This is a genomic window from Alkalimonas mucilaginosa, from assembly GCF_036327005.1.
GTDB classification, from domain to species: domain Bacteria; phylum Pseudomonadota; class Gammaproteobacteria; order Enterobacterales; family Alteromonadaceae; genus Alkalimonas; species Alkalimonas mucilaginosa.
Map to the genome: position 1 here is coordinate 225,942 of NZ_JAUGZK010000004.1, position 115,343 is coordinate 341,284.

At 52.3% G+C, this 115,343-nt stretch carries 103 protein-coding genes (1 of these 103 only partly in view); 49 read left to right on the forward strand and 54 right to left on the reverse strand.

Features of this window, described 5'->3' with window-relative positions; translation table 11 throughout:
• Nucleotides 1–146: 146 nt before the first annotated feature.
• The 6 genes from QWF21_RS07415 to QWF21_RS07440 all read left to right on the forward strand — a co-directional run bounded on the left by QWF21_RS07415 (nt 147) and on the right by QWF21_RS07440 (nt 6,608).
• Nucleotides 147–1,169 carry an MvdC/MvdD family ATP grasp protein gene (locus QWF21_RS07415; protein ID WP_330087408.1) on the forward strand — a complete coding sequence of 341 codons (1,023 nt, stop codon included), beginning with the start codon at nt 147–149 and terminating at the stop codon, nt 1,167–1,169.
• Between the two features lie 38 nt (nt 1,170–1,207).
• Nucleotides 1,208–1,369, forward strand: coding sequence for a bacteriocin (locus tag QWF21_RS07420; protein ID WP_330087409.1), 162 nt, complete (start codon nt 1,208–1,210; stop codon nt 1,367–1,369).
• Nucleotides 1,370–1,541: 172 nt separating this feature from the next.
• A complete protein-coding gene (locus QWF21_RS07425) occupies nt 1,542–2,783 on the forward strand; it encodes an HlyD family efflux transporter periplasmic adaptor subunit (RefSeq protein WP_330087410.1) in 1,242 nt (413 codons plus the stop codon).
• Nucleotides 2,783–4,870: a peptidase domain-containing ABC transporter gene (locus QWF21_RS07430; protein WP_330087411.1), complete on the forward strand. Its 2,088-nt coding sequence runs from the start codon at nt 2,783–2,785 to the stop codon at nt 4,868–4,870. Before QWF21_RS07425 ends, QWF21_RS07430 begins: the two co-directional genes overlap by 1 nt.
• 38 nt (nt 4,871–4,908) lie before the next feature.
• Complete coding sequence (locus tag QWF21_RS07435; RefSeq protein WP_330087412.1) at nt 4,909–5,916, forward strand: sialidase family protein; 1,008 nt, start codon at nt 4,909–4,911, stop codon at nt 5,914–5,916.
• On the forward strand, nt 5,913–6,608 hold the full coding sequence (locus tag QWF21_RS07440; RefSeq protein ID WP_330087413.1) for a hypothetical protein: 696 nt from the start codon (nt 5,913–5,915) through the stop codon (nt 6,606–6,608). Before QWF21_RS07435 ends, QWF21_RS07440 begins: the two co-directional genes overlap by 4 nt.
• Before the next feature lie 12 nt (nt 6,609–6,620).
• Here the strand turns inward: QWF21_RS07440 and hutH are convergent, their stop codons facing one another.
• Genes hutH through hutC form a run of 3 tightly spaced genes read right to left on the reverse strand, consistent with a single transcriptional unit; the run spans nt 6,621 to nt 10,567 of the window.
• Entirely contained in the window at nt 6,621–8,156 is a 1,536-nt protein-coding gene (hutH, locus tag QWF21_RS07445) for a histidine ammonia-lyase (RefSeq protein WP_330087414.1), read from the reverse strand.
• 3 nt (nt 8,157–8,159) lie between these two features.
• Nucleotides 8,160–9,839, reverse strand: a complete 1,680-nt coding sequence (hutU, locus tag QWF21_RS07450) for a urocanate hydratase (RefSeq protein WP_330087415.1) — start codon at nt 9,837–9,839, stop codon at nt 8,160–8,162.
• Nucleotides 9,839–10,567, reverse strand: a complete 729-nt coding sequence (gene hutC / locus QWF21_RS07455; RefSeq protein ID WP_305943826.1) for a histidine utilization repressor — start codon at nt 10,565–10,567, stop codon at nt 9,839–9,841. Before hutC ends, hutU begins: the two co-directional genes overlap by 1 nt.
• A 123-nt stretch (nt 10,568–10,690) precedes the next feature.
• On the opposite strand from hutC, the gene hutI reads away from it, so the two are divergent.
• Complete coding sequence (gene hutI, locus QWF21_RS07460; protein WP_330087416.1) at nt 10,691–11,911, forward strand: imidazolonepropionase; 1,221 nt, start codon at nt 10,691–10,693, stop codon at nt 11,909–11,911.
• The gene (locus QWF21_RS07465; protein ID WP_330087417.1) at nt 11,908–13,515 is read left to right on the forward strand and encodes a putative bifunctional diguanylate cyclase/phosphodiesterase; all 1,608 of its coding nucleotides are present in this window, start codon (nt 11,908–11,910) and stop codon (nt 13,513–13,515) included. The genes hutI and QWF21_RS07465 overlap by 4 nt, the downstream gene beginning before the upstream one ends.
• On the opposite strand, the gene QWF21_RS07470 is transcribed toward QWF21_RS07465, so the two are convergent.
• Entirely contained in the window at nt 13,463–14,542 is a 1,080-nt protein-coding gene (locus QWF21_RS07470; protein ID WP_330087418.1) for a formimidoylglutamase, read from the reverse strand. The two genes, QWF21_RS07465 and QWF21_RS07470, sit on opposite strands and share 53 nt — an antisense overlap.
• Before the next feature lie 3 nt (nt 14,543–14,545).
• On the reverse strand, nt 14,546–15,031 hold the full coding sequence (gene rraA, locus QWF21_RS07475) for a ribonuclease E activity regulator RraA (protein WP_330087419.1): 486 nt from the start codon (nt 15,029–15,031) through the stop codon (nt 14,546–14,548).
• Nucleotides 15,032–15,234: 203 nt separating this feature from the next.
• On the opposite strand from rraA, the gene QWF21_RS07480 reads away from it, so the two are divergent.
• Together QWF21_RS07480 and QWF21_RS07485 are read left to right on the forward strand one after the other, a co-directional pair.
• Nucleotides 15,235–17,109 carry a methyl-accepting chemotaxis protein gene (locus QWF21_RS07480; protein ID WP_330087420.1) on the forward strand — a complete coding sequence of 625 codons (1,875 nt, stop codon included), beginning with the start codon at nt 15,235–15,237 and terminating at the stop codon, nt 17,107–17,109.
• Nucleotides 17,110–17,144: 35 nt separating this feature from the next.
• Nucleotides 17,145–17,873, forward strand: coding sequence for a substrate-binding periplasmic protein (locus tag QWF21_RS07485; protein WP_330087421.1), 729 nt, complete (start codon nt 17,145–17,147; stop codon nt 17,871–17,873).
• Nucleotides 17,874–17,887: 14 nt separating this feature from the next.
• On the opposite strand, the gene QWF21_RS07490 is transcribed toward QWF21_RS07485, so the two are convergent.
• From QWF21_RS07490 to priA, 5 genes are all read right to left on the reverse strand, one after another.
• Nucleotides 17,888–18,289 carry a gamma-butyrobetaine hydroxylase-like domain-containing protein gene (locus QWF21_RS07490; protein ID WP_330087422.1) on the reverse strand — a complete coding sequence of 134 codons (402 nt, stop codon included), beginning with the start codon at nt 18,287–18,289 and terminating at the stop codon, nt 17,888–17,890.
• 2 nt (nt 18,290–18,291) lie between these two features.
• Complete coding sequence (gene hslU, locus QWF21_RS07495) at nt 18,292–19,620, reverse strand: HslU--HslV peptidase ATPase subunit (RefSeq protein WP_330087423.1); 1,329 nt, start codon at nt 19,618–19,620, stop codon at nt 18,292–18,294.
• Between the two features lie 12 nt (nt 19,621–19,632).
• Complete coding sequence (hslV, locus tag QWF21_RS07500; RefSeq protein ID WP_330087424.1) at nt 19,633–20,151, reverse strand: ATP-dependent protease subunit HslV; 519 nt, start codon at nt 20,149–20,151, stop codon at nt 19,633–19,635.
• A 79-nt stretch (nt 20,152–20,230) separates the two neighbouring features.
• Complete coding sequence (locus QWF21_RS07505; protein WP_330087425.1) at nt 20,231–20,758, reverse strand: SPOR domain-containing protein; 528 nt, start codon at nt 20,756–20,758, stop codon at nt 20,231–20,233.
• A 93-nt stretch (nt 20,759–20,851) separates the two neighbouring features.
• Complete coding sequence (priA, locus tag QWF21_RS07510; protein WP_330087567.1) at nt 20,852–23,026, reverse strand: primosomal protein N'; 2,175 nt, start codon at nt 23,024–23,026, stop codon at nt 20,852–20,854.
• A 229-nt stretch (nt 23,027–23,255) separates the two neighbouring features.
• Here priA and rpmE point away from each other — a divergent pair, with 229 nt between their 5' ends.
• A complete protein-coding gene (gene rpmE, locus QWF21_RS07515) occupies nt 23,256–23,468 on the forward strand; it encodes a 50S ribosomal protein L31 (protein ID WP_330087426.1) in 213 nt (70 codons plus the stop codon).
• A 47-nt stretch (nt 23,469–23,515) separates the two neighbouring features.
• On the opposite strand, the gene QWF21_RS07520 is transcribed toward rpmE, so the two are convergent.
• Nucleotides 23,516–24,721, reverse strand: a complete 1,206-nt coding sequence (locus tag QWF21_RS07520) for a multidrug effflux MFS transporter (protein ID WP_330087427.1) — start codon at nt 24,719–24,721, stop codon at nt 23,516–23,518.
• An 18-nt stretch (nt 24,722–24,739) separates the two neighbouring features.
• Nucleotides 24,740–25,945 carry an ATP-dependent RNA helicase SrmB gene (gene srmB / locus QWF21_RS07525; protein WP_330087428.1) on the reverse strand — a complete coding sequence of 402 codons (1,206 nt, stop codon included), beginning with the start codon at nt 25,943–25,945 and terminating at the stop codon, nt 24,740–24,742.
• Nucleotides 25,946–26,065: 120 nt separating this feature from the next.
• Between srmB and QWF21_RS07530 the strand changes: the two genes are divergently transcribed.
• Nucleotides 26,066–26,773, forward strand: a complete 708-nt coding sequence (locus QWF21_RS07530) for a tRNA1(Val) (adenine(37)-N6)-methyltransferase (protein WP_330087429.1) — start codon at nt 26,066–26,068, stop codon at nt 26,771–26,773.
• A 6-nt stretch (nt 26,774–26,779) separates the two neighbouring features.
• On the opposite strand, the gene fldB is transcribed toward QWF21_RS07530, so the two are convergent.
• A complete protein-coding gene (gene fldB, locus QWF21_RS07535; protein ID WP_330087430.1) occupies nt 26,780–27,295 on the reverse strand; it encodes a flavodoxin FldB in 516 nt (171 codons plus the stop codon).
• A gap of 141 nt (nt 27,296–27,436) precedes the next feature.
• Between fldB and xerD the strand changes: the two genes are divergently transcribed.
• From xerD to lysS, 5 genes are all read left to right on the forward strand, one after another.
• Complete coding sequence (gene xerD / locus QWF21_RS07540) at nt 27,437–28,336, forward strand: site-specific tyrosine recombinase XerD (protein ID WP_330087568.1); 900 nt, start codon at nt 27,437–27,439, stop codon at nt 28,334–28,336.
• 24 nt (nt 28,337–28,360) lie between these two features.
• Entirely contained in the window at nt 28,361–29,068 is a 708-nt protein-coding gene (gene dsbC / locus QWF21_RS07545) for a bifunctional protein-disulfide isomerase/oxidoreductase DsbC (protein ID WP_330087431.1), read from the forward strand.
• A 1-nt stretch (nt 29,069) separates the two neighbouring features.
• Nucleotides 29,070–30,794, forward strand: a complete 1,725-nt coding sequence (gene recJ / locus QWF21_RS07550) for a single-stranded-DNA-specific exonuclease RecJ (protein ID WP_330087432.1) — start codon at nt 29,070–29,072, stop codon at nt 30,792–30,794.
• Nucleotides 30,795–30,877: 83 nt separating this feature from the next.
• Nucleotides 30,878–31,976 (forward strand): peptide chain release factor 2 gene (prfB, locus tag QWF21_RS07555; protein ID WP_330087433.1). Its coding sequence is split into 2 segments (ribosomal slippage): nt 30,878–30,952 and nt 30,954–31,976, totalling 1,098 coding nucleotides; the frame shifts between segments, so codons are not numbered across the junction.
• A 40-nt stretch (nt 31,977–32,016) separates the two neighbouring features.
• On the forward strand, nt 32,017–33,534 hold the full coding sequence (gene lysS / locus QWF21_RS07560; RefSeq protein WP_330087434.1) for a lysine--tRNA ligase: 1,518 nt from the start codon (nt 32,017–32,019) through the stop codon (nt 33,532–33,534).
• A gap of 69 nt (nt 33,535–33,603) precedes the next feature.
• Here lysS and ispB read toward each other — a convergent pair whose 3' ends face one another.
• Nucleotides 33,604–34,575: an octaprenyl diphosphate synthase gene (ispB, locus tag QWF21_RS07565; protein ID WP_330087435.1), complete on the reverse strand. Its 972-nt coding sequence runs from the start codon at nt 34,573–34,575 to the stop codon at nt 33,604–33,606.
• A gap of 214 nt (nt 34,576–34,789) precedes the next feature.
• Here ispB and rplU point away from each other — a divergent pair, with 214 nt between their 5' ends.
• The 5 genes from rplU to QWF21_RS07590 all read left to right on the forward strand — a co-directional run bounded on the left by rplU (nt 34,790) and on the right by QWF21_RS07590 (nt 37,656).
• On the forward strand, nt 34,790–35,098 hold the full coding sequence (gene rplU / locus QWF21_RS07570) for a 50S ribosomal protein L21 (protein WP_091338772.1): 309 nt from the start codon (nt 34,790–34,792) through the stop codon (nt 35,096–35,098).
• Between the two features lie 17 nt (nt 35,099–35,115).
• Nucleotides 35,116–35,373, forward strand: a complete 258-nt coding sequence (gene rpmA, locus QWF21_RS07575; protein ID WP_330087436.1) for a 50S ribosomal protein L27 — start codon at nt 35,116–35,118, stop codon at nt 35,371–35,373.
• Between the two features lie 157 nt (nt 35,374–35,530).
• A complete protein-coding gene (cgtA, locus tag QWF21_RS07580) occupies nt 35,531–36,706 on the forward strand; it encodes an Obg family GTPase CgtA (RefSeq protein WP_330087437.1) in 1,176 nt (391 codons plus the stop codon).
• A gap of 20 nt (nt 36,707–36,726) precedes the next feature.
• On the forward strand, nt 36,727–37,206 hold the full coding sequence (gene folA / locus QWF21_RS07585; protein ID WP_330087569.1) for a type 3 dihydrofolate reductase: 480 nt from the start codon (nt 36,727–36,729) through the stop codon (nt 37,204–37,206).
• A 75-nt stretch (nt 37,207–37,281) separates the two neighbouring features.
• Nucleotides 37,282–37,656 carry a DUF3718 domain-containing protein gene (locus QWF21_RS07590; protein ID WP_330087438.1) on the forward strand — a complete coding sequence of 125 codons (375 nt, stop codon included), beginning with the start codon at nt 37,282–37,284 and terminating at the stop codon, nt 37,654–37,656.
• A gap of 68 nt (nt 37,657–37,724) precedes the next feature.
• Here the strand turns inward: QWF21_RS07590 and QWF21_RS07595 are convergent, their stop codons facing one another.
• From QWF21_RS07595 to QWF21_RS07625, 7 genes are all read right to left on the reverse strand, one after another.
• A complete protein-coding gene (locus QWF21_RS07595) occupies nt 37,725–39,734 on the reverse strand; it encodes a methyl-accepting chemotaxis protein (protein ID WP_330087439.1) in 2,010 nt (669 codons plus the stop codon).
• A gap of 116 nt (nt 39,735–39,850) precedes the next feature.
• On the reverse strand, nt 39,851–40,672 hold the full coding sequence (locus QWF21_RS07600) for a symmetrical bis(5'-nucleosyl)-tetraphosphatase (protein ID WP_330087440.1): 822 nt from the start codon (nt 40,670–40,672) through the stop codon (nt 39,851–39,853).
• A gap of 11 nt (nt 40,673–40,683) precedes the next feature.
• Nucleotides 40,684–41,058, reverse strand: coding sequence for a Co2+/Mg2+ efflux protein ApaG (apaG, locus tag QWF21_RS07605; RefSeq protein ID WP_330087441.1), 375 nt, complete (start codon nt 41,056–41,058; stop codon nt 40,684–40,686).
• Nucleotides 41,055–41,864: a 16S rRNA (adenine(1518)-N(6)/adenine(1519)-N(6))-dimethyltransferase RsmA gene (gene rsmA / locus QWF21_RS07610; RefSeq protein WP_330087442.1), complete on the reverse strand. Its 810-nt coding sequence runs from the start codon at nt 41,862–41,864 to the stop codon at nt 41,055–41,057. The genes apaG and rsmA overlap by 4 nt, the downstream gene beginning before the upstream one ends.
• A complete protein-coding gene (gene pdxA / locus QWF21_RS07615; RefSeq protein WP_330087443.1) occupies nt 41,861–42,874 on the reverse strand; it encodes a 4-hydroxythreonine-4-phosphate dehydrogenase PdxA in 1,014 nt (337 codons plus the stop codon). Before pdxA ends, rsmA begins: the two co-directional genes overlap by 4 nt.
• Before the next feature lie 3 nt (nt 42,875–42,877).
• On the reverse strand, nt 42,878–44,161 hold the full coding sequence (gene surA, locus QWF21_RS07620) for a peptidylprolyl isomerase SurA (protein ID WP_330087444.1): 1,284 nt from the start codon (nt 44,159–44,161) through the stop codon (nt 42,878–42,880).
• Nucleotides 44,162–44,172: 11 nt separating this feature from the next.
• The gene (locus tag QWF21_RS07625; RefSeq protein ID WP_330087445.1) at nt 44,173–46,458 is read right to left on the reverse strand and encodes an LPS-assembly protein LptD; all 2,286 of its coding nucleotides are present in this window, start codon (nt 46,456–46,458) and stop codon (nt 44,173–44,175) included.
• Nucleotides 46,459–46,689: 231 nt separating this feature from the next.
• Here QWF21_RS07625 and djlA point away from each other — a divergent pair, with 231 nt between their 5' ends.
• Together djlA and QWF21_RS07635 are read left to right on the forward strand one after the other, a co-directional pair.
• The gene (gene djlA, locus QWF21_RS07630) at nt 46,690–47,496 is read left to right on the forward strand and encodes a co-chaperone DjlA (protein WP_330087446.1); all 807 of its coding nucleotides are present in this window, start codon (nt 46,690–46,692) and stop codon (nt 47,494–47,496) included.
• Nucleotides 47,497–47,529: 33 nt separating this feature from the next.
• Nucleotides 47,530–48,369, forward strand: a complete 840-nt coding sequence (locus QWF21_RS07635; RefSeq protein ID WP_330087447.1) for an ion transporter — start codon at nt 47,530–47,532, stop codon at nt 48,367–48,369.
• Here the strand turns inward: QWF21_RS07635 and QWF21_RS07640 are convergent.
• The 5 genes from QWF21_RS07640 to rapA form a co-directional block, all read right to left on the reverse strand.
• Nucleotides 48,330–48,752, reverse strand: a complete 423-nt coding sequence (locus QWF21_RS07640) for a hypothetical protein (RefSeq protein ID WP_330087448.1) — start codon at nt 48,750–48,752, stop codon at nt 48,330–48,332. The genes QWF21_RS07635 and QWF21_RS07640 overlap by 40 nt on opposite strands.
• Nucleotides 48,753–48,793: 41 nt before the next feature.
• Nucleotides 48,794–49,543: a DUF3530 family protein gene (locus QWF21_RS07645; RefSeq protein ID WP_330087449.1), complete on the reverse strand. Its 750-nt coding sequence runs from the start codon at nt 49,541–49,543 to the stop codon at nt 48,794–48,796.
• Nucleotides 49,544–49,652: 109 nt separating this feature from the next.
• A complete protein-coding gene (locus tag QWF21_RS07650; protein ID WP_330087450.1) occupies nt 49,653–50,723 on the reverse strand; it encodes an OmpA family protein in 1,071 nt (356 codons plus the stop codon).
• Nucleotides 50,724–50,935: 212 nt separating this feature from the next.
• Nucleotides 50,936–51,586, reverse strand: a complete 651-nt coding sequence (locus QWF21_RS07655; protein ID WP_330087451.1) for a pseudouridine synthase — start codon at nt 51,584–51,586, stop codon at nt 50,936–50,938.
• A 6-nt stretch (nt 51,587–51,592) separates the two neighbouring features.
• Nucleotides 51,593–54,505, reverse strand: a complete 2,913-nt coding sequence (gene rapA / locus QWF21_RS07660) for an RNA polymerase-associated protein RapA (RefSeq protein WP_330087452.1) — start codon at nt 54,503–54,505, stop codon at nt 51,593–51,595.
• 232 nt (nt 54,506–54,737) lie between these two features.
• Between rapA and QWF21_RS07665 the strand changes: the two genes are divergently transcribed.
• Entirely contained in the window at nt 54,738–56,123 is a 1,386-nt protein-coding gene (locus QWF21_RS07665) for a PhoH family protein (protein ID WP_330087453.1), read from the forward strand.
• Here QWF21_RS07665 and QWF21_RS07670 read toward each other — a convergent pair.
• Together QWF21_RS07670 and QWF21_RS07675 are read right to left on the reverse strand one after the other, a co-directional pair.
• Nucleotides 56,118–57,065 (reverse strand): hypothetical protein, encoded by a 948-nt coding sequence (locus QWF21_RS07670; RefSeq protein WP_330087454.1) that lies wholly within the window; start codon nt 57,063–57,065, stop codon nt 56,118–56,120. The genes QWF21_RS07665 and QWF21_RS07670 overlap by 6 nt on opposite strands.
• Nucleotides 57,062–57,694, reverse strand: a complete 633-nt coding sequence (locus QWF21_RS07675) for a choice-of-anchor H family protein (protein ID WP_330087455.1) — start codon at nt 57,692–57,694, stop codon at nt 57,062–57,064. Before QWF21_RS07675 ends, QWF21_RS07670 begins: the two co-directional genes overlap by 4 nt.
• Nucleotides 57,695–57,777: 83 nt before the next feature.
• Between QWF21_RS07675 and QWF21_RS07680 the strand changes: the two genes are divergently transcribed.
• Complete coding sequence (locus QWF21_RS07680; protein ID WP_330087456.1) at nt 57,778–58,614, forward strand: RluA family pseudouridine synthase; 837 nt, start codon at nt 57,778–57,780, stop codon at nt 58,612–58,614.
• Here the strand turns inward: QWF21_RS07680 and QWF21_RS07685 are convergent.
• Both QWF21_RS07685 and QWF21_RS07690 read right to left on the reverse strand, forming a co-directional pair.
• A complete protein-coding gene (locus QWF21_RS07685) occupies nt 58,611–60,635 on the reverse strand; it encodes a hypothetical protein (RefSeq protein ID WP_330087457.1) in 2,025 nt (674 codons plus the stop codon). The genes QWF21_RS07680 and QWF21_RS07685 overlap by 4 nt on opposite strands.
• Nucleotides 60,636–60,702: 67 nt before the next feature.
• Nucleotides 60,703–61,659: a D-2-hydroxyacid dehydrogenase gene (locus QWF21_RS07690; RefSeq protein WP_330087458.1), complete on the reverse strand. Its 957-nt coding sequence runs from the start codon at nt 61,657–61,659 to the stop codon at nt 60,703–60,705.
• Between the two features lie 100 nt (nt 61,660–61,759).
• Between QWF21_RS07690 and QWF21_RS07695 the strand changes: the two genes are divergently transcribed.
• Nucleotides 61,760–62,674, forward strand: coding sequence for a sensor domain-containing diguanylate cyclase (locus tag QWF21_RS07695; protein WP_330087459.1), 915 nt, complete (start codon nt 61,760–61,762; stop codon nt 62,672–62,674).
• A 24-nt stretch (nt 62,675–62,698) separates the two neighbouring features.
• Nucleotides 62,699–62,926 (forward strand): DUF2798 domain-containing protein, encoded by a 228-nt coding sequence (locus tag QWF21_RS07700; protein ID WP_330087460.1) that lies wholly within the window; start codon nt 62,699–62,701, stop codon nt 62,924–62,926.
• Nucleotides 62,927–62,934: 8 nt separating this feature from the next.
• Here QWF21_RS07700 and QWF21_RS07705 read toward each other — a convergent pair whose 3' ends face one another.
• The 4 genes from QWF21_RS07705 to QWF21_RS07720 all read right to left on the reverse strand — a co-directional run bounded on the left by QWF21_RS07705 (nt 62,935) and on the right by QWF21_RS07720 (nt 67,166).
• Nucleotides 62,935–63,354: a group I truncated hemoglobin gene (locus QWF21_RS07705; protein ID WP_330087461.1), complete on the reverse strand. Its 420-nt coding sequence runs from the start codon at nt 63,352–63,354 to the stop codon at nt 62,935–62,937.
• Nucleotides 63,354–64,184 (reverse strand): DUF3034 family protein, encoded by an 831-nt coding sequence (locus tag QWF21_RS07710; protein ID WP_330087462.1) that lies wholly within the window; start codon nt 64,182–64,184, stop codon nt 63,354–63,356. Before QWF21_RS07710 ends, QWF21_RS07705 begins: the two co-directional genes overlap by 1 nt.
• Entirely contained in the window at nt 64,181–66,418 is a 2,238-nt protein-coding gene (locus tag QWF21_RS07715) for a putative bifunctional diguanylate cyclase/phosphodiesterase (protein ID WP_330087463.1), read from the reverse strand. Before QWF21_RS07715 ends, QWF21_RS07710 begins: the two co-directional genes overlap by 4 nt.
• Before the next feature lie 103 nt (nt 66,419–66,521).
• Nucleotides 66,522–67,166, reverse strand: a complete 645-nt coding sequence (locus QWF21_RS07720; protein WP_330087464.1) for a methylamine utilization protein — start codon at nt 67,164–67,166, stop codon at nt 66,522–66,524.
• Nucleotides 67,167–67,280: 114 nt separating this feature from the next.
• Between QWF21_RS07720 and QWF21_RS07725 the strand changes: the two genes are divergently transcribed.
• Nucleotides 67,281–69,563: a patatin-like phospholipase family protein gene (locus QWF21_RS07725; RefSeq protein WP_330087465.1), complete on the forward strand. Its 2,283-nt coding sequence runs from the start codon at nt 67,281–67,283 to the stop codon at nt 69,561–69,563.
• A 43-nt stretch (nt 69,564–69,606) separates the two neighbouring features.
• On the opposite strand, the gene QWF21_RS07730 is transcribed toward QWF21_RS07725, so the two are convergent.
• From QWF21_RS07730 to QWF21_RS07740, 3 genes are all read right to left on the reverse strand, one after another.
• Entirely contained in the window at nt 69,607–70,302 is a 696-nt protein-coding gene (locus tag QWF21_RS07730; RefSeq protein WP_330087570.1) for an alpha/beta hydrolase family protein, read from the reverse strand.
• A 36-nt stretch (nt 70,303–70,338) separates the two neighbouring features.
• Nucleotides 70,339–71,595, reverse strand: a complete 1,257-nt coding sequence (locus QWF21_RS07735; protein WP_330087466.1) for a hypothetical protein — start codon at nt 71,593–71,595, stop codon at nt 70,339–70,341.
• 92 nt (nt 71,596–71,687) lie between these two features.
• Nucleotides 71,688–71,867 (reverse strand): hypothetical protein, encoded by a 180-nt coding sequence (locus QWF21_RS07740; protein ID WP_330087467.1) that lies wholly within the window; start codon nt 71,865–71,867, stop codon nt 71,688–71,690.
• A 141-nt stretch (nt 71,868–72,008) separates the two neighbouring features.
• Between QWF21_RS07740 and rmuC the strand changes: the two genes are divergently transcribed.
• The gene (gene rmuC, locus QWF21_RS07745; protein WP_407935270.1) at nt 72,009–73,544 is read left to right on the forward strand and encodes a DNA recombination protein RmuC; all 1,536 of its coding nucleotides are present in this window, start codon (nt 72,009–72,011) and stop codon (nt 73,542–73,544) included.
• Here the strand turns inward: rmuC and QWF21_RS07750 are convergent.
• Nucleotides 73,486–73,689, reverse strand: a complete 204-nt coding sequence (locus QWF21_RS07750; RefSeq protein ID WP_330087468.1) for a hypothetical protein — start codon at nt 73,687–73,689, stop codon at nt 73,486–73,488. The genes rmuC and QWF21_RS07750 overlap by 59 nt on opposite strands.
• A 327-nt stretch (nt 73,690–74,016) precedes the next feature.
• Between QWF21_RS07750 and QWF21_RS07755 the strand changes: the two genes are divergently transcribed.
• Entirely contained in the window at nt 74,017–76,875 is a 2,859-nt protein-coding gene (locus tag QWF21_RS07755; protein ID WP_407935271.1) for a TonB-dependent receptor domain-containing protein, read from the forward strand.
• Between the two features lie 191 nt (nt 76,876–77,066).
• Here the strand turns inward: QWF21_RS07755 and QWF21_RS07760 are convergent, their stop codons facing one another.
• Together QWF21_RS07760 and QWF21_RS07765 are read right to left on the reverse strand one after the other, a co-directional pair.
• Nucleotides 77,067–78,161 (reverse strand): dipeptide epimerase, encoded by a 1,095-nt coding sequence (locus QWF21_RS07760; RefSeq protein ID WP_330087470.1) that lies wholly within the window; start codon nt 78,159–78,161, stop codon nt 77,067–77,069.
• Between the two features lie 56 nt (nt 78,162–78,217).
• Nucleotides 78,218–79,387, reverse strand: coding sequence for a DUF819 family protein (locus QWF21_RS07765; RefSeq protein WP_330087471.1), 1,170 nt, complete (start codon nt 79,385–79,387; stop codon nt 78,218–78,220).
• Nucleotides 79,388–79,653: 266 nt separating this feature from the next.
• Here QWF21_RS07765 and QWF21_RS07770 point away from each other — a divergent pair, with 266 nt between their 5' ends.
• The 7 genes from QWF21_RS07770 (at nt 79,654) to QWF21_RS07800 (ending at nt 88,922) form a co-directional block, all read left to right on the forward strand.
• A complete protein-coding gene (locus QWF21_RS07770) occupies nt 79,654–81,552 on the forward strand; it encodes a glycoside hydrolase family 3 protein (protein ID WP_330087472.1) in 1,899 nt (632 codons plus the stop codon).
• The gene (pbp4b, locus tag QWF21_RS07775; protein WP_330087473.1) at nt 81,552–83,174 is read left to right on the forward strand and encodes a penicillin binding protein PBP4B; all 1,623 of its coding nucleotides are present in this window, start codon (nt 81,552–81,554) and stop codon (nt 83,172–83,174) included. The genes QWF21_RS07770 and pbp4b overlap by 1 nt, the downstream gene beginning before the upstream one ends.
• 27 nt (nt 83,175–83,201) lie before the next feature.
• Nucleotides 83,202–84,794 (forward strand): sodium:solute symporter, encoded by a 1,593-nt coding sequence (locus QWF21_RS07780; protein ID WP_330087474.1) that lies wholly within the window; start codon nt 83,202–83,204, stop codon nt 84,792–84,794.
• Nucleotides 84,791–85,684, forward strand: a complete 894-nt coding sequence (locus QWF21_RS07785) for a BadF/BadG/BcrA/BcrD ATPase family protein (protein ID WP_330087475.1) — start codon at nt 84,791–84,793, stop codon at nt 85,682–85,684. Before QWF21_RS07780 ends, QWF21_RS07785 begins: the two co-directional genes overlap by 4 nt.
• Nucleotides 85,681–86,649 (forward strand): N-acetylmuramic acid 6-phosphate etherase, encoded by a 969-nt coding sequence (gene murQ / locus QWF21_RS07790; RefSeq protein WP_330087476.1) that lies wholly within the window; start codon nt 85,681–85,683, stop codon nt 86,647–86,649. The genes QWF21_RS07785 and murQ overlap by 4 nt, the downstream gene beginning before the upstream one ends.
• Nucleotides 86,650–86,753: 104 nt before the next feature.
• Nucleotides 86,754–88,007 carry a diaminopimelate decarboxylase gene (gene lysA / locus QWF21_RS07795; RefSeq protein WP_330087477.1) on the forward strand — a complete coding sequence of 418 codons (1,254 nt, stop codon included), beginning with the start codon at nt 86,754–86,756 and terminating at the stop codon, nt 88,005–88,007.
• Between the two features lie 78 nt (nt 88,008–88,085).
• Nucleotides 88,086–88,922 carry a MurR/RpiR family transcriptional regulator gene (locus QWF21_RS07800; protein ID WP_330087572.1) on the forward strand — a complete coding sequence of 279 codons (837 nt, stop codon included), beginning with the start codon at nt 88,086–88,088 and terminating at the stop codon, nt 88,920–88,922.
• Between the two features lie 88 nt (nt 88,923–89,010).
• Here QWF21_RS07800 and QWF21_RS07805 read toward each other — a convergent pair whose 3' ends face one another.
• The 4 genes from QWF21_RS07805 to QWF21_RS07820 form a co-directional block, all read right to left on the reverse strand.
• Nucleotides 89,011–92,088: an efflux RND transporter permease subunit gene (locus QWF21_RS07805; protein WP_330087478.1), complete on the reverse strand. Its 3,078-nt coding sequence runs from the start codon at nt 92,086–92,088 to the stop codon at nt 89,011–89,013.
• Between the two features lie 11 nt (nt 92,089–92,099).
• A complete protein-coding gene (locus QWF21_RS07810) occupies nt 92,100–93,218 on the reverse strand; it encodes an efflux RND transporter periplasmic adaptor subunit (RefSeq protein WP_330087479.1) in 1,119 nt (372 codons plus the stop codon).
• Between the two features lie 72 nt (nt 93,219–93,290).
• Nucleotides 93,291–94,004, reverse strand: coding sequence for a TetR/AcrR family transcriptional regulator (locus QWF21_RS07815; RefSeq protein WP_330087480.1), 714 nt, complete (start codon nt 94,002–94,004; stop codon nt 93,291–93,293).
• A gap of 96 nt (nt 94,005–94,100) precedes the next feature.
• Nucleotides 94,101–95,030 (reverse strand): DMT family transporter, encoded by a 930-nt coding sequence (locus QWF21_RS07820; RefSeq protein ID WP_330087481.1) that lies wholly within the window; start codon nt 95,028–95,030, stop codon nt 94,101–94,103.
• A 105-nt stretch (nt 95,031–95,135) separates the two neighbouring features.
• On the opposite strand from QWF21_RS07820, the gene QWF21_RS07825 reads away from it, so the two are divergent.
• A complete protein-coding gene (locus tag QWF21_RS07825; RefSeq protein WP_330087482.1) occupies nt 95,136–96,575 on the forward strand; it encodes an aminotransferase-like domain-containing protein in 1,440 nt (479 codons plus the stop codon).
• Here QWF21_RS07825 and QWF21_RS07830 read toward each other — a convergent pair.
• Nucleotides 96,555–97,718 carry a cellulose-binding family II protein gene (locus QWF21_RS07830; RefSeq protein WP_330087483.1) on the reverse strand — a complete coding sequence of 388 codons (1,164 nt, stop codon included), beginning with the start codon at nt 97,716–97,718 and terminating at the stop codon, nt 96,555–96,557. The genes QWF21_RS07825 and QWF21_RS07830 overlap by 21 nt on opposite strands.
• A gap of 156 nt (nt 97,719–97,874) precedes the next feature.
• Between QWF21_RS07830 and QWF21_RS07835 the strand changes: the two genes are divergently transcribed.
• Complete coding sequence (locus tag QWF21_RS07835) at nt 97,875–98,198, forward strand: hypothetical protein (protein WP_330087484.1); 324 nt, start codon at nt 97,875–97,877, stop codon at nt 98,196–98,198.
• A 24-nt stretch (nt 98,199–98,222) separates the two neighbouring features.
• On the opposite strand, the gene QWF21_RS07840 is transcribed toward QWF21_RS07835, so the two are convergent.
• Nucleotides 98,223–98,675, reverse strand: a complete 453-nt coding sequence (locus QWF21_RS07840) for a tellurite resistance TerB family protein (RefSeq protein ID WP_330087485.1) — start codon at nt 98,673–98,675, stop codon at nt 98,223–98,225.
• 100 nt (nt 98,676–98,775) lie between these two features.
• On the opposite strand from QWF21_RS07840, the gene QWF21_RS07845 reads away from it, so the two are divergent.
• The gene (locus QWF21_RS07845; protein ID WP_330087486.1) at nt 98,776–99,597 is read left to right on the forward strand and encodes a M90 family metallopeptidase; all 822 of its coding nucleotides are present in this window, start codon (nt 98,776–98,778) and stop codon (nt 99,595–99,597) included.
• Between the two features lie 15 nt (nt 99,598–99,612).
• Here the strand turns inward: QWF21_RS07845 and QWF21_RS07850 are convergent, their stop codons facing one another.
• Nucleotides 99,613–100,314, reverse strand: a complete 702-nt coding sequence (locus QWF21_RS07850; protein ID WP_330087487.1) for a LiaF domain-containing protein — start codon at nt 100,312–100,314, stop codon at nt 99,613–99,615.
• A gap of 129 nt (nt 100,315–100,443) precedes the next feature.
• A complete protein-coding gene (locus QWF21_RS07855) occupies nt 100,444–100,971 on the reverse strand; it encodes a lipocalin family protein (RefSeq protein WP_330087488.1) in 528 nt (175 codons plus the stop codon).
• A 90-nt stretch (nt 100,972–101,061) separates the two neighbouring features.
• Between QWF21_RS07855 and QWF21_RS07860 the strand changes: the two genes are divergently transcribed.
• The 4 genes from QWF21_RS07860 (at nt 101,062) to QWF21_RS07875 (ending at nt 105,678) form a co-directional block, all read left to right on the forward strand.
• Nucleotides 101,062–101,322, forward strand: coding sequence for a TIGR03643 family protein (locus QWF21_RS07860; RefSeq protein WP_228592667.1), 261 nt, complete (start codon nt 101,062–101,064; stop codon nt 101,320–101,322).
• Between the two features lie 87 nt (nt 101,323–101,409).
• The gene (locus QWF21_RS07865; RefSeq protein ID WP_330087489.1) at nt 101,410–102,981 is read left to right on the forward strand and encodes a thymidine phosphorylase family protein; all 1,572 of its coding nucleotides are present in this window, start codon (nt 101,410–101,412) and stop codon (nt 102,979–102,981) included.
• A 5-nt stretch (nt 102,982–102,986) separates the two neighbouring features.
• A complete protein-coding gene (locus tag QWF21_RS07870) occupies nt 102,987–103,877 on the forward strand; it encodes a ribose-phosphate diphosphokinase (protein ID WP_330087490.1) in 891 nt (296 codons plus the stop codon).
• Between the two features lie 151 nt (nt 103,878–104,028).
• The gene (locus QWF21_RS07875) at nt 104,029–105,678 is read left to right on the forward strand and encodes a methyl-accepting chemotaxis protein (protein WP_330087491.1); all 1,650 of its coding nucleotides are present in this window, start codon (nt 104,029–104,031) and stop codon (nt 105,676–105,678) included.
• A 49-nt stretch (nt 105,679–105,727) separates the two neighbouring features.
• On the opposite strand, the gene QWF21_RS07880 is transcribed toward QWF21_RS07875, so the two are convergent.
• The 4 genes from QWF21_RS07880 to QWF21_RS07895 all read right to left on the reverse strand — a co-directional run bounded on the left by QWF21_RS07880 (nt 105,728) and on the right by QWF21_RS07895 (nt 109,576).
• On the reverse strand, nt 105,728–106,936 hold the full coding sequence (locus tag QWF21_RS07880; protein WP_330087492.1) for a GGDEF domain-containing protein: 1,209 nt from the start codon (nt 106,934–106,936) through the stop codon (nt 105,728–105,730).
• 462 nt (nt 106,937–107,398) lie between these two features.
• Nucleotides 107,399–108,100 carry a cytochrome c biogenesis CcdA family protein gene (locus QWF21_RS07885; protein WP_330087493.1) on the reverse strand — a complete coding sequence of 234 codons (702 nt, stop codon included), beginning with the start codon at nt 108,098–108,100 and terminating at the stop codon, nt 107,399–107,401.
• Between the two features lie 2 nt (nt 108,101–108,102).
• Nucleotides 108,103–108,534, reverse strand: coding sequence for a thioredoxin family protein (locus QWF21_RS07890; RefSeq protein ID WP_330087494.1), 432 nt, complete (start codon nt 108,532–108,534; stop codon nt 108,103–108,105).
• A gap of 121 nt (nt 108,535–108,655) precedes the next feature.
• Complete coding sequence (locus QWF21_RS07895; protein WP_330087495.1) at nt 108,656–109,576, reverse strand: AraC family transcriptional regulator; 921 nt, start codon at nt 109,574–109,576, stop codon at nt 108,656–108,658.
• A 91-nt stretch (nt 109,577–109,667) separates the two neighbouring features.
• Between QWF21_RS07895 and QWF21_RS07900 the strand changes: the two genes are divergently transcribed.
• From QWF21_RS07900 to QWF21_RS07910, 3 genes are read left to right on the forward strand one after another with little or no spacing between them, the layout of a single operon-like run.
• Nucleotides 109,668–110,159, forward strand: coding sequence for a DinB family protein (locus tag QWF21_RS07900; RefSeq protein ID WP_330087496.1), 492 nt, complete (start codon nt 109,668–109,670; stop codon nt 110,157–110,159).
• Entirely contained in the window at nt 110,147–111,757 is a 1,611-nt protein-coding gene (locus QWF21_RS07905) for an NRDE family protein (RefSeq protein ID WP_330087497.1), read from the forward strand. Before QWF21_RS07900 ends, QWF21_RS07905 begins: the two co-directional genes overlap by 13 nt.
• Nucleotides 111,717–112,616: a GNAT family N-acetyltransferase gene (locus QWF21_RS07910; RefSeq protein ID WP_330087498.1), complete on the forward strand. Its 900-nt coding sequence runs from the start codon at nt 111,717–111,719 to the stop codon at nt 112,614–112,616. Before QWF21_RS07905 ends, QWF21_RS07910 begins: the two co-directional genes overlap by 41 nt.
• A 6-nt stretch (nt 112,617–112,622) precedes the next feature.
• Here QWF21_RS07910 and QWF21_RS07915 read toward each other — a convergent pair whose 3' ends face one another.
• Entirely contained in the window at nt 112,623–113,225 is a 603-nt protein-coding gene (locus tag QWF21_RS07915; protein WP_330087499.1) for a DUF502 domain-containing protein, read from the reverse strand.
• Nucleotides 113,226–113,374: 149 nt separating this feature from the next.
• On the opposite strand from QWF21_RS07915, the gene QWF21_RS07920 reads away from it, so the two are divergent.
• The gene (locus QWF21_RS07920) at nt 113,375–114,754 is read left to right on the forward strand and encodes a helix-turn-helix domain-containing protein (protein ID WP_330087500.1); all 1,380 of its coding nucleotides are present in this window, start codon (nt 113,375–113,377) and stop codon (nt 114,752–114,754) included.
• A gap of 66 nt (nt 114,755–114,820) precedes the next feature.
• Here the strand turns inward: QWF21_RS07920 and QWF21_RS07925 are convergent, their stop codons facing one another.
• Nucleotides 114,821–115,343: the final stretch of a hypothetical protein gene (locus QWF21_RS07925; RefSeq protein ID WP_330087501.1), read on the reverse strand. It continues 983 nt past the right edge of the window; 523 of the gene's 1,506 nt are visible here — the last part of the coding sequence; the start codon falls outside the window, past its right edge; the stop codon is at nt 114,821–114,823.

Below are 115,343 nucleotides of genomic sequence, written 5' to 3' on the forward strand. Positions count from 1 at the left end.
TATAACACACTCAATTGATTTTAAAGTGGTTAACCTATTTGCTGCGATGTTTTTTGGTGATAAATATGTGATTTTGTAGTTTTTTTGTTTTTTTTTGCATTCCCGCATGTAATATTTCCGCATCTTCATTCTTTGGTTTCTGTACGATGTCACCTGAAGTAATTATTCTGGCCCGTGAAAGTGATATGCACGCAAGTGTTGTTTCGAAAGCGCTTACAGCCACTGGAAAGAAAAACTTGATCTTGCCATTTTATGCATTCCCAACTGCAATGTGTATTTCATTCGAATTTGATGCGGATGGATCTTCTGTTGCCAATGTTTTCCATGGTGAAAATAGAGTTTGTTTTGAAAGTGTCAGCCGTGTTTGGTTTCGTCGAGATGTGCCTGCTAAGTTACATCCAACTCTTTTAGGAGATGATAGAGAGTTTGCGCGGCGTGAGTGTGGTGTGGTGATTTCCGGGTTGGAGGGGGCTACTGAAAAGGCTCTATGGGTTAATCCAAGGTCTGCTGCGCTGGCGTCCGAGAATAAAGTTTACCAGCTTAAATTAGCTCAAGTCTGTGGCTTCAAGATCCCAAAAACCCTTATTAGTAACGATCCAGGTTTAATCAGAAAATTCGTTATCAAACAGGACTCGGTTTATAAATCTCTGGCAGGTTATGTGTGGGATGATGGTGTTCAAAGAACGGCAACCTATACACGTCAGATCCATGCTCAGGATCTTAAAGAAGATAGTTCCCTTCAAAATGCACCAGGAATTTTTCAAGAGTTGATTGTGGCTGAATATGAAGTTCGGGTTTTTGTATGTGGTGAAACTTGTCTGGCGGTTAGGATAGTTTCAAATGTCCAACACGATAGTATTCGTGATTGGAGATTGCACCAAGATACACATCTGAAAGCATCCAGAATTGAAATCCCGCTAGGTGTGAGAGAAAAATGTTTGAAAATTATGGCAATGATTTCACTTGTCACAGCATCATTTGATTTTATGGTTGATATGAATGGCTGTTGGTGTTTTTTGGAGTTGAATTCATCTGGGCAATTTCTGTTCTTAGAAGAGTGGTGTCCAGATTTACCAGTGTTGGCTACTTTTTGTAGTTTTCTGAGTGATACTGCAAGAGGGAGGCAACGTGAAATAGATGCAAGCATAAAACTAAGCGATTTTGTTTAGCATCTGTATTTTTATAGTCTAATGAAGGAAGTTTTATTATGAGTAATAATGATCTGGGTTTTGTTTTATTGGGGCGTCAGCTGTCCATGGAAGAATTAAAGAACGTTTCTGGTGGAGATGTCATTACTTGCACACCAAGTATAGATGGCTGCGCAGATGATAATGGCAATGATGTACCTTGCTTTGAAGAAATTAGGTAATATGACCTGAATAACAGGTAGGGGTAGTTGCCTCTACCTGTTTTACTGAATGTTTTCCTGCTGAATGAGCGGATTGCTCTTACTATAATTTCCTCCAATGTTTTTTTTAATTTTTGGTGTCAACATAAACATTGTTTATAGCCATTTCTATATTGGTTCTATGTAATTAATCATGAAACCCCTTTTCCGTGAGCAAGTTCTCACTCAGCAATCTACACGGATGCAAGGCGAGGTCAGTCTGGTGCAGGTGCCGGCTTTTGCCTGGTTGACAGGCCTGATTGCCTTTATTGTGGTGTGCTCTCTGGTGTTGTTGCTCAGTAGCAGCTATAGCCGTAAAGCTGTGGTATTTGGTGTTTTGCAACCGCAGCAGGGTGTGATCCGAGTACAAACCTCACAGCCAGGAGCGGTTCAGCAATTGTTGGTGCAAGAAGGAGATCGTGTGGAAGCCGGCCAGCTTTTGCTGGAGTTGACCATGCAACATTTTTCGACGGAGCACTCAGAGTTGAATGCTTCCTTGCAGCAGGAACTGGCCGCTATTCTTGCGAATTTAACGCAACAGAAACAGCAGGAAATTGACCGTCAGCGCATTCGTTTGCAGGAGGTAGCTGAACGAATTGCCAGTGCGCAGCAACAATTGAGCCAGATTGAACAGCAACAGAGCACGTTTCAGCAGCGGTTGGAGCTCAACCAACATTTAGTCGAACAAATATCGCAGTTATCCGGCACGGGCTTTATTTCCAATCTGGAATTGAGTCGCCAGCAAGATACCTTGCTTTCATTGCAGCAGCAGGAGCAGGTGTTGCAAGGCCAGCGATTGATGCTGGAAGAGCAATTGAAGCAGCAGAAAAGCCTGCAGCTACAGCTACCGCTAGACCACCAGGCTTCGCATAGTCAGCTGGACAATCAAGTTTCAGAGTTACGCAACCAACAGACACGCCTGCAGCATGAGCAGCGCAGTGTGATAACAGCGCCAAAGGCTGGCGTGGTCAGCGGCATTCTAGCCAGACCGGGGCATTTTATGAATGCTGGCAGTATTATTCTTAGCTTACTGCCGGATGGTGCTGAACTGGAAGCCATTGTTTATGTGCCAACGCGGGCGATTAGCTTTATTGACATCGGACAGGAGGTTCGATTGCGTTTTCACGCCTTTCCTTATGAACGCTTTGGGGTGCATCATGGGCTTGTGCATGAAATCAGTCAAGCGGTGCTCTTACCGGACGAGGTGATTGATATGCAGCTTACTGAGCCCAGTTATCGGGTTCGAGTAAGATTGAACGCACAACAGATAATGGCATACAACCGGGAGCTACCGCTGCGGGCAGGAATGACGCTGGATGGGGATGTGATTACCGAGCGTCGCAGCTTGCTGCAATGGTTGTTTGATCCGATTTATAGCCTAAAAGGACAGTTGTAATGCAGGCCATGACTGAGAAACTGACATTTTGGCAGCGTAGTAGCTTGCCGATGGTCCATCAAACCGAGGCGGCGGAGTGTGGCCTGGCCTGTATGGCAATGGTGGCCGGTTTTCACGGTTATCAGGCCAGCCTGAATGAGTTACGGCAAAAGTTTTCGCTGTCGATTGAAGGCTGTACTTTACTTGATCTGATGAATTTTGCCGAAAAAATACAGTTGTCCAGCCGGCCACTTAGAATTGAGTTGGACGATCTGGCAGCACTGAAGACACCCTGTATTCTGCACTGGGATATGAATCACTTTGTGGTATTAAAATCTGTTCAGGGCAGTCAGGTCATGATCCATGATCCTGCCATGGGGTTACGTAAGTTCAGTTTGGATGAGGTCAGCAAACACTTTACCGGTGTGGCGCTTGAGCTGCTGCCAACCAATGAATTTACGCTAAAGCCGGGCCAAACCCGTTTGGGACTATCGAACTTCTGGTCGAAAATTACAGGTCTGAAGCGCTCGCTGATACTGCTGTTTACACTGTCGATTCTATTACAGGTATTTACCCTGGTAGCACCCTACTACATGCAGTTGGTGGTGGACGATGTGATCCTGACCAGCGACACCAGCTTGTTGTTGGTGCTGGCACTGGGCTTTGCGCTGGTATTGTTGTTTGAGGTGGCTACCAGTGCGGTACGAGGCTTTGTGCTGCTGCACTTTGGCAATCTGCTCAATATCCAAATGGCAGGGAATTTATTTCATCACCTGATCCGTCTGCCGCTCAGTTACTTTGAAAAACGCCATATGGGCGATGTGGTGTCGCGCTTTGGCTCCTTACGTAAGGTCCGGGAGCTGTTAACTACGGGAGTGATAGAAGCCTTAATCGATGGTCTGATGGCGCTAGCGATTTTAGCCGTGATCTTGGTCTACAGCCCTATGTTGAGTCTGGTAGTGCTGGTAGCAGTGTTGCTGTACGCCGGTTTCCGCTTGGCGATGTACCGCTCACTGCGTGCTGTTTCCGAGCAGGAGATTCTGGCGCAGGCCAAAGAGAACTCCAACTTTATGGAAACAGTACGCGGTATTCAGACCATCAAATTGTTTGGCTCGGAAGCCAAGCGTGAAGGTTTGTGGCAAAACCACTTTATTGATGCAACCAACCAGTCCATTCGTCTTGGGGTTTTCAATATTTCTTACCAAACCGTCAACCGCCTGCTGTTTGGTCTGGAGAATATTCTGGTGGTCTATTTGGCTGCGCGGTTGGTGCTGGTAGGTGGCTTTAGTACTGGTATGTTGTTCGCTTTTATGGCTTATAAAAGCCAGTTTATGGATAGAATGGCTCGTTTGGTCGAAAAGATGATTCAATTTCGTATGCTCAGCCTACACTTTGAACGATTGGGTGATATTGCCCTGACTAGCAAAGAGCAGGTCTACCCAGAGCAAGAGCGTGAGCAGCGGTTGCTGGATGGCCGGCTGGAACTGCAGAATATCTCTTTCGCTTACAGCGATGTGACCAAGCCGGTATTACAGGATGTTAGCCTGGTGATTGAACCTGGTGAGTCTGTTGCATTGGTTGGCCCTTCCGGTTGCGGTAAAACCACCCTCATGAAAGTGATGCTGGGCTTATTGCAGCCAGGCAAAGGGGAGGTGCTGGTGGATGGTATTCCTCTACCGCAGTTAGGTTTAGCAAACTACCGGCGACAGATTGCAGCAGTTATGCAGGATGACACCTTGCTCTACGGCACTATTCGCGACAATATCGTTTTTTTTGAAGAGCAATTTGATATGCGCTGGGTGGTGGAATGTGCCCAGATAGCCGCGGTGCATCAGGATATTGAGCAGATGCCCATGGGCTACAACAGCCTGATTGGCGATATGGGTTCGGCCCTATCGGGAGGACAGAGACAGCGCATTTTGCTGGCCAGGGCTCTGTACCGTCAGCCGCGTATTCTCTTTATGGATGAAGCGACCAGCCATTTGGACACCAAAACCGAGTCCTTTGTCAGCAAAGCCATTCAGCAGCTTCGTATCACCCGGGTGGTAATCGCCCACCGGCCTGAAACTATTGCCTCGGTGGATCGGGTGATTGAAATTAAGCACTGATAGTATAACTAAAGAGAAGAACTGAAGAGAAGAACGTTATGTATAAAACAAACTATGTCACTGGTTTGATTGTGCTGTTGATGGTTTCTGTTGCTAGCCTTGCAGAAGAGCAGTTTGTGATGATTGAACAGGGCCAAGGCCTGGACTTTGTGACTGCGTTTAGCCATCAGCAACAAAGTCTGTACTATGGACGCTCAGACCTGGATGTGAGCTTTTCCATCATTCGTCAGCTGGCGCTGGCCAATCGCCAGCCTGAAACGCTGGCGCTGGCCAGCGCTGTGGATTACGATTTCATCTCCTCACCTTCGGTCGTCGAGTTTCAGGGGCAGGAGTTTTTGTATTATCTGGTATCGGCCCGTTTTTGGGGGACTCAGGCACAGTGGCTGCGAGCGCCGCTTAGCGACCTCAAAGCGGCGGAGCCGGTGACTTTGCCGGGCAATTATGGCGCTTATTCCATTGCCAGGGTGTTGGCATTGCACGATGGCAGTTTGGGCATGGTGTACCGGGCCGGGCGCAGCCAGTTGTTTTTTAGTCGCTCTGTGGACGGTGTTACCTTTGGTGAGCCGGTTCAATTTGCGGTGGGAACCATGCCTGGCAGTGCCAGTTTTGCCGATGGGACTGTGCTGGTCAGTTACCACAATGGCCCTTCCATCAGTGAAATGGCGGGGCGGTTGCAAGTATCAGCCGATCTGGGGCAAAGCTGGTCTGACGTGGTGTCACTGCCTCAGCAGGGAAATATTCATGATCTTAGCCCGGTAAAGCGCCGGGATGGCAATATCGATATCTATTATTCAGCTCAGGGCGAGAATCAGCGTTTAGGGCTGTACCGAACTTGTGTGACCCCCGAGTTGACCTTTGGCCCGGCGGAGGAGCTGCTTTCCTCTGAGCAGGCGCATGCTGCCAAAAGTACAGCGCATCCTACCAGCAAGGGGTTGCTGCTGACCTTTACTCAGCAGACGGATGATTTACAAAAGGGTAATCTAAGCCTGATGTGGTTGGAAAGGGAAGCTCAGTCTTGCCCTGAGCCTGTGGCGGTAGCCGAATGATGCGTAACTGTCTGAGGTGGTATGCGCTGGTGCCGCTATTGCTGTTAGTAAGCTGCGCACAACCAACCGTTCACTTGAACCATCGTTATCTGGATGCGCAGCAGACCAGTGTATTGGTCACTGCATTGCAGCAGCAAGGGCTACGGGTGGAACTGAATCAGCATCCTTTTCCGGCACGAGTCAGTGAAAACACCCTGATCTACTCGCCAATGTTGCGAAACCCAGAGGCCACAGCCAGCCGGTTGCAGCAAGCGCTGGATGACACCGGTTGGCATCTGCGCGATAACCGCTTGCTGGTGGAGTCGAATCAGTGGTTTACCCGGGATAATCTGGGACTTTTTCTGGTACCGGCCGGGGTGCAGGTGCATGGTGGCCGCAGCGCGGTGGATTTTGCGCATCCCTACAGTGCCGAAGACTGTGACTTTGATTATCGGCTTAACTTGCAGCCAGATGGCCGCATGGTATTTGAAAGCGACAACCCGGCGTATCCATCCTTTCAGGCGAACTGGCGTCTTACCGGTTACCCTTATCTGCAGCTGTATCAGGAACAGCCCTACCTGAACTTTTATTACCAGATTGAGCGCAGTGATAGCCGCGATGCCATTGGCAAGGCGGCCATTACCCGCTTGTTACCACTAAGCACCCCAGTGCGGCTGCCGGCTTGCAGCCTGGTGCATGGGGTGCGGTATTAGTGCTTTAATCGCTTACTGGCTGGGCAGCATGGCCGCAGGCAGCAGGCTGCTTAAACAGCCACTGGCCAGCAGCTCGGCGGCGGCTTTGATATCCGGCGCGAAGTAGCGATCTTCGGCATAAAAGCTGACCTGGTCGCGCAACCGCGCCCGGGCCTGCTCCAACCGCTCGGTGGATTTAAGCGGTGCGCGAAAATCCAGTCCCTGCACGGCAGCCAGGTACTCGACGGCCAATACACCACGGGTATTGTCGGCCATTTGTGCCAGCCGCCGGGCGGCGAAGGTGGCCATCGACACATGATCTTCCTGATTGGCCGAGGTCGGCAGGCTGTCGACACTGGCCGGGTGCGCCAGCGACTTGTTTTCCGATGCCAAAGCCGCCGAAGTAACCTGGGCAATCATAAAGCCACTGTTAACACCGCCATTGTTGACCAAAAAGGCCGGCAGTTTGCTTAAGCTGGCATCAATCAGCAGCGCCATCCGCCGTTCGGACAAAGAGCCGACTTCGGCAATGGCCAGCGCCAGATTATCGGCCGCCATCGCCACCGGCTCGGCGTGGAAATTACCACCGGAGAGAATGTCGCCTTCTTCAGCAAACACCAGCGGGTTGTCGGTGACACCATTGGCTTCGGTTTCCAGCACCGCAGCGGCCTGGCGGATTTGCGTTAAGCAAGCGCCCATCACCTGGGGCTGACAGCGCAGGCTGTAGGGATCCTGCACCTTTTCACAATCCTGATGCGAGTCGCCAAGCTCAGAGCGCTCAGCCAGCAGATGGCGGTAAATGGCAGCAGCATCGATCTGCCCCTGCTGACCACGGATGGCATGAATGCGGGCATCGAACGGCGAGCGGCTGCCAAGGGCGGCTTCCACACTGAGTGCACCAATTACGCTGGCCGCAGCAAACAAGTCTTCGGCTTTAAACAGGCCTTCCAGCGCCAGGGCGGTGGAGGCCTGGGTGCCATTTAGCAGCGCCAGACCTTCTTTGGCCGCCAGCACCACAGGCGCAAGCCCAGCCAGTTGCAAGCCTTCTTTGGCTGGCAGTTGCTTGCCCTGATAACGCACCTCACCTTCGCCAATCAGCGGCAGTACCATGTGCGCCAGCGGCGCCAAATCGCCGGAGGCGCCGACTGAGCCCTGAGCCGGAATGCAGGGGTACACGCCTTGATTGATCATGGCAATCATCGCATCGATGATTTCTGGCCGGATCCCCGAATAGCCACGCGAAAGGGAGTTGACCTTTAAAATCATCATCAGCCGCACCGTCTGGTCGGCCATCAGCTCGCCATAGCCGGCGGCATGCGATAGCACAATGGAGCGCTGCAGCAATTCCAATTGATCCGGGGCGATCTTGGTATTGGCCAACAGACCAAAACCGGTATTGATGCCATAGACGGTTTTGCCTTTGGCCAGCACATCGGCCACGGTTTTGGCCGAGGCGGCAATCGCCGGGTAAGCGGCTTTATCCAGGGCAATGGCTTGGTCATTTTGCCAAAGCTGGCGCAATTGGCTCAGGCTGAGCTGGCCGGGTGTCAAGGTAAATGGGGTGGTCATAGCTTACTCCTTGGTGCTCAGCATCGGTAAATCCAGCCCTTGTTCGCGGGCGCAGTTTTGGGCAATGTCGTAGCCGGCATCGGCATGGCGCATCACGCCGGTACCCGGATCGTTCCACAGCACCCGGCCCAGTCGTTTGGCGGCCGCTTCGGTGCCATCGGCCACAATCACCACACCTGAGTGCTGGCTGTAGCCCATGCCGACACCACCACCGTGGTGCAGCGAGACCCAGCTGGCACCACCGGCGGTGTTCAGCAAGGCGTTCAGTAGTGGCCAGTCGGAGACGGCATCCGAGCCATCCAGCATGGCTTCAGTTTCACGGTTCGGGCTGGCAACAGAGCCGGAGTCCAAATGATCGCGGCCAATCACGATTGGGGCTTTCAGCTCACCGTTTTGCACCATCTCGTTAAAGGCCAGTGCGATGCGGGCCCGATCTTTTAAGCCAATCCAGCAGATACGGGCTGGCAGGCCCTGAAAGTGGATTTTCTCACGCGCCATATCCAGCCAGTGGTGCAGATGCGGGTTGTCCGGGATCAGCTCTTTGACTTTTTGGTCGGTCTTGTAAATGTCTTCCGGATCGCCCGACAGCGCCACCCAGCGAAATGGCCCAACACCTTCACAAAACAGCGGCCGGATGTAGGCCGGCACAAAGCCCGGGTAATCAAAAGCATTGTGCACGCCTTCATCCTTGGCCATCTGACGAATGTTGTTGCCGTAATCAACCGCGACCGCGCCTTTGCTCTGCATGTCGAGCGTGGCCTGAACTTGCACTGCCATTGACTGCTTGGCGGCTTTGACTACTTGCTCCGGGTTTTGCAGGCGACGGTCGGCGGCTTCGCTCATGCTCCAGCCTTGTGGCAGGTAACCATTCAGCGGGTCGTGGGCAGAGGTTTGATCGGTCACCACATCCGGGATGATGTTGCGCTCTACCAGCTCGGCAAAGACATCGGCGGCATTGGCCAGCAAACCGATAGACGTGGGCTTGCCGGAGGCTTTGGCTTGCTCCAGCAGCTGCAGCGCCTGATCCAGACTGGTGGCTTTGACATCGACGTAGCCGGTGCGCAGCCGGAAATCAATGCGGCTTTCATCCACTTCACAGGCAATCATATGAAAACCGGCCATGGTGCCGGCCAGTGGCTGAGCGCCGCCCATGCCGCCCAGGCCACCGGTCAGGATCCATTTGCCGCTGGCATCGCCATTGAAATGCTGTTTGGCCATGGCCACAAAGGTCTCGTAAGTGCCTTGCACGATGCCTTGCGAGCCAATGTAAATCCAGGAGCCGGCGGTCATTTGGCCGTACATCATCAGGCCTTTTTTATCCAGCTCGTTAAAGTGCTCCCAGTTGGCCCAGGCCGGCACCAGATTGGAGTTGGCAATCAGCACCCGGGGCGCATCCGGGTGGGTGGGGAAGACCCCGACCGGCTTGCCACTTTGCACCAGCAAGGTCTGGTCGTCTTCCAGCCGGTCCAGTACTTCAATAATTTTATCGAAGCAGGCCCAGTCGCGGGCCGCCCGGCCGATACCGCCGTACACCACCAGCGATTGCGGGTGCTCGGCCACATCCGGGTCCAGGTTGTTCATCAGCATGCGTTTGGCGGCTTCGGTCAGCCAGCTTTTGGCGGTTTTTTCCGCACCTTTGGTGGCGCGGATCACCCGGCTGTTATCGATACGTGGATCAGACATCATGAGCTCCTGGTTGCGCCTGCTGGCGCGAAATTTAAATGGCCCCCGAGCCGGTAACGGCTGCCCGGGGAAGTCAGATACGCCAGGCTGACGGCACCATCGCGGCTAAAGGTGCGACGGGTCAGACGCAGGCAGGGTTCGGGTTTTTTCAATTGCAAATGCTGGCAGGTGAAGCTATCCGGCAAGATGGCTTCCACCGTATGCTCCGCCTCGGTCAGCGGTGCCACCTGGCTTAAATACAGGTGCGGTGTGATGGCGGAAAAATCCTGCGCCATGTAATCCGGAACTTGCCGCGGATTAACGTAACGGGCTTCGAGCTGCAGCGGCTGTCGGTCTTCAAAATGCACAATTAGTGAGAAAAACACCCGCTCGTTGTGCTTTAAACCGAGCGCCGCCGCCACGGTGGCCGGACAGGGCAGCTCGGTGAGCTGGAGCAGTTCTGCCCGGTAGCTGTGACCGCGGCTGTGGATTTCATCGGCAATGTTGCGAATTTCCAGTAAGGAGGATTGCGATTTCAGTGCCGCAACAAAGCTGCCGACGCCCTGGGTGCGGTACAAAATGCCTTGCTCGGTCAGCTCTTGCAGCGCGCGGCGGGCGGTCATCCGGCTCACCGCAAACTGCTCGGCCAGCTCGTTCTCGGATGGAACCCGGCTGTGCTCGGGCCAGGCACCGATTTCGATCTGCGTCAGCATAAAATCTTTGATTTCAGCAAATTTGGCGACGGCCATGCGGTGGCGATCCCTTGGTGGCAACGGTTGCTAATAAAAATAGCCGATCTTGGTTGTATATACAAGTTTTTGCGGTACACTATTTTTATTAAAACAGTACTGAATTGATCCCGGAGTAGCTTAATGACTGAATTTGATGCGGTTTGGCTCAATGCCAATCTGGCCACCATGCAAGCCGGCAGCGAACCCTATGGCGCCATCACCGATGGTGCTATTGCTGTGAAAGATGGCCGCATTGCCTGGCTGGGCCCCAAAAGCGAACTTCCCGCCTTTGATGCGCTTAGTACCCCTTTGTACGATGTGCAGGGGCAGTGGCTTCTGCCGGGGCTGATCGATTGCCATACCCATTTGGTCTATGGCGGCAACCGGGCCAATGAGTTTGAACTGCGGCTGCAAGGGGCCAGCTATGAGGCCATTGCCAAAGCCGGGGGCGGTATTCGCTCCACCGTTAAAGCCACCCGCGAGGCCAGTGCCGAGCAGCTGTTTGTGCTAGGCAAAGACCGGCTCAATGCCTTGCTGTCGCAAGGAGTGACCGAAGTGGAAATTAAATCCGGCTACGGGCTGGACTTGGCCAGCGAGCAAAAAATGCTGCAGGTAGCGCGTGAGCTGGCGGCCCATCATCCCATTCGTATCCATACCACCTTTTTAGGGGCTCATGCCTTGCCGCCGGAATTTAGTGACAGCGATGCCTACATCGATTACCTGTGCCAGACCATGTTGCCCGAGCTGCACCGACAGCAGCTGGTCGATGCGGTCGATGTGTTTTGCGAAGGCATCGGCTTTAGCGTTGAGCAAAGCCACCGGCTGTTTGAAACCGCCACAGCGCTGGGATTGCCGGTCAAAGCCCATGCCGAGCAGTTGTCCAACCTGGGTGGCAGTGCTTTGGTGGCCGAGTTTGGCGGCCTGTCGGCCGATCACATCGAGTATCTGGACGAAGCCGGTGTGCAGGCGATGGCCAAAGCCGGCACCGTGGCAGTGCTGCTGCCGGGTGCTTTTTACTTTTTAAAAGAAACCAAAAAGCCGCCGATTGAGCTGCTGCGCCGCTACCAGGTGCCGATGGCGGTTGCCACCGATCTTAACCCAGGCACCTCGCCGCTGTGCAATCTGCCGCTGATGCTGAATATGGCCTGTACCTTCTTTGCGCTAACCCCGGAAGAAGCTTTGCTTGGTGTGACCCGTCATGCCGCGACAGCGCTGGGTATCCGTGATGCCGGAACTTTGGCGGTTGGCAACAAAGCCAACTTTGGCTGTTATGCCATCAGCCAGCCGGCGGAGTTGGTGTATCAGCAGGGGGTAAATCCTTTGCGACAATTGGTTGTTGCCGGGCGTCAGCTACAGATTTGACCTTTACTTTACAATCCAGACAAAGTCGTTATGCTAAGCCAATACCTGATGCTGAGTTATCCCAAATGCGCTATCTGAGTCTCTTGTGCCTGGGGGCATGTCCTTATTTTGTCTGGGCCGCTGATGACAGTTTCTCTGCCTGGCTGCCCTGGTGGCCATTGCTGCTGGTACTACCGATTGTGGTGCTGTTATGGCAGAACCGAAGGCTGCAGCAACAACTGGCCAGGTCAGCGGAGTCCCCGTTGCGCGTGCATCAGCTTTTGCACGATGAAATCACAGGTTTTCCTAACAAAGAATTATTGCGCCAGCAATTGACCACGGTGTTTCAACAGCAAGCTGATAAGCATTGTGCTCTTTTGTTGTTCAAAGTGACTCAGTTTGAGGCCATCAATGAAGCGCTGGGTTATCGAAACAGCAACTTACTGCTGATGCAACTGGCCCACCGCATTAATGAGCAATTGCATGCACAGGAGGCTTTGCTTTGCCTGGAGCTGCGGGAGCAAAAAGCCATCCGGCTGTGTCATCTTGGTGGTGTCGATTTTGTAGCCTGGGCGGATATTTCAAGGTCCCCTTATTTGGCAGAGCAATTAGCAAGGCAAGTGGAGCAGCATGTTGTGCAGCCGCTATTGCTGCAAAGTAGTGCGATGAGCTATCAGGTATGCACCGGGATTGCTTACTTTCCGGAGCACGGAGGGCAACTGAATGAATTATTGGAGCGGGCTTATCTGGCGTTGCAACACCACCGCTGGCATACCCCAGATAATGCGGTATTTGATCCTGGTCTGCTGACATACACCGATGACAAATTACGCTTTATGGCCGAGTTGCGCCAGGGCATCGAACAGCAGCAGTTGGCGCTCTATGTCCAACCACAAATGGATCTAAAGCAAGGAACCTTAGAGGCTGCTGAGGTGTTGGTTCGCTGGCAACATCCAAGACTTGGCCAGTTAGCGCCGGATGATTTTTTGGAGACTGCCGAACAGCTTGGGGTTATTTATTCACTGACACAATGGGTGTTGCAGCAATCCATCCAAAGCCTGGCAGAGCTGCAGGCAGAGTTTCCAGCGATGAAGCTGGCAGTGAATTTATCCAGCAAAGATCTGTTGCAGGATGAGTTGGTGGATTTTATTCAAGCCTTATTGCTGCAACACCAGGTCAGGCCGGCTAGCCTGGTGCTTGAACTGACCGAGCGAGCTCTGACACATGAACCCGTGCAGGCAATTACCATGTTGTTGCGTTTGCAGCAGTTGGGTGTTGAGTTGGCGCTGGATGATTTTGGTACCGGTTTTTCTTCCCTGTTTCATTTACGGCAGTTGCCAATCAGCCATGTGAAGATTGACTGCAGCTTTATCAACGACCTGCATAAAAGCGATACCCATATTGCCATTACCGGGGCTATTATCGATATTGCCAGAAACCTTGGTTTGGGGGTGGTTGCTGAAGGGATTGAGGAGAAACAGGTTGAGCAAAAGCTGTTGACGATGGGTTGCACCAGAGGCCAGGGTTTTTACTACTCCCGGCCTTTTGAGCTAAAAGGGCTGGCACCCTGGCTTAAACAGTGGCAGAAGTCGTCTGGTCCGGCAGGTTCGCCCGCGCCTGAATAAAGGCATAACACAAGGTGGCCAGTACCTGGCCCGTATGCAGCATGCCAGCTTCGATGCCGGCAGGGTGTCTGGCAGGTGCTGCTTCAGCCAGGTGCACATAGCGACAGCGTGGTAATTGAGCCAGTTGATAGACATAGTGCTCGGCGGCCTGTACCGACAGCCCGCTGCTGGTAAAAGCGCTGACAGGCATGCCTTCAATGCTGTCGGTATCCAGCTCAATACCAATGGCACCTTCGGAGTTGGCCACAAAGTCGATGCACTGATCCACGGCCTCAGGCCATGAGAGCTCATGTCGCGGGCTGAGCTTTTGCAGGCTGATAAACTCTGCTTCTGCCTGCTGCAGAGCATCCAGGCTGACTTGATTGTTCTTTAGTTCATGCAGGCCTAAGACAAAGTACTTATCCAGTAATTGCTCTGTTTTCGCATAGCTAAAGCCATTGCCGCTGTGACGACCTTCCTGCGGGCGGAAATCTGCATGAGGGTCCAGATTGGCACAGCTGACAGGCAAAGCTGTTTGCTTGGCCAGTGCTTTGATAATAGGGTAGGCATTGTTATGGCCGCCGCCAATGATCAGAACATCAAAACCTGCGGCAAAGAGCGGCAGTATGGCTTGCTCTACTTGTTGGTCCAACTCTGCGCACAGCTGTCGCAGTTGTTGCAATTGCGCTGGGTTCGTGGCATCCAGCTCACGGCTTTGCAGCAACAGCTTGCTACAATCCACTTCGCCAGCCAGCAGGATTGGGCCTGCGGCTTGGGTAAAGGCATTGGCTTGCAAGTTAAGCCAGCAGTGTAAAAAGGCTTGCCAGCCCAGCTCTGCTCCCCCCTGACCGAGGTTGGCTCTTGGGCCAATGTCTTCCGGGATCCCTAGTAGGGCAAAGCGGGCACCTTTGGCCCTGGCTTGCTGCAAAGCTTCGGCGATTGGCAGTGCCGGGTCTGGCAGCAGGACACTTTGACCCTGGCGTTGTTCTGCTGGCCTGGTTTTAAACCAGGCATTCAGTTGTTCGGTGGTGTAACGCAGCAGTGCCATGGCTTATTCAATATCCAATGGATCGGGAGACAGAATAATGCCGGTATTGTCGGCGTAGAGGTGATCATCGGGTAAAAAGGTAACACCAGCAAAATTCACCGGCACATCCAGTTCGCCGAAGCCTTTGTCATCAGCCCCAACCGGGATGGCATTGATGGCCTGAACGCCGACATCGAAATCCTCCAGTGCATCCACATCCCGCACACAGCCATAGCAGACAATGCCTTCCCAGCCCTGGCTGTTAGCCAGCGACACCAGCTCGGCATCCAGCAAAGCACGGCGGCTGGAACCGCCACCATCAATCAGCAATACCATGCCTATACCTGGTTCAGCCAGTACCTGACGAATAAGACCATTGTCTTCAAAGCACTTGATGGTGCGTACCCGGCCACCAAAGGAGCGGCGGCCACCGTAGTTGCTGAAAATAGGCTCTACCACATCAATTGAGTCGGCGTAGAGATCGGATAATTCAGAAGTATTGTATTCCATGGGTGGCTCCGGATGAACAGCGCGGGTAACCCATAGTATAACTGGCCTGTGTGACAGCTCAAGCGCTTATCTGCGCTATCAGGAAGTTAAGTAGGGTACTTGGTATCTGGCAGGATTTTTTTCTGCTATTCTCGCGCACCTTTTCCAAGCACTGACTATGCTTGTTAATGCATTCAAAAACCTTCGCTTGTTAGGAGAGCAGTATGTTCAGACAATTTAGTATCAAACAACGGTTGATGGCCAATGGTATTGCGTTACTGCTTGCCATGTTGGTGATGCTGTGGCTACTGTTTTACCAAAGCAGCCAGTTAACCAGTCTGGCTCAGGCGCAGGAAAGTGTGCAGCGGCTCAATACCGATGTATTGATGTTTCGACGCCATGAAAAGGATTTCTTGTTGCGATTTGAAAGCCGTTACCTGGAGCGCATGCAGCAGCATTATAGCGGTACGCAGCAATTAGTCGGCAGCCTGGATGCCAACCTGCAGCAGCATGGCATTGATCGTCGCCCTTTGCAGGAGTTCAGTCAATTGACCGAGCGCTACCAGCAAAGCTTTGCAGCTTTGGTGCAGCAATATCAGCGCATGGGGCTGACACCAGAGCAGGGGTTGCAGGTGGAGTTGCGTCAGGCCGCCCAGCAGATTGAACAACTGGTGCAGCGGCGTGGCGATGATCGTCTGATGGCGCAATTGCTGTTGTTGCGTCGCCATGAGAAGGATTTCCTGTTACGACGTGATGCGGATTATTACCAGCGTTTCGGCCGTGAAGTACAAACTCTGCAGCGCGCTATTCAGACTGATATGGTCGATGCTGCAGGCGGCCAGCAAATGCAGCAGTTGCTATCGGATTACCAGTTGGCTTTTTCCAATCTGGTTTCGGCTTACCAGCAGGCCGGGTTGGATCAGAACTCTGGCTTACAAGGAGAAATGCGGCGGGCGATTCAGGCTACTGAGCAAAGTTTGCAGCAACTATCCGAGGCCACCGGTCAAGCCATCAGCCGTGCCGTAGATCGTACCCAATGGCTGGCTTTAAGCTTTTTTGTGTTGGTACTCGTACTGGCGTTGTCTCTGGTATTTGCAACCAGCCGCAGCATTTTGCAACCCATACTGGCTGTGTGTCAGACGGTGGGGTTGATTCGGCGCGACAATGATTTCCGACAGCGCATTCAGGTGGAAGGCAAGGATGAAATGACCCAGCTGGCCAATGATGTCAATGGCATGATTGGTGACTTTCAGGATCTGGTGAATAATGTCAACCAGGCCCTGGAGATGCTGGATACCGCGACCCAGCAACTGGCCAAATCGACCAATGAAACCAGCGATGGCATGCAGCTGCAGCAGCAGGAAAGCGATATGGTGGCAACGGCTGTCACCGAAATGGGCGCCACCATCAATGAAATTGCCGGCAATACCGAAAGCACGGCCAGTCGTGCCAGCAGCACCAACGACAACGCTCAGCATGGTCAGCAGGAGGTCGAAAAAACAGTGGCCGGTATTCAGCAGTTATCCGCTGAATTACAGGATGCTACCCAGGTGGTCGAAGCGCTGGAGCAAGACAGCCAAACCATTGGATCGGTGCTGGATGTGATCCGCGGCATCGCCGAGCAAACCAATTTGCTGGCACTGAATGCTGCGATTGAAGCAGCACGTGCTGGTGAACAGGGCCGGGGCTTTGCGGTGGTGGCGGACGAGGTTCGCAACCTGGCGATGCGGACGCAGGAATCGACCCGGCAGATTGAACAGATTATTGGGGGGTTGCAGGGGCGGACCAAAGACATTGTCCAGGTGATGTTGCATTGTAGGGAGCAGGGGCTGGCCAGTGCTGACCAAGCGCAGTTGGCCCGGCAGTTGCTGGAGCAAATCACCGAAGATGTCAGTGGTATTATGGACATGACCACGCAGATAGCGGCGGCCATCGAAGAGCAAAGCCAGGTTGCTGCCGAAGTGAACCAGAATGTGGTGAAAATTCGTGATATCTCGGTGCAGTCCTATCAGCATGCGCAGCACAATGCAGAGGTCAGTGATGAAGTGGCGGTGCAGGCAGCCCGCTTGCATCAGACGGTGGATCGCTTTAAGGCCTGAGGTGACAAGGTAAGGTGTGGCAGAGGGGGAGAGGCATGCAGCTGTTGTTGGGAGCCGCACTTATGCTGGCAGCGAATGCTTTACCAACAGAGCCGTTAACGGCCGTCACCACTCCGATGGGTAGCTACCAGACCATGGTCGATGGGGAAGTGGCCGGCAGCAATACGCTTTGGGTGCGGCAACTGCTTAATGAGGCAGGTTTGGATGCAGACTTTGTTATCTACCCCTGGGCCAGGGCCTATCAACTGGCACGAACTGAGCCCAATGTGCTGATCTACGCCATGGCCCGCCTGCCCGAGCGTGAAAGCCAGTTTCACTGGATTGGCCCTATCGCCAACTTTGAGCTGGCAGTACTGGTAAAAACAGAACAACAGGCGGCACTCAAACAGCAGTTACTTCAGGGGGGCCGTATGAGTTTGGCGGTGCCGCGTGATCATGCTGCGGTGCCGTTGCTCAAGGCGATGCCTGAAGCTGGCCAATTGGATCTGTTTTTCACGGCCACTACCGACGAGGCCTTTCAGCTATTGGTGCATAAACGGGTGGATGCGGTGGTCGAAAACCCGGCATTACTGACTGAGCTGCTAGAGCCTTATCAGTTGCCTGGTGATACTTTGCAGCTGTTATGGCTATTGCCTGTATCAGGTGCTGCCGCTTACCTGGCTGCCAGTAAAACAACCGATCCCCATCTAGTGGAGCGGTTGCAACAGGCCTGGCAGCGTTTGTATGGTGTTTCGCAACCGATGCCGCGCGAGCGGCCAGAATGACACTGCTAGTGGATTTAGTCCCTGTGGGGTGGGGCTGAAGCATCAATAAAGCGAATGGGCACATTATCTTGCTGTGCTTTGGTTGTCGCCAACCGCTGCTGATACTGCTGCCACAGCCTTGCTTGCTCTGTTGCCAGTTGCTGCAGGTAGGCCCACCGATAAATTCCGGTTTGATGGCCATCATCAAAGCAAATTCGTACTCCGTAATGACCACTCGGCTCCAGCCGTTCGATGCCTACCGCTTGCTTATTTACTACCAATACCGGTTTGCCATGGCCTTGTACTTCGGCCGAGGGGGAATGCACCCGTAAAAACTCGGCCGAAAGGGTGGCACTGCTGCCATCGGCAAAATGCAGCTCCAATTGCTTGCTGCGTCTGTGATAATGCAGCTTGCGGACCACAGCAGCTTTGGTCATGATTACAGAATAAAGCGACTTAAGTCTTCGTCCTGCACCAATGCATCCAGATGTTTATCCACATAAGCTGCATCGACCAACACGCTCTGACCGGCATGATCAGCCGCTTCATAGGAGATTTCATCCAGCAAACGCTCCATCACGGTATAAAGACGACGGGCACCGATGTTTTCGGTTTTTTCATTGACATGAAAAGCCGCATCAGCCAGCTTGCGAATGCCATCTTTGGTAAATTCCAGCTTGACCCCTTCGGTCGCCAGCATGGCAATGCTCTGCTCGGTTAGCGAAGCCTTGGGCTCGGTCAATACCCGTTCGAAATCGTCGGCGGTAAGCGCGGATAACTCGACCCGGATGGGCAAGCGGCCCTGCAGCTCTGGTACCAAATCCGACGGCTTACTCATCTGGAAAGCACCCGAAGCGATAAACAGAATATGATCGGTTTTGATCATGCCGTGCTTGGTGTTGACGGTACAGCCTTCAATCAATGGCAGTAAGTCACGTTGCACCCCTTCGCGGGAGACATCCGGGCCGCCGGTATTTTCCCGCTTACAGATTTTGTCCACCTCATCCAAAAACACAATGCCGTTTTGCTCTACCAGTTCAATGGCTTGCAGTTTCAGCTCTTCTGGATTGACCAGGCGGCTGGCTTCTTCTTCTACCAGCAGTTTAAAGGCATCTTTGATTTTTAGTTTACGCTTTTTCTTACGCTCGCTGCCGAGGTTCTGAAACATGCTTTGCAACTGCGAGGTCATTTCTTCCATGCCAGGCGGGGTCATAATTTCGATACCGATTTGCTGCTGAGCGATGTCAATATCGATTTCTTTATCATCCAATTGGCCTTCGCGCAGCTTTTTGCGAAACACCTGACGGGTGTTGCTGTTTTCTGCCGGCTGCTCGTCTTGCCAGTTATCACGGGCGCGTGGCAAGAGCGCATCCAAAATACGCTCTTCGGCCGCTTCTTCCGCCCGGTACTGGTTCTTGGCAATTTCCTGCTCGCGCAGCATTTTTACCGCACTGTCGGCCAGATCGCGGATAATGCTTTCCACATCTTTGCCGACATAGCCCACCTCGGTGAACTTGGTGGCTTCGACCTTGATAAAAGGCGCATTGGCCAGTTTGGCCAAACGCCGGGCAATCTCGGTTTTCCCCACCCCGGTCGGGCCTATCATCAGAATATTTTTCGGTGTGACTTCCTGGCGCAGGGCTTCAGGCAGTTGCATCCGGCGCCAGCGGTTACGCAGCGCAATGGCCACGGCACGCTTGGCCTGGTGTTGGCCGATGATGTGCCGATCAAGCTCGTGCACAATTTCTCTGGGTGTCATATCGGACATAAGGTAACCTGCTTATAACTGTTCAATGGTGTGGTGCTGGTTGGTAAATACGCAAATATTGCCAGCGATGGTCAGACTTTTCTCGACAATGTCCTTGGCGGCCAGCTCGGTATTTTCCAGCAAAGCGGTGGCTGCAGCCTGCGCAAAAGGGCCGCCGCTGCCGATGGCAATCAGATCATGCTCCGGTTGGATCACATCGCCGTTGCCGGTGATGATGAGTGATGCGGTGGTATCAGCTACTGCAAGTAATGCTTCTAAGCGTCTTAGCATGCGATCAGTACGCCAGTCTTTTGCCAGTTCCACTGCAGCTCGCATCAGATGGCCCTGATGCATTTCCAGCTTGGCTTCAAAACGCTCAAATAAGGTAAAAGCGTCGGCAGTGCCACCGGCAAAGCCAGCCAGTACCTTGTCGTGATACAGGCGGCGTACTTTGCGGGCGTTGCCTTTCATTACGGTATTGCCGAGAGAAACCTGGCCATCGCCGCCCAGTGCGACCAGGCCATTACGGCGGACAGAAACTATGGTAGTCATGAGGAGCCCTTATGGCATTTTCGATGAAAGCTATCTGAGGGCTCCGTCAGCGCTTTTCAAGGGGAGACTGATGACGCAGTTAGTTCCAATTCCAGATCTGGCAGCTGTTGATGCCATTACGGCGCAGCCGGTTACGATCAGACTCGGCCTGACGGCGGCTGTCGTATGGGCCGAGCACTACCCGATACCAGACACCATTGCTGCCTTCAGTGCGGCGGATGCTGGAAGAAAAACCAGCAAAAGCAATCTGTGCCCGCATCGCATCGGCTTGTTCTTCACTGCGAAAGGAGGCGCATTGCATCTGGAAAGGCCCGCGCGATTCAAGCTCACGCACTTCCACCACCACTTCGCGGTTTTCCAGCTCCCGAATGTACTGGTACGGTTCTTCTGTCGGGCGCTCAGGTAGCTCATCTTTCACTGCCACAGGAGGCTGAGGCTTGGTGGTTACCGGCTCTTGCTGGTTGATGGTCCAGAGAAACCAGCCAAAAATAAGCACCAACCCGGCCGTAACCGACAGCACCAGCCAGGGAAAAGGCGCTTTTGCGGGCGCTTTCTTGCGGGGTTTGGCTTTGGGGCGGGCGGTTTTTACATAATCATGTTTTGGCATGGGGGGCCTGGTACTCCAACATCGAATCAATGGCTATTCTAGCGGTTTAGGGGACAGCAGTGCAATCGACACTCGAACACATCTTGGGGCTAGTCAGGACAAATCCACAGGATCTACATCCAGTTGCCAGCGCAGCTTGCGGGTTAGTGGCCAGCCTTGACTGGCGGCAATCAGCTGATTAAGCAATTGGTGCAGGCCAGCGCGGCTGGCGCTGTAGCAATGCAGTTGCCAGCGGTATTTGCCGGCTTTGCGTTCCAGCGGTGCCCGAATTGGACCCAGCAGCTGTACTTTGGGCGCCTCTGTTTGCGCCAGTTCAACCAACTGTTGCAACCATTGCCTGGGGACGTCGTCCTGATGCGATTCGGCGCGAAACAGCGCCAGATACTGATAGGGGGGCAGCAAGGTTTGCTGGCGCTCTTTTAAAGCCAGCCGGGCAAAGGAGTCGTAGCCGTTGTGAATGATATCCTGCAAAATACCATGGTCCGGATAACGGCTTTGCAGCAGCACTTTGCCGGCATGCTGCGCCCTGCCAGCTCGACCAGCCACTTGGGTGATCAATTGCGCCAGTTGCTCCGGTGCCCGAAAGTCGCTGCTAAACAGAGCGCCATCGACATCTACAATCACCACCAAAGTGACTTTGGGAAAATGATGGCCTTTGGCCAGCATCTGGGTACCGACGATTAATTGTGGTCCGCCTGCGGTGATGTGCTGCAGTGCTTCGACCAGGCTGCCTTTGCGCCGTGTGCTGTCGCGATCCAGCCGTACTACCGGAACCTCCGGAAACATCGGTTGCAACTGGGCTTCCAGTTGCTCGGTACCCTGACCAAGCGGCACCAGCCGGGTGCTGCCGCAATGGCCGCATTGCCGGGGCACCGGCCGGCTGCTGCCGCAATGATGGCAATTGAGCTGGCGATCCTGCTTGTGCCAGGTCATGCTGGCATCGCAGCGCTGGCAATCGGCGACCCAGCCGCATTCATCGCACGATAAAGCCGGGGCAAAACCGCGCCGGTTTAAAAACAGCATCACCTGAAAGCCTTGCTGCAAGGTGTGCTTTATTTGTTGGATGCTGCTATCGGCCAGACCAAATTGCACTGCTTGCTGTTGTAAATTAACCAGTTCCAGTGTTGGCAATTGCTGGCCACTGGCTCTGCTGCTAAGTGTCAGCAGTTGAAAGCGCTTGTGCAGAGCATTGTACAGACTTTCCAGGCTGGGAGTGGCTGAGCCCAGTACTACCGTGCATTGCTCCAAAGCAGCTCTTTTTACCGCCAGATCACGGGCATGGTAGCGAAAGCCGTCCTGCTGTTTTAGCGAGGCATCATGCTCTTCATCGATTACGATCAGGCCAAGGCTGGCAAAGCGTAAAAACAGCGCCGAGCGGGTGCCAATCACAATAGCGGCACTGCCGGTGGCGGCTTGTTGCCAGCAGGCCAGGCGTTCGGTATCCGTTAGCCCGGAATGCCAGCTAAGCACCGGTACCTGAAAACGATCGGCAAAACGAGCCAGCGTTTGCGGGGTTAATCCTATCTCTGGCACCAGCACCAGCACCTGTTTCCCCTCTGCCAGCAAAGGGGCGATGCTTTGCAAATACACTTCGGTTTTGCCAGAGCCGGTAATACCTTCCAGCAAGAATGGCTGAAAACGACCCTGCGCCTGCACAATCGCAGATACTGCCAGCGCCTGATCGGTGGTTAGTTTTAAACCTGCTTGGGTACTGGTGACTGCAGGGTAAGGGGAAAAAGGTACCTCGATGGCGGCTACCAGTTGTTTCTGCAGCAGTGCTCGCAGTGCTGGCCGCTGCTCGGAGGTGATGCTATCAGCCGCTAATCCCCCTTGCCGCAGTTGCTGCCACAGAGCCAATTGTTTGGGCGCTCGCTGTAAATCTGTCTCGGTGACAGCCTGACCTGCCTGGGTAAGTTGGTAATGCAACGACTGATAGCCAGGCAGTGGCTTGCCCTCCCGCAGCAAAGCAGGGATGGCAGAGATCAGCACCTCTCCCAGCGGGTGATGGTAGTAATCGGCGGCAAAAGACAGCAACCGACACAGCTGCCCGGACAGCACAGGGCTGTCATCCAGCACTGCAACTATGGATTTTAAGGCGTCTTCAGCAAAAGCATCTGCTGGTTGCAGTTGCCAGACAATTCCTACCAATTCTCGTTTGCCAAAAGGCACTAAAACCCGACAACCCACCTGCACTTCGATACCGACAGGCAACCGATAATCAAAGGATTGACGCAAGGGGACTGGCAAAGCAACCCGGATCACTGACACTGGCACGGCTACCCGTTGAGTGTGGCCCTGGGCCACCGATTCGTAATACGGCTAGTGTATCGACTGGCACCATGGCTTCGCAACCGAAAAAGCATGTTGAATCGTACCTCTGCTGCTTGCAAGGCCAGAGTAGATCGAATAAACTACGCGCCCTAATTGAACTGTAACCGCGTATGGTGCCCGGCGTTTAGCGACCAGGTGGCGATACGGCCTTAAACTGAGGTAACCCATGAAGCCAGGAATTCACCCAGAATACCAAGAAATTACTGCAACCTGTACTTGCGGTAACTCTTTCAAAACCCGTTCAGCCTTGTGCAAAGACATCCACCTGGACGTCTGCTCTGCCTGCCACCCATTCTACACCGGCAAGCAAAAAGTACTGGACGTTGGTGGTCGTGTTGATCGCTTCAAAAAGCGTTTCAGCATGGTGGGCAAGCGTTAATTACGCCTGCTCTCTACAAAAAAGCACCTTCGGGTGCTTTTTTTGTTTCATCGAAATGTTTTCTGCTTATGCCATTGGCTGAGTAGGATGCACAGGACGCCCAGCCACATCAGCACAGAAAACGGCAAAGCCGTCCCTGTATAAGTAAGAGCCAGCAAAGGGCCGGCCAAAGCGCCTGAACCGAAGCGTAAGGTGCCTATCACTGCCGTGGCTGTTCCGGTATGTTCGGGAAAGCGCATTAGAATCATCGCATCGGCGTTGGTGGCAATTAAACCAAGGCTGGCCATTAAAGGACCTATCGTAAGTACGGTAAACCAAAGGGATAAGTGCAAGGCATTAAAGAGTACCAGCAAGCTGGCACTGCTCAGAGCCAGTATTACGCCCAGTTTTAGCATGCGCTCAGGTCCGGTCCGGCTGACTAAGCGACTGTTCAGTAAGTTGGCCAGCATCAACAACAACACATTAAAAGCAAACAGCAAGGCAAACCAGAGCTCATTGACACCAAAATATTCGATGTACACCAAAGGTACGGCAGTCAGGAAGCAGAAAAAGGCAAATGAACTGAACATCGAGGTGGCAATGTCGGGTCTGGCGGCTTTAAGCGAAAGCACCGTTTTATAGCCATGCAGGAATTGCAGCCTGGCAGCAGGTTCTGCCGGCTTGCTCTGGTTTATATTGGGCAGGTAACGCCAGCAAATTAATAACATGATTGCAGCGTAGAGTGCCAGACTGACAAAAATCATTTGCCAGCTACTGAACCACATTACCAGGCTGCCAAGAGCAGGTGCCAGCAAAGGTGCCAGCATCATGGTCATGGCGACATACGACATGCCCTTGGCGGTATGCTCTTGGTACAGGTAGCGAATAATACCTGGCACAACCACGGTTGCCGCCGCACCACTAAAGGCCTGGATCGCCCGCCAAAACAGGAAGACTTCAATGGAGTTGGTTTGGCTAAGCATTACGCTGGCCAGGGCAAAGCCTGCTAAGCCACTTAATGCCAGTTTGCGGCGACCAAGGCTATCGGCCAGTGGACCGGTAATCAACATCCCTAGTGCATAAAAAACCAAAAAGATGCTCAGTGATTGTTGCACCATACCGATCGGAGCGCCCATGCCCTCTGCCATGGTAGGCATGGCCGGCAAGTACATGTCGATGGCCAGGGGGGTGGTGGCAAATAGCGCGGCCAGCAAGGCAACCAGTGCCAGGGATGGGGTGGCTGCCTTGCTGGCTGATGTGGTCTGACTATGCATAAGCAGGTGGAAAGATCCTTACTTCTTTTTGGCTTTTTTCTTGGCGGCTGGCTTTTTCTTTTTTACCGGTACCTTGGCTTCTTTGTGCTTTGGCCTTAGGCCTTCGATAAAGCGGCGTTTCAGTTTTTGCTCGGTGTAGCGTTCAATTTTGCTGAGAATCGCCATATCGTGTGCTTCGACCAGCGAGATGGCGGTGCCTTTTTTGCCGGCCCGACCGGTGCGGCCAATGCGGTGCACATAGATATCGGCGGTGCGTGGCATATCGTAGTTGATCACATGACTGATGTCGTCAATATCCAGGCCGCGGGCCGCCACATCGGTAGCGATCAGCACCGGGGACTGGCCTTGCCGAAAGCGGAAGATGGCTTGCTGGCGTTTATCCAGTGGCATATCGCCTTGCAGCCAGCAATTGCGAATACCAGCGGTTTGCAGCTGGCCGGTCAGTTGTGCCAGCCGCTCTTTGGTTTTAACAAATACAATGGCTTTGTGTACCTCATCTTGCTGTAGCAGATGTGTCAGCAACGCCAGTTTATGGTTCAGATCATCGGCCAGGTGGATCCACTGGGTAATTTTACCGCGCTCACGCCGTGGCGGCTCAGCTTCAATCCGTTCTGGTTCATGCAACGAGTGGCCGGCAAAACGCTCCAGATTGGCACCTTCCAGCGTGGCAGAGAACAACATGGTTTGTTTGCGCTGACGGGCTTCCAGCACAATGCGGTTCATTTCGCCAATAAAGCCCATATCCAGCATGCGGTCAGCTTCATCCAGGATCAGCAGTTCAATATGCTCGGCCTGGAATTTTTCTTTATCCAGGTATTCGATCAGACGCCCTGGGGTGGCTACCAGTAAATCGTTGTTCTTAGTCAGCACATCGGTATGGCTGTCGTAATGGCTGCCTCCGGTGATCACACCGGCATTGAGCTCGGTAAACTGGATCAGTCGCTGGATCTCCTGATGCACCTGATACGCCAGTTCCCGGGTCGGTGTCATAATCAATACCCGGGCAAAGCCAGGTGCGCGGCGCGGGAAATCCAACAGGTATTGAATTGCCGGTACTAAAAACGCCAGCGTTTTGCCGGTGCCTGTTGGGGCACAGGCCAGGATATCACGCGCTTCCAGTGCATAGGGCAACACCAGTTGCTGGATCTGGGTGGCTTGCTTAAAGCCGCATTTTTGCAACGCCCGGCCTAAGGCCGGGTGCAGATCGAACTCATCAAATTGCATGCACTACTCTCTTGGTATAAACCGCCGGGCTCTTGTTATAAACCGCTGGGCTTTTGCCGTAACAACGCCGGGCGGATGACAAGGTGGCTGCCGCCAGATACACTTGGCCCCGGAGGGATTATGGCAGCAGGTTTTCAATGTAAACAGTTTTTCATCGGCCATCAGCACTGTGCGATGAAAGTGGGCACCGATGCTTTTTTGCTGGGTGCCTGGGTCCGTATTCCCGCCAGCGGCAACCTGTTGGATATTGGTTGCGGCAGTGGCATTCTTAGCCTGATGCTGGCACAGCGCAGCCAGGGCCTGCAGCCTATTACTGCATTGGATCTGGATGCCGGTGCCGTGCGGCAAAGCCGTATGAATGTGGCAGCCAGCCCCTGGCCATCAGCCATACAAGTGCTGGAACAGGATATTCTAACCTATCAGCCGGCGGAGCGTTACTCTTTGCTGCTGTGCAATCCACCTTATTTTCATCAGGCCGTGCCTGCACGGGATGCTGCCCGCCAGCTGGCACGGCATAGTGATAGCCTGCCCTGGCCACAGTTGTTGCAACAGGCGGCGCAATTGGCCAGTGATGATGCAGATTTTGCGCTGGTGATCCCGGATAGCAGTGTGTCGTTGTTGCTGCAGGCAGCCACGCTGGCGGGCTGGCAGCTAAAACGACTTTGCCGGGTGCAACCAGGCCCACAGAAAGCCGTGCGCCGTGCTCTGCTGCAGCTCAGCCGGCAACCGGCTGTCCCGGAGTACAGCCAGTTGTGCATCCAACAGAGCGATGACCAGTATAGCGGGGACTACCGGCAACTGTTAAAAGACTTTTACCTGAAATTTTAGGTGTTGTTACAGCGCTGCCAGCTCAGCCAGCAACTGATCAACCCATTGCTGTAGGCGGGCATCCGTTAGCTCGTACTGGTTTTCATCATCCAGTGCCAGGCCATAAAACCACTGACCATCCTCGGTCAGTGCTTTAGATGCTTCGAATTCATAGCCCTGATTGGGCCATAGCCCAATACGGTCACAGCGATTGTGGCTAATGGCGTGGTGCAGCATGCCCAGCGCATCCTGAAACCATTCAGTGTAGCCGATTTGATCGCCCATGCCATAAAGCGCAATGACTTTGTCGTTCAGATCCAACTCAGCGATATCGGCCCAACAAGCCTCCCAGTCTTCCTGCAGTTCACCAAAGTCCCAGGTAGAAATACCCAGGATCAGAATGTCGTAATCCTGCATTCGGCTCAGAGGGGTATCTTTCAGGTTGTGCAGTGCCACCAGCTCAGGCCCCAGCAGTTGCTGAATTTTCTCTGCTACCATTTCGGTATAACAGGTGGTGGAACCATAAAACAGACCAATCTGCATTAGTCGTGTACTCCGCATCGCTCTGGAAAGGCTAAGTTTACCAAAAGCGGCTTGCTGGCAAAAGTAAGGCGAAGGCTTTGTGTCCGATCCCGTTCGCGGTACACTAGCAGCCCAATGAATTTGACCGTGAAAGAGCAGAGCGTGTCGGCAGCTGAGCACCCGTTGATTGAAACTTTTTTGCAGCAACTCTGGCTGGAGTCTGCGGCGAGCAGGCATACGCTTAGCGCTTATGGCAGTGATTTACGCAAGTTTGCCAGTTTTTTGGCACAGAGTGACTTGGGTCATGATCTGTTGCAGGTGCAACCGCAGGCGATTGAGTCTTACCTGGCACAGTTGCAAGATGAAAACTACAGTGCACGCAGCACCTCCAGACGACTGAGTGCACTGCGCCGTTTTTATGGCTGGCTGCAGCAGAGTGGTCAAAGGGCAGATCATCCGCTTAGCCAAACACTCAACCCTAAGCTTGGGCGCAACTTGCCAAAAAGCTTGTCGGAAAGTGAGGTGGAGGCGTTGCTGGCTGCGCCTGATCTGACAACCACCATAGGATTGCGTGATAAAGCCATGCTGGAAGTCTTGTATGCTGCTGGCCTTCGGGTGAGTGAGTTGGTTGGATTGACCCTGCGGCAACTGAATTTACGCCAGGGGGTCTTGCTGGTGCAGGGCAAAGGCCGCAAAGAGCGGCTGGTACCCATAGGTGAAGAAGCGATGGACTGGTTGCAGCATTATTTAACCGATGCCCGGCCAGAGCTGCTTAACCAGCCGGTTGAGGTGTTGTTTCCGAGTAGCCGGGGCCAGATGATGACCCGGCAGACCTTCTGGCATCGCATCAAGTTTTACGCTAAGGTAGCGGGCATTCAAAGCGCGCTGTCACCGCACACCTTGCGGCATGCTTTTGCGACCCATTTATTGAACCATGGCGCTGATTTGCGGGTTGTGCAAATGCTGCTTGGACACAGCGATTTGTCCAGCACCCAGATTTATACCCATATAGCGCAGGCCCGCTTGAAGGGGCTGCATCAACAACATCACCCTCGGGGTTAACCAAAGTAGAGTAAAGGATTCATCATGCTTCGACTGACAACATTAATGGCTGCACTTGGTTTATGGGCTGGTTCGGCGCTGGCGGAAAGTACAACTGCCTTCGACGAAGCCAACATTAACCGCCAATTAGGCCAGCTGGGTTTGCAGGTTGACTCGATGACAGCATCGCCAGTTACTGGCCTGGTGCAGGTGTTTACCAATCGCGGGCTGTTTTTTGTCAGCAACGACGGCAATTTCTTTTTTGAAGGCAACCTGTTCGATATTCAAAATCGTGAACTGGTGAATGAGCAACAAATGCGGCCATTCCGCCAGCAGCAACTAGACAAGCACACTGATTACATTGAGTACAAAGCCAAAGACGAGCGCCATGTGGTGACGGTATTTACCGACCCAAGCTGTGGCTATTGCCGTCGTTTGCATCAGGAAATTGCTGATTACAACAAAGCCGGCATCACAGTACGTTACCTGGCATTCCCTCGTGGTGGTTTGGCATCCGATACCGGCAAAGATCTGGCTGCTATTTGGTGCTCGCGCGATAAAAACAGTGCCATGGATGATGCCAAAGCAGGGCGTTCAGTTCGTGCCATTGAGTGCCGTAACCCGGTGGCGAATCACTACCAACTGGGGCAGGCTTTTGGTGTGACTGGCACCCCGGCCATTGTGTTACCAAGTGGCCAGATGATCCCTGGTTATCAACCGGCTGCTGCACTGATTCAACAACTGACCAATTGATATGATGACCAAGCAGCTTCGTCAGCGCAGCGTACCTGGTGCCACCCTGGCTGGTGATTTGCACCCAGTGTTGCAGCGCTTGTACCTAAGCCGCGGCATACGCGATATCAAAGAGTTGAATCGTGCTGCTGCTGACTTGCTGCCATGGCAGCAACTAAAAGGCATGGATGCGGCCACCCAGCTGTTGATCACAGCATTGCAAAGCCAGCAGCATATTGTGATTGTTGGAGACTTTGATGCCGATGGTGCCACCAGTACCGCAGTGCTGATGGCCGGTCTGAAAGCCTTTGGTTTTAAATACCTGGAATACCTGGTACCCAATCGCTTTGAGTACGGCTATGGCTTAAGCCCGGAAATAGCCGAACTTGCGGTAGCTCAGGGGGCAGAGCTGATTATTACTGTTGATAATGGCATCTCTGCTGTCGATGGGGTGGCGGTTGCTAAGGCGGCTGGTGTCAAGGTACTGGTCACAGATCATCATCTGGCGGGCAGTGAGTTACCAGCGGCCGATGCGATAGTGAATCCAAACCAGCCGGGTTGTGACTTTCCAAGTAAAGCCCTGGCCGGGGTTGGGGTTGCTTTTTATTTATTGCTGGCGTTACGTGCCTGTTTGCGTGAGCAGCAGTATTTTCAGCAAAAAGCACTCAAAGAGCCCAACTTGGCGGAGTTGCTGGATTTGGTCGCGCTGGGTACTGTCGCCGATGTGGTACCGCTGGATGGCAACAACCGTATTTTAGTCTATCAGGGGCTGCAGCGTATCCGCTCCGGACGTTGTCGCCCCGGTATTCAGGCGTTGATAGATGTGGCCAATCGTTCTGCCAGCCGCCTAACCGCCAGCGACTTTGGTTTTGCGCTGGCCCCAAGGTTGAACGCTGCCGGCAGATTGGATGATATGTCGCTTGGTATCAGCTGCCTGTTGGCTCCGGAGCTTGCGCAAGCGCGTGAGTTAGCTGCCCGGTTGGATGAGCTTAATGTGGAGCGGCGTGCGATTGAGCAGAGCATGCAGCTGGAAGCTCAGCAGTTTTTGCGGCAGTTGTCGTTACAACAAGCTGAGTTGCCTGCCTGTTTGTGCTTGTATCAGGCCGACTGGCATCAGGGGGTGATTGGCATTTTGGCCGGGCGCATTAAAGAGCAGTACCACCGGCCTGTGGTGGTGTTTGCCGAGGGCGATGCCGGTGAGTTAAAAGGCTCGGCCCGCTCCATTCCAGGCCTGCATATTCGCGATATGCTTGAAGCCATAGCCAGTCAGTATCCGGGCTTACTGAAAAAATTTGGTGGTCACGCCATGGCGGCAGGGCTCACCATAGATGCCGATCGACTGGATACCTTTCAGCTGGCACTCAATTATGTGGCAAGTCGTTGGATCAGTGACGATCTATTGCAGGCCGAGCTGCTCACCGACGGTGAGTTACCGCAAGATTGTCTGGCATTGGAGTTTGCTGAACTACTGCAGCAAGCGGGCCCCTGGGGGCAGGCTTTCCCGGAGCCGGTATTTGAAGGCGAGTTTCGCCTGCTGCAACAAAAAGTGCTGGCCGATAAACATCTCAAATTGATGCTGCAGCACAGTTCGGGGCAATTGCTGGATGCCATCTGGTTTAATGCCGATCGCAACAACTGGCCGGATGTGAATGTGCAGCAGGTGCGGCTGGCCTATCAACTGGATGTGAACGAATTTCGCCAGCAACAAAACCTGCAACTGCTGGTGCGGCATATGTTGGCCGTATAAACGGCGAAAACTACTGCCCTTGGCGTGGAAATTTGCTACAATCCACGCCAATTTTTTTGTCGCCGTAGCAAGGTTCAGATCCCATGTTTGAAGTTAACCCAGTCCACCAGAGTATCAAAGACGTTACCGAGCGCACAGCTGTGCTTCGGGGGTATCTTTGACTACGATAGCAAGCAAGAACGCCTGGAAGAGGTAAGCCGTGAACTGGAAGACCCTGCCATCTGGAATGAGCCGGAAAAAGCCCAGGCTTTGGGAAAGGAACGCTCAGCGCTGGAGCAGGTAGTCAACACCATCCAAAAGCTTGAACAAGGTGTGCAGGATGTGGCAGGTTTGGTAGAGCTGGCGGTGGAAGCCGACGACGAAGACACCTTTGAAGAGGCCAAAACGGAGCTGACAGAGCTGGTGCAACAGCTCGAGTTGCTGGAGTTTCGCCGGATGTTCTCCGGCAAACACGATGTCTCCGACTGCTATCTGGATATTCAGTCGGGTTCGGGCGGCACCGAGGCTCAAGACTGGGCCAGCATGTTGATGCGGATGTACCTGCGCTGGGGTGAAGACAAAGGCTTTAACCCGGAGCTGTATGAAGTCACCGATGGTGATGTGGCCGGTATCAAAGGCTGCACCATCAAGTTCAGTGGTGAATACGCCTATGGCTGGTTGCGCACTGAAACCGGTGTGCACCGGCTGGTGCGCAAAAGCCCGTTTGATTCCGGCAATCGCCGTCATACTTCCTTTGCTTCGGTGTTTGTGGCACCGGAAATTGACGATGATATTGAAATTGAAATCAATCCGGCCGATTTGCGCATTGACACCTACCGCGCCTCCGGTGCCGGCGGCCAGCACGTCAACCGCACCGATTCAGCCATCCGGATCACGCATTTACCGACCAATACGGTGGTGCAGTGCCAGAATGATCGCTCACAGCACAAAAACCGCGACAATGCTTTCAAGCAGTTGCGCGCCAAGTTGTATGAGCTGGAGCTGCAAAAACAAAATGCCGAGAAGCAGGCGCTGGAAGACAGCAAGTCCGATATTGGCTGGGGCAGTCAGATCCGCTCTTACGTGCTGGATGACTCCCGTATCAAAGATCTACGTACCGGCGTTGAGACCCGCAATACCCAGGCGGTGTTAGACGGCAATCTGGATAAGTTTATTGAAGCCAGCTTAAAAGCCGGCTTATAAGTCACCAAACGCTCTTACTTACCAAACTCAGGAATCAAACATGGCCGAACAGCAGAACCAAGATAACGAAATTCAGGACGTTAACAAGCTGATTGCTGAGCGAAAACATAAATTAGCAGCGCTGCGCGAAGACGGTTTTCTGTTCCCGAACGATTTTCGACGCGACAGTATTTCCAGTGATGTGATTGCCAAGTATGGCCACCTGAGCAAGGAAGAGCTGGAAGAACAGAAGATCACCGTCAGTCTGGGTGGGCGCATTATGACCCGGCGCATTATGGGCAAAGCCAGCTTTACCACCATTGCCGATATGGGCGGTAAAATTCAACTCTATGTCGCCCGGGACAGCCTGCCGGAAGGCGTGTACAACGAGCAATTTAAAAAGTGGGATCTGGGCGATATTATCGGTGCCAGTGGCCATTTATTTAAAACCCAGACCGGTGAATTAACGGTCTGGCTGACGGATATCCGCCTGCTGACTAAAGCCCTGCGGCCCTTGCCAGATAAATTCCACGGCTTAACCGATAATGAAGCGCGCTATCGCCAGCGTTATCTGGATTTAATTTCCAACGAGCAATCGCGTAAAACTTTCCTGGTACGCAGCAAAACCGTGGCCTATATCCGTCGTTTTTTCAATGATGAAGGCTTTTTAGAAGTCGAAACGCCAATGCTGCAGGGCATTCCAGGCGGTGCCTCGGCGCGCCCCTTTGAAACCCACCACAATGCCCTGGATATGCAGATGTTTTTGCGGATAGCGCCCGAGCTGTATTTAAAGCGGCTGGTGGTTGGTGGTTTTGAAAAAGTTTTTGAGCTTAATCGTAATTTCCGTAACGAAGGGGTCTCAACCCGCCATAACCCGGAATTCACCATGCTAGAGTTTTACTGGGCGTATGCGGATTACAACGACTTAATGGACTTAACGGAGAAGTTATTCCGTGGTTTGGCGCTGGAAGTGCTGGGCAGTACCGAAGTGCCGTATCAGGGTGAAGTCTTTGATTTTGGCAAACCCTTTGCCCGGATGTCGGTGACCGAGTCCATTTTGCACTTCAACCCGACAGTAACCAAAGAGCAACTGGCTACGCGTGAAGCAGTGGCTGAACTGGCGAAAAGCCTGGGTATTGACGTCAAAGCCAACTACGGCCATGGCCGTATCCTGATGGAAGTGTTTGACGAGCTGGTAGAAACCAAGCTGCGTCATCCTACCTTTATTACCGAATACCCGGCAGAGGTGTCGCCATTGGCCCGTCGTAACGACCATAACCCTGAGATTACCGACCGCTTCGAGTTCTTTATCGGTGGCCGCGAACTGGGGAATGGCTTTAGCGAGCTAAACGATGCCGAAGACCAGGCCGAGCGCTTTTTGGAGCAAGTGAAACAAAAAGATGCCGGTGACGATGAAGCCATGTTCTACGACGAGGACTTCGTGACTGCGCTGGAGCACGGCTTGCCGCCGACCGCAGGTCAGGGCATTGGGATTGATCGTTTGGTAATGCTGTTGGCCGATGCGCCATCCATTCGGGATGTGATTCTGTTTCCGCATATGCGGCCAGAAGCCAAGTAATATTCTGCTACCATAAAACAGCCCGGCTGGACTTCCAGCCGGGCTGTTTTATGGTGATATAAGAAAATCTTAACTGGAGCGACCGACCGCTAAATCGGCCAGTTGCAACAAGGCCGCTTTGTAGGGGCTATCAGCAAGCACATTAAGCGCTTGCTTGGCTTTTTCTGCCTCTTGCTCTGCTTTACGGCGGGTGTAACCAAAGGCATCGGTTTGTTGCATCGCAGCCATAATGGCTTCCAGTTGTTGCAGACCATTGCCATCCGTGATGGCACTGCGAATAAGAGCTTGTTGCTCTGGGTTGCCATGCTTGAGGGCATGGATTAATGGCAGGGTTGGCTTGCCTTCAGCCAGATCGTCGCCAATGTTTTTGCCAAGCTCTGCCTGATCAGCCTGATAATCCAATACATCATCAATCAATTGGAAAGCGGTTCCCAGATGCACGCCATAAGCTCGCATGGCATTCACGATGGGTTCAGGCTGCTCGGCCAAAATAGCAGCCAGCTCAGTCGCCGCTTCAAACAACTTAGCTGTTTTGCAGTAAATCACCTGCAGATAATTTTCTTCACTGGTATCGGCGTCGTGCACATTCATTAATTGCAGCACTTCGCCTTCGGCGATTTTATTGGTGGCGTCGGCCAGAATGGACATTACTTCCATTCGCTGTAGCGAAACCATCAACTGAAAGGCCCTGGTGTAGAGGAAATCACCGACCAGCACACTGGCCTGGTTGCCAAATACCGCGTTGGCGGTTTCTTTACCACGACGCAATGTGGATTCATCCACCACATCATCGTGCAGTAAGGTCGCGGTATGAATAAACTCAATAATGGTCGCCAGGGTAATATGATCCTTACCCTGGTAGCCGACAGCACGGGCAGCCAGCGTGGCTAATAGCGGGCGCAACCGCTTGCCACCGCTATTGACTATGTAGATGCCTAACTGGTTGATCAAAGCAACATCCGATGTCAGCTGGGAAAATATGTGATGATTGACTGCAGTCATATCATCCTGAGATAACTGCTGGATCTGCTCTGGTAACATCAAAAAAGCCGCTTTGCGTAAGGGTTTGAATTAGCGCAATTCTACACCAAGGTTTGGAGTGTCTCCAAGCGAAACGGGATCCTTTTACAGGGACAGGGATCTTTTTCGAATTTGCACTTGCGGGCCTAGGGGAAATTGCGTACAATTCGCGCCCTGTGAATTGAATTAACACGCCTCTCTTTTATGCACAGGCGTGCTTTGTACGGAGTTAACTATGTACGCGGTTTTCCAAAGTGGTGGTAAACAGCACCGTGTGACTGAAGGTCAGACCCTGCGTCTGGAAAAGCTGGATTTAGATGCCGGCGCCACAGTCGAATTTACCCCTTTGATGGTAGCAAATGGTGAGAATATCAGCATTGGCACCCCTGTTGTCGAAGGCAGCAAAGTGGTTGCGGAAGTGGTCAGTCATGGCCGTCATGATAAAATCAAAATCGTGAAATTCCGTCGTCGTAAGCATTCACGCAAGCAGATGGGCCACCGTCAGTGGTTCACTGAAGTGAAAATTACCAGCATCAGCGCGTAATCGAGGAGTACTGAACCATGGCAAGTAAAAAAGGTGTAGGTAGTACCCGTAACGGTCGCGATTCAGAAGCTAAACGCTTAGGTGTTAAGCGCTTCGGTGGTGAGTCTGTGTTAGCGGGTAACATCATTGTTCGTCAGCGTGGAACCAAGTTCCATGCCGGTAATAACGTAGGTATTGGCCGTGACCATACCTTGTTTGCCCTGTCTGACGGCAAAGTGCAGTTTGAAGTGAAAGGCGAGCACAATCGCAAATACGTCAGCATCGTTGCTGAGTAAGCTTCCTGCTGCGATAAAACCCCGCCCTGGTGCGGGGTTTTTTGTATCTGCTAACCGTGAAACAGTCTTCAAAGGTTTTGCTGCGGGTACTTTGGTATATACTAGTGCATTGGCATAGCTCGATGCACCCAATATTCTTTGAATCAGGTAACCACAGATGAAATTTGTTGATGAAGCCGTGATCCGGGTTGAAGCCGGTGATGGTGGGAACGGAATAATCAGTTTTCTGCGTGAAAAATTTATTTCCAAAGGTGGCCCGAATGGTGGTGACGGTGGGGATGGTGGCGACGTGTATTTGGTGGCCGATACCAACCTGAACACCCTGGTGGATTATCAGTTTGAGCGCTTTCACCGTGCTGAACGCGGCCAAAATGGTATGAGTAAAAATTGCACCGGCAAGCGCGGTGAAGATTTGGAATTGCGGGTGCCGGTTGGTACCCGTGCCATTGATATTGATACCAATGAAATCATTGGTGACTTGACCAAAGCAGGGCAGCGACTGCGGGTTGCAAAGGGCGGGTGGCATGGCTTGGGCAATGCCCGTTTTACCAGCAGTACCAACAGAGCTCCGCGTAAAAAGACCAACGGTACCCCTGGTGAGATCCGCAATTTGCAACTGGAATTGATGTTGTTGGCGGATGTTGGTTTGCTGGGTTTGCCAAATGCGGGTAAGTCTACCTTAATTCGCTCTGTATCAGCCGCTAAGCCAAAAGTAGCCGATTACCCATTTACCACCCTGGTGCCAAATCTTGGCGTGGTGCGCGTTGACGCACACCGCTCTTTTGTTATTGCGGATATTCCTGGCCTGATTGAAGGTGCTTCCGAAGGGGCCGGTTTAGGGATCCAGTTTTTACGCCACCTTGAGCGTTGCCGCTTGTTGATCCATTTGGTGGATGTTTTGCCGGCGGATGGCTCTGATCCGGCAGAAAATGCCAAAGTCATCGTGGAAGAGTTGCAAAAATACAGCAGCAAGCTGGCGGAAAAACCACGCTGGCTGGTGTTTAACAAAACCGACTTGGTACTGGACGATGAACTGGCAGAGATCCAGCAACAGGTAGTGACTGCGCTGAACTGGCAAAGCCCCGTATACAGTATTGCTGCAGCCAGCAGTACCGGCACCAAAGAACTGGCCAAAGCTGTGTTCGATTATTTGGATGAACTGCCAAGAGATCAAGAGCAGACAGATGCAGCTGATCCCGAGCAATTCAAGTGGCATGATGACGAGCCGGTCCATAGTCAGGCTGTGCATCAACCCTATGATGATAGCGACGATGATGATGATGATGATTTTGATGACGACGACTATGACGTTGAAGTGATTTACCAGCGTTAGTGGGTACCAGCATGATTTCGATGATTGCCGCTATGGCGCACAACCGGGTTATTGGGCTTAACAACAGCATGCCCTGGCATATGCCTGCTGATTTACAGCACTTTAAGCGCCTGACCACGGGAAAAACTGTGCTGATGGGGCGCAAAACCTACGATTCGATAGGCCGGGCCTTACCCAACCGACGTAATCTGGTGGTTAGCCGCCAGCCAGCACCTGCAGGTTCGGAGGCTGAGTGGTTTACCAGCCTGGAAGCAGCTTTGGCTGCCACCACTCCTGATGAAGAAGTGATGATCATGGGGGGGGCTGAAATTTATCGGCAGTGCCTGCCAAAAGCAGAGCGGCTGTACTTGACCGAAATAGATGCTGAGCTTCGCGGCGATACCTGGTTTCCTGACTATCAGTCTGAGGCAGACTGGCAGTTTATCAGTGTGGAGCAGCATCAGGCTGATACAAAAAATCCGTTTGCGTATCAGTTTATTACTTTACAACGAGTGGTTTAGCCGCACAAGATTTGCGCAGGCTGCTACATATTGCTACTATCATTTTAATGCTGATGTGAATTTGAGGAGACGTAGATGAAGTTGTTGCCTACTATGGCTTGTGGCGCGGTGCTCGCCGGAGCTGTGTTGTTTGCACCGGTTGCTTCGGCAGATCAGCAACTGGCAGCCTCCATGTGTGACTATGTGGCGGCGGATGATCGTAATCGCTTTCGTAAAGTGCTCAGTGATTACCGGCTACGCTTGCGTAATATCTACGATGGGGTGGTCTGCAATGGCGAGAGTCTGGTGCGGCATGCATTTCGAAGCGGTGCCAACGATGTTGGTGAGTTTATTATTCGTCAGTTGCCTGGATCGCAACTGGCCGAATCCGGTGATGTCGAGTGGGCGCAAGCCAACGGCTTTGGCGATACACCGCTGTTTGCTTCTTTGCAGGAGCGGGCTGGCGATTAACAGACCAGTGTTAGCAATAAAAAAATCCGCCAACTGGCGGATTTTTTTATTGCTAACACTGGCTTGAATCAGACTTTGAACTGATCGACCGATTGGCGCAACTCTTCAGCCAGGCGGGCCACTTCATGGCTGGAGTCGGAGGTTTGCTCGGCTCCAGAAGCCGTTTCTTCGGCAATAGAAACAATGGACTCTAGCAACTGGCTGATGTCATTGGCCACCTGATTTTGCTCTTCTGCCGCGTGTGCAATTTGCTCACTCATATCCCTTGCCTGATGGACGGCATGTGTAATGGAATCCAGAGCTTTGTCCTGAATATCGGTTTGTGCCACACAGTTTTCAGCTTGCTTTTTGCCTTTCTTCATTGCTTCAACGGCATTCTGGGCACCTTTTTGCAGCACTTCAATCATCGCCTGTATTTCTTGTGTTGATGCCTGAGTTTTGCTGGCCAGTGATCGTACTTCATCGGCTACCACCGCAAAGCCGCGGCCCTGCTCACCAGCCCGCGCTGCTTCGATGGCTGCATTAAGCGCCAGCAGGTTGGTTTGCTCCGCAATACCACGGATTACATCCAGAATACTGCCGATGGAAGCACTATCCTGATTCAGCTTATTGATGACCAGTGAAGCTTGCTCCACTTCGTGCGACAGCTCAGTGATAATTTGTTTATTGGCTTGCGAGATCCCTTTAACCCGCTCGGCTTCACTGTCGGCATTTTTGATCTCTGCCAGCGCATCCCCGGCACTTTGCATCACGCCCTGCGAAGTGCTGCTCATTTCGGTGGTAGCGGTTGCCGCCTGAGTCACCTGAGACTTCTGCTCTTTAATAGCACCACTGGTTTGTACCGTAATAGCCGATGTTTGTTCGGAAGCAGCAGCCAGTTGGGTAGAGCGCGAAATGATGCCTTTGATCAACAGTTGCAAGCTATCGATCACCTTATTGCAGTTCCGGGCCAGCTCTGCAAACTCATCAGTGCCTTTGGCATCCAGTTTGCGGGTAAGATCGCCTGAGGCGACCACACCAAGAATTTCGTTCACCCGGTGCAGTGGTTGCGTAATGCTGCGTACTGTCCAGATGGTAATACCTGCCGCCAGCAGCACAGAGATAAACATCACCACGAAATTGAAGTTAACGGCGTTACTGACATTGGCGGCGGAGGTACGTTGAATATCATCCGCAGCACTTCGGGCCAGGGCTAACAGAGCATTGAGTTGGCTTAGACCAGCTGTGGTGTGTTGTTCGGTTTGCGCGAGCAGTGCCTCTGAGGCTTCGATGGATTGCAGGTGTTGCTCTTTAATGCGAGTCAGACCGCTGTTGCCGGAAAGCAGCTGTTCAATATCATTCACTTTATCCGCTAAATCGGACACCAGATCGAGGCTGCCAGCCTGTTGTTGTATACGAGCAAAATTTTGCGTTAGCTCGCCAAGCCGAAAGGTCAGCTCATTCGATACGGTATTTGCAATCAGTGCATTTTCGGTGCGAATGAGATCCACGGCAGTACTGACCAGGGTGTTCAGGCCCATCTCAATCTGAGTTGCGGCTTCATAGGCTTCCGGGAAGCGTGTCCGAACATCACGCAGATCAGTAAAATCAAGAATGAACATGGCGGCATCATCGGCAGCTGTTTCCAGTGCCTCCATGCGTTGATTCATGGTATCGCGCAGCGTTAAGCGATTGGTCAGTTGCTCAAACAGACGGGTGCTGGCCGGTAGGTAATCAGCATACACCGTGCTGACTTTGTCAAAGGCCGCGCGCAGCTCTGCTTCATTTTGCAGCGCCTGCTGCAAGCCTTGGGCTGACCGTTCGTAATTTGCTTGCTCTTGATTAAACTGACGCCGGAAATTCGCAATCTCGTCCAACTCACTGGCATAAAAGGCCTGCAAGCTGATTTTGCTCATAATGCCGAATTGGCTTTGCAAAGCGCCACTGTTTTCCAGAGCCGGAATGGTAACCTCGTTGACCTGGGTGGTGGAGTTGTTGATGCTGTTCAGGCTAAGGTATGCAGAGATACCGATGATCAGCAGCAGTAAGGAAATGATGCCGAAGCCACCAATGACCCTAAGCGCTACAGTTAACTTCATAAAAACTCCCGATGGACTGGTCTAGAACACATGTTCGGATTAAGCCAGTTGAATCAGCCATTTGTTTAGCCAGGTTTGGACTAAACGCCACATAGAAAGCCTGGGCTCATAGTGAGTCAGGGCCTGATGATGGCTGATTTTTTTTGGTATCCCTGAACACTATACCGCTGTTTTGTCTGAATACAATAGGCGCTGAGCAGATTCCCCCAGACACAGCCGGTATCCAGCGCAATTGCTTTTGAATGTGGACACTTACCATTGAGCGCAGCCCAGTGACCGAACAAGATGGTGGTGTTTTGCTGTTGCGGCCAAAAATGGTACCACGGAACTAAGGAACTGTTGTCGGGCCCACTTTTTTCTTTTAACTCCAGGCTGCCGTCTGGCAGACAAAAACGCATCCGTGTCAGTGCATTAATGGTAAAGCGCAGCTGATCGGAGGGGCTGTCTGTGGGCGACCAGTGGCTAGGTTCGTTGCCATACATAAAAGCCGTCAGACTGGCCGGATCTTGCTGCAGCCATGAGGTGACTTTTTCCGCTTGCTGCATGGCGAATGTTCTGCTCCATCCTGGTGGGATACCCGCATGCACCAGTAGGTAGTCTTCATCGGGGCTGTGGATAAGGGGCTGCTGCTGCAGCCAGTGAATCAGCTCGGGAAAGTCTGCTGCCTGCAACAGCGGTTCCAACTGGTCTGCAGGTTTAATGTGGCCATGACCATAGTGGCTGGCGATCAGATTAAGATCATGATTGCCAAGCACCGTGATGGCGGCAGAGCCCAGACTACGGACGAAACGAAGCGTTTCAAGTGACTTGGGGCCACGGGCTACCAGGTCGCCACAGAACCAAAGTTGATCCTGCTTTTCATCGAACTTCAGCTCTGCCAGCAGATGTTGCAGTTGATCATAACAGCCCTGAATGTCTCCAAGCACATAACTGGCCATGGTAATACCGGTTAATTCAGGATATTCGGTAGTGCCAGGCGAAACAGCGGAATAGCCACCTGGAACTCATTGCGCTTGTTATCCTGCATAATGTAATGCCCCTGCATGGTACCGACGGGTGTTTCCAACACGGCACCGCTGGTATAGCTGTAACTTTCATTCGGTGCCAGCTCAGGTTGCTCACCAACAACCCCTTCACCATCGACTTCAACCTGCAGCCCATTTGCATCGGTAATCAGCCAGTGACGACGCAATAACTGCACTTTCTCCAGGCTGTTATTTTGAATGCGGATGGTGTAGGCGAATACAAATTTATGTTGTTCTGGTTGAGACTGCGCAGCAATGTAAAAGGTTTCGGCAGAAACTTCTATGGCTGATGGATTCATGACTTGGTTGTATCCTGTTGCGTCGCTAACCACTGGGCTATGCGGATAAAATCATCCACTGACAGCTGTTCTGGACGTTGGCCTGGATCCAGTCCAAGCGCGGCGAGTTGCTCGGCAGTAGCCAGATTGCCTAAACAATTACGTAAGGTTTTTCGGCGCTGATTAAAGGCTTCAAGACAGACCTGGTTCAGTATCTGTACCGGCACTTGCTCGGCTTCAGGCCTGGTTCGCGGCAGCAAGCGCACTACGGCAGAGTCTACTTTGGGAGCTGGCTTAAAGGCGCCAGGGCCTACCTCAACCACAGGCAAAGCGTCACAGTAATACTGAGTCATAACGGACAAACGGCCAAAGGCCTTGCTGCCCGGAGCTGCTGTCATACGCTGTACCACTTCCTTTTGCAGCATAAAGTGCATGTTCTCAATCAGATGGCTGTATCGGAACAGATGAAACAGCAGTGGAGTGGAGATGTTGTAAGGCAGGTTGCCGAAGATTTTCATGTTCTTACCGGGCTGCGCTAAGGTTGAAAAATCAAACTTCATTGCGTCGGTTTGAATGATGGTCAGTTTATCTGCCAAGGTCGGGTGCTGTTGCAAGCGGGCCGCAAGATCGCGATCCAGCTCAATGACGGTCAGGCGATCGGTACGTTCCGCTACCGGCTCGGTAATGGCACCAAGACCAGGACCTATTTCAATCAGGGTTTCGCCTGGTTGTGGTCGGATAGCTTTTACGATGCGCTCAATCACGACGGGGTCGTGCAAGAAGTTTTGGCCAAAACGTTTTCTGGCTTTATGTTCGGGTTGGTTCATGCGTTTGTGGATGCTCCGGCTGACGTTTTTTGGGCCCGCTGAATAAGTTGAATGGCTTGCTCGACAGCATGCAACAGGCTGCCTGGATCGGCCTGGCCAGTGCCCGCCAGGTCAAGTGCAGTTCCATGATCGACGGAAGTACGAATCAAAGGCAAGCCCAGGCTGATATTCACAGATTTGCCGAACCCCATATGCTTAAGGACCGGCAAGCCCTGATCGTGGTACATGGCGAGTACGACATCGGCATCGTTCAGATACTTAGGCTGAAATAAGGTATCGGCAGGCAGGGGCCCAACCAGGTCCATGCCTTGCTGCCTTAAGGCATTCAGGGTTGGGATGATGATATCCAGCTCCTCGCGGCCAAGGTGGCCGTTTTCACCAGCATGAGGATTTAAACCACAAACATAGATGCGGGGCTGAGCAATGCCAAATTTCTGCTGCATATCCTGATGCAGTACCTGCAGTACCACTTGTAAGCGCTCGGCCGTGATGGCTTTAGCTACATAAGCCAGGGGAATGTGCGTGGTTGCAAGTGCCACCCGCAAGCCCTCTGTGGCCAGCATCATCACTACATGACTGCTGTTGCACTGATGGGCAAAAAACTCGGTATGGCCACTAAAAGGAATACCTGCCTGGTTGATAATTCCTTTATGGACAGGGCCGGTCACTATGGCTGCAAACTGGCCCTGAATAGTGTGTTCACCGGCAAAACTCAGGGTTTCTACCACGTAAGGGCCATTGGCTTCATTCAGGATGCCGGCTTGCACTTCCTCGGCTGTTTGAAATGCCGCAAGTGTCAGACTACCTGCACGTTGTGGTTTTGCTGCTGTCTCTGGTTGATAAGGCAGCAACTCTACCTGAATACCAAGCTGCTTAGCACGCTGCTGCAATAGCCTGGCATCTGCACAGACTACCAGTTCAACCGGCCAGTCACGACTGGCCAGTTGCAATACCAAATCAGGTCCTATACCTGCTGGTTCACCTGGAGTGATGCCAAGACGTGCTGTCATGACTTAATCCACAATTTCAATGTAGGCTTCATCTCGTAGCTCACGTAAGAAGCTGGTGGATTCTTCATTAAAACGACGATTGAAAATCATCCGGTAGATTTGTTCACGCTGCCGGTCTGCCGTTGCATCAACGGAGCGACGATCCAACAGTTGTACAACGTGCCAGCCATGCTCTGTCCTGAAAGGCTCACTAATTTCATTGAGCTCAAGCCTCAGCAGGGTGTCACGAAACTCGGGTACGAAGATATCGGGTTCCGCCCAGCCAAGGTCGCCACCGCTATTGCGGGAGCCCGGATCTTCGGAGTGTTCCCTGGCAAATTCAGCAAAGTCAGCGTTGCCGGCCCGGAAATCGGCAACAAAGCGCGCCAGCCGATCCCTTGCCCGTTCTTCGCTCACAATGATGGAAGGGCGGATCAACACATGGCGGGATTTTGTTTCCAGAATTTCAGCGACATTTTCGCCACGGATATCAAAAATGGTCAGGATGTGGAAGCCGGCACCGGAGCGTAGCGGGCCAATCAGATCACCGCGCCGTTTGCCGCGAATGGCTTCTGCAAACAAGGTAGGCATTTCATTGATATTCATCCAACCCATATCACCGCCTTCCAGTGCCCGGCTGCCAGATGATGAGGTAATGGCTTGCTGGCGGAAGTCTGTACCATCCTTTAGCAACTCAAGCACCCGCTCAGCCTGACGGCGAGCCTGCTCAATGTCATCGGTACCTGGCTGGCTTGGCAAACCAATCAGAATATGGCCGATGTTGTACTGCTCGGACGTTGCACCTTGCTCCTGCATGACGCGCAACAGGCTTTCCACTTCTTGCGGGCTGATGTAAATACGGCGCTGGACTGCATTGCGCATTACTTCACTGGTGGTGATCTCTTCACGAAGACGCTCACGGAATTGCTGGTAGCTGCCTTCTTCCCGCTCTACCTGGAGCCGGAACTGGTCTAGCGTCATGTTCTCGCCTGCAGCAATACGTTGAATGGTTTGATCAAGCTGAGCATCACTGATCTGCAGGCCCATCCGATTGGCCATTTGCATTTGCAGACTGGTTTCTATCAAGCGCTCCAGTGCCTGTACCCGCAGTACTTCGTCGGATGGTAAGCCTTGTCCCTGAGCCGAAGCATTGCGTTTTACCCGCTCTACGATTTCACGTACTTCGGATTCCAGTACGACACCACTGTCAACAATAGCTGCAATGCGATCGATTTCTCGTTCAGCAGCATAGCTTTGCGGCAATGCCAGCAAACTACCGAGCAGTACAATACAGAAAAGTAATCTCATAAACCCCTACACTAATTATTCAATAAATATGGACGACGATAATTGAAGATGCCATTAGATAACATGTCTGTGACGCCAAAACCAGTGTTATCGCCAAAGCCTTTTAACACAAATTGCAGCGATATCCCGTGATCAAAACGGCTAGGTGCCACCAAATCGAGCTGATCCCTGCCAAGCTCTGCTACAATTTGTCGTCTTGCCACAACACGGACCGCCCAGCAACAGGATTCATATTGTATTCCCAAATGGGCATCCAGCATGCGGCTGCGTTCTAAATCGTAGTAATAGCTACTCACAACTTGCCAATCATCAGCAATCGGCATGGTGCCTAGTATGCCAAGCTGGCTTATTTCGTAATCTGAGACAGCCCTGCTGTAACGATGGTTCAATTGGAACAGTTTTTTATCATCACCCCGGTAATCCAGGGTGGCGTTACTTTTGATCAGATTCCGGCTATCGCTGTCATATTGCACGCCGGCACTGACGAACCAACGACGATGCCATTGCCACATCGCTTCTGCAGCTAACATCGACTCGATACTGGTCAGGTTTTGCTGGTGCGGATCAGTTTGCTCGGTCGGTGGTTGCAAAAAGATGATCTGGCCTAAACTAAAACGAAATTGCTCCCGGTCGGTTGCATCGTAAATACGACTGGTAGCACCTATCGTCAATTGATTGGCTTCATTGATACGATCAATACCGGAAAAACGGTTTTGCCGAAACAGGCCAAAGTAATCGTCTTGCAGCCGGGTAGTATCGAATAAACCAATATTCGTTTGATCGCGATAGGGTACATACAAATACTGCAATTGTGGCTCAAAGGTCTGATGTGAGCCTATTGCTTTGCCTGTTAAGGCCCGCTCAAAATTTAACTGAGCCCGCAAACGAAACTTAGGTAGAGTACGTTGCAACCTGTTGTGTTCTTCCGGCAAGCCAGATTGGCTGTTTTGCTGGTAGCGTGTATGCATTAAGCTGGCTTCTGCCACCAGTTCGGCACCAGGTGTGATCAGAGGAAGCCTGATTTCTGGCTCCAGATGCATTCGGTGCGCTGATTGGATCAAAGCGGCATCATTACGAAAATAGGCGTAGTTGGCATGCCAGTCAAACTCAAGCATGGCAACTGGCAACGGTGCTGGTGCTCTTAACTCAACCTGCGGTAAGGCAGCATAGGCTTTGTCGTGATCTCCGAGTACCGAGAACCCCTGCAGCTGGATAGTGGCCTGCAATTGCTCACCAAAGTATGTCAGGTTAGCCTGTTTCAGTAACTGCGTATCCGAAGCGTTGGCGTAATCGGAGCCTAGCTCCGTTAAATAGGCATCATCACTGACATCTGTCAGATCCAGGGTTGCACGCCAACGTGGGGTAAAGTCACTCAACTGCTGATAGTGCGCCAGGTAGCGCTCTCCAAGATCCGTTCGTTCGCGATCTTTTGCCATGTATTCAAACTGCATCAGCCCTTGATGTGCCTCTGTCAGGTACCGGAACTCGGTTTTTAATTGGTAACCCCTATTGGTCATAAGGCGGGGAGCCAGTGTCATATCGTAGTTCGGTGCCAGGTTCAGATAATAGGGCAGTTCTAAATCTATGCCTAACCGCTGCGAGTTGCTTATTTTTGGTAACAACAAGCCGGAGCGTCGTTCATCGGTGATCGGGAAGGACAAATAAGGCAGATACAGTACAGGAACATCTTTTACCCGAAAAACACTATGCCAGGCTTCACCCCAGCCCTCATCGGCATTCAGGTGAATGCGCTGTGCGTGCAATGCCCAGCTGTCATCACCAACCGGACAGGCGGTAAAACTGGCTTGTTCCAGCTGGAGCTGATGCTCTGTTGCCGACAAAACATGGGCTGCGCCCCGGCCTGCCTGGTTAATCAGGCGGTAGTCGGCTTGTTGCAGCTCAACACGATTGCTGGCTAAATCTGCCTGAAACTGCTGACTACGTACGGCAAGGGCGGCACTGTAATAATCAATACCACCTTCGGCAAAGATTTGTTGTTGGCTCTGATCAAAGCGTGCCTGAGGCGCCTGTAATAAGGTATCACGATAGCTGACGCGAACATCTCCCAGAAAGCTCGCTTGCTGGTTGGCGTTTAAATGCAACCCATCCGACTCAATCAGGAGCTGGTTGTTACTTTTATCCAGTGGTCCTGTGGCTGGTGGTAGCTGTACAGGAGGGTAACAGCTCAGTGGCAAAGCGGCATCAGCAGGTTCAGCTTCCGCGGCAAAACCATTCGTTCGTACACAGAGCGAAGCCATCAGACAGGAGATCACCAGGCTGGTCAAGCGGAATGTCATTTGTTAGCTAAACCTTGATTCATCATAGAGGAAAGCGCAGCGGCATATAATAAAGCAAATTTCGAATGGCTGCTATGCTGATCTCTGGCGTCATTATAGAATACACGATCTCTGTGCTGGTGCGCTAACTGAGTGCTGGTATAATAGCCGCTAAAATTTATACCAATGAGGGTGACTTTCTGAAAACGCCAGTTTACTTACTGTATCTTAACTTCGCGATGGTAGTGTCTCGTGTGGGGTAAAATTCTTGGCGCTTTGTTTGGGATGGCGATACTGAAAATCCCCGGGCTTTGCATTGGTTTACTCATCGGTCATTGGTTCGACCGTGCGCTGGCGAGGCAATTCGAAGGCCGCGGAGGTTTTCAGGGGTATTTCCAAAGCCGGCAAGAGGCCCAGGGTATTTTTATGTACAGTACCTTTGCTGTGATGGGGCATCTGGCCAAGTCAACCGGAGTGGTTACTCAGGCCCATATTCGTCAGGCGCAACATTTTATGATGGAGTTGGGGCTCAGCAGCCAGCAACAAAAAGAGGCCCAAAGTGCCTTCCGGGATGGCAAAGCAACAAATTTTGCCTGGGACAAGCAACTGGCAGAGTTGAAAGAAGCTTATCACCAACGGCCGGATGTATTACTGCTGTTTCTGGAAATCCAATTAGGGATTGCTTTGGTTGATGGCAAGATCACCAGCACCCAGCGGCAGCTGCTTAGCAGCATGGCCCGGCAGTTGGACTTTTCTGAGTTTGAGTTTGAACAAATCCTTGGCCGGCATGAAGCCGAAGCACGTTTTAATCAACGTCGCCCGCATCGGCCAACTAAAGCTTCGGGATTGGATCTCACCGATGCATTTACCTTGTTGGGAGTGAGTAAAGATTGCACGCCCCAACAATTAAAGAAAGCGTACAAACGCCGGATGGCTCAGCATCATCCGGATAAGTTGATGGCACAGGGCATGCCGCAGGAGATGATGGAGTTAGCCAAGCAAAAAACGCAAGATATCCAGGCGGCCTACGAGCTCATCAAGCAGCAGCGCGCCCTCTAACCACTTTTTCATGCATTGTTCTGAGGTACTTTCATGCTTATTGACGGAAGCTGGCTGCAACGATTAAAGCAGATTGAGCAAAGCCATTATTTTCAGGGCTTTGTGATTGCAGTCATTGTGATTGCCGCCCTGACTGTGGGGGCAAAAACCTATCCTTTGCCAGGCTGGCTGGAGCAAGGCATCTCAGTGCTGGATGTCGCCATTACTTTATTTTTTCTGGTTGAGATTAGCATTCGCTTCTTATCCTCGGAGCAAAAAAAGCGCTTTTTTCATGACGGCTGGAATGTGTTTGATACGCTGATTGTGGTGGCCAGCTTAATTCCACTGCCAGACAGTGAAATGGTGGTGATTGGCCGTTTGCTAAGGGTATTGCGGGTGTTGCGCTTGGTCTCTATCGTGCCTGAGCTGCGATTCTTAATTAATGCTTTGCTCAAAGCTATTCCGAAAATGGGCTATATTGCCTTGTTGATGTTTATCATTTTTTATATTTTTGCCGCCGTCGGCTCCATCTTTTTTGCCGAGATTGATGAGTTCTTATGGGGTGATATCTCTATTTCCATGCTGACTTTGTTCCGGGTAGCGACCTTCGAAGACTGGACCGATGTGATGTACGATACAATGGCGGTTTATCCGTTAAGCTGGATTTACTACATCGTATTTATTTTCCTGACCACTTTTATCTTTTTGAATATGATGGTGGGTGTAATTCTGGAAATTATGACAAATGAAACCCGGAAAGAAGATCATCAGCAACAGGAAGATCATCATACTGAGTTGCTGCAGCAACTGACCGCGCTGCAGCAACAGGTGGCTCAACTGAATCGCCGCTTGGATCAGCAGCAGGATACGGCAGGCAACACCGGAGAGGGTTGAGCCGCTGTTGCGGCTGCCGGCAGCAGATAATTATCGAAGGTGAAAATTTCGCTGCTCTCGAGGGAGATTTTCCGGTAGCCCTCGGCTTCTTCCAGTACCACCACTTCACTGGTGACTGTATGAATGGTGCACTGATCGGTAGGTAACAGTTCTGCCAGATAGCGGGCCATGGAGCGCAGTTGAGCGCTGGCTGCCAGGCGACGGGTTTCAGCTTCATCGTGGCAAATATGCGCCTGTTCTACCAGCACCATGGTGCTGCCGACACTGGATACGGGCTGTTCAATCATCTCGGCTGCTGGTGGCGCTGGTTGTCGCGGGGTTGAGCAAGCCTGTAAAAGTCCAAGGCTGAGGATGGTGACGATGGCACAGGTTTTTACATTCATAACAATTACCAAATGATGAAAGTCGACGCAACAGGGATTGATTATAGCCCGAGATAATTCAGCCAGCCATAGACTTCTTTATACATGCGTTGCTGACTTATTTCCAGCTCTGGATAACCTGTAAGCAATCGTTGGCGATATAATAAGTTGGCCTGTTTTTGCCCCCATTGCCGACGTATTTCAAAGGTTTGGCTGATATGCAGGTGGTCGGTATCATGCGCCATATCCAGTACTGGCATACTCAGCTGTGCAATACGTTGCGCCAGTTCACGGTTGTTTGCTGGTTCCGGATGATAACTGCTAAGAAACACTATGGCTTCAGGTTGCCTTGGTAGTGTTGTCCATTCAAGCTGGCTAAGCAGGTAGCCACTATAGCCCTGTGCCAGCACCACCAAGTGTCCTTGCTGCCAGTCTGACTGTTCTAATACCAAGTGCAATTGTTGTCGTAAAGCAGCGAGCGCAGCTTGATCTGTTGTGGCTGTCGCGTCTGGTAGCAAGGCCAGTGTTGTCCAGCCATGCTGGTTCATAGCCTGACGCAGAAAGTTGATATGGCGCGGTGATGCAGGGTGCTGCGATGGATCGGGCAGCAGCAGCAAAGTCCCTTGCACAAAAGGGGTCATGGCTTCACGATGCAAAACCCACAAAGGGGTGCTGTCTCCTAATTGCTGTATTTCCCACTCCGGGAGTTGTCGCTTTAAGTCATCGGGCAGCCAGTTGGGAATTGGCTGTGCTACGACTGCCTGGCTGTAAAATAGCATCAGTGATAGCGTCATTGAAGCAACACTGGGCATGGCGGATACCTGTGGTTTGGTAAGGACTATTTTGCTTTATCGGCAGCTGGAACTATTAAATTAAAAAAAAGCCGCTGATAGCAGCGGCTTTTTTGACACATTTGATGAATTAACGCATCACGGGCTCTTTGATACGAGCGGTTACCAGAGCTTCAATACGCTGGTTAGCACGATGCGCTTCACGGGTTGCGCCTTCCATCCGCGGACGGCTGAAGCCGTAGCCTTTGGTGGTGATGCGCGAAGCTTCGATACCATGAGTGTTGACCAGCAGATCAGCGACCGCTTTCGCGCGACGCTCTGACAGACGTTGGTTGTAATCTGCTGCACCAATGCGTGATGCATGGCCTTCGATCTCAACGGTAGCTGTTGGATAACGCTTCAGGTAATCCGCCAGGCGGGCAACATCAGCACGTTGCTCACGAGAAACTTCAGCAGAGTCAAATGGGAACAGTACACGAATTTCTGCACTGCCAACGCGCTGGGCAACTTCAGTATACACAGTACAGCCGCGCTCATCGACTTTGTGGCCGCGAGGTGTGTTCGGGCACTGATCCAGATGATCTGGTACACCATCACCATCGGAATCTACCACTGCTGGCTGAGTAGGCGTTGGAGCTGGCGCAGGCGTAGGAGCCGCTGCAGCAGCAGAGCCAAAGTAGTAGCTAACACCTGCTTTGATGCCGGCATCTGCCCAAGTACCTTTGTTCAGGCCCTGGTAGCGATTTGCTTCAGCAAATAAAGAAACGTTCTCGTTTAGGAATGCGCGATAACCTACACCCACATTCAGCGAGTTGGTTTTATCAATGCTGTGGCGATTAAGACCGGCCAACAGGTAAACACCGCTGTTGTTCAGGTGATAAAGTGCATCTACACCGTAACGGTTACCAGAAATGCGATCGCGGGTTAATTTGTTTTTCAGGCGATCCCGGGCAAACTCAGCACGTACAGCCCAGTTTTCATCAATGCGATAGCCCAGATCAAAGCCTAAGCCTTGGCCACGGGTCAGGTAATCGAAATCCGCATCACGGGTTTTTTTCCGATCGGGCATGTAATACTCTGCGAAAACAGAACCAAACATCCGTTCTTTCAGCTCGGCCGCGGAAGGGGTGTTAGCATAAGCGTTACCAGCCATCATCGGCAATGCAACAGCAACTGCAACAGAACAAATTTTACGTTTCATCCATTTCTCCTTAAGGTGGAAGTCCAACATGCCAATTTTATAGGGAAATTGGTGAACAAACAAACCAATCTCACAATTAAAGCCGACAAAGGTACAAAAGCAAGTTTTTTATTAGCTTGCATATAGGATAAACAAGTTAGCTGAACGCTAGGTTAATCAAGTGAGTGTGTTTTGCCGAGGGACTTTGAAAAAGAAAGGCTGCAGATCCAGGGCTAAAAATCAGCGGTTAACGTAAAGCTTACTTGCTCGTTGGTCATAGGGTGGTGAAATTGCAGATACTCTGCATGCAACAGCAATCGTTGTTGTGAGGTTACTGCCTGACTGGCGTAAAATTTATCACCGATAATGGGATGCCCCAACCATTGCATATGGACCCGCAACTGATGAGAGCGGCCGGTGATGGGGAACAACCATACCTTGCTGGCATCCTTGGTTTGCTCTAGCAGTTGAAAGTGGGTACAAGCCTGTTTCCCGGTGATAAAACAGACTTTCTGCTTTGGACGGTTTGGCCAGTCGCAGATTAATGGCACTGCAATGGTGCCTGCGCAGTCAGTTAACAGGCCATCTAGCCAGGCAACATAGCGTTTTTGTACTTGTCGTGCAGCAAATTGCTGGTTCAGCTGCCGCTGTGCCGGTAGATGCATGGCCATCACAAGCAAGCCTGAGGTGGCCATATCCAGCCGGTGTACCACTCGGGCCTGGGGGAAAACCCGTTGCACCCGCAGGCTCAGGCTATCCTGGTGTTCGGGTGCTTTGCCAGGTACTGACAATAAACCACTGGGTTTATTCAGGACCAGGATATCGTTATCCTGGTAGCGAATATCCAGATAGGGTGACAGTGGTGGCTGGTAATGGATCAGCATGGCTATTTAGGGTTTATCATGACTGACGACTACCAGGCGAATAGCATCCAGTTTTAAGCGTGCTTTGCTTATGTAAGTAGCTAACTCTGCTTGCTGTTGTTGTAAAAAAACAATCTCTTCTGACCGGACTGCCGGATTGACCTGTTGCAGTCGGAGCAGGCGGTCGGCTTCTGCGCTTAAGGCCAGTTGCATGGACTGGAGCGCTTGCTGCTGAATGGCTGGTAGTTGCTGTAATGCCTGCTGTTCCGCCTGGGCCAAAGTGTTGTCCAGCTGCGCCCGTAAGGCTTTTACGACCTTGCTTGCGGCCTGTTTTGGCAATGGCTGTAGCTGCTTTTCCAATTGCGCGAAGGAAACCGCTTTGGCCAGATCCCTTGCCTGTGCATCCAGCAGCAAGCGGATCGGAGTCACAGGCAGATAACGGCCGAGTTGCAATTTGACCGGGGCGCTGGCTTCGACCAGATAAATCAGCTCCAAAAACCAGGTACCCGCCGGCAAGGCTGGATTATACAGCAGGGCGACGCTGTTGTTGCCGCGCTGTTGTTCGGTCAGATAATCCAGAGTACTCAGTACCATGGGGTGATCCCAGCTTAAAAACTGAATATCTTCCTGCGCCAGAGCTGTATCGCGGTCAAAGGTTATGCTGATACCGTCCTCGCTTAAACCCGGGTAGAAGCTGTCTTCCAACTGTTCGGACGCTTTAAGTACCAGGCAGGTATCGGAGCGTTCTTCTTGTTGTACACCAAGCTGATCCCAGCTCTGGCACATGAACAACGCTAAATCCGGTTGATTATCTTGCTGTGTCAATTGATGACAAAGAGCTGCAGCATGGTCACCACCCGCTGAATTGAGTTCTAGCAGTTGATCCCGGCCTTGCTCAAGTTGCTGCTCCAGCTGGCGCTGCAAGGTCAAACTGTGCTCCAGCCAATGAGCCAGTTCGGTTGGCTGCCATTCTGGGGTTGCCAGCAAAGACCAGAACAAGGACGCAGTTTGCTGCAACACTGCGGCGCCGGTTTGGCAGGTGTGGGCAAAAGCGTTGAGTACCTGATGGTACCATTGACGCTGATAATCCTGAGCGGATTCTTTGAAATAAAGAATGTGCAGCTGGATATCTTGCTGTTGGCCAATACGATCCAGCCGGCCTATGCGTTGCTCCAGCAAATCCGGGTTCAGGGGTAAATCAAACAGCACCAGGTGATGAGCAAACTGAAAGTTACGACCTTCGCTGCCTATTTCCGAGCAAAGTAGAATTTGTGCGCTGTAATCTTGCTGGGCAAAGTAAGCTGCTGCTTTATCCCGCTCCAGGATACTCATGCGTTCGTGGAACACGGCAGCCCGGATGCCTTCGCGCTGCATTAAGGCTTTTTCCAGCTCAATAGCGGTACTGGCGTGGGCGCAAATCAGCAAAAATTTCTCGGTTTTATGGTGCTTTAACAACTGGATCAGGGCATCTATGCGGGGATCCAGTTCTTGCCAAGGCAGGGCTGCATTCTGCTGACTGTACAGACGTTCAGGTGTGAGGAGAGCTTGTAGCTTGCTCGGAACTATTTCTTTGCTTTGTACTAGTTCTGCCGCACTTTCTCTGTAGGCTGCTGGCATAGCCAGCTCGATAAAATGCGGGATACGTGCCGGGAAACCGGCAATAGTACGGCGGCTGTTACGAAATAAAATACGGCCGGTGCCATGGCGATCCAGCAGAGGCTGAACAATCTGTTGCTGCATCGTCTGGCGTTCGCTTTCTGACAGCTCAGGCTGTTGCAACTGCTGTAGCGCAGGGTGCAAGTTCGGATCTTGCAGTAGCTGCTCCAGAGCTGCAGCTGTGGTTGCCGATAACGGGGCTTGATGCAGCAACTGATCGGCCAGGGCTGCTACCTGCTGGAAGTGTGTTTCTTGCTCTAAGAAAGCATCGTAATCATAAAAACGATCCGCATCCAGTAGTTGCAGCCGGGCAAAGTGACTGCGGTGGCCTAACTGATCCGGTGTTGCGGTTAACAGGATGACTCCGGGGATCCGCTGGGCTAATTGGGCCACACACTGATATTCCGCGCTCGGAGTGATCGGATCCCATGCCAGATGATGCGCTTCATCCACCACCAATAAATCCCATGATGCTGTGATGGCATCTTGTTGCCATTCTGGCGATTGGCTAAGAAATTCCAGGCTGCACAATACCAGTTGCTCGGTCTCAAAAGGGTTCTGTTGATCGGCTGCACTTTGCTCACAACGCTCCTGATCAAAAATAGCGACCGAAAGGTTAAAGCGGCGCAGCATCTCAACCAACCATTGATGCTGCAAGGACTCAGGCACCACAATCAAAATACGTTGTGCCCTGCCACTGATCAGTTGCTGGTGCAAAATCAGGCCGGCTTCAATGGTTTTACCCAGACCAACTTCATCGGCCAACATCACGCGAGGTGCATGACGCCTGGCGACTTCTTCAGCAATATACAACTGATGGGGGATCAGGCTAATGCGTGCCCCTGAAAGGCCACGCAATGGATTTTGTTGCAGGCGATGCAGTTGCTGCTGGCTTTGATAGCGTAAACTGAAAGCATCCAGCCGGTCGATTTGGCCGGCATACATTCTATCCTGAGGCTGGCTGAAGCTAAGAAAATGATCAAGCAGGATTTCCCGCAGTTCGGCCGTCTGTTGCGTATCGGTTCGGAGACCGCGATACACTAAGGTGTCTGCGGTTTCATCCACCTGGCTGACATCCAGTTCAAAACCTTCCGCACTTCGAATGCGGTCACCTGGCAGAAAACGGATTCTGGATAAAGGCGCCTGCTGCCGCGCGTAACAACGCTGTTCACCACTGGCTGGAAATAATACAGTAACCGAGCGGGGGTCCAGGGCTACGATAGTCCCTAAACCTAAATCTGATTCACTTTCGCTGATCCAGCGCTGACCTAAAGCAAACGACATGATGCATCCAGTAACAACAAGGGGGCGCTATGGTACAAGGAAATGCGCTGCTCTGCATCCAGATTTGTTGCTTTGTCATACCATGGTCATGCATTTGACATAGGATTGACCTGAACTGTTTGCTGGTTTTTTGTCCAGCAAATCACAAAAACAGTCGGCGATATGACCAGTTTCCACTATGCTTACTATGCAATGACCCACGCTGCACTGTGCGCCAATCAAGGAGACCTTTATGGCGAGAAAACGAAGTAAAAAAGTTTATGTGCTTGATACCAATATACTTTTGCATGAGCCCTTCGCGTTTTTAAACTTTCAGGAACACGATGTTGTTATCCCGATGACGGTGCTGGAAGAACTGGACCATATTAAAGACAGAAACAAAGATGTCAGCCGGGATGCCCGGGTGGCGATTCGAGCGCTGGAGGATGCGTTGCGTGATGCAAGTCCGGAGCAAATGCTGCATGGGGTTGCTTTGCCATTGCATGGCGAACAAAAGGTGTCCGGTCACTTGACCATTATCAATGATCACCACCTAAAAGATGAGTTGCCTGGATTGCCCGGTGGCGAAAACGATCATCTGATCATCAATACCGCTTTGTATTTACAGCGGGAACGCAGCCCGCAGAAAGTGATCCTGGTTACCAAAGACATCAATATGCGGTTGAAAGCCAAAGGGGCAGGTTTAAAGCTGGTAGAGGATTACCGCACCGATCAGCTGATAGATGATGTACGCTTCCTGTACAAGGGGTATTACCGCTTTCCCGGCGAGTTCTGGAGTCAGGTCAAAGAGTGTCAGACTGAGCAAAAAGAGCGGGATATCTTGCATTTGCTGGAGCGAAAGCTATTACCGGATGCTTACATCAATGAATTTTTGATTGATGAGGCCGAGTCGTTCGCCGGCCAGGTAGTGGCTATGGACGAGCAGCAGCTCCGGGTCAAGGATCTGGGGTATGAGCGCATGATGCACCGCCATGCCTGGGGCATTACACCCAAGAACATTTATCAGGCGATGGCGCTGGAGGCTTTGCTGGATCCCTCGATGGATCTGGTGATCCTGACCGGGCCAGCCGGCTGCGGTAAAACGTTGATTGCCTTGGCTGCAGCCTTGGAGTTGGTGATTGAAAAGGGAGTGTACGATAAAGTGATCGTCACACGCAATACACCAGAAATCGCCGAATCCATTGGCTTTTTACCTGGCACGGAAGAAGAAAAAATGGCGCCCTGGCTGGCAGCCATTACCGATTCGCTGGAAGTGTTGCACAAAACGGATGAGCATCCACACGCCAGCGTCAATTACATTATGGATAAAGCCAATATTCAGTTTAAATCTGTCAACTTTATGCGTGGTCGCAGTATCCAGAATGCCATTGTTATTTTGGATGAGTGTCAAAACTTAAGTGCTGCTCAGTTGAAAACCATCATCACTCGTTGTGGTGAAGGCACGAAGCTGATTTGCTCTGGCAACCTAAGCCAGATTGACAGCAACTATCTGACGGCAGTGACGTCGGGACTAACCTATATTGTGGAGCGCTTTAAAAACTTCCCCGGCAGCGCCACCATTAACCTGAATGGTGTGGTGCGAAGCCGGTTGGCATCTTTTGCCGAAGAAAATCTATAGCTTGCGGTAATTGACGATACCCGGTTGCAGATAGAGCTGATAGCGTTCAGCAATCTCGCCAATCGGTTGCAGTGCCGGCCCGGTTGGGTCGGCCAGCACAAAGTTCTGCCCATCCAGTCGCAGCTGTTGATCACTGCTTTGGCTTTGCATGCCAATACCCAGTACGGCGTGGTTGGGCAAGTATAGGATCACCAGCGAGACATCCGGTAACAGCAGGCGCAGCAAAGTGGCCATTAGTACTACCTTACTGTCGCAATCCCCCCGGTGTTGCTGCAGCAACTGCAGTGGAGGCAAGAAGCCGGCAGCGGAACTGTTGCTGCGGCTATCCAGCCGTTGATAAGGAATACGCTGTAACCAATCCAGCAAAAACTGGCTTAGCTCTCTGGTGGTGGTATAGGGAAACTTCTGTTGCAGCGCCTCTGCCACCGGCAATAAATCCTGCAGGCTATCCGCCAGGATGCGCTGATGATCGACCATAATCACCTGTCGGCCAGGATTTATCGAAAGCTCGGTGTGGTAGATGCTGGTCAGATAATCTTGCCGGGCCTGCAGCATGTGTTGTGTGAGGTGTTGCCGATACTGTTGTGCATCCTGAGTCGTTTGGGCAGTAACACGAATGGGCAAGGGATTGCCTGCCGACAAGGCGTCTACCCGCAGCATGGGAGCATTCAGTTTCGCAAGCTCTTGCTGCAATGCTTGCCGCATGTAGGTGTCTGCCAATTGTGGCGAATAACGACGAAAACTGCGCAGGTGCTGCTGCGTGTTTTGCTCTGGCAGCTGAAACGAAAAGTCAACCCTCTGACCGTTTTGTTGCCACCGATAGGAAAATAGTTGATTGCCATCTGTCAGCTGCTGACGCTGCAACTGCAGTGAGGCTGCTGCTGGTAATGCACTCCATAGCAGCAGCCAGCAACTCAGGGTGAAAATGCTTGTCCGGATCACTGATGCCTAATTGCTTGTCGCCGCCAAAGTAATAAGCTTAGCCCGAGTAGCGCTAAAATACCAAGACTACCACCATAGCTTTCGACCACAGTTACTACTTGTTGGTCCCGCCGGTAATCTTCCAATGGCAGATCTGCCAGTATGACTTCATCGTAGCCGGAAATTTCGGCCAGCAACCAGCCGGTACTGGCATCATAGAGGCGGATCGTGAGATCGTAATAATCGGTGGGGTAATTTTCTTCCAACAGCGTATCAATGGCAAACCAGTCGTTCCGGCTTTGTCGGTACAAGGTGAAGATAGAGCTGATATGCAGCAACTGTTCAGGCCTTCCTGCACGGTTTAAGCTGAACTCTGCCCATACGGCTTTGCTGGAGCGGTTGGTGTCAGCATCAAACCTCAGGTACAGCTGGTGATAAAAACCATTGGCATTGTGATCACCGCTTAGCTCCAGCTCAATGCGCTGAAACCACACATCGGTACTGTAACTCTGAGCGCGAACCACAGGCATCGGCTTACTGGTTACCTCAGCGTGATCTGTACCACGCTGCTCTGTGGTACTGCTTATTGGTTGCTCCACGCTGAAGCTGGCGGCAGAAACCAACAGCAAGGCGCTCAGTAACACTCTCATGGCTATTCCTTCATTCAACTCTTGCGTACAATAAGGTATAGAATGAATGGCATGAATGTTTGCTGAACTGCTAAGGATCTCAGGTGACGAAGTTTAGCCGTAGCTGGTTGATAGAGAAAAAAGAGATAGCGATTCAGTTGCTGGCAGAGCAGGTGCCGGAGCTGTCAAAAAGCCGTTTGAAAGATGCGATGGCGAAAGGAGCGGTTTGGCTGCAGCAGGGGAAAAAACAAAAACGTTTACGAAGAGCGCAGGCAGAGCTGTTACCTGGCCAGACTTTAGCACTGCACTACGATGCAGCTATCTTGCAGCGTGAAGTGGCGGGCAGTCAATTGCTACTGGATCGGCGAGCCTATTCGGTGTGGTGGAAGCCTGCCGGCATGCTGTCGCAGGGCAGTCTCTGGGGCGACCACTTATCGTTGTTACGTCAGGCAGAGCAGCAAACAAAACGTGCTGTGCATCTGATCCATCGGCTGGACCGGGAGGCCAGTGGCTTGCTTTTGCTGGCTCACGATGCCAGGGCCGCTGCGCATCTGAGCCAGCAGTTTCAGAATGGACAGGTCGAGAAGTTGTACCATGTTGCGGTACAAGGCCAGCTGTCTGAAGCGCTGCAATATGCAGCAGAACTGGCAACGCCACTGGATGGCAAAGCCTGTGTTACGCGTTTCCGCTTGCTCAAACAGTTGGAACATCCAGATATCAGCTGGCTGCAGGTAAACTTGTTGACTGGTCGCAAGCATCAGATCCGGCGGCATTTTTCTTTGGTAGGTCACCCGGTCTTAGGGGATCCCCGTTATGGCAATAGCAGCACAGCGGCAGCAACGCTGGCTTTGCAGGCTGTGTCACTGGGCTGGCAGTGCCCGCTAAGCGGGCAGCCCATGCAGCATCAGTTGCCTGAGTCGTTACGGTTATTGCAGGATTAATCCAACAGTGCTTTTAGCTGCGGATTAAGCAACCGATCCTGCTGCCATAGCTCAATGCTGCCAAGCTGCAGCGCATTAAGTAAGTCCTGGCGGATATTTTCGGTCATCCATTCACAGGGCCTGCTTTCCTGCACTTTAAGTTGCAGGTACATATGCTGCTGGGCCGGGTTCAGTTGGTTGGCAAGATACCAGCTTAACCAGACCGCCTCACGTAGCGCCTGAATATGGCCGCTCTGGTAGTCTTCACCCAACAACTCCTGCAGCGGCAGAATCAGGGTTTGCAAGTGAGGTTGTGGCTGCAACTGAGTGCGCTGCTGAGCAAGATGACAAAGAATTTTACTTTCCAGAGCGGCGAGCTCTGAGCGCTGGCAGCACAGACCAAGCCATAACACATCGCTGTGAATGGTGAGCTGTACAATCTGCGGCAACTTAAAGCTTTGCAGCAAGCTAATCAGTACCCGACGCAATTGCACTTCCCCATAGAGTTGTTTGTATTGCTGGCAGTCCCGTAGGGTGATCGCCATTAAGTGTAAGGGTAGCTTGGCACGTTGTTCTGTGACCAATCGGTCGCTAAATTGGATCCACTGACGGGAAAATATTAACTGACTGGCAGGTGATGTCTGTTTCAACTGCTGCAAACGATGCACTGCCAGCAGTAACAAAAGCAGTAGCAGTGCAGACAGAGCCATCAATCCCCAGCTATACATGCCAGCGGCATACCATTGCGGTTTGCTTTGCTCCGGTTGTGGTGGTTGCCTGAATTGCAAGTAATCCAGTTTAAGGTTGTATTGCTCTTGCAAGTCATTAAAACGCAAGGCGCGGGCTTGCTCGCTGAAGTGATAAGCCTGCTGCCACTCAAGCTGCCGTGCCGCAAGCCCGGCACCAAGTTCCGCAGAACGATAACGAATAAATAAGGGCAGGTTGGGGTTGTCATGCTGAATGTTCAGCTGTTGAAACAAGGCTATGGCGGCTGCTAGCTGCTCTTGTTGGATAAAGCTTTCAATCAAAGCTAACTGGACTTGCCGAAGGCTTTCCTGCGCGCCAATTTGAGAAAAAAGCGCCTGGGCTTTTTTAAAATAATAGTGTGCTTCATTCAGTTGCAGGTGATAGAGATGCCATTGCCCCATTTGGAACTTGGCTTCCGCGATCCTCATCTGATCATCCAGCTGCTGACTGAATTGTAAAGCTTGCTCCAGATAGCCGTAGCTTTGATCGTCCAATGCATGGTTCTCTAATTGCAAGCTAACGATGCGCAGCAGGGTATTGATGTAATTGCGTTGCTCTTGATGCTCCGCAAAACCATCTTTGGCCCGAAAAAAGGCTTCCAACGCTTGTTGGGGGAGCCCCATTTTCTGGTAGGCCAGTCCATAGCGTAAATGAATTAATGGATAGGCATGAAAAGCCTGTAGTTCGGTGGCAAGTTCTGTGGTTTTGTCAAAGTGTGAAAATGCCTGGCTGATGTGGTTCATTTGCAGATAAAGTCTACCCAGCAAAAAATGTGCGTTAAGTTTTTGCCTGGGTTGCATGGCTTCCGCCAGGCTTTTTTCGGCATAGTAGACGGCTTGTTGCAAGCTGCTATGTTGATTGTAGGCTTGGGCCAGGCTTTCGTAGATTTCGGCCTTTTCGGTACGGGCGGCATCACTGGTTAATGGCTCCAGCCAGAGTACCGCTTGATGCAATGCCTCGATACCAAGCTCGGTATTGCGATACAGGCGGCCAAGTATTTGCGCTTTGACGTGCTGCAGCTGTGCCTGGTACAGCGTCTGATCGTCCAGTAAACGGGCCAAATCGATGGCTTGGTTAATACTGTGCAAGGCATTTTCTTTTTGATAAAGCTGCAGATATGCCAAGGCCAACTCCATCCAATAGCTGCTGGAGTTTTCATCAGGGTGCAAAATTGCTTGTTCGAGAAACTGTTCAGGATCTTCGTTAATCAATGCTTTCCGCAGCTCGGGTGGAGCACTGGATGCAACAGCACTACCAACATAGATTAAAAGCAAAGCGAGCAAAAAATAGCGCATAGCCGCTCAGGGTGTTTGTAACAAAATGTATGCTCTATTCTGCGTGACTTTCCGGCTGCTGTACAGTTCATTCCTTCGAGTCTGCAGGGTGTTGCTGCAGCCAGCTGTTCAATTGCCTGGCGGTATATGCTATCAGCCGGTTTCTGGCTGCGAGACTGGCCCAGGCAACATGTGGGGTAAGTAATAATCTCGGGTGTGGTTGCTGCAAGAGCCGGTGCTGTAATGGTGGCGGCTCCTGCTCCAACACATCCAGTGCCGCAGCTCCTAACTGATTTTGTTGCAAAGCCTGCAGTAAAGCGTGCGAATCAACCAACTCGCCACGGGCTGTATTAATCAGGATGGCGGTTGGTTTTAACAAGGCCAGTTGTTCAGCCCCAATCAGATGCTGATTGTCTTCAGTCAGCGGACAATGCAGCGAGAGCACATCGGCTTGGGCCAGGGCTTGTGCAAAAGGCAAGCGCCCTGGCCGGCACCGGGTGGCCTCGGGGCGCTCAGCAATACAGACAGTCATACCAAAGGCATGAGCCAGCCGTGCTGTTGCCTGGCCTAAAGCCCCATAACCTACGATAGTCATGGTTTGATCGGCTAACTCTTGCATAGGATGTGCCAGCAAACAAAAGTGCGGGCTGTTGCTCCAATGGCCTTGCCGGATACTCTGATCAAAGGAGTGGCATTGATTGGTAAAATGCAGCAGCATGGCAAAGACATGCTGCGCGACTGAAGCTGAGGCATAAGCACTGACATTTTGTACCTTAATTCCGGCTGCCTTGGCTGCGTTAAGATCAATATTGTTGGTGCCGGTAGCTGTTACCGCAATGTAACGTAACTCAGGCAGTTGTTGGATGGTGCTGGCATCCAGCGGTACTTTATTGACCAGAGCAATATGACAGCCTTGCAATCTGGCAAGGATCTGTTCAGGCCTGGTAAAAGGGTACAGCTGCAACTGAAGATTTAACTGCTGCAAAGGTGTCAGATCGGCATCGCCGACTGAGCCGGCATCAAGGAAAGCGGCCTTGTATGTCATAGTTACCTACTCTTTGTATACGCTCATTGATCCTAACTGCTTTATTCACCGTAGGCTACCATTGCACTAGTTGCATCTTCTCTTCAATGGCGGCGATAGCATGATGCATCAGATGTTGGCGGATTTTCTTTCTCGCAGTGGTGATGGTTATGGCATTTTTAATGCCGATGATCGGCTGGTGTTTTCCAACCCGGCCCTGGCAGAGATTTTCGCCATTGAGCCAGAGCGATTACACGGCATGTCATTTGAGCAAATTATCCGTTGCTGCCATCAGCAGCAGCAAGGATTAAAAATTGAAACCACCGATCTGGACCACTGGCTGCTGTATGCCAGTCAGCGTCGGCGCAGTGTGCCTTTTCGCATTTTTGAGGCTGATACTGTCGATGGCAATTGGTATTTGATGTCAGAGCAATGCAACAGTGAAGGTGCTATTTTGCTGCATGCCAAGGACATTACCGAGCAAAAGCGATTGCAGCTTGCGTTGTTGCAGACCGAGCAGCGTTTAAAAAATCAGGCCAATACCGATGAGCTGACCGGTATCGCCAATCGTCGCTTTTTTATGCACCAGGCTGAGAAGATACTCAAGCATCAGGACAGGATCGGGGCCAAATGCAGCTTGCTGATGCTGGATATCGATCATTTTAAAGGATTGAATGATCATTACGGTCACCTGGCCGGTGATAGAGCGCTGCAATTTATCTGCGAGCAAATCCGGTTGCAACTCAGAGAATATGATCTTTTCGCCCGCTATGGCGGCGAAGAATTTGTGATCGTATTGGCGGATATCCCTGCCCGGGAAGCGGTGTCGGTTGCTGAACGCATTCAACAGCAACTGGCAACACATGTACTGCATTACCGGCAGGCGCCAATCCGTCTGCAGGTGTCGATTGGTATTGCCGAGCATGAACCAGAGCAAAGCCTTAATGTGTTACTGCAGCGTGCGGACCAGGCTTTGTACCAGGCAAAAGCAGCCGGTAAAAATTGCTGTGTTGTTGCCAGGGCGTCCACGTTATAATTGCCTTTTTATCAGGTATTTCTTATGTTGCCCGCAAAACTTCAACCTTTGGTGTTTGCTTTTATTATGTCCGGCTTTATGGCTTTTTTGATGTCTGGCATTCTTACCTTATTAAATCTTGGTTGGTTCAGTGGTTTTGTCCTTAGCTGGCTGAAAGCTTATCTGGTGGCCCATGCCTGTGCTTTTCCGCTGGTGTTGATTTTTGCGCCACTGAGCCGGCGCTTAACAGCCTTGCTGATCCGCCCGTCTTGAGCCAAGCTTTAGCGGCCAATAACTTCAGGGTACATAGGGGCGAGCAAAGCCAGTAGCTGATTTTGCGTGCCATAGGGAATGCCTTGCTGTTGCATGGCGCTGATCAGGTGATTGACCAGCCGATCAAAATCCCGGGTATTCAGGTTCAGACCGGTATGACTTTCCTCCATTGTTGCTCCGCTGTAGACACAAGGGCCTCCGGATAATTCGCACAGTTGCTCAATCAATAAATGCCTGAAGCGGGGGATATCGGTGTCGCGAAAATGATTGACGATCAGCGGATCATGCTCAATCCGATAGAGCAAGTGATCAGTAATGGCTGTGATGCCTGCTTCTTCGCCCAGCTGTTGATACAAACTAGGCTGAGGAGTTTGACTGCAGGCTAATAGTAACAAGGCCGTACTGAGTAGACTAAGCAGTGACTTCATTACCAGCTCCCTTCTAAAGCAAGATACCACCCTTGTTGCGAGGGCAGGCCTGCGATACTACCTAAATCGACATAGGCAGCGGTTACGGACAGGTTTGGGTTAACAAACCAGGCTACAAACAGATCGCGCCAGTGCTGTTCATCGGCAAATGCCAGCCGATTCGGTTTTTGCTTAAATTCGACCCCAACGGCCAGATGATGGGTCAGCAACAAAGCTGCTGATCCTTCAAACATCAGTTGATGGCGTTGATTTTCTGTGTTGCCAAAGCCAAGCAAACCCGTCTGGTTCGCTTGAGTAGCACGGATGGTGCCGTTTAGCAGTAAGTTACGGCCAGCTATGGCATCCAGCCAAACTTTACTGGCAGCTACATAGGCATCAACCCCGCTTCGCGATCGGGCTCCAACCAGAGATGGTAGCTCAAAATCCAGATGACGTTTGTAGTGCAGGCCCAGACTAATTTGTGGCAGATTGGTATAAAGTAACTGACCAGCAAGCCGGTACTTAACACCGACAATATCCTGCCGCAATTGACCACCGATGCTATCGAGCTTAAATTGTTGCCGGGCATAAGACAGCTCCCAGCGATTATCAACACTTAATCCGATTCCGGTTGAATGCAAGGAAAAGTCATCGACCCCGACCCGGCTGCCAAAAGCCTGCAGGCTCCACTCTTCATTACTCCCGTAACCGTTGATCACTGCCCAGGGCACAATGCCGCCACCTGCACTGCCTTCAATGGTGGTGGCTCCACCCGTTGTCAGCACTCTGCTTGCGGCATGAACTGGCAAAGCCAGCAAAGCCAGTAGCAACCAGATCACTGTTTTATTCATGCATTTACCTCACTAAAATAATCGGCTCCCGTCTGCTGGAATTGCTGTAGCCAGTGGTCAAAGTCTGTTGCTGGCATTGGTTTGGCAAAGTAATAGCCCTGAACGGTATCGCAACCAAGCGCCAGCAGTTTAGTAAGACCTGCACGGTTTTCCAGCCCTTCGGCAGTGATCTGAAACCCTAAGCCTTTGGCTAAGCGGCTGGCTGCTTCGACGATCAGCTCATCATCGCTGTTGTGTTCAATATCTTTGATAAAAGCCCGATCAATTTTTACTTCATGAACCGGCAACAACTTCAGATAGGCCAATGATGAATGACCGGTACCAAAGTCATCGATTGCCAGTTCAACCCCTAGCGCTGCAAGTTGATGGAGGTTCCGAATCACCCGCTCCGGGTCCTGCATTACGGCACCCTCGGTAACTTCCAATGCCAACACCTTAGCAGATACTCTGGCCTGGTTTAGCAATTGCTGGATACGTGTTGGCAGTTGCTCATCGATCAGATCCAACGGTGAAAGATTCACAGCCAACTTTAAACCCGGATGGGAGCTTTGCCACAGTGCTGCTTGTGTAATCACCTTGCTTAGCATCCAGTCGGTGACCAACTGAATATGGCCGCTGTGCTCGGCTAAGCGAATAAACTCATCCGGTGGGATAAAACCAAGACTTGGATGCTGCCAGCGGATTAAGGCTTCTGCTGCCAGGCAGTTTTGATGCTGCAGTGATACTTTGGGTTGATAACAGATACTCAGCGTATTGGCTGCCAGAGCAACTGGCAAGTCCTGAATAATGGTCAGTTCGCGCAGATGACGTTCATCCTGACCTGCTTGATAACCAGCAACGCCTTCGCTCAGTTGTTTAGCTGCGGCGCTGGCGATATCAACCCGGCGTAGTAAGGTGCTGACTACAAGAGGTTCAGCTATCGGCACGGCAAAGCGATAATAGCCCAAGGTGAGCTGTAAGCTGATACTGCTGTGTTGCAGTTGATAAGCAGCCTGCAAAGGAGCTGTTACTGCTGTCAACTCAGTGGGTAATTCGGCATAGATCAACAGGAACTCATCGCCGCCAACCCGCGCACTAAATAGCGGCGCAGGGGCCAGTTGGCGAATACGCTCCGCCAGAAGTTGCAGCAGTTGATCGCCGGTATCCAGACCAAAGGCATCGTTGATATGGCGAAAGTTGCGAATGTTCAGCAACAGCAAGACGCCGGCTTGCTGCCGTCCATAGTTTTTCAACCAGCGCTCGGCTGCGCTGCGGTTAGCAAGGCCGGTGAGAGGATCTTGCTCAGCTTGCTCGATCAGTAAACGCTCCCGCTCGGCCAGCCGCTGCTGCATCTGGTTAAGGGTTTTACTAAGGACGCCGACTTCACCGCGAGCCTTTGGTAAAGCTGGGGTGGCTTTACCTTCCCCCAGTTGCCTGGCAAATTTGCTGAGCTTTTGCAATGGTTCGGTGATGCTGCGGCCCAGCCAGAATGCGGCCAGCAAAGATACCGTCAGCGCAACGCCAAAAATACCGACTAACTGGCTTCGCATACTCTGGTAGTTTTGTAGCCAGCGGCTGTTCGGTAAGTGCAGCAATGCCCAGAGATCGGCATGTTCCAGTGGCCTGCTGAGGGTCAGGTAACGCTGATCCTGACTGGCGGAGGGGTCATTGGTTAACTCTGTTAAGGCGATGGTTTCAGGCAGCAGGTCTGACAAACTCTGATTGCTTAGTGTCGAGGTGAGCAAGTGTATTTCCTGCCCTGTTTGGTACTGAATAAAACTGATGTCCAGACCTGTAATGGCTTTTAACTGCAGTGCTAATGTTTCGTCCAGCACAAAACCCATGCCAACCCAGGCGATGATATTCGGTGCTCGTACCGGGACCAACACCAGTTGGTAAGCTTGACCGTCCAGCGGAAAAATAGCGCTGTGCCTGCTGAAAGCTGCTTGTTGGGCCGCTTGCAGTAATGGGCTGAGCTGGTCTTCGCTTAGTTCGCGGCGACTGCTGGCCAATAAGTTCCCTTGTGGGTCTAACAGCACCACCAATTGTGCTTCGATGCGGCTACCATGGTTCTCCAGTACCGACTGAATAGTGGCGGACTCGGATGTTGCCACCGCCTGTCGGAATCCAAAATCAGCGGCCAGTACCTGCACCGATTGACCAAGTTGTTGCGAGCGTTCATTAAGCAATTGCTCAAATACATTGGCGGCAACCGTCAGAACTTGCCGGGCTTGTTGCTGACTGTCTTTTTTCATAGCACTCAGACTGGCCAACGCTGTGGCCAAAGCAAGTAAGCTCAACAAGCCAATGATTACAAGCAGTAGGCGGTGACGTAATGAGTTGAGTATTCGCATCGATTCAGGAGCCAAAGCCACGTTGTGGGGTGGGTTGCTTCGGGCGGTGTTGAACAGTCAGCTGGTACTGGCTTTGGCTATTACCTTTGTGTTCCACCTCAATCAGCGCCCAATCTTCCTGTTGGAAAGGATGCCACAGCCGGAGCTGATAGCGACCTGCCCCCAGACTCTGGAATTGAGCTTCTCCCCTGGCGTTGGTGACTTGCAACAAGGGACTGTTGCTAATAAACACATAAGCTTCCATGTAATCGTGAATATTGCAACCGAGGGCGACGATACCGGCTTGATCAAAGCGTACCGGCTGTTCTGGCTGGCCATGATAGAGCTGAATTTCAAACACCTTGGCTGGTGAAAAGGAATAGACATGGTGACGGGTGCGATCCATATTTGGAAAATCAACTGCAGTACCGACCTGAATGGCTGAGACGAAAGGCACAAAGTTCAGCCCCTGCTGCTTAACGGTCACGGATGCCGGAAGTTGGGGGGGAGTCGGCTGGGGGGTATCCAGCACCACAAGTTCGACCACCGCATCCTCTAATGGCTTACCATCTTGATCCAATACCAGAATTTGCCAATCTCCGGCAGTTGCATTTAGGGTAGTTACACTGCACAGTAAACACAATGCGATAGCAGTAGCGACGAATGTCATGGCAAACAACCTCGGCTCACAGGTGATGCAAACCCAATGTTTTGCATCTGCTTTAACCTTAGCAAGGTGTTGGGCTGGACTCAAACAGATTCTTAAAAGGAGCTTGGATCAGGCATGAAGCAACAAAAAAGTCGCACAGGCTGGAGCCGGCTCGGTTGGCTGCTTTGCTGGTGGCCAGCTTTACTTTCTGCGGAAACGACAGAACTTAGCGGTCCTTGCGCAATGGTGACAGATAGGCCTTGCGTTGCACTGGTTTTAGGTGGCGGTGGTGCCAGAGGCGGTGCTCATCTGGGAGTGATTCGTTATTTGGAGCAGCAGCAGATCCCGGTTGATCTGGTGATAGGAACCAGCATTGGTGCTTTTGTAGGTGGCTTGTATGCCAGCGGCAAAGGTCCGGAGCAAATCGAACACATACTCACGGAGTTGCCCTGGGGAGAGGGCTTTCAGGATCGGGTACGGCGTCATGAGATGCCGGCCAGAAGGAAGCAACAGGGCGATGCTTACCCGATCCAGCTGGAATTGGGTTTACGACTGGATGGCGTGCACCTGCCCAAAGGCGTGCTGCATGGTCAGGCCATGGCTCAGTTGCTGCAGCAAGCTTTTGGGGTTCAGGCCAATCAGCTGGATTTTGATGAGCTGGCAATTCCGTTTCGAGCGGTAGCCGCCGACCTGGTGACAGGCGAGGCCGTGGTACTGAATGAAGGCAGTTTGCTGCAAGCGGTGCAGGCTTCCATGTCGATCCCCGGGGTGGTCAGGCCGATGGAAATCAATCAGCGTATTCTGGTGGATGGGGGCGTTGCCAATAATTTGCCGGTCGATGTTGCCAAGGCGCTTGGCGCTGAACGTATTATTGCCGTGAGCATTGATGCGCCTTTATTGCAAAAGGAGGACTTGACCGATGCGTTTAGTGTCTCTGAACAATTAACCAATTTTTTGGTTCGCCGTGGCCTGGCCGTTCAGTTGGCGTTACTGGACGAGCAGGATATTTTGCTGCGACCCGGTTTGACCGGCATCGGCACCCTTGACTTTGATCGCCTGATGGAGGGAGCTGATATTGGCTACCAGAGCGCTCAGGCGGCCTCCGAGTTGCAAGCGCTATCGGTATCGGCCGCAGACTATCATCAGTGGCTGTTAAGCCACCGCTTGCCCGATCCATCCGGTCAGCATATCGACCAGATAGTGTTGCACAATCACTCTGCGCTTGCCGATGACATCCTGCTAAGTCGCCTCGGTATTAAGCCCGGAGATCCATACGATAGTCAGGTGGTAGAGAAAGGTATCCGGCGTTTGTATGGTCTGGATGTGTTTGAGCGTGTTTCCCAGCAACTCACCATTTTAGACGACGACAGTACCGAACTGCAGGTGCAGGTGCAGGAGAAAAGCTGGGGGCCGGGTTACCTGAATTTCCGTTTGCGTTTTGAAGATGATTTTCAGAATAAACACCATTACCAGCTTGCCGCCAGCTATCTGTATACCAACTTAAGCCCGCTGGGAGCAGAGTGGTATTCAGAGCTCGGTATTGGCAGCGACAAGCTGATTAGTAGTGAACTGTACTGGCCGGTGTTTAGCCCGGCTACTTTTGTCAGTGGCAAGGTTTCGGCGTTCAGTGATCGCCAGGTGTTGGAGGATGAGAACCGGCGTTCACTGGGTGATTTGAATCACAGTGAGTTCAATAGTACGGTGCTGGCCGGTCTGAATGTCAGTGACCACCTGACGCTGGCCAGCGGTTGGACCCGTAGAGTGGGCCGCTACCGCGCACCAGGCTCTTTGCGTGAGACTGAAAGTGGGGTGCGTTTATCCTATCAGCGTTATGGACCTGTGTTGCAAGGACACTGGGACACTCTGGATAACATCAACTTTCCGGGCCGGGGCATTCGGCTGAGCAGTGAAGTGCAGTGGCTGCAGGATCGCTCCGGTGTCAGCCGTGGCAATAGCCAGACACTGAACCTGGATTTGTTGGTTGCTAAAAGCTGGCAGGCGCACCGGTTGCATAGCCGTTGGAGTTGGCAGCGTTATCGCAATGACGATCCAGAGCTGATTTTAGAGCAATTTAGCCTGGGGGGCTTTTTGAATTTATCGGGGTATCCGCATCAGTATCTGTACGGTAGCACCGTGAGTTTTGGTAGCCTGGTCTATCAGTACCAACTGACACAGTCCCAAATGTCATTTTTAAATATGCCCTGGTTTATTGGTGGCTCCATTGAGCGTGGCCGGGTGCGGGATGATTTGCTGAACCTGAATCAGGCGCAGCAAACCGATGCCTGGTTATGGGCTGGCAGCCTGTTCCTTGGTTGGGACAGCCCACTTGGTCCACTGTTTTTTGGCTATGGCCGAGCCGAGGGGGACAACCGCAGTCAGGTTGACTCCTGGTATTTATCGCTGGGGCATAACTTCTAACTGGTAACCCCAGCGAGTAGCGGTTCGTTTGTTATCACCAAACTTAGTCGGCGTAACGCTCAAACCATGCCAGGATGCGTTTGAGCCGCTCCACCAGATTGATTGGCGTGCCATTCCTGGACAGGCTATGGCCTTCGCCTTTGAACACCACCATCTCCACCGGCACATCGTTGGCTTTTAGTGCATAAAACCACTCTTCGCCCTGGCCTATTGGCGTGATGTGATCTTCAGTGCTGTGAATGATCAGTGTTGGTGTACTGACCTGATTGGCATACTTTAACGGCGAGCGGTTCCAGTACAGCTCGAAATTCTGCCAGATGGTACCGGCAAATTCACGGCGCATCGAGTTTGGCGGATATTGCTGGGTGCCGGCTTCGGATAGCCAGTTACTGACACTGCGTTGGGTTACCGCGGCTTTAAAGCGGTCGGTTTGTGTGGTAATCCAGTTGGTTAAAAAGCCGCCGTGGCTGCCGCCGGTAATGTACAGACGAGAGCTGTCCAGCCAGTCGTGCTGCTGCAACACATGGTCCAGCACGGCCATGTTGTCGCGGAAATCGACGCCACCGTAATCGGCATGCACTGCATGCTGATGGGCATAACCATAGCCGGTACTGCCGCGGTAGTTGGTAAAGACGACCGCATAGCCAGCAGCAGCCATCATTTGAAACTCATGAAACCACTGATGGCCCCACATGCCGCCCGGCCCGCCTTTGATATTTAGGATCAGCGGATAAGACAGGCCGGCTTGCCACCCAACAGGTTTGAGTAAGAAGCCCTAGCTTTGGCCTTGCTCGTGCTCAAACCAGAACGATTCCAGTGGCTGCAACTTGAGCTCGCTCAGTAGCTGCTGATTGAATCGGGTGAGCTGCCGTGGTGCTTGGTTGGCATTTTGAAACCAGATTTCTGGCAGGTGCTGCTCATCTTGCCAGAGGTAACCCAGGCGTTTGCCATCGGCAGTTAAGGTAAGCTGTGAGGCACTGCCTTGCTCGCTTAAACGAATACGGGGAGTATCGCGGCGCAGATCCAGTTCAAAAACCGGCCGTGAGCCCTGATGATCAGCACTCAGTAAGATGCGATCCTTGCTTTGCCAGAGTGCATTGCTGGCGTTGCGATCCCAGTCCTTAGCTATCAGGCGGTTGCCACCAGTGCGCAGCTGATGCAGCACCAACTGCTGTGGTTCAAAATAGTCGGCCTGATGCTGATACAGCAACTGGCTGCCATCCGGCGACCATTGCGGGGAACTGGCCTGGCCTGGCAGGGTATCCAGCCGGGTGATGGAGCCATCATCCAGTGCAAGCAAGAATAAATCCTGCTGCATGCTGCCCTCCAGTGCATCCTCACTGCGATCAGAGGCAAAGACAATCTGGCTGCCATCGGGAGAAAACTGTGCCGAATGATCATGCCAGCGGGCGTCACCGGTTAGACGGCTGAGTTGCTGCGTTGCGATATCCAACAGCCAAAGACCAGAGCGCCGCTCATTCAGATAACCGCTGCCATCACTTTTGTACAGCGCATGGCGGATTACCACCACATCAGCCTCAGGGGATCCATGGTTGGCTTTCTCAGCCGTGGGGTCCTCAATGGCCGGATCCACCGACAAAGTCAGCAGCAACTGTTGGCCATCGGGCGACCAGCTGAAATCACGAATACCGGCCTGCTTGAGCGAGGTGATTGCCCGGGCCTCTCCCCCTGCTATTGGCAGCAGGTGCAGCTGCTGGCCATCCTTGCGGCCTGAAAGAAAAGCCAGTTGGCTGCCATCCGGCGACCAGCGTGGGCTGCGGTCATGGTTGCTAAAGGTCAGTTGGCGGGGATCTGTCTTGCCATCGGTTGCCACCAGCCAGAGGTTGCTATGGCGGCTGCGTTTATCCTCGCCAATGGTGCTGTGCACAAAGGCAAGCTGCCGGCCATCCGGTGCCAACTGCGGATCCGTCACAAAGACAAAACGGTAGTAGTCGTCTGGCAGCATGCCACGAGGCTCGGCGCCCAGTAGCAGTGGCGTTAATAAACACAGTGCAACAAAAAGTCGAAACATTGGTAAACTCCTGGAACGGCATGCAGGGATTGCAGCGCACTAACAACATACAGGCAAGTCAAAACCGGCTGCCTGCATGCTGGGCGAGATGGTTAGCGAAATAACATGTACAGCAGCTGAGCCAGCAGCACGATACCGACCAGTGGAAAAATATAGCGGGTTATTTTACTCAGTTCTTCCTCACTTCGGCGCTTGCCGTACTTTTCCAGAACCGTCACCAGAATAAATAAGGCAACAAACAGCAAGGCCAGAATGATAAAAATAGGTGGCATAGTTCCATCCGGTTTTGTCGGTGTTGGTGCAGTGTAATACGAAAAATGCACAGACGAAACTGGCAGAGTCTATCAATGCTTGTTCCTAAGGCCAGGATAGGTCAGCATAGGCCTTATCCGCACTAAACGGAATGCGATCGCATGAATGAAATGTCCATCTATGTCCTGTCGGGAGTTGCTGTTGCGCTGTTATTGCTGCTGCCGGCCCTGTTGTTTTTACGGCAAAAGTCCCGCTTGCTTTTACAGACCATGCAACAGCAACTGGAGCAAAGTCAGCAACAGGCACAGCAGTACCAGCATGAGTTGAAAGCACAAATGGAGCTGGCAGCACGCAGCCGCGATCTGTTGCAGATACGGCAAACCGAATTGCGTGAGCGCGAGCTGCAACTCGCTGAGCTGAAACAAATGCAGCAGCAACACAAAGCGGAGCAGCAGACACTGCACAGCAACTATCTGGCGATGAAAGAACAACATGATCGGCTGCACAGCACCCTCGCTGCCAAAGAGCAGCACTTTGCCGAGCAACTGGCTTTGCTGAAAGACAGCCGTGATCAGTTGAAAAAAGAGTTTGAGTTATTGGCTCAAGACGTGCTGGAGCGCAAGGGCAAGGCGTTCAGTGAGCTTAGCCAGCAGCAGTTGCAGCAGTTGTTGTCCCCACTGCAGCAGGACATGAAGGGCTTCCGCGATAAGATGGAGCGTATGCACAGCGATGAACTGCAACAACGCAGCGCCCTTAAAACCGAGCTGATCAATCTGCAGCAATTGAATCATCGCATCACCGACCAGGCTGAGCAATTAACTAAAGCATTGCAGGGACAAAAAAAGGTACAGGGTAACTGGGGTGAGTTAATGTTGGAAAATGTGCTGGACAACTCTGGTTTACGTGCCGGTGTGGACTATCAACGCGAGGTAAGTTTTGACAGTGACGATGGCAAGCGGCGGCCGGATGCTATTGTGTACCTGCCGCAGCAGCGGCATATGGTGATTGATGCCAAAACCTCGCTGGCTGCTTACACCCGCTTTGTTAATGCGGATAATGATAGCGCGCGCGCGCAGGCCCTGGCAGAACATTGCCAGGCTGTGCAAGATCGCATCACTGAGTTGGCGGATAAAAACTATTATCAGCTGGCAGGATTGAATTCGCCGGAAGTGGTGTTTTTGTTTATCCCGATTGAATCGGCTTATGTCGAGGCACTGAAATCCGATCCCGAGCTGTACCAGCGGGCATTGCAACGCAACGTGCTAGTCGCTACACCGACCACCTTGCTAACCAGCCTGAATATTGTGCGCCAACTCTGGCGTTTTGAAGATCAAAGCAAGCACAGTGCCGAGCTGGCCAATCGAGCCGAAAAATTTTACAGCAAACTGAAACTGTTTTTGGACAGCATGCTAGGGGTGGGCAAGCAATTGGACAAGGCTCGCGAAAGCTATGACAAAGCGTTTGGTCAGTTGTACAGTGGGCGCGGCAACCTCATTAAACAAGCGGCTGAGTTTAAAGAGCTGGGCGTGGCAGTTAAAAGCGAACTCGATGCCGGGCTGCTGGAAAAAGCCCGGCTGGAGTTGCATGCAACAGCGCAGCAAAATAGCGCAGAAGATGAGCTATCAGACGACAATAGGCTCAGTGGTAGCAGAGTGCAAATAGCATCATTGCCAGAATCGCAAAAGAGCCTGCGCTGAAAATACCGAACTCAATACGAGCCTCCATGCGTTGTTCCGGGCTGAGATTAGCCGGTAGTACACAGGCATAGATCAGGCAGCTTAACCCCAACGTCAGGCTAACAATGGTGACAGCGAACAACAAGGATGAGAAAAGCAACTCCACAACAGACTCCTTACAACAAGCAGAATGTGGCCATAGCCAGCCAACAAGCGACATATTCTACGGCAAATTCGCTGGCGTTGCATAAAAAGCCGCTCAGTTGGTACAAAAAAAGCAGACTTATTCTGGGATACCCGATTAGCCCAGAATTTTTTATATCTTTTATTCTTAAATTAAACATTGGGTTAGATTTATTTTGGAATGAAATATTCTGAATTAATAAATTATTCAGCATAATTTATTTCAAATTGATGGAATCTTTGCTATGTTAAAACTGTTCGGAAAACGAACAACTAATTAGAAGAAAATCCAGGTGACCAGTTAGGAGAGATGCACGTGAAGTTGAAACCATTAATCGGGTGTTTAGCCCTGGCCGGGCTAGGCACACACGCGATAGCGAATGATAATCTGTCTGTTGCAGAGGCCGATGAAGCCGTTGAACGAATTCGGGTCACTGGCTCCAGCATTAAACGTACTACTTTGGAAGGCGAGTTACCGATCACCGTGTTTACCCGCGAGGATATCAATGCTGCCGGTATTACCTCAGGTGAACAGCTGTTGATGCAATTGAATATTGCAGGCAATGGCATGGACAATATGGCCAGTAATGAAGGCATCACTACCGCGGAGAACCGTGGTAACTCAGGCAACTCCGGTGCCAATTTACGTGGTCAGGGGGCGGATGCCACCCTGGTGTTACTGAATGGCCGTCGTTTGGCGCCGCATGGCTTAAAAGGCCGTAGCGTTGATCTGAACTCCATTCCATTTGCTGCCTTGGATCGGGTGGAGATCCTGCGTGATGGCGCTTCTGCAGTGTATGGAACCGATGCCATCGGCGGGGTGATTAACTTTATTACCCGACGTGATTACACCGGTGCCCAGGTGTCTGGTTTTGCAGATATCACCGAAGCAGGTGCAGGCCATATTTATCGCGGTAATGTGCTCTTTGGGGTAGGTGACTTTGATCAGGATGGCTGGAATGCCTTTGCCACTCTGACGGCTAAACGAAACTTGGGTATTCGTGGTACTCAGCGTGATTTTACCTACTCTTTCCGCGAAGATCGCGGCTTATCGCCGGATACGCGTGGCACACCCTTTGCTACCATTTTTAACCAGAACTCCGATACGGCTCCTGGCTTAATTGGTGGCGGTTTGCTCGATCCGGATCCGGCGAATGAAGGCGCCCTGATGGCTGCGATCAATATCCTGGCTTTACCCGGTGCGGAAGGTTGTGCGGCGGGTGGCGACTTTATGGACCGCTTCGACCCGAATCTGTATCCCTGGTCGGCAACGTCCAAATATGCCTGTGCCTGGGAATATGCCCGTCATCGTATGCTGCAGTCACCTCTGGAAAGTCTGGATTTCATTGGCCGGGTGTCTTTTAACTTAGGCGATGGCCATGAAATGTTCTTTGAACTTTCTGCCGCTCATGTCGAATCCAGAAAGAGTTTTGAAGCCTATCAAATTAGCTCCAGTACGCTTGAGAATGCCCAGTACAATCCATCCACCTGGTATCCAAGCACCGGGGCAAATTATGATCGTATCTACAATGCCTTAGGCGAGTACTTTGGTTACGATGATTTGAATTACGGTGCTCCTATTGCCTATCGTTGGCGCTGTATGGAGTGTGGGCCTCGTACTTTTGATACCGATACCACTTCCTACCGTGCTTTGTTGGCATTTGAAGGCATGATTGCCGATTACGATTACACGGTTGGGTTCTCACGTTCAGAGAATACCTCTAAAACGACTCTGGTTGATGGGTACTATTATCTGGATCAATTACAAAGCTTACTTGGCAGTGGCACCCTGGATCCTTTTGCATCGCCAGGGCAACAATCCCAGGCGGCTTTGGATGGTCTGGCAGCTGCTTCAGCGGCGGGCCTCAAGCTGTATAAGGGGACGACCACTCTAACCCAGCTGGATGCTGTTGTGTCCGGTGATCTGGGGCTGGAGTTACCGGGTGGTTTCATTCAGGCCGCTGTCGGAACCGACTTGCGTCGTGAGGAGTACAAGTTTGATGGCTCCGATTTAGAACCCGGTAAAACAGTGCCACTGGCACCTTTTGACGATCAAAATGCGCTGGATAAAGTAAGCCGCAATATCAAAGCTGTCTTTGCGGAAGTTTATCTGCCACTGCTGGATAATCTGGATCTGACTCTGGCCGGCCGTTACGATCATTACAGTGGTTTTGGCAGTACCACCAACCCGAAAGTATCGCTGAAGTACCAGCCTGTCGAGCAAGTTATGGTGCGGGCGGCATACAGTACCGGCTTTAAGGTGCCGAATTTTAACCAGCTGTTTGAAGGGGTTCGTGCAGAAGCCAATACCGTGGATACCTGGTTTGACCCGGCTATTTGTCCGGATGGCCAGGTCAGCGATACGCCGGGTTGTGAATCTATCCAGCCAGATATTCTGCGTGGCGGTAAAATAGACTTGCAGCCTGAAGAGTCTACGCAAAAGAGCATTGGTGTGGTGCTGGTCCCTGTCGATAACTTCAATATCAGCATTGACTGGTGGGAGATTGAACGGACCAACACCATCCGTACTGCAACACAAACTGTGTTGCTGGAAAACTATGACGCTTTTCAGGACAACTTTATCCGTGATGCTTCCGGCCAAATCACACTGATTGATGGACGTTTTATCAACTCAGGGGGCACCTTGACCAGGGGCATTGAATTGGATGCTAACCTGTTTGGAGAGCTTGCTGGCGGCAGTTGGCGGGTACGGTTAAATGGTAACTACCTGCAGAGCTTTAAAACCAAAGCGCTCGACACACTGCCCTACAGTGAAAATCTGGTTGGTCAGTTTGTTTACAACAACAACTTGCCTATCAAATGGAAGCATACGCTGAATTTCAGCTACACGCATGGCGACTTTATGCACAGTCTGACGCAGATATATCGGCATGGTTATGAAGGTGCCATCTTTGCACGGATTGCCAGCGGTGCCCATACTCCCGAGAACTGGGATCAGCGGGTGAGTAGCTATACTACCTACAATTACAGCATGACGTACCGGGGCCTGGAAAATACGTTGATTACACTGGGAATTAAGAACCTGTTTGATCAGGATCCGCCGTTCTCATCACACAATATGGACTCGGCAGCTGGTTCTGCCTGGGAGCCGCGTGTGGCTGATCCTCGTGGTCGGGCTTATACCTTACTGGTGGAATACACCTTCTAAGGTCGAACCGTTATAAAAAACCGCAGCCAGGATGCTGCGGTTTTTTTTGTCAGCAGCAGCGCTTTATTTACATTGGTACAGGCAGCAGGGGGGATGTGTTTTTATGTTGCCAGCCTAAACGCAGGCCTGGAGCATAAAAAAACCGGCAACCATACGGCTACCGGCTATGCTATCGGCAGGGAGAATGCCATTTAAGCGAGCATGTTCAGGCCTTTGATACTGCGAATACCAAGGCCTGGCGTATCTTCAATGCTGATATCCGCACCTTCGAACAGCACATTGCCTTCGACAGGATCAAACGAACAAAGCGAAGGGCCATCCAAGTCCACCTTGGTAATCACATCGGATTTAGCAACGGCCAGGTGCACAGCGGCAGACACACTGATGCTGGTTTCCAGCATGCAACCAATCATGCACTGCATGTCGTAGAACGAGCAGATATCTGCGATTTTAATGGCATTGGAGATGCCCCCGGTTTTCATCAGCTTGATGTTGATGATATCGGCAGCACGCATTTTGATCAGTTCAATAACTTCGCGCGGACTGAAGGTGGTTTCATCGGCCATGACCGGGGTATGCACCCGGTCGGTAACGTATTTCAGGCCATCAATATCCAGCGCTTTAACAGGTTGCTCCACCAGTTCCAGCCGGACACCGGCATCTTCCAGTTTATGCAGTGCATAGACGGCTTCCTTCGCCGTCCAGCCCTGGTTCGCATCAAGCCGGATCAGTGCCCGGCCTTCAACGGCGGCGTAGATGGCTTTGACCCGCTCTATATCAACGCCTATGTCTTTGCCAACTTTGACTTTTAGTGTCTCAAAACCGCGGTCTACAGCATCCAGCGAATCTGCCACCATCTTATCGATGTAATCGACGCTGATGGTCAGGTCCGTGGTGAGTTTAGGCACACCGCCACCGAGCATTTTGTACAATGGGGCGCCATAAAGTTGCGCAAACAAGTCGTAAACCGCTATTTCTACCGCTGCTTTGGCGCTGTAGTTTTTCATAATGCAGTTTTGGATCACCCGGGTGACATGATTCAGATCGGAGATATCCAGGCCCACTAATTTGGGCTTAATCACGGTGCGGATGGCTTCGATAATAGAGCCATGAATATCACCGGTAATCACGGCCGTCGCCGGAGCTTCCCCATAACCTACATGGCCGGTATCGGTTTCTACCATAACCACGACATCTTCAATTTCATGCACGGTACGTAGCGCCGTTTTAAAGGGCGTTTTCAATGGCACCTTCAACATGCCCAAACGGATATCAGTAATCTTCATGTCTAACCTCGAACGCAAGAAATCGGTGCACTTGCACTATAATGGCTGTCTGGTTGTCAGGCTAGCCAGAACAGCATTTTACCTACCAGCAGACCACCTGCCGTGCCAACAACATAACCCAGCATCGCCATCAACACCCCAACGGGGATCAAGGCTTTGGAGTAGGCGGCTGCCAGTATAGGGGCTGAAGCGACCCCGCCGATGTTGGCCAGGGAGGCCACACCGCAGGTGAATAAATCAAGTCGGAATAGTTTGGCTACCAAAGCCATCAGCAGACCATGAATACACAGAATCATCAGGCCAGCGGTGACATAAATCGGCGCTTTGACTAAATCGGCGAAATCAGCTCTGGAAGCAATCAGCGCGATAATCACCAACAGCATAATCTGAGACAGCTCGACAGAGCCAGCCAGTCTGCCAAGCCTTGTCATCGCAGCCAGCACACCGGCCAGTGTGACCAGCAAAATGGTCCAGGTCATGCTGGTTAAGAAAGCGGTTGTTGGTAACAGGCTAGCCAGGTGCTGACTGACCGCCGATACCAAAAAACTCAGGCTGAGTAACACCAGTAAGTTCAGCTGGGTCACAGTCGTACCTGCTGCCTTTGCTTCGTGCTGTTGTGCCAGTCGCTCACCGGCTTTAGCCAGCAAGCTGCTGTCCGCATTGGTCCAGCGATTGAACAGGCCGGCAAAAGGCACCAACGCCAGCAGGATCATCACCCAGATAGCGTAATCAATGGAGTCCATCAGCAAGGTGTAGCCCATGCGACTGTCTGGTACATCCAGCGCTGACTGGATAGCCGCCATATTACCGGTGCCGCCCATCCAACTGCCCGATAAGGCGGCAAAGGTTTTCCAGCTATCGGGTTCCAGCCAGCGATGAAAGATAGCAAAAGTAATGACGAAGCCAAGCATAATCGTGATCACCGCAGTAAAAAAGGCCCCCAACATGCGGGGACCAAGGTGGGCAATCGCTCGTAAATCGCTTTTTAGCAACATCAGGAAAATCATGGCAGGCAGCAGGTTGTTTCGTACCACACTGTACGTTGCGCGAATACTGTCGCTTTGGCTCCAAAGCCCTAAACTGGAAGCCAGCATCACGCTAAAATACAACAGCACAATGCCGGGTAAAATGGCAAACAAGCGCCAACCACTGTGCTTCTCCAGTAAGCCGAGCCCGGCTGCCATCAGCAACAAGACAGTCAGGAATAAAAAACCATCTGTGATCATCGGGTATCCGCAACAAAGTAATTAAATATTCTACAATGAAATAAACATTAGCATAAATTATTCCTTTGTAAAATGCCTTCTTGTTGATCCGGTCAGTATTTTCTGACCAACCTGCTGTAAGGGGTTGCTACCCCTGAGCTTTATGTTGGAATAAATAATTCTATGTGGTCGTTTATTAGGAATAATTTAGTTGTCGATTGGGGGTGGCTTTGCTAAGGTGTGTTGAAACTTTCAGCAAAAGGGTGGGCCAACTGGCCAGGTTCTGCATGAAAAAAAATGTACTGCATTTGAGCTGGATTGTTACTATAGCCTGTATTGGAATTTATCTGGGATGGACGGCTTTGCGCACTGAATTAACCCTGGAACAAAAAATTGCCCAGAAGCTGATGATCGATGTACGGTACTTTTGCCCGGAGCCCGGTGAGACACCATGTCGCTCGGCTGTGACCCATTTGCCGCACGAGCTGGCACAACTGATTACAGAGACTGGCCTGGGTGGCGTTATTTTGTTTGCGGAAAACCTGCAATCCCCTGAGCAGATTATTGATTTGACACAGGATCTGCAGAAGGCTGCTTTGCAATCACCTGTTGGCCAGCCACTGTTTATTTCCGTTGACCAGGAGGGTGGCCGGGTTTTTCGGACACCACGCCATTTTAGCTCTGGTTTTGCCGGCAATATGGCCATAGGCGCGACCTATGCACGCCATGGTGATTTTTATGCCAGCCAGGTTGGCCGCGTGCTGGGGCAGGAGCTGGCAGTACTGGGTATTAATACCAACCATGCGCCGGTGGTTGATGTGAACAGCAATCCCGACAATCCGGTGATCAATGTGCGCTCTTTTGGTGAGCAGCCGCAACAGGTGGCTGAGTTAGCGGTGGCGATGCTAAGCAGCATGCAACAGCAAGGTGTACTCGGTACGCTAAAGCATTTCCCAGGTCATGGTGATACGCATTTGGACAGCCATTTGGCATTGCCATTGGTGACCCATTCGCGTCGTCAGATTGAGCGTGTTGACTTGGCCCCATTTCAGTGGGCCATTGAGCACACTGAAGTGCCAATGATCATGACAGCACATATTCAGTACCCAGAGCTGGATAACAGCCAGATTGAAAGCAAAGATGGCAACCGGATGCTTCGGCCGGCGACGATGTCGCGGGCTATGCTGACCGATTTGTTAAGGCAGCAGATGGGGTATCAGGGGCTGATTATTACCGATGCGCTGGATATGGCTGCCATCAGCCATTACTTTTCACCAGAGCAGGCGGTGCTGGAAACCTTCGCAGCTGGTGCTGATATTGCGTTAATGCCTTACCCTATTCGCGAACCTGAGGATATCAAAGCTTTCAAACAATTGATCAGCCGGTTAGCAACTGCTGTTCGGCAAGGGCAGCTTAGTGCAGCAGAGCTGGAAGTTTCCTGGCAGCGAATAAGAAAGCTAAAAGCTGGCTGGCTCCATACCACCACTGTACAGGATGATCGAACAGCCCTGTATCGGCTGGCAAAGCAGCAATTGGGCCAGCCAGCCCACCAGGCGCTCGAGTTGGAGCTTGCCCGCCAGGCTGCCACCTTATTGCAGAACCAATCCGGGCTCTTGCCATTACCAACAAAGCGCATTGCCCATTTGCATCTGTTAGCAGCTACACCTTTGCAGGCGCGGATGCTGCAACAAGCACTGAGCCGGCAATGGCCGCAGGAGGAGTGGCAGCGGCTGCGCTGGACCCAGAGCACGTTCGATGACTGGCAGCCAGAGCAGGCACTGCAGCTTAGTCAGCAGGCGGATCTGGTGATCCATGCCGGCTGGCAGCGGCTGGCCAGTCTGGTGGATGCCGGAGGCATGGCGGACCTTGCCAGTCAACCGCGTCCGGCCATCAGTTATGAGGCTGCTATGCAGGCCAGTCAGCAGGTGCTGCAGGCTACCAGGCAGGCAGGAAGCTCTGTGGTATTGTTAGGTTTTGGTACCCCTTATGAGCTGATTCCCTTATTGCCGTTCAGTGATCTCAGTATAGTGGCTTACCATCACGGTATTGAGCAAAGCCAGGCTGAGGTACTTTATGGGCCGACCTATCAGGCGGTTGCTGAGGCTTTGCTCGGGCATACCGCCTTGCATGGTACTTTGCCGGTGCAACTGATGGTGCCTGAGATGGCTGCACAGGAGGTTCCATAATGGCACGGCGGTATCCGCTTTTAATCACCACAGTGCTGGCTCTGTTTTTACCGCTTGGTGCAGGCATGACGTTTAGTAGTGACTGGCCAGTGTCGGTGCGTGAGCCGGCCCAGCTTAGCATCGAACTGCCGGAGCAACGTAGCCAGCGACGCTTGGTGAATGACCGGCGAATTTTTTACAGTTATCAAGGCCAGGGCGCGCTCTGGCTGGATTTACAACAAGCCAGTTCAGCCAGTATTCTTATCAATGGTCGTGAACTGGCCTTGCCACCACAGCTGTCAGAGCAGCCGATGATCTTGTCGCTGGCGGATTACACCCGGGATGGATTGAACCAACTGCGGCTGGCGGCTGTAGAGCCGGCCGATGCCAGTATTCGGCTGCGGTTCAACTTCCCTCTGTTGTTGGATGGAACGGCCGCAGACGCGGGGTTTTCGGCCCAGCGGTTGGCAGAGCTGGATGCCATGATAGAGCAGGAGGTTGCTGCCGGCTTTCCCGGTGCGGTGTTGTTGATTGCGAAGAACGGCCGGGTGATCAAAGAAACAGCCTATGGTTACGCCAAGCGGTACGATCGTCATGGTCAGCAGTTGGTACAGCCTGAGCCAATGCAAACCGATACCTTGTTCGATATAGCTTCCAACAGCAAGATGTATGCGACTGTGTATGCGGTAATGAAACTGGCTACGGAGGGCCAGCTGGATATCAATGCGCCGATAGCGCATTATCTGCCGGAGTATCAGGGCGATGGGCGTGAACTGCGGTTGGTGCGGGATTTATTAGATCACAGTGCAGGCTATGGTCCGGAGTTGCATTTTTTCCGGCCAGATAATCGCTTGGGCGCTGACTTTTATTCGATAGAAGCGGAGCGTACCAAGCAATTGCTGATAGAGCAGGTACCTTTTCAGCGACCGCGTGGACAAAGTGCGGTGTACAGCGATACCGGCTTTATGTTGTTGGGGGCTCTGGTAGAGCGGGTGGCAGGTATGGCGCTGGATACGTATCTGGAGCAGCAGCTTTACCAGCCGCTGGGGCTTAGCAGTACCTTATTTAATCCATTGCAAAAAGGCATTGCAGCCAACCGTATTGCAGCGACGGAATTGGATGGCAACACCAGAGGTGGCTTGCACCAGCAGTTTCCAGCGATGCGTCGGGGGGTGTTGCGTGGTGAAGTCCACGATGAAAAAGCTTTTTACTCGCTGGGAGGGGTGGCTGGCCATGCCGGTTTGTTTAGTACTGCCCGTGAGCTGGCGGTACTGATGATGCTGGCGCAACATGGTGGTTACGGCGATGTTGCGGTATTCAGCCAGCCGGTGATCCAGCAGTTTGTCCGGCCATCGGGCCAGGATCACCGCTTTGGCCTGGGCTGGCGCACGGCGGTTGGAAGCGATCTGGACTGGCATTTTGGTCCTTATGCCAGCCGTTATGCTTTTGGCCATACCGGTTGGACTGGCACGGCTACCTTGATTGATCCATACTACGATCTGCTGGTGGTGCTGTTAACCAATAAAAAGCATTCACCGATCCGGCAGGATAGCAGCGGTTATTACTTCAGTGGCGATCGTTTTGAAACCGGCATGTATGGCAGTGTGATGAGCAAGATTTACGAGGCCATGCTTGGTTTATAATGCACCGCAAACAGCGCCGGAGGCGCCATGGAGATAAAACTGACGGCGCTGGATTGGCTGGTGTTTGCTGGTTACTTCCTGCTGCTGGCGGCAATGGGCTGGCTGTTAAGTCAAAGACGCGCCGGCAATGCCCGCGACTACTTTCTTGGCGGCAATCAGATGCCAATGTGGGCCGTGGCTATTTCGGTGATGGCCACCTCGCAGTCGGCAGCAACCTTCCTCGGTGGGCCTGATCAAGGATTTCGTGGGGATCTCACCTATCTGGCTACCAATCTTGGCGCTTTTATTGCTGCCTTTGTGGTAATGCTGTATTTGATCCCGCGCTACTATCAGGCCAGAGTCAGTACGGTATATGGCTTGCTGGCGCAACGCTTTGGTGATAGTGCCAAGCGTCAGGCCGGAACTATGTATCTGTTTGGTCGAGTCTTTGCCAGTGGGGCGCGCCTTTACATGGCTGCCATTGCGGTATCGATGGTGATTTTTCATAACATTGATGCCAGCAGCGTGGTGTTGTCGATCATCGTGCTGGCTTTTGGTGCCTTGGCGTATTCTGTAGCAGGAGGGATCCGCTCGGTTATTTACACCGATGCCTTCCAGTGTGCTGTTTATGTGCTGGCGGCCATAGCGGTGTTTATCTATCTGCTGTGGCTGATCCCGGCCGAGCCGGCAGCTATCCTGGCGGCGCTGAGGGAACCCCTGGATGGTTCCGGCTCGAAGTTGCAGTTACTGGATTTTTCACTTGATGTCAGTTCCGGTGGCGTTTTTACATTTTGGTCGGCCATGAGTGGTTTTGTGCTGCTGAATATTGCTGCTTTTGGGTTGGATCAGGATATGACCCAGCGGGTACTCAGCTGTAAAACGGCCAGGCAGGGTGCCAGCGCTATGCTGTTGTCGGTGGTATTGATTATTCCGGTGATGCTGCTCTTTATCGCCATTGGCATGTTGCTTTATGTATTCTATCTGCGGCCTGACTTGATGCAACAAGGTGGCGCAGAGCTTGCCGGCAGCTTTGCCGGTGAAACCGTGACGGTTTTTATGCATTTCGTACTCAATGAAATGCCTGCTGGTTTGCGGGGGCTGGTGACGGTTGGTGTGGTGGCGGCTGCACTTTCTACCATGACCTCCGGGCTCAACTCCATGTCTTCGGTGCTGGTGGAGGATTTGTATCGCCCCTGGCAACAGCGTCGCAGAGCGGCCACATCTGAACGACACTTTGTCCGGGCCGGTCAGTTTGGCATGTTGCTGACTGCAACAGCACTATCGGCGATGGCGGTACTGTGTTTTTACTGGCAGCAATTTAGCGATATGCCATTGCTGGCTTTTGCCCTTAGCGTGATGGTGTTTTCCTACAGTGGTCTGTTGGGGGTTTACTTTACGGTTCTATGCACTAACCGCGGTAATGCCCGCAGTGTGGCTGCCGCGCTGCTTTGTGGTTTTCTGGTGCCTTTGTTTTTTCAGCCTTATGTACTGCAGTTCTTTGGCCCTGTTCTGGCCACATGGGATTTGGGCTTTACCTGGCAGCTTTGCTTGGGTACCTTATTTGCTTTTGTGGTCTGTTGTTTAGGCAAGCCTAAACAACAGCAACCATCTTCATTCGCAGTCACAGGAGAGACAGAGTGACGGACTATATACTTGGTATTGATGCCGGTGGCACCAAAACCCTTGGCCGGCTGGTGCATCTCGCCAGTAATCGCAGCTGGCAACTGAAAATGGGCTCGGCCTCCCTGACCAACGACTACAACAATGCTGCGGCGACGCTGTATCAGTTGATTAGCAATTTATTTGAGCTGGCGCATTGTCAGGGCCGTGAAGTGACTGTAGTGGCTGGTGTGCCTGGTGCAGGTAATTTGCAGCTGCGCAGATCATTGGAGCTGCATCTGGCTGAACTTTGTCCACAGCTTTGGATCACCACCGATGCGAAAACATCCGTCTGGGGCGCGAATCATGGTCAGCCGGTGGCAGTGGTGGCTTTAGGTACCGGTTCGGTTGGTATGCGGCTGGAGTCCAATGGTGTCGAGCGACAGTTTGGTGGTTGGGGCTTTAACATTGGCGATGAAGGCAGCGGAGCTATTTTAGGGAAGATGGCGGTGCGTCAGGTGTTGGATGAGTTTGATCGCAGCCGTGCTTTCAGCTCCCGGTTGGCGAAGGCTGTGACTGCGGTGATTGGCACCGATCCGGCCAATATTCTGGCCTGGTTGAAACATGCGGTTGTGAATGATTTTTCCCGACTGGCCCCTCTGGTATTGCCTCTGGCAGCGCAATGCCCACAAGCAGCCAGAGTGTTTGGACGCTACCTGGATGATGTGGTAGAGCTGATTGATTTGACGTGCCAGGAGGTGGATTTACCGATAGTGATACTTGGCGGCCTGGCTGCAGGGACAATCCCGCAGTTGCCAGAGCGCATCCAACAGAAAGTGATTCCGGCGGCAGGTACTTCGGTGGATGGTGCATTATTGCTGGCACAAAAGTGGCGCAGTGGTGAGCTGGAAAAGACGGAGCCACGAGTATGATGGGGGAAAAGAAGCCGCCGGTACTGGATAGTGGTCAAGAGCAACAACTACTGCGTGAGCTGAGCAGCTTTTTATCCGAGAGTCGCAACCCGGATAGTATGGATTTGGACCAGTTGGATACTCTGGATGTTTTAAAACGCATTAACCAGGCTGATCAGCAAGTAGCACAGGTCCTGGCAGGGATCCTGGAGCAGGTAGCACAGGCCGTCGATGCCATAGTGGCAGCTTTTGCTGCCGGCGGGCGTTTAATCTACATCGGTGCTGGCACCAGTGGCCGGCTGGGTATTCTGGATGCGGCGGAGTGCCCGCCTACTTTCAGCACACCGCCGGAGCAGGTGCAAGCATTAATCGCCGGTGGGTCAGCGGCCATTTTACAGGCGGTAGAGGGGGCCGAAGACGATGCGGACCAGGGGATCAACGATGTGCAAGCCATTCATTTATCGGCCAGTGATGTGTTGGTGGGTATTGCCGCCAGTGGCCGCACCCCTTATGTGGTGGCGGCCATGCAGTATGGGCGTCAGCTTGGTTGCACCACCATAGGTATTAGCTGCAACCCGGATACTGCGGTGTTGCAGGCCGCGGATATCCCCTTATGTGCCGCTGTCGGGCCGGAGGTACTGACAGGGTCTACCCGAATGAAATCCGGTACCGCACAAAAATTGCTGCTGAATATGCTATCCACTGCCAGCATGGTACGTAGCGGGAAAGTGTATCAGAACCTGATGGTGGATGTGCACGCCAGCAATCAGAAGCTGTGTGTTCGTGCTGCCCGTATTGTGGCCGAAGCCACTGGCTGCACGCATCAGCAAGCGAAACAGATGCTGACTGAATCCGATAACAGTGCCAAGTTGGCCATTTTACGGCTGTTGACTGGTCTTGGCAAAGAAGATGCCATTGCTTTGTTAGCCGCTAAAGCTGGTTTTCTGCGCCAGGCACTGGCCAGCTTCCAGTCCAGCGATCACTAGGCGCTAGTGCAAAAAAGTGCAAAGCGCCCAAGAATGGCTGGAATAATTTATTCTTAACGGCTATTATCGTGAATAAACAATTCTGTTTGTTCAGGAGTCCTTTTATGGCCATTGGCTATCAGCAGCAAGAGTTGCACATTGAGCAGTTGCCTGCTGCTGCTTTGCTGCAGCAATACGGTTCCCCTTGTTATGTCTATTCCAAAGCTCAATTACTGACGAATTTGCAGGCTTACCAGCAAGCAGCAACTGGATTGGATGCTTTGATTTGCTTTGCGGTGAAAGCCAACTCCAACCTGGCGGTATTGCAGTGTTTTGCCAAAGCCGGTGCAGGGGCTGATGTGGTCTCCATTGGCGAACTGCAACGGGCGTTGGCAGCTGGTTTTCCAGCCAATCGTGTAGTGTATTCCGGGGTAGGTAAAACCAGGGCCGATATGGCGCTGGCACTAAAAGCCGGTATCTTGCAGTTTAATGTCGAGTCCATTCCAGAGTTAAAACGATTAAGTGAGGTGGCAACCGCGCTTAGCCTGGAAGCCGCAATAGCGGTACGGGTCAATCCGGATGTGGATGCCGGTACCCATGAAAAAATTGCCACCGGCAAAGCGGAGAATAAATTTGGCATTAGTTGGCAGCAGGTAGAGCAGGTGTATGGGTTGGCTGCCAGTTTACCGGGTATTCGTATCCAGGGCGTTGATATGCATATCGGCTCACAAATTACCGATTTAGCACCGTACCAGGCTGCATTTGAGCGCATGCTGGAGCTGGTGGATCGTTTGCAGGCGCTCGGTCACCCCATCGATACCATTGATCTGGGTGGTGGCCTGGGCATTTTGTATCCGGATGCCAGCCAGGCAGTTTCGATTGACAATTACATGGCGCTGGTACGTCGGCACTTTGCCGATAAAGGTTGCCGACTGATTTTAGAGCCAGGCCGCTCGCTGGCCGCCAATGCTGGTGTGTTGCTCTGTCAGGTGGAGTATGTAAAACAGGGACCGGGCAAAACCTTTTTGATTTTAGATGCGGCCATGAATGATTTGCTGCGTCCTGCCATGTATGGGGCTGTGCATGATATCTGGCCGGTACAGCAACAGCCGGACCGAGCCAGCTTGCGCTATGATGTCGTTGGCCCGGTGTGTGAAACCGGCGATACCTTCAGTATGGGGCAGTCTTTGCCTGAACTAAAGCCAGGGGAGGCTGTGGCAATAGGCCAGGCCGGTGCCTACGGTGCCGTCATGGCATCCTGTTACAACACCAGAGCTTTGGTTCCGGAGGTATTGGTATCCGGTATACAATCGGCCCTGATCCGACGTCGTATCGAGGTTGCAGAGCAACTGAGCTGGGATCAGATGCCAGATTTTTAACATTGTTTACCAGGGCCGGCTGTTCAGGTTATAGTAGTGCCGCTGGCCTTGGCTTAACACGAGTACAAAAACAATATGGTGTGTCTATTGAAAATCAGAGGTTTGCAAGACCAGATGTCGGCCATTGAACGCAAGCTTGCGGACTTTATTCTGGATAACTCGCATTTACTTCGGGATTACTCATCGCAGCAATTGGCGGATGCCGTGGGAGTGAGTCAGTCCAGTGTGGTGAAATTTTGTCAGAAAGTCGGTTACAAAGGTTACCCTGATTTCAAACTGGCAGTCAGCGAAGCGCTGGTAGCTCAGTCGAACCTGAACCGGGATGACAACAGCGATATTAAGAAAATGCCGCTGGCAGAAGTTGAGCAGTTTCAATTGCAGTTGCAGGCCAGCTATCGCACCTTAACTGAAATCAACGAACAAAAAAACCTGGATAGAGCCTGCCAACTGCTGGATGCGGCCGATAAAATTTTATTGGTTGGTTTTGGAGGCTCTGGTTTGGTGGCGGCTGATTTCGCCTTTCGTTTGCGGCAATTGGGCAAAACAGTGTGTTATCACCCCGATCCTGCGGTGCAACTGCAATACAGTGCGCAGCTCTCTGAGCAGAGTGTGTTGTTTGCTATTTCGCACAGTGGTGAAAATCAGGATGTGCTGCGGCTGGCCCGAGAGCTCAAGTCACAAAAAGTCCAACTGATATCACTGACGGCTTTTAAAACCAACCCGCTTAGTTTATTGGTACAAACACCTTTGTATGTGCTGGCCGGTGACAGCAGCCCCCGGCTGGATCCGCTGCTGGAGCAATTAAGTGCGCAGCATGTATGCCATTTATTGTATTTGCAGCTGAGCAAAATTAACGCCAATGCCAAGATGCTGGAGCACAGCCAGCGCCTGTTGCAACAGCTGGCACGCCATTAAGTCTCTCTTCTTTTTCAGCTAAAAAAAAGCCAGCGACAGAGTCGCTGGCGTGGGCATGGACCAGGCAAAACCCCGGCCCGAAGGAAGCTTAATCTGCTATCACCTCTTCGTTGTTGTCGGGATCTGTGCGCAGATCCCGGGCAAGCAGCAAATACATTGCAGGTACCACGAACAGAGTAAAAGCGGTGCCTATGGTCATGCCACTGGCAATTACCAGGCCCATGGCATAGCGGGAAGCCGCACCAGCACCACTGGCCATCAGCAGCGGGATCATCGCCAGCACCGTCGCTGCTGTTGTCATCAGAATTGGCCTTAAGCGCACTGAGGTAGCTTCTTCAATGGCTTCTCGCTTGCTGCGGCCTTCTTGTTGCAATTGATTGGCAAATTCCACTATCAGAATACCGTGCTTGGCTATTAAGCCAACCAGGGTCAGTAAGCCAACCTGGGTATAGATGTTCAGGCTGGTAAAACCAAGGCTGATAAAGATCAGAGCACCACACACACTCATGGGAACTGTGACCAGAATAATCACCGCATTCTTGAACGATTCGAACTGAGCCGCCAGCACCAGGAAAATCACAATCAAAGCAAAGAAGAAGGTAATCACCAGTTGCTGACCTTCAGCCTTGTACTGACGGGACTGGCCAGCATAATCGACACTGTAACCGGCAGGCAGTACTTCTGCTGCGATTTGTTCCAGCACGGCTAAAGCTTCACCCAGTGGTACGCCGGGACGGGGCAGGCCGGAAATTTTCACGGCGTTCAGCTGCTGAAATCCCTTCAATGCTTGTGGCTGCACACTTTCTTCCAGTGTGATCAAGGTGGATAAGGGCACCAGCTCACCATCTCGATTGCGGGTATAGTAGTTCTTCAGTTGTTCCGGGTTTAAGCGTTCAACCCGCTCAACCTGTGGGATCACCCGGTATGAACGGTTATCCAGCGCAAAGCGACCAGCATCGGCCCCAGCCAGCAAGCTGCCCAGATCTGCAGCTATTTGTTGCATGCTGACACCCATTAACGCTGCTTTATCCCGATCGACATGCACCGTCTGACGGGGCCGGTCTATTTTCAAGTCGTTGTCGACAAAGATAAAGCGGCCACTGGCCATGGCCCGTCCCATCACTTGCTGCGCAACTTCCTGCAGGGCTTCAAACGGCTGAGTGGAGCCAATCACAAACTCGACTGGCAAGCCGCCTCCTGGTGAGGGTAGTGATGGTGGCACCAGCGCAAAGCTGTTCAGGCCAGGCAGGCTGTCCAAAAAGGGCTGGATCTGTGTTTCCAGCACTTGCTGCGTGCTGCGGGTACGCTGATCCCAGGGGGACAGTACCATACCGGCAATAGCGGTATTGGTTCCACCCATGCCATTGATAATAAATACATTATCCAGTTCCGGGATATCATCCAGCAGCCGGTTCAGCTCTTTGGTATTGCGTTCCAGATAGTCCAGCGTGGCGTAACTGTCAGCACTCAGGATGGAGAACACAAACCCCTGATCTTCAGCAGGCTCCAGCTCGGATGGGCTGGTAATAAACAGGAAGTAACAGGAGACCAGTACGATGGCACCAAAAGTGAGCAGCACAGGCAAGTAATTCAGTGCACCATGCAGCTGCTTTTGATAGCCATTGCGCAGGCTGGCAAAGCGCCGATCCAACCAGGCTTCGAGGCGCGGTTTATCGGCTTCGGTTTTGTGCGCTTTTAAGATATAGGCACACATCACCGGTGACAGGGTCAGGGCTACTACACCGGATAGAATTACCGTAGCGGCCAGGGTAAAGGCAAACTCGACAAAGAGAACGCCGGTCAGGCCACCAACAAAGCCAATAGGAATGAAGACCGCCACCAGAGTGGTAGACATGGCAATGATCGGCCAGGCCAGTTGGCGGGCACCCAGGATCGCTGCTTCAGTGCGTGATTTGCCCTCTTCCATAAAGCGGTGGATGTTTTCCAGCATAATGATGGCATCATCTACCACGATACCAATGGCCAGTACCATCGCCAGCAAAGTGAGGAGGTTGATGGAAAAGCCCAGCAGCCACATCAAAAAGAAAGTACCTACCAGCGAAACAGGTATAGCAACTGCTGGAATAATCACACTGCGCATCGAGCCAAGGAACGCGTAAATCACCAGGACAACGATCAGCAGTGCCAGCACAATGGACACAACCACTTCGTTGATAGCGTTTTCAATGTACTCGGTAGAATCGTATGGAATATCGGCGCTTAAACCTTCCGGCAATTGCGGCAGTATTTCGCTGTCCCAAATGCGGCGTACATCGGCAATTACATCCAGCGCATTGGCATCCGGCGCAATCTCAATGCCCATAAAAGTAGCCGCCAGCCCATTGAAGCTGACGGAGCTTTCGTAGCTTTCGGCACCCAGCTCTACTTCAGCGATATCCATTAGCCGGATCAAGGCATCGTCATCGGTACGGATCACCAGTTGTTCAAATTCTTCGACGCTGCGTAGATCGGTGGCGGCATTTAAGTCGACAGCCACCATCTGGCCTTTGGTGCGGCCCAGTGCTGCCAGTACGTTGTTGCTTCGCAGCGCCTGATTGACATCACTGCCGGTGACACCCAGAGCGGCCATCCGGTTTGGATCCAGCCAGATGCGCATAGCAAAGGTGCGGGCACCCAGAATTTCAGCCCGTTGTACACCGGGGATAGTGGCGAGTTGAGGCTCGACCACCCGTACCAGATAGTCGGTGATCTGGTTGTTGCCCAGCACTTCGCTGTAAAACGACAAGTACATAGCGGCCACGTCCTGGCCAACTTTCAAATTGACTACCGGATCACGGGCATTTTCCGGCAACTCCGAACGCACCTTGTTCACCTGAGCGGCGATTTGGGTCAGGGCTTCGTTGGGATCGTAATCCAGCCGCAGGTAAGCCTCAATGGAGCTCATGCCTGCTACAGAGGTTGATACAATGTAGTCAATCCCTTCGGCTGCCGCAATTTCCCGCTCCAGTGGGCTGGTGATAAAACCCTGGATCAGATCGGCATCGGCACCGATGTAGGTCGTGGATACTGTGACCACGGCATTTTTAATTTCCGGGAATTGCCGCACATTCATATCGAATATGGAGCGCATCCCCAGCAGAATAATAAACAGGCTCACCACCGAAGCCAGTACAGGCTTGCGGATAAAGACGTCGGTAAAACGCATCTTTGGGTTCCTTATTGGTTGGCCGGTTGTGGGTTCAGTTCGGCACTGGGTTGAGCGTTGCCATTTTCACTGACCTGAACGGCGGCTCCGTTACGCAGTTTCAACAAGCCAGACGTTGCTACCCGATCCCCTTGTGCTAAACCATCCGTAACATTAATCAGATCACCCCGGCTTTCACCGGTCTGAACAAAGCGTTGGAAGGCTTTCAACTGACCATCCTCTTCGCGCAAGACGAAGACTGAGTTGCCGTAGGTGTTAAACTGGATGGCCGTTTGCGGTACCAGCAAAACATCGCGTGCTTCGCCGGTTAATACTTCTACCCGGCCAAACATACCTGGTCGCAATTTTTGCTCCGGATTTTGCAAAGTAGCTTGTACTTCCACGCTACGGCTGGAAGCACGAACGGCTGGTGCAATGGCTGTAATGACACCATCAAAGCTTTGTTCCTGGTAGGCATCAACCCGTACCCGTAACTGTTGGCCTTCGTGGATGTCCGCCAACCGTTGTTCTGGCAGGGTGAAATTCAGGTAAATGGGATCCAGGGATTCAATGGATACCACGGCAGAGCCCGGTGAGACCAATTGGCCTAAATTCACCCGCCGAATGCCAGTGATACCACTAAAGGGGGCCCGGATTTCTTTCTGGGCAATGCGGGCTTGCTGGATGCGCACCGCTGCAGCGGCTTGCTCCGCTTCACTTTCACGGCGACGCAAATCCAACTCGGAGACGCTGCGCTCCTGAAACAGACGCTGATTGCGGTTCAGCTCTATTTGCGCCAGCTTTTCAGCAGCCTTTAAGCGAGCCAATTCGGGCTGGTCGATGCTGTCATCCAGCTTCACCAGCAGTTGGCCTTGCTCGACGGCCGCACCATTTTCAAACAAGATTTCCCGGACGATGCCGCTGGTTTCTACAGTCAGCTCTGTGCCTTGCATGGCAACAAAGCTACCTACTGCAGTAATGGAAGCTTCCCAGCGATCAGCGTTGGCACTGGCGGCGGTAATGCTCGCTACAGGCATTGGCATGTTGTCGAAAAAATCATTCATAAAATGATTGCCGATAGCTTTGTAGCCAAAAATGCCGCCAAACACGATGATGGCGGCGAGTAACATCAGACTCATGCGCTTAAACATGATTGCTCCTTGATAGACTGCTGTGCAGTCTGCTGTTTAGATGAAAGCCGTTGCTAAGGTTGTCTGCTGCCCTTAGTTAATCTGTAAATGTCGTTCTATGTGTTGTACCAGCCTGGTCAACTCCGCGGGCTGGGTTAAATCCAGCAGTGGTTGCCAACCCATGCCATTCAACAGTCGGTGCATATTGCGGTACATGGTCGTAGGGCCGAGTGGAATGGAAAAAGCCTCCAGCAGGCCTTGTGTATGCTCCAGGCTATGACTGCCCTGGCACAAAGCCCAGGTTGCGTAGCCCAACTCCATGGTGCTGGCACCTTGCGGATCCAAATCCCCGTCATCAATGGCCTGTTGCACTATGCTGCTGACAATATGACAAATGGGCTGACCACACTGCAAAAACTGTTGCCGCCGTGCTTCGGAGGCATTCTCCCAGACGGCTTCGGTCATCACATATTGTGTCAGTTTGACGTAGTTGGCCTGACGCTGGTTGAAATCCTGCTCGGCTACACAAATGGCGAAAATTCGCTGGCGTGACGGCGCCTGCCATTGCTGAATTCGTTCAAACATTTCCAGGTGCAGGGCTGAGTGACGAACCAATAATGCCATCAGCAGATCCTCTTTCGAGGTAAAGTGCTGATACAAGGTACCGGTCGCGTAGTCGCAGGCTTTCGCCAGCCTCGCCATCTGCAGCTGAATAAAGCCTTCTTCTGCAATTAATTGTTCGGCAGCATCCAGAAACAGTTGTTCCCGCTCTTCCCGTTCCCGTTGCTTGCGTTCCGATGTACCCATAACCACCTCAGTTGATAAGGTGGCATATTTTGAATCAGATTCAAAAAACGATCAAGCGTTCATTTTATGAACCTTTGTAACAAAACATGTGCAAGGCTAAGTCGCGGCAGGCAGGCGCTTCGCTGGTTTGATGCGCAGCCAGAGCTGTTTCAGTTTGTCAAAAGGAGTGAGTACCAGCGCATTGCCGATCAATACCAGGCAGAAGCCGGTCACAGTGCTTAGTTGCCATTGAAAACCTTCAAACAAGGAGCTAAAAACTACCGCCACTAAAGGAAACAGTACGATAACGTAGCTGGCTTTCTCCGGCCCCATCCGTTTTAGCAGCGCAAAATAGCTGCCAAACGCAATCACAGAGCCAAACACTGATAAATAAAGCAGTGACCACAGATAAGCCGGTTGGCTGCTGATGGTAAAGGTTTTGCCATTCAGCAGGGCCAGGGCTGCCAGTGCCAGGCTGCCATACAGCATGCCCCAGGCATTCATGGGCAAGATCGCAAGGCCGCGTCGGGAGTTACGCACACTGAGCATATTGCCAAAAGAAGCGCTTAAAGTACCGGACAGAACCAGCAGCAATCCCAACAAGCTGGTATTGGCCAGTGACAACTCGGTGAGATCCGGTGCAAACAACACCGCAATGCCAGCAATACCAAGCAGAGCCCCTGCATAAATGCGTTTGGCAATAGCTTGGCCAAAAAACAACCGGGTATTGACGATGTTCATCAGCAACATGGTGGAAAAGGCAATGGCTGCCATGGCTGATGTCAGGTACAGCTGGGCCTGATACAGCAGGAAGTAATTCAGGGCGAAGTTCAGCACAGCCATCAGAGCAACACTCAGGTGCATCGGTATAGGCATTTGCATTGGTAATTTACGCCACAGACACCAGAGCCAGAGCAGCAGCGCAGCCAGGCCAAAGCGATACACCAGGGATACTTCAACTGCTACATCGCCCAATTGAAACTCGATAGCAAACCATGTGGATCCCCAGATCAGTACGGTCAGCAAGTACAGCATGGCGGTTTGCATAAGTATCTCCAAAGCGGGCTAAGCAGGCCTGTGTATGGTAGCGAATTTCTGTATACTCACCATGCACAGAAAATAAAAAATACGACCTGTACAGTTGAGGTGATGATGAACCCTGCGATTCAACGCGACCAAACCGAATTCTTGTACCAGCAGGTGGTGCGGTTGGTGCGGCAGCTGCAACAGCAGCAATTGCTGCGGGTTGGTGACCGTCTGCCCTCCTTGCGTCAGCTCAGTCAGCAATTAGGAATCAGTATTCCCACGGTACGGCAGGGCTACGAAGAGCTGGAGCGGCTTGGCATCATCGAGGCCAGAGATCGTTCAGGCTATTACCTGAAGGCGGAGAACCGGCCACAATGCCGGCCAGTGCGACTGCCACTTAGTACTGAGCCAGTACCGGTCCGTCAGCAAAGCTTGCTGGAGCAGTTTTATCAGGCGGTGCATCAGCCTGGGATTTTGCCGCTTGGCATTGCCCAGCCCAGCATGGCGCAGCCTTCCGAAAAAGCTTTGCTGCGTACCATGCGCAGAGTGACCACCCTGGCTGGTCAGCAGGTTATGCATTACGGGCCTATTGATGGCTTTGCGCCGCTCAAGCGTCAACTGGCCTTTCGTTATCTGGATGTTGGTTTATCCTTACAACCGGATGAGTTGATCATTACCAATGGCGGGCAGGAAGCGCTGGCGATTGCTTTGCAGGCCGTTGCCAAAGCCGGTGATGTGATCGCGGTGGAGTCACCTACCTACTTCGGGGTGCTGGAACTGATTGAAACCCTTGGGATGATGGCGGTGGAGATCCCGGTGTGTCCGGACGATGGCATCTGGCTGGCCGATTTGCAGCATGCGTTGCAGCATCAGCCCATTCGAGCCTGCGTCTTTTCTTCGTCCATCAGTAATCCGATGGGCTCTTTTATGCCGGATGCACAACGTGAAGCATTGGTGCAGCTGCTGGAGCAGCGCGGTATTCCGTTGATTGAAGACGATGTCTATGGTGAGCTTTACTTTGGCGCAGCCCGTGGCCGGCCAGCGCAGTGTTTTAGCCACCAGGGACTGGTACTGACCTGCAGCTCTTTTTCCAAGACCGTTGCGCCCAGTTATCGGGTCGGTTGGCTGCTGCCCGGACGATTTGGTTCGGAAGTTTGGCGTTTAAAGCGAGCTTTGTCTTTTGCCTCTTCTTTGTTAAATCAGTGGACTATGTCGGAGTTTATTGCCAGTGGCGATTACGATCGCAATCTGAAAAAACTGCGGCAAGTGCTTGCATTGAATAAAGAGCGGATGATGGCGCTGGTGCAGCAGTATTTCCCGGCGGGAACTAAAGTCAGCAATCCGCAGGGTGGTGCTGTGCTCTGGATAGAGCTCAACGAGCAGGCCGATTGCAGCGACTTGTTTCAGCAAGCCCTGCGGCAGGGCATCAGCATAGCGCCAGGCACCTTATTTTCGCCTTCGCAAAAGTTTCGCAATTGCTTTCGGCTTAGCTTTGGTGTGCGTTGGCAGCCAGAGTTGGAGCTGGCTATTCAGCGATTAGGTCAGTTAGCCATTCGGGCGTCGTAATGCTTGTTCCACATCGATACCTAATGTCAGCACGCCGATATGCTGGTTGTTGCTATCGCTGACCGCGATACTCAACTGTACCTGGAAACGTTGGGTCGAGGCATCAAAGACTACGGCATCCAGAAAGTAAGGCGTGGCTTGTTGGTATACATTGAGAAACTTCGCTTCATTGCCTTGCCAGTAGTCCGAGGTAATAGCACTGATAGCAACATTCTTGCCCTGCTGATCGGTCAGGATAAGCTCGGTCACCAGACCTTGTTGCTGCTGTTGCCAATGCAGCAAGTACTGCGATAATGGCTGTTGCAGCATCTGCTGGCCTAACTGAGGCTGCATTTGCTCCACTTCGTCCATCCATTGTTGATCCAATTGCATAAGTTTACTCTGTGCCATCGGCTGCTGATTGCTGGCCTGCACGGCATCAAGCAGATGTTGTTGGCTGGCCAGAGCTGTGGCCAATGGCAGGAAAACATGCAGGATCTGCTCTTGTTCTATCGGGGAAAGGGTGAAGGGGCTTTGGGCACAGCTGTGGATATGGTGATTGAATTGCTGCAAAAAATCAGGCCGGGCTTGCAGAAACTGGTGAGATACAAAGAGCCCCAGCGGTACATAGCGGAAAAAGGTGCGCTGGTAGTTGCTGCTGTCCAGCGCCAATTGTTCTGCGGCGAATTCAAAATCCTCCAGGTCCAGCAATACTTTATCAATCCGTTGACGCCGCAGGATTTGTATCAGCTCTGACAGGGTATTGACCTCAACCTCTGGCCGAATTCCCATGACATCGAACCAATTGGCTTGATGACTGCCGCGAATGACCCCATATCGGGTAGTAGCACTGCTTTTACCAATGCTATCCGGATGGGTGAACCAATACCAGTTTTCCAGAAACATTGGTGCGGATAGCTCGCCATAGTGCTGCATTTCAGCCAACAGGATGGCCGTGAAATAGCCATCCAGCCGCTGCATCTGGACTTCCCGTTGTGCCCGTAGCCAGGGCAATGTTTGCAACTGGTAAGGAGTGCGCATCTGTTGCAAAATACAATGAACCTGGCGGGTGGCATTGGTTGGGGATGTCACAGGCACATTGGTGCCAAGCTGCAGAGGCTGGTTGACACTGAGGAGTAAGCTGAAAAACGGAAGTGTTAACATTTACCGTTTATCTGTAATTAAATCGTAGGGCAAGTATAGCAGGAATGAGTTATCTTGCTGTTGTTCAGTTTCTGCTCAGTCTGAGCTGATTAGTATGCAATGAAAGTGACGCCAGCGGGACTGTTTACCGCAATGGGCGGACACTAAGGAATAGGTATGATCATGTTTTCATTTCAGCGGCAAAACAACCAGTGGCAACGGCTCTGGCGGCAACAGCAAGCAGCAGGCCCATTGCAGCGTATTTTGGCCTGGCTGGTAATGGGGGTTTTACTGGTCGCTGGCTTTTTCCTGATCCTGTTGATGCTGTTACTCAGTTGGCTGCTTATCCCACTGTTTTACTGGCGTTATCGCCGTAAGCTGCGGGCTTTTCAGCAGGCAGCTAGCCAGGCACAACAACAGTACCAGCAACATAGCGAGCAGCCACGCCGATCTGGCCACCGGGTGATTGAAGGTGAAGTGGTTGATAGAAAAGAAGAATAGAAAACGGCATGCAAGCCGTTTTCGTTACCGTTGCACCGCCAGTTTGCATTGAATGAAATCGCTGTGGCGAATAAAGAGCAAGTCGGCAATTTTACGCAGCATGGCTTCTTCATGTGGGTCCAATTGGCCATCATGGTAGGCAATACGCCAGAGCTGCTCCAGTAACTCCAACCGCTCTGGGTAGCTCAGATCTTTCATTTTGGAAGTAAAGCGGTGCAGGCAAACCGAGTCACTGCTGAGCTGCTTGGCCCGGCTGAACACCACTTCGGCATCTGAAGCAGCTAATTGATACTCATCAGTCAGGTAATTGAGCACCACATCGTGTTCGGCGCTGGCATCCTGAAAGTCAGCTGCAGCCACTTCCAGCATCAGCACTACCGACATCAACTGCGCTTCGCTGACCAGCTTTAGTGCCGGGCAATCGGCGACCGGCTCTGTACCACTACGCTCCAGTAATTGCTTAAATAATTGAAACATACCTGCTCCTGTCTCCAGCTTTTGCCGTGATTGGCCGCTTGATTTTTTTACTCTGCTACCCAATTGTACAGATCAGTTCATTTTTATCTGAGTGCTTTTTATGCCAATGGTTCTGCTGGCGCTAATTACCTTGTTGCTACTAGGCTGGCTGCTGGGGCAACCTTACTGGCGGCGCTGGCAGCGCCAGCGGTTATTGAAACAGCCTTTTCCACACAGCTGGCGGCAGATTTTAAAACGCCGGCTGCCTTATTTTCGGGCTTTGCCAGCCGACTTGCAACTGAAGCTGAAAAAGCTGATCCAGTTGTTTATAGCAGAAAAAGACTTTGTTGGTTGTGCTGGCCTGGTGATGGATGATGAGATCCGGGTGACCATTGCCGCACAGGCTTGTTTGCTGCTGTTGGGCCGGCCGAATGATTTGTATCCTGGTTTGCGACAGATTCTGGTGTATCCGGCGGCCTTTGTGGTGCCAAACAGGCAGCCGGATGCTGCCGGTGTGGTGCACCATGGGGCCGGGGTATTGCTGGGCGAGTCCTGGGGTCAGGGCCAGGTGATTTTATCCTGGCAGGACTCGCTAAAAGGTGCTGCCGATCCCTTTGATGGCCATAATGTGGTGATCCACGAGTTTGCCCATCAGCTCGATCAGCAAAAGGGCTATGCCAATGGTGCTCCCGATTTGGGTGCCGGTCTGGATGTAAAGCGTTGGTCTGAGGTATTTCAGCGTGCTTTTGATCGCTTGCAACAGCAGTTAAGCCGTGGGCAGCCTGGTGTATTCGATCCCTATGCGGCTACCAATCCGGCCGAGTTTTTTGCTGTTGCAAGTGAGGTGTTTTTCGAGCAACCGCACAGCATGCAACAACAAGAGCCAGAGCTCTATCAGCAGTTACAGCAGTTTTACCGGCTTAACCCTGCACTATGGCAGTAAAGGAGGGAGCATTGCTCAGGCTTTATCCAGGCCCAGTGCCGATCGGATGCTGTTGGCAAAATCGGTAAAGCGCTGTTTTAAACTTCGTTTGATCGATACATCCAACGAGCCCAGTACCGAATAGCCTTCAATCCGGATGCAGTGGGTTTTGCGGCTACCCGGTCCGCCTGAACCCACCGAGTTATCACTGGATGCGGCAATGTTATTCAGTTCACTGATCACCGCCACATGCTCCGGTACCTGAATGCTGACACTGCCCAGCCAGTTGGTCAGTTGCAAGGTCAGTTGTTGGTGCTCAAAAACGGCTTCGGAAAAATCCAGTTCCACCGAGGACAACGCATTAATAAGAGTAAGGTGTTGGGGCACCCGCCAGGGCCCGGAACGCTCATCACTGCTTAGAATAGAGACCAGGCGGTCTTTATCGGTTAGTTCGTCAGCGGTCTTTGCCCCAGCGGAGCCTGGTGCTGCCGTGGTTGCATCAAAGTTCTGTGACCACATGGCCCGGTATTTGGCATCCGGCTCTAAGGTCAAATCTGCCACTTGCTCAATCAGTACATAGGGGTCGTCGGAGTTGGTAGCAATATCGAGCCGGCGTTCAAAGGCCTGCTCAGAAATCACACTGTGGCTGTAGTTCATGATCAGTTGATCGATAACAGCTTCGCGTACCTGGGCGATGGGCCTGTCTTCCAGTTTCACCCCTGTGATATCTATCGCCATGGGTATTCCTCTATCTCCATACGCCAGCCAGTCTGGCTACTTTTTCATCATTTTGGCTCAGGATGGCGTTTGGCGAAAGGGGCAAATTGTAAGTATTTCTAACCGTTTGGAAGGTGTAGCTTTTCGCTGCTACTCGTTGTTTGCTGAAGCTAAGCAGTCACTTAGCCAAATCAGCGCTCCGGTATCCACCCCGATGTTAGCGGCTTTTTGCTGGTAACGCAGGCAGTCATCGGCAGAAGGGGTGGGGCTTCTGGCTAAAATCCAGGCGTAATTTAGATTATGACCGACCACCAATGCCATGCTGTAGTCGGGCTCCAGTTTGGCAATGTTGTAACTGGCAAAAAAGGGCCCGAAGAAAGACACCTTCAGCTTGCCGGTTGCGTTATCACCGGCAAAATACGCACGTCCCTCGGCCTCGCGCCATTCATCGCGGCTTTGGTGATAACCACGATTCAACACCCGGACTCCTCCATCGTTGCGCATGCTGTAATGGGCGGTAACTTCGCTAAGGCCCCGTTCGAAGCGGTGATCCAGTCGGGCTATTTCGTGCCACTCGCCTAAATACGACTCCAGCTCGAACGGTGAAACAGGTTGCACGCTATTGGGTGTGCCTGTGCAGCCTGTCAGTAGGATAACAGCAGCAAATAACAATCGCATGGTAAGGACCTTCAGGGTTGTTGAATACTATGCATCCGAATACGAGCCAGCACCGTAATCGGTTGCATCGAAAACAAGGATACCAACACCATGCCACATTCGTTTAACCAAGAACAGCTATCGCGCATTATTGAGATGGCCTGGGAAGATCGAACGCCTTTTGAAGCGATAACCATGAATTTTGCGTTATCGGAAGCCGAACTTATCCGCTTGATGCGCTCTGAATTAAAACCAGCCAGTTTCCGCTGCTGGCGTAAACGTGTGGCTGGCCGCATTACCAAGCATGGGAAACTACGCTCTAAAGCGGTGAATAGAGGCTATTGTCCCAGCCAATACAAACACCGAAGCTAGATCTGCATCAAAGGAAAGCATCATAGTTCACTTGGCAGCATGGAGCAGGCCAGCTAGAGTAAGGATACTCTGGCTTAAGGCGCTGTTATGAAATCAACTGCTGGTGATAAAACGAAAAACACTCAACCGCTTACTTTGAAGCGGGTGGGGATTGATACGTACCATGAAAACGTGGCTTATCTGCATCGGGACTGCGAAATCTACCGCGCCGAGGGGTTCCAGGCTTTAGCCAAGGTGGAAGTGGAAGCCAAAGGCAAACGTATTCTGGCCAGTTTGAATGTGGTGGACGATGCCAATATCGTCAATGGCCAGCAACTGGGCCTGTCGGAAGAAGCTTTTGCTATGCTTGGCGCACCCGATGGCGATGCCGTTCGGGTTGCACCGGCCGAGCCACCACACTCCATTCCGGCTTTGCATCGTAAAATTGCCGGCGAACGGTTAATCCGGGAGGATTTTACCAGCATTGTGCAGGACATTGCGGCGCACCGTTACTCCAAAATTGAACTGACAGCTTTTGTGGTAGCTTGCAATCAGGGTGAGCTGGACCGCGAAGAAGTGTTCTTTTTAAGCGATGCCATGAGTAAAGTGGGGCGTAAACTGGATTGGCAGGAGCATCCGGTGGTGGATAAACACTGCATTGGCGGCATCCCCGGCAACCGTACTTCGATGCTGCTGGTGCCGATTGTGGCAGCCCATGGCATGCTCTGCCCCAAGACATCATCACGCGCCATTACCTCGCCGGCTGGCACAGCCGATACCATGGAGCTGTTAGCTGCGGTGGAAATGCCCTTCGAGCAACTCACCGAGATTGTGCACCGGCACCGCGGCTGTCTGGCCTGGGGCGGTACCAGCGATTTATCACCGGCCGATGATGTGCTGATTTCGGTGGAGCGGCCCTTGTCGATTGACTCGCCGGGCCAGATGGTGGCCTCTATTTTATCGAAAAAAGTAGCTGCAGGCTCCAGTCACTTGCTGCTGGATATTCCGATTGGCCCAACGGCTAAGGTGCGTAGCATGCCGGAAGCCCAGCGACTGCGTAAACTCTTTGAGTTCGTGGCCAAGCGTATGGGCCTGACCATCGATGTGGTGATTACCGATGGCCGTCAGCCGATTGGCTATGGCATAGGCCCGGCACTGGAAGCCCGCGATGTGATGCGGGTGCTGCAAAATCACCCCAAAGCTCCCAATGATTTGCGGCAAAAATCCTTACGCCTTGCTGGCCGCATGCTGGAGTTTGACCCCGATGTGCGTGGTGGTGATGGTTTTGGCATTGCCCGCGATATTCTGGACTCGGGCCGGGCGCTGGAAAAGATGCAGGCGATTATTGCGGCTCAGGGGCAGCGTGATTTTGATCCGGACAATCCGCCCTTGTCACCACTGTCGTTTGAAATAGCTGCAGCAGAGTCCGGTACTGTGGTAGCGATAGATAACATACAACTGGCACGTATTGCCCGCTCGGCCGGGGCACCGCGCGCCAAAGGGTCCGGGGTCGACTTGCTGGCTAAGTTGGGAGAGCCGGTGGTGGCCGGTCAGCCGCTTTATCGCGTGTATGCTGCTTACCCAACCGAGCTGGCTTTTGCCCGCCAGGCCTGTGAGCGCAGCTCTGGTTACCGGATTGGCGATGCCAGTCAGCTGCTGTCCCTGCATGTGGAGTATTGAATCTGATGACGATTTTGTTGTGTTCCCCTGATGAAAAAGCTGCCGCAGAGCGGCTGGCCAATGCCTGTAAGCTGCCGCTGCTTTGCTACCAGCAGCATCGTTTCCCGGATGATGAGCTAAAGCTGACCCTGCCGTTTGCCGATGGCGATGCACCAACACAACTGGTGCTGTACCGCAGCCTGGACCGGCCAAACGATAAGTTGGTCGAACTGATTCTGCTGGCAAAGCACTTGCGAGGCTGCGGTGTAAAGCGTGTGCTGTTGGTCGTGCCATATCTGGCTTATATGCGGCAGGATATTGCGTTTTACCCCGGGGAAATTGTTAGCCAGAAAATCATTGGCAGTTTGTTGGCGGATTTATTTGATGCGGTGATCACTGTCGATCCCCATTTGCATCGCATCGAACATTTGCGTGAAGCCATCCCAAGAGGCGACGCCATTGCGCTGAGTGGCGCCCCCAGGCTGGCGGATTTAATCGCGGAAAAATGTCAGCAGCCTTTGCTGATTGGGCCGGATGCCGAGTCGCGGCAATGGGTCGAACTGGCCGCAGCCCGCATTGTCTGCGATTATGGGGTCTGTAGCAAGGTACGGCATGGCGATAAAGAGGTGGTCATAGCCTTGCCAGATGTGGCGGTTAGCGGGCGCCAGGTGGTGCTGATGGACGATGTTGCCAGTTCTGGGCGCACCATGGCCAGAGCCGCCGAGCAGTTGCTGGCAGCCGGTGCCGCTTCAGTCGATGTGGCGGTGACCCACGCGCTTTTTGCCGGTGACGCCCTGGCGACTATCCAGCAGGCTGGTGTACGGCATATCTGGAGTACCGACTGCATTGCGCACGATAGCAATGCCATCAGTATGGCACCCATATTAGCAGAGGCCTTAGCGCCCCTCTTGATTTGAATTAAAGTGCACTACGACACAACGATCACCCTGGATCAGCAATATTTTTCGATAGCAAGGAAGCGTTTATTTCATTAGAGATGTTTTAACTAAGCATGTATTGTGCACGCTATTACAGGCACTTCGCCTTTAAGCTGTAATGAGGTGTGCAATGCAAAAAAAACAATCGATGACGGTGGCCAAGCGGCTGGGTTTGGGTTTTGGCATCGTGCTGCTCCTGATGGTGGGCCTGACCCTGATTGGGGTAGAGCGGGTTCAGCGAATTAATCAAACATTGACTGAGATGACCGAGCTGAATTCAGTCAAACAACGCTACGCCATTAACTTTCGTGGCAGTGTGCACGATAGGGCTATTTCACTGCGCGATGTCACCTTGGTCGACAATGCGCGTGATATCCCAGCGTTACTGCGTGATATTGAACAACTGGAATCATTTTATCTTAACTCCCGTCGCCTGATGGATGATATCTTCCAGCAGCGCAATGGCGTTAGCGCAACCGAGCGGCAATTGTTGCAGGCAATCGATGTGGTGGAGGCGAGAGCTTTGCCGCTGGCAAATCAGGTCATTCAATTACGCCAGCAAGGCCAGCAAAGCGAGGCACAGCGGTTGTTGCTGGCACAAGTCGGCCCAGTCTTTGTCGATTGGTTGGCCAGCATCAATGCCTTTATTGATTATCAGGAAGCAAAAAATCAACAAGCCACCGATAATGCCCAGGGTATCGCCGGGGCTTTTGCTCTGACCATGGTATTGCTGACTGCGGTGGCAATTTTCATAGGTATTGCCATGGCCGTCTGGATCCTGCGTTACTTACGTCAGGCACTGGGAGGTGAGCCGGATGAAGCAGCCGAGCTGGTGAGCCAGATTGCAGCCGGTGATCTGACGACGCAGATCCGCGACAGCCTGCCAAACAGCATGCTGGCGGCTGTGGCGAATATGCAGCTGCAATTACGGCAGACCCTGAGCGAGGTAGTAGGGGCAGCAAACACAGTCAAGACCCAGGCCGATGAGCTGGATCAGGCCGCACTGGAAGCACTGGAAGCCACCGAGCGACAGGCGCATTCATCCACCGCATCAGCTGCCAGCATTGAACAAATGACGGTGAGTCTGAAGCAGGTGGCCAGTGTGGTCGATTTGACAGAACAAAACTCACAAAAAACTGCAGATTTGTCGGATCAGGGGGCGCGCCTGGTACAAGACGCTGCCACTGAGATTGCAGTCGTTGCCGAGACCGTTGAGCAGTCAGCGAGCAAAATTGGCGAGTTGCAGCAGCGCTCCAAGGAGATTGCCGGTATCGCCAATGTGATTAAAAGCATTGCGGAACAAACCAATTTGCTGGCACTGAACGCGGCCATCGAAGCAGCCAGAGCCGGTGAGTCTGGCCGCGGTTTTGCGGTGGTTGCCGATGAAGTAAGGCAGTTGGCAGAGCGCACCAGCAAGGCGACCACTGAGATTGCCGGTATGATACAGCTGGTGCAGGATGATACTCAGTTAGCGGTTGCCTCGATGGAAACGGCAGCGCCGAGGGTGGCGGAAGGATTATCCAGAGCCAATGATGCTGCCAGTATGCTGCAACAAATTCGCAGCCAGGCGATGGACTCGCTGAACAATGTTCGCGATGTTGCCCGCTCAACCAATGAACAATCGACGGCTGTCACCGAGCTTGCCAAACACATTGAGCAAATTGCCAGTATGTCGCGGGATAATGCGGTGGTGATGCAGCAAAACCGTGGTGCTGTTGCTGCGCTGCAGCGGGTGGCCACAGGCTTAGGGCAGCAGGTGGCTCGCTTTAGAACTAACTAATTGGCAATGCATACAAACATTTTCAGCCAGGCTTATGCCTGGCTATTTGTTAGCTGGAGGCCAGCACCACACAGTTGCGGCCTTTTTTCTTGGCTTTATACAAAGCTTCATCGGCCCGCTTAAGCAATGGCTCCGGTTTTTCGCTACCCTGGCGGATAGCGCAGCCCAGGCTAATGGTAATTTGCACGGTTTTACTACCGCTATTGTTATTGGCCGAGCGTTGTTTTTTGCCGGTTTCGTGGTCTTTGGGCCGGCCGCCCTGGCGCACAACCAGCGGGTAATCGGCCACTTGCTGGCGTACCTGCTCCAGTTGTTCTTTCAGCTTGTTCGGATTGGCATGATGAAACACCAGGGTAAACTCTTCACCGCCATAACGATAGGCCGACATACCGCGCTGTTTGGCCAAAATGGCACCCAGCAGTCGCAACACCTGATCGCCCACATCGTGGCCATAGGTGTCGTTGAATTTTTTAAAGTGATCAACATCCAGCATGGTCACCGCACTTTTTTTACCAAGCCGGTTTAAATGCCCCATCAGTGCCCGGCGCTGTGGTAACTGAGTCAGCTCATCGATGTAAGCCAGTTGCAGCATTTGCAAGGCAAGGGTCAGCAGCAAACACAAACTGGCAGTTAAGGTTGCCCAGCCAGACAGATGAGGCTGCGCCAGCCACAGATAAAACAGCGTAAGACTAAGCAGCACCGCCAGTTGCCCCAGCATAGGCTTGGGCCAGTTGCGGTAACTGAGCAATGCCAGCCAGATAGTAGCTACCAGCAAGAGTGTTGCTGCTTGTAGCCAGCTTAGCTGACTTGCACTCAACACCGGCTGCAGTAGCCAATGGTAATCGGGCAGGTTGGTCTGCCAGTTGGGTAAAGGCAGATAGAGTAAACTCACAGGCAGCAAGGCACAGCTTAGCAATAAAGCGATCCCGGCTTTGGTAAGGAGAGGGGGCCGGGGCAGCAGCACCAATAAGCCGAGCCAAAGTGCACTAACTACAGGAAGATAACTGTACAACAAGGCAACATCAGGCTCGCTGATCGGGCGTTGCAAGCCCTGTTGCACAGTAAAATAATGCCCGGCCAAAAAAGCCAGCCAATACAGCCAGTCGGTTTGGCGCATTAGAAGCGCCAGCGAAGCAACAAAGGCCAGCGCCAGCCAGGCAGTGAGCGGGAAGGGGAGGGCCGCGAACAAGGCATGCTCAGGCCAGCCTATCAGCATCACGGCTAACAGCAACACAGGAGACAAGATCAACCAGCGCACACACAACCTCGAGCTGTTGACAGCATATTTTTATTCTGTGCTCAGTGTAGCAGCCTGCTGCCCCGAATTGAAACACCGCATGCATCAGAGTGCATGTTGCATAATGTTCTGTAAAATAATGCAGTACCTGAATCAATTTGAGCCAGTGAGTTGCTATGCCCAAAAGATACCGTGAATCCGCGCTGGACCCTTACATTATTGCTGGGCTTTGTGCTGTGCTGTCGCTGATGCTTTTTTACCGGGCCGCGAAAGGTTTGATTACTGGCGTGGCTCCCGGTTTGCACCACGCTGCTCTCGCCGGGCCTGTCCATACGCTGCAGGATGATCCTTCTATTTTCTGGTTTTCCATTGTGCTGCACCTTGGCTTTGCTTTCTTCACGGCCAGATATGCTTGGCTAACGTTTAGGAAGTAGTAAAGCAGCTGCCGGGCATAGCCCGACAACTGCTTGGTGTGCTCAATGACTAAAGGGTGGTCACCCAATCTGGCAGGTACTCAATGGCCCACAGCTCCATCACCTTATCAAAACCGGTGAAGATCATCAGGGCTATCAGCAGCAGGGCATAACCCAGCAACAGTCGCCCAACTTTGCCGGAGGCGCGCAGGGTGTTCAGTCGGGTACCGGCGGCGTACCCCAGACCCACCAATGGCAAAGCGGTACCAAGGCCAAATGCCAGCATCACGCTAAACGACATCATCAGGCTTTCCCCGGTTGAAGCCAGAGCGATAGCGGCACCCAGGGTAGGGCCTACGCACGGCAACCAGACCAGACCCAAAGAGCCACCGATCACAAACTGAAAGGCTGGGCGGTCTGAGGAGTCTGCCAACTGGCCGCCAGCAGGCAACCGGCTGGTCAGGCGTGACAACAGCAGACTAAATTGCTGATTCAGCCAGCCAACCACCAGCACCAGCCCCATCAACAACATAAAGACTGCGGCAAAGGTACGCATAATATCGGGCGATAAACCGGCGCTGAGCAGCAGGTAGGTCAGCAAGGAGCCCCCCAGTGCAAAGGTAAAGGCCAAACCTGCCGCTAAAAACCAGACGCCGGTTTTGGATGCCCGCATGGCCGATGCCGTCACCGCCGGTATCATCGGCAGAACGCAAGGTGATAACAGGCTCAGCACGCCTGCTATCAGTGCCAGTGGGATGGCGGTAAACTCCATAATCAGTCAGCGCCCTGGTCGTGTTTTTTCAGTTCGGCAAAGATGGTACTTTCACGGGTTTGGGCCACACTAAACCAGAGCTGCTCTTCACCACGATACAGCGCCAAGGTCGACTGACGTGGCGCCTTGAAGTAACTGACCCAGTCTTTCTGGTTATCAAAATCTACTTGCAGCACCAGGATGTCGCTGTTGGGGTTTTGGGCAAAATAGTCATTCAATACGGTGTGCTGACGGCGACAGGTCGGGCACCAGGGGGCATACACATCGATCAAAATCAGCCGGTTTTCGGCTTGGGCATGCCGAAACGCGGTTTCGGTAAAGGCCATCTTGTGTTTGGCCAGGTACTCGCTGGACGCACTGGCAGGGGCTAGCAGCATAAATGCCGCTACAGCCAGGGCAAGGACTGAGATAACAACAGTAGTGATGATTTTCATAGTGAACCTCGTTACATGAATGGATGAAAGCCACTTCAGTGTAAAGAGGTGATAAAGGGTTCACATCAGCGAATACAACGGCGCAATCAACCAAAACACCGTATCGGAATTTTACTGCGGATTAATGATGCAAGGCTCTGAACTCTCCGGGGGAGAGTGTCTCATGCTGCTTAAAAAATCGAATAAAGGCGGTGGCAGATTGATAGCCGATTTGTTCTGCTATGAGTTCCATGCTCAATTCGCTGTGGATCAACAGATAACGGCAGCGCTGCAGTCGCAGCTCATCCAGCAAGGATTTGGCCGTCATAGCCATCACTTTATGGCAGCGCTCGGCAAAGGCGCTTTTGGACAGAAATGCCAGTGCGGCCATGTTCTCTACCGTCCAGTCAGCACCCGGCTCGTCCATGATGGCCAGTACCACCCGGCGTAGCGCCGGATCTTTTAGTGCCGCCAGCAGGCCTTGTTGCATGCTGTCGTCACTGAGCACCTGGCGCAGCAAGTGCAACACCACCACATCGCTCAAGCGACTGATAGCAGCCTGATAACCAGGCTGACGGGCTTGGGCTTCCTGCCGGATCAGCTGAATTAATGGACTTAACCGGCCGGATTGCTGGTTGGCAGGCAGATGAATGTAGTCCGGCATCACCTGAAACAGATTGGCGGTGAGTGGTGATTCGACCGCAATGTCGTAGCAGACCAGACCACGCTCCAGGTGGTCAGGCACACAAAAGTTGGCGAAGTCGACTTCGCTGGTGTGTTCGTTGACCGGCTCGTCACTAAGCCAATGCCGGAAACTGTGGCTGAAAAAAATGGCATCGCCGGCTTCCAATTGCACTTGCTGATGCAGTCGGCCCGGAATTGCCATCCAAACCCGGCCTTGCGTCACCACATGCAGGGCCGCTTTGCTTGATTTATTAGCCAGCATATTCCAGTGACCACAAAATCCGGACTCAAAATGCAGCTCAGAGCCAAAAGCGAGCTGCGATAACAATTGCTCAAGTGCTTCCGGTGTTTCGGTCGATGGGTCTGGTGCTTTTGTCATTGTTGTCTTAGAGAAATAAAACTATGGTAGTAGTGATAGGACACAGAGCCAAGTGCTTTATTGTAAGCTACACCAACTGGATACAGAATGCATGTTGATTATTAAACAAAACCTGCACCAATTGGATTTGCTGGGTATCATTCTACGGCAGGTGCAGCCTGAACATTACCGGCAGGTCAAAGACTGGCCCGGTGAGCCTTCAGTCGGTAAGCATATCCGTCATGTGCTGGACCATTATCAGCAGCTGTGGCTGGCATCCGACAGTCATCAGCTGGATTACCGGCTGCGGCTGCGCGATGAAGGCGCACAAAACGATCCGCGAAAAGCGCTGCACTGGATAGAGCGCTTGCAAACCTGGCTGCAGTGCCTGGAAGCCGATGAGCTGGATGCCCGGCTGAGCTACCAATTTGCCGAAGGCACCACCTACACCAGCTTGCAACGCGAACTGGATTTTGTTGCCAGTCATGCGGTGCATCATCTGGCCTTGATCCATGCATTGCTGGAACCCTGGGGCTACAGCTGGCCCGCAGAAGCCGGCGTACACAGCTCGACCCGAGAGTATCACAAACGATGTGCACCCTAAGCTGGTGGTACCAGCAAGGACAGCTGCATATCCTGTTCAACCGGGATGAGCGAAAAAACCGCGCCCGGGCGCATGCACCCCAGCGTATTAGCCGGCAAGGTGTGGACGCCATCATGCCCATCGATCCAGACGGTGGTGGCAGCTGGGTGGCCGCCAACGACCAGGGCCAGGTCTTTTGCCTGCTCAACGATTATGCCGCCGCTTATCAGCCGGCACCTGGCATTCGCCGCAGTCGGGGATTGCTGCTAAAGGCACTGGCGCACAGCCTTGATTGGCAGGCGCTGGATGCTATGTTGCAGCCAGAGCAACTAGGCTGCTATGCACCTTTTCGCTTGCTGCTCTTTGTTGGGCAACAGGAGCCGCTGCTGTGGCATTGGGATGGCAGCCAGCTTCGCCAGCAGCTGGCACCAAGCTCGCCTTTATCCAGCTCCAGTGCTTTATCCGGGCTGATCCCAAGGCTCAGAGCCTGGCACTGGCAACGGGTAATGGCCCGCTCACCGTCACTGCAAACCCTGCAGCGATTGCATCGTAAAGCCGCACCTTTCGGCGCTTTTAGCGGCATCGCCATGCAGCGCAGCCTGGTGCAAACGGTCAGCATCACGCAATTGACCATTAAAGCGGGTAGCATCTGCATGCAGTATTGGGATGGACATCCGTCCATGCATCAGGCCGGTGACAGCCACAGTCTGGAGCTGCCACTGCGTAAGCAGTTGCTGGCAGAACGCTCCTTTAGCAGCCGGTTGGATGTAGAGGCTTTGTTTCGCCGTTACAGCCCGGCGCTGGCTGACCAGCTCACCGGTTGGCAGTGGGCTTTATTGCGCTGGCTGTTGGCGGAAAAACCATTCAATCAGGGGCTGCAGCCTCTGAATCAGCAGCCAGCCGAGCGATTTTTCGATGTGGCGCTGCAGTGCCTTCGGCTTCGCCCGGACATCATTGCCTGCCGCTGGCCTGTGAGCAGCAGTCGGCCGGTGTTTGTCTGCAATCACCCCACCGGCGGCATCGATGGTTTGCTGCTGATCAGTGTGTTGCAAAAGCGCTATCCAAATTTGCAGGTACTGGCCAACGAAGCGCTGACCGAAGTGCAGCAGCTGGCCGGGCGCATGGTGCCGATCCCGGTATTTGCTAAGCCTAAAGATGCGCTGCCATGGGTGCAGGCTGCTTTTGCCAGCGACGCACCCCTGTTGATTTTTCCGGCTGGTCGTACCGCCAGAAAGGGCGGCAAAGGTCAGTTGGACGATGGCAACTGGGCCAAATTGACGGTGACATTGGCCAGGCGGCAGCAGCGCAGCCTGACAGTGCTGCATCTGCAAAGTCAGAATTCGACTTGGTTCTATACGTTGGCCTGGCTGCGCACCAGACTGGGCATCCAGGCCAATCTGGAAATGCTGTTGCTGGTGCGGGAAATGCTAAAGCCCGCCAATCGTACACCACGACTGTATGTCGATATTCCGATGCATGCCGTTGAGCTGGACGCTCTGGCCGATACCGATCGGCAGCGTATCGCCTGGTTGAAACGCCGTTGCTATCAACTACCCACTATTTATCAGGAGGAACCCGATGCCGATGGTAAGCCCAGTTGCAGCCGCCGAGCCGGCTGAGTTGATTGCACAGGAGCTGGCACAGTTAAAGCCGATTGCCAGCGTTCGCGGTTTGCTGGTATTCAGCGCTCAGGCTGCCAGCATGCCAGTGACCATGCTGGAAATTGGCCGTTTGCGCGAATTGATGTTTCGCAGTGCCGGCGCCGGCCGTAACCTAGCGCGGGATCTGGATGCTCTGGATTATGGCGAGCATGCCTATCACCAGTTGCTGGTGTGGGATCCGGCCAGGTTGGAGTTGGTGGCCATTTACCGCTACCAGTTAGGCTGGCAAGCAGCTCAGCATGGCCATGCCTTGCTGCGTACCAGCCAGCTGTTTGATTACAGCAAGGCTTTTTGCAGCCAGGTGTTGCCCTATGGCATTGAGCTGGGCCGCTCGGTGGTCAATACCAGTGCTAAGGCCCGTACCCTGGGTTTCTTTGCGTTATGGGCCGGGCTGGGAGCCTTGGCCCGCATCCACCCGCAGCTGCAGTACTTTTTTGGCAATGTTTCGCTCTATCAAAGCCTGGGCCAGCAAGCCATTGCCTGCATGGTGCAGTTTTGCCAGCAGCTGTATACTCCGACGCAGCCGATGATGATGGCAAAAAACGGTCTGAATTACGCAACAGCACACACGCTGGAGTGTCGCGGCTGGGTAGAGTTGGGCCCAGACGGGCGTATCCGGCAGTTGCAGCAACTGCTCAAACCCTATGGTTGCCGTCTGCCGCCCATTTTGCAGTCGTATTTAAGTGTGGGCAACGGTATCTGGTTTGACGATGCCGCCTTGGATGAGGATTTTGGCCTGGCCTATGAGCTTAGCATCATCGTGCCACTGACCGCAGTCAGCGGGGCTATCCGGCAGCGCTTTTTGCGCGAAGCCTAGCCTTTCTTAAGGCTTGCTGCTGCCATTCGAGCCCAGGCCGCCGCTTAACACCAGCTGCAGCGCTTCGGCTGGTTTCATCTCCAGATTGCGGGTGCAGCTGCGCGGTACGATGATGGTGTAACCGCCGACGTTGTAGGCCATTGGGATAAACACTGCCAGTTGTTCGTCATTCATTAAAGAGGACATGCGATCGCCATCAAGGCCACCTTTTTTGGTGACGATACCAATTAGTTCTATATCTGTGCCCGGCAGTTTGACCATCACCACCGACTCATCGGCAAAGTTTTTGCCCGACATCACATCCATTAAATCCTGCAGCATGCCGTAGATTTGCTTGGTACCCGGCAGTTTGAGCAGCAGCTTGCCGGGCAACTGCCACAACCAGTCAAAACCGCGCCAGCGGGCGCTAAAGCCAATCACCACACACAGCAGCACAAAGGCGGCAATCGCCATGCCTGGCAGATACCAGCTCGGCGGTAACACCAGCTCCAGCAGCGGGGCCAGCCTGGACTCAATGGTCACCAGCAACCAGCGGATCAGCTCGATGGTAATGACAATGGGCAGAATAATGGCCAGGCCTTTAGCCAGGCTTTTAGCGATAATTTTCATAGGGTATTCACGGTTGAAAACGAAACTACTGAGCAGCATACCAGCTGAACAGGCGCTAAAGCGAGCAGACTAAGCTCTTTTGTACGCACATATCCCTCCTGCACTTTATGAGCTTTAACAGGGCCTACCTACTATGTCGACATCAATTTTTGTGGCGTTGGTTTGCTACTGGTGCTATTGATATAACACGACTGCTAAAAACCATAACAAAAACCGGAAAACTTGAAATGACGTACAGGTTTACTGGCTCCCCAGTGTTGAGCTATCTGGGGACGACAAAAGAAGCGAAAAGAACTCACATACCAAACTTTCTAGCCGAAGATGAATTAATTAAGCACCTGATTGCTTATGAGCCGATGTTTACGAGTTTACGCGGTAGTTTACGATGGGATCTCAGCAGTTGCTCAATAGTTACAGCCGATTTGGCAGTATTCAACGCTGCTATCGATGATCTGTTGTTAAGCATACTGAATCACTGTGTGTCACCGATTGTTGTGGTGACTGCACAAGCCAATGAAAACAGTTTAAAGGTTGTTTTTAAGGTTACTTCTGGAGTTCGAGCTAAAGCATTCTCGGATACTGATTTTCAACAAATCCGAAAGCTTATGCGCTCTTTAAATGCAGATGCCAGCCTAGCTGAATCTGAGGCTTTCCTGACCATTGAAATCACTTTGTCAGCTAAACAGCGCTTGGTTAATGGAGAGCACCCTGCGGAGCGGCAAATTACCCAATTTAACCTTCACGAATTGGCCAGACTTAATAATGATGCAGATAATTTTAATCCACTGGTTTTAATCGTCGAGCCTAATGATGAGCTTAGACGGTTTCTTGTAAGATTACTGCAACCAGATTACCGGGTGCTAGAAGCCATAACAGGCAAGCAAGCATTTGAGATAGCCTGCAATGACATTCCAGATTTAATTGTTACCGATGTATTGTTGCAAGAGCTTGATGGTTTAAGCCTGCTCAAAGAATTATCAGCTCAGGAGAGTACCAGCCATATTCCTGTAATGTTTTTATCTGGAATTAAAGCCAGTGAAGCCAAAATTGATGCATTACAGCTAGGGGCAGTTGATTATTTGACCAAACCCTTTATTGCGGCAGAATTACTGTTGAAAATTCGTAATGTGGTACAGACGCGTTACAGGGTCGTTTTGAGCAATGGCGGGAGGTTACCATTAGACCGTTTAAAAAATGCATTACCAGAGCGTGAGTTAGAGTTTCTCACCAGACTGGAGCGCCTTGTTGCGCTTCTTTTCGCAGATCCCGAGCTGGATACAGCTTCACTGGCAACACATCTTGCAATGAGTGATCGGCAATTGCAGCGCAAGGTCAAAGCGCTGCTGCACCAAACACCGGTTGAGTATATTCGTGAGTACCGACTGCATCGGGCTAAAGAGCATTTGTTGAAGGGGAAACCTGTTGCCTTGGTATCGGATTTAGTTGGTTTTGCATCTCCAAGCCACTTTAGTAAATGTTTCAAGTTGGCTTTTCAGCAGACACCATCAGAGTTCGCCCAGTCGCTTTAGTAAGAATGATAGTTATTTAAAATGAGCGAACTGGAAGGGTAAAAACTTCCAGTTCGTACCAGAGTATTAGTCACATGGTTGCCAACTCTGACCGTCAACACTACATTCAAATAAGCGGGTACCATCGTCTAACTCAGTTTCCCGCTCCCAGCGGCCATCCGAATATTTGTGAATGGCGACACCATTTTGAATTTTACTTTTACGCCAATACTCTGTACTTACCCGTACTTCGCTGTCGTACTCATAACCCAATAAGTCAAAAAACTGCATAAGCTCTGTAGCTGGCAAAGTTGGCTTCTCTTTAACATTAATCCAATCAGGCAAGTCGAAGAAAACAGGTTGTGATTCTCTGAAAGAAAATTCAGCGCCAGTAGATCCGCCATCTTCCTCATTTATACGAATGGATAATCCTCGCTCATAGGGCATTTCAAAATTATTGTTTACACATTGTTCCAGAGCCGGAAAGCTGACGGTCGGGACAATGTTTGCTAATTCATAATGAGTTTGTTCAAAGTCAAAACTGACTCGCTCAATATTACCGCAACGATAGCCACCGTCAGGGTCTCGATAGGTGTCTTGCCGAATACTC

Excerpts from the sequence above, each read along its gene's own strand:
- pbp4b (WP_330087473.1), top strand. The coding sequence starts at position 81,552 with ATGGCACGGCGGTATCCGCTTTTAATCACCACAGTGCTGGCTCTGTTT.
- QWF21_RS07850 (WP_330087487.1), bottom strand. The coding sequence starts at position 100,314 with ATGGCGATAGATATCACAGGGGTGAAACTGGAAGACAGGCCCATCGCC.
- QWF21_RS07915 (WP_330087499.1), bottom strand. The coding sequence starts at position 113,225 with ATGAAAATTATCGCTAAAAGCCTGGCTAAAGGCCTGGCCATTATTCTG.
- ispB (WP_330087435.1), bottom strand. The coding sequence starts at position 34,575 with ATGTTACCAGAGCAGATCCAGCAGTTATCTCAGGATGATATGACTGCA.
- QWF21_RS07755 (WP_407935271.1), top strand. The coding sequence starts at position 74,017 with ATGCACGTGAAGTTGAAACCATTAATCGGGTGTTTAGCCCTGGCCGGG.
- QWF21_RS07890 (WP_330087494.1), bottom strand. The coding sequence starts at position 108,534 with ATGAAAATCATCACTACTGTTGTTATCTCAGTCCTTGCCCTGGCTGTA.
- murQ (WP_330087476.1), top strand. The coding sequence starts at position 85,681 with ATGATGGGGGAAAAGAAGCCGCCGGTACTGGATAGTGGTCAAGAGCAA.
- QWF21_RS07415 (WP_330087408.1), top strand. The coding sequence starts at position 147 with ATGTCACCTGAAGTAATTATTCTGGCCCGTGAAAGTGATATGCACGCA.
- dsbC (WP_330087431.1), top strand. The coding sequence starts at position 28,361 with ATGCTTCGACTGACAACATTAATGGCTGCACTTGGTTTATGGGCTGGT.
- QWF21_RS07640 (WP_330087448.1), bottom strand. The coding sequence starts at position 48,752 with ATGAATGTAAAAACCTGTGCCATCGTCACCATCCTCAGCCTTGGACTT.
- QWF21_RS07520 (WP_330087427.1), bottom strand. The coding sequence starts at position 24,721 with ATGCATAGTCAGACCACATCAGCCAGCAAGGCAGCCACCCCATCCCTG.
- QWF21_RS07635 (WP_330087447.1), top strand. The coding sequence starts at position 47,530 with ATGCTTATTGACGGAAGCTGGCTGCAACGATTAAAGCAGATTGAGCAA.
- hutI (WP_330087416.1), top strand. The coding sequence starts at position 10,691 with ATGACTGAATTTGATGCGGTTTGGCTCAATGCCAATCTGGCCACCATG.
- QWF21_RS07530 (WP_330087429.1), top strand. The coding sequence starts at position 26,066 with ATGGCAGCAGGTTTTCAATGTAAACAGTTTTTCATCGGCCATCAGCAC.
- QWF21_RS07820 (WP_330087481.1), bottom strand. The coding sequence starts at position 95,030 with ATGCAAACCGCCATGCTGTACTTGCTGACCGTACTGATCTGGGGATCC.
- cgtA (WP_330087437.1), top strand. The coding sequence starts at position 35,531 with ATGAAATTTGTTGATGAAGCCGTGATCCGGGTTGAAGCCGGTGATGGT.
- recJ (WP_330087432.1), top strand. The coding sequence starts at position 29,070 with ATGATGACCAAGCAGCTTCGTCAGCGCAGCGTACCTGGTGCCACCCTG.
- hutH (WP_330087414.1), bottom strand. The coding sequence starts at position 8,156 with ATGACCACCCCATTTACCTTGACACCCGGCCAGCTCAGCCTGAGCCAA.
- QWF21_RS07895 (WP_330087495.1), bottom strand. The coding sequence starts at position 109,576 with ATGACAAAAGCACCAGACCCATCGACCGAAACACCGGAAGCACTTGAG.
- QWF21_RS07435 (WP_330087412.1), top strand. The coding sequence starts at position 4,909 with ATGTATAAAACAAACTATGTCACTGGTTTGATTGTGCTGTTGATGGTT.
- QWF21_RS07705 (WP_330087461.1), bottom strand. The coding sequence starts at position 63,354 with ATGAAGTCACTGCTTAGTCTACTCAGTACGGCCTTGTTACTATTAGCC.
- QWF21_RS07715 (WP_330087463.1), bottom strand. The coding sequence starts at position 66,418 with ATGAAAAAAGACAGTCAGCAACAAGCCCGGCAAGTTCTGACGGTTGCC.
- QWF21_RS07770 (WP_330087472.1), top strand. The coding sequence starts at position 79,654 with ATGAAAAAAAATGTACTGCATTTGAGCTGGATTGTTACTATAGCCTGT.
- QWF21_RS07810 (WP_330087479.1), bottom strand. The coding sequence starts at position 93,218 with ATGTTTAAGCGCATGAGTCTGATGTTACTCGCCGCCATCATCGTGTTT.
- QWF21_RS07870 (WP_330087490.1), top strand. The coding sequence starts at position 102,987 with ATGACGATTTTGTTGTGTTCCCCTGATGAAAAAGCTGCCGCAGAGCGG.
- hutU (WP_330087415.1), bottom strand. The coding sequence starts at position 9,839 with ATGTCTGATCCACGTATCGATAACAGCCGGGTGATCCGCGCCACCAAA.
- QWF21_RS07835 (WP_330087484.1), top strand. The coding sequence starts at position 97,875 with ATGATCATGTTTTCATTTCAGCGGCAAAACAACCAGTGGCAACGGCTC.
- QWF21_RS07690 (WP_330087458.1), bottom strand. The coding sequence starts at position 61,659 with ATGACATACAAGGCCGCTTTCCTTGATGCCGGCTCAGTCGGCGATGCC.
- QWF21_RS07685 (WP_330087457.1), bottom strand. The coding sequence starts at position 60,635 with ATGCGCTATTTTTTGCTCGCTTTGCTTTTAATCTATGTTGGTAGTGCT.
- QWF21_RS07910 (WP_330087498.1), top strand. The coding sequence starts at position 111,717 with ATGCCGATGGTAAGCCCAGTTGCAGCCGCCGAGCCGGCTGAGTTGATT.
- QWF21_RS07825 (WP_330087482.1), top strand. The coding sequence starts at position 95,136 with ATGAACCCTGCGATTCAACGCGACCAAACCGAATTCTTGTACCAGCAG.
- QWF21_RS07855 (WP_330087488.1), bottom strand. The coding sequence starts at position 100,971 with ATGCGATTGTTATTTGCTGCTGTTATCCTACTGACAGGCTGCACAGGC.
- QWF21_RS07720 (WP_330087464.1), bottom strand. The coding sequence starts at position 67,166 with ATGACATTCGTCGCTACTGCTATCGCATTGTGTTTACTGTGCAGTGTA.
- lysA (WP_330087477.1), top strand. The coding sequence starts at position 86,754 with ATGGCCATTGGCTATCAGCAGCAAGAGTTGCACATTGAGCAGTTGCCT.
- rapA (WP_330087452.1), bottom strand. The coding sequence starts at position 54,505 with ATGTCGTTTGCTTTAGGTCAGCGCTGGATCAGCGAAAGTGAATCAGAT.
- QWF21_RS07735 (WP_330087466.1), bottom strand. The coding sequence starts at position 71,595 with ATGTTTCGACTTTTTGTTGCACTGTGTTTATTAACGCCACTGCTACTG.
- QWF21_RS07860 (WP_228592667.1), top strand. The coding sequence starts at position 101,062 with ATGCCACATTCGTTTAACCAAGAACAGCTATCGCGCATTATTGAGATG.
- QWF21_RS07485 (WP_330087421.1), top strand. The coding sequence starts at position 17,145 with ATGCAGCTGTTGTTGGGAGCCGCACTTATGCTGGCAGCGAATGCTTTA.
- hslU (WP_330087423.1), bottom strand. The coding sequence starts at position 19,620 with ATGTCCGATATGACACCCAGAGAAATTGTGCACGAGCTTGATCGGCAC.
- QWF21_RS07885 (WP_330087493.1), bottom strand. The coding sequence starts at position 108,100 with ATGGAGTTTACCGCCATCCCACTGGCACTGATAGCAGGCGTGCTGAGC.
- QWF21_RS07905 (WP_330087497.1), top strand. The coding sequence starts at position 110,147 with ATGTGCACCCTAAGCTGGTGGTACCAGCAAGGACAGCTGCATATCCTG.
- QWF21_RS07780 (WP_330087474.1), top strand. The coding sequence starts at position 83,202 with ATGGAGATAAAACTGACGGCGCTGGATTGGCTGGTGTTTGCTGGTTAC.
- QWF21_RS07420 (WP_330087409.1), top strand. The coding sequence starts at position 1,208 with ATGAGTAATAATGATCTGGGTTTTGTTTTATTGGGGCGTCAGCTGTCC.
- QWF21_RS07830 (WP_330087483.1), bottom strand. The coding sequence starts at position 97,718 with ATGTTAACACTTCCGTTTTTCAGCTTACTCCTCAGTGTCAACCAGCCT.
- QWF21_RS07765 (WP_330087471.1), bottom strand. The coding sequence starts at position 79,387 with ATGATCACAGATGGTTTTTTATTCCTGACTGTCTTGTTGCTGATGGCA.
- apaG (WP_330087441.1), bottom strand. The coding sequence starts at position 41,058 with ATGAATCCATCAGCCATAGAAGTTTCTGCCGAAACCTTTTACATTGCT.
- QWF21_RS07470 (WP_330087418.1), bottom strand. The coding sequence starts at position 14,542 with ATGGCACTGCTGCGTTACACCACCGAACAACTGAATGCCTGGTTTAAA.
- hutC (WP_305943826.1), bottom strand. The coding sequence starts at position 10,567 with ATGGCCGTCGCCAAATTTGCTGAAATCAAAGATTTTATGCTGACGCAG.
- hslV (WP_330087424.1), bottom strand. The coding sequence starts at position 20,151 with ATGACTACCATAGTTTCTGTCCGCCGTAATGGCCTGGTCGCACTGGGC.
- QWF21_RS07840 (WP_330087485.1), bottom strand. The coding sequence starts at position 98,675 with ATGTTTCAATTATTTAAGCAATTACTGGAGCGTAGTGGTACAGAGCCG.
- QWF21_RS07595 (WP_330087439.1), bottom strand. The coding sequence starts at position 39,734 with ATGAAGTTAACTGTAGCGCTTAGGGTCATTGGTGGCTTCGGCATCATT.
- QWF21_RS07865 (WP_330087489.1), top strand. The coding sequence starts at position 101,410 with ATGAAATCAACTGCTGGTGATAAAACGAAAAACACTCAACCGCTTACT.
- QWF21_RS07675 (WP_330087455.1), bottom strand. The coding sequence starts at position 57,694 with ATGAGAGTGTTACTGAGCGCCTTGCTGTTGGTTTCTGCCGCCAGCTTC.
- QWF21_RS07760 (WP_330087470.1), bottom strand. The coding sequence starts at position 78,161 with ATGAAGATTACTGATATCCGTTTGGGCATGTTGAAGGTGCCATTGAAA.
- QWF21_RS07900 (WP_330087496.1), top strand. The coding sequence starts at position 109,668 with ATGTTGATTATTAAACAAAACCTGCACCAATTGGATTTGCTGGGTATC.
- QWF21_RS07710 (WP_330087462.1), bottom strand. The coding sequence starts at position 64,184 with ATGAATAAAACAGTGATCTGGTTGCTACTGGCTTTGCTGGCTTTGCCA.
- rmuC (WP_407935270.1), top strand. The coding sequence starts at position 72,009 with ATGAATGAAATGTCCATCTATGTCCTGTCGGGAGTTGCTGTTGCGCTG.
- QWF21_RS07805 (WP_330087478.1), bottom strand. The coding sequence starts at position 92,088 with ATGCGTTTTACCGACGTCTTTATCCGCAAGCCTGTACTGGCTTCGGTG.
- fldB (WP_330087430.1), bottom strand. The coding sequence starts at position 27,295 with ATGCAGATTGGTCTGTTTTATGGTTCCACCACCTGTTATACCGAAATG.
- folA (WP_330087569.1), top strand. The coding sequence starts at position 36,727 with ATGATTGCCGCTATGGCGCACAACCGGGTTATTGGGCTTAACAACAGC.
- surA (WP_330087444.1), bottom strand. The coding sequence starts at position 44,161 with ATGAGATTACTTTTCTGTATTGTACTGCTCGGTAGTTTGCTGGCATTG.
- QWF21_RS07845 (WP_330087486.1), top strand. The coding sequence starts at position 98,776 with ATGCCAATGGTTCTGCTGGCGCTAATTACCTTGTTGCTACTAGGCTGG.
- QWF21_RS07590 (WP_330087438.1), top strand. The coding sequence starts at position 37,282 with ATGAAGTTGTTGCCTACTATGGCTTGTGGCGCGGTGCTCGCCGGAGCT.
- QWF21_RS07875 (WP_330087491.1), top strand. The coding sequence starts at position 104,029 with ATGCAAAAAAAACAATCGATGACGGTGGCCAAGCGGCTGGGTTTGGGT.
- rsmA (WP_330087442.1), bottom strand. The coding sequence starts at position 41,864 with ATGAACCAACCCGAACATAAAGCCAGAAAACGTTTTGGCCAAAACTTC.
- QWF21_RS07650 (WP_330087450.1), bottom strand. The coding sequence starts at position 50,723 with ATGAAACGTAAAATTTGTTCTGTTGCAGTTGCTGTTGCATTGCCGATG.
- rpmA (WP_330087436.1), top strand. The coding sequence starts at position 35,116 with ATGGCAAGTAAAAAAGGTGTAGGTAGTACCCGTAACGGTCGCGATTCA.
- QWF21_RS07600 (WP_330087440.1), bottom strand. The coding sequence starts at position 40,672 with ATGGCCAGTTATGTGCTTGGAGACATTCAGGGCTGTTATGATCAACTG.
- QWF21_RS07665 (WP_330087453.1), top strand. The coding sequence starts at position 54,738 with ATGGCGAGAAAACGAAGTAAAAAAGTTTATGTGCTTGATACCAATATA.
- rplU (WP_091338772.1), top strand. The coding sequence starts at position 34,790 with ATGTACGCGGTTTTCCAAAGTGGTGGTAAACAGCACCGTGTGACTGAA.
- QWF21_RS07490 (WP_330087422.1), bottom strand. The coding sequence starts at position 18,289 with ATGACCAAAGCTGCTGTGGTCCGCAAGCTGCATTATCACAGACGCAGC.
- QWF21_RS07425 (WP_330087410.1), top strand. The coding sequence starts at position 1,542 with ATGAAACCCCTTTTCCGTGAGCAAGTTCTCACTCAGCAATCTACACGG.
- QWF21_RS07655 (WP_330087451.1), bottom strand. The coding sequence starts at position 51,586 with ATGCTGATCCATTACCAGCCACCACTGTCACCCTATCTGGATATTCGC.
- lysS (WP_330087434.1), top strand. The coding sequence starts at position 32,017 with ATGGCCGAACAGCAGAACCAAGATAACGAAATTCAGGACGTTAACAAG.
- QWF21_RS07440 (WP_330087413.1), top strand. The coding sequence starts at position 5,913 with ATGATGCGTAACTGTCTGAGGTGGTATGCGCTGGTGCCGCTATTGCTG.
- QWF21_RS07625 (WP_330087445.1), bottom strand. The coding sequence starts at position 46,458 with ATGACATTCCGCTTGACCAGCCTGGTGATCTCCTGTCTGATGGCTTCG.
- QWF21_RS07700 (WP_330087460.1), top strand. The coding sequence starts at position 62,699 with ATGTTGCCCGCAAAACTTCAACCTTTGGTGTTTGCTTTTATTATGTCC.
- QWF21_RS07505 (WP_330087425.1), bottom strand. The coding sequence starts at position 20,758 with ATGCCAAAACATGATTATGTAAAAACCGCCCGCCCCAAAGCCAAACCC.
- srmB (WP_330087428.1), bottom strand. The coding sequence starts at position 25,945 with ATGCAATTTGATGAGTTCGATCTGCACCCGGCCTTAGGCCGGGCGTTG.
- QWF21_RS07480 (WP_330087420.1), top strand. The coding sequence starts at position 15,235 with ATGTTCAGACAATTTAGTATCAAACAACGGTTGATGGCCAATGGTATT.
- QWF21_RS07695 (WP_330087459.1), top strand. The coding sequence starts at position 61,760 with ATGATGCATCAGATGTTGGCGGATTTTCTTTCTCGCAGTGGTGATGGT.
- QWF21_RS07430 (WP_330087411.1), top strand. The coding sequence starts at position 2,783 with ATGCAGGCCATGACTGAGAAACTGACATTTTGGCAGCGTAGTAGCTTG.
- QWF21_RS07725 (WP_330087465.1), top strand. The coding sequence starts at position 67,281 with ATGAAGCAACAAAAAAGTCGCACAGGCTGGAGCCGGCTCGGTTGGCTG.
- QWF21_RS07740 (WP_330087467.1), bottom strand. The coding sequence starts at position 71,867 with ATGCCACCTATTTTTATCATTCTGGCCTTGCTGTTTGTTGCCTTATTT.
- pdxA (WP_330087443.1), bottom strand. The coding sequence starts at position 42,874 with ATGACAGCACGTCTTGGCATCACTCCAGGTGAACCAGCAGGTATAGGA.
- rraA (WP_330087419.1), bottom strand. The coding sequence starts at position 15,031 with ATGGAATACAATACTTCTGAATTATCCGATCTCTACGCCGACTCAATT.
- QWF21_RS07815 (WP_330087480.1), bottom strand. The coding sequence starts at position 94,004 with ATGGGTACATCGGAACGCAAGCAACGGGAACGGGAAGAGCGGGAACAA.
- rpmE (WP_330087426.1), top strand. The coding sequence starts at position 23,256 with ATGAAGCCAGGAATTCACCCAGAATACCAAGAAATTACTGCAACCTGT.
- QWF21_RS07645 (WP_330087449.1), bottom strand. The coding sequence starts at position 49,543 with ATGCCCAGTGTTGCTTCAATGACGCTATCACTGATGCTATTTTACAGC.